112 protein-coding genes and 3 tRNA genes (2 of these 115 running past the window's edge) are annotated in these 112674 nt (G+C 60.7%); 66 read left to right on the top strand and 49 right to left on the bottom strand.

The window, feature by feature from the left end; genetic code table 11:
* Both BM254_RS14390 and BM254_RS14385 read right to left on the bottom strand, forming a co-directional pair.
* On the bottom strand, nt 1-49 hold the beginning of the coding sequence (locus BM254_RS14390; protein WP_092005157.1) for a GGDEF domain-containing protein. 950 nt of this gene lie to the left of the window's left edge; 49 of the gene's 999 nt are visible here — the first part of the coding sequence; its start codon is at nt 47-49; the stop codon falls past the left edge of the window.
* Nucleotides 46-1059 carry a GGDEF domain-containing protein gene (locus BM254_RS14385; protein WP_092005155.1) on the bottom strand — a complete coding sequence of 338 codons (1014 nt, stop codon included), beginning with the start codon at nt 1057-1059 and terminating at the stop codon, nt 46-48. Before BM254_RS14385 ends, BM254_RS14390 begins: the two co-directional genes overlap by 4 nt.
* Nucleotides 1060-1205: 146 nt before the next feature.
* Here BM254_RS14385 and BM254_RS14380 point away from each other — a divergent pair, with 146 nt between their 5' ends.
* The 10 genes from BM254_RS14380 (at nt 1206) to lipB (ending at nt 10212) form a co-directional block, all read left to right on the top strand.
* Nucleotides 1206-2462, top strand: a complete 1257-nt coding sequence (locus BM254_RS14380; RefSeq protein ID WP_092005152.1) for a glutamate-5-semialdehyde dehydrogenase — start codon at nt 1206-1208, stop codon at nt 2460-2462.
* Nucleotides 2463-2467: 5 nt separating this feature from the next.
* A complete protein-coding gene (gene nadD / locus BM254_RS14375; protein WP_092005149.1) occupies nt 2468-3118 on the top strand; it encodes a nicotinate-nucleotide adenylyltransferase in 651 nt (216 codons plus the stop codon).
* A gap of 70 nt (nt 3119-3188) precedes the next feature.
* Nucleotides 3189-3539, top strand: coding sequence for a ribosome silencing factor (rsfS, locus tag BM254_RS14370; RefSeq protein WP_092005146.1), 351 nt, complete (start codon nt 3189-3191; stop codon nt 3537-3539).
* Nucleotides 3540-3541: 2 nt separating this feature from the next.
* Nucleotides 3542-4012, top strand: a complete 471-nt coding sequence (rlmH, locus tag BM254_RS14365; protein ID WP_092005143.1) for a 23S rRNA (pseudouridine(1915)-N(3))-methyltransferase RlmH — start codon at nt 3542-3544, stop codon at nt 4010-4012.
* A gap of 9 nt (nt 4013-4021) precedes the next feature.
* Complete coding sequence (gene mrdA, locus BM254_RS14360; protein WP_092005140.1) at nt 4022-5914, top strand: penicillin-binding protein 2; 1893 nt, start codon at nt 4022-4024, stop codon at nt 5912-5914.
* Nucleotides 5914-7056: a rod shape-determining protein RodA gene (gene rodA, locus BM254_RS14355; protein ID WP_092005137.1), complete on the top strand. Its 1143-nt coding sequence runs from the start codon at nt 5914-5916 to the stop codon at nt 7054-7056. The genes mrdA and rodA overlap by 1 nt, the downstream gene beginning before the upstream one ends.
* A 158-nt stretch (nt 7057-7214) precedes the next feature.
* Nucleotides 7215-8057 carry a septal ring lytic transglycosylase RlpA family protein gene (locus tag BM254_RS14350; protein ID WP_092005392.1) on the top strand — a complete coding sequence of 281 codons (843 nt, stop codon included), beginning with the start codon at nt 7215-7217 and terminating at the stop codon, nt 8055-8057.
* 43 nt (nt 8058-8100) lie between these two features.
* On the top strand, nt 8101-9267 hold the full coding sequence (locus BM254_RS14345; protein ID WP_092005134.1) for a D-alanyl-D-alanine carboxypeptidase family protein: 1167 nt from the start codon (nt 8101-8103) through the stop codon (nt 9265-9267).
* A gap of 31 nt (nt 9268-9298) precedes the next feature.
* Nucleotides 9299-9568, top strand: coding sequence for an HP0495 family protein (locus BM254_RS14340; protein ID WP_092005131.1), 270 nt, complete (start codon nt 9299-9301; stop codon nt 9566-9568).
* A gap of 5 nt (nt 9569-9573) precedes the next feature.
* On the top strand, nt 9574-10212 hold the full coding sequence (gene lipB, locus BM254_RS14335) for a lipoyl(octanoyl) transferase LipB (RefSeq protein WP_092005127.1): 639 nt from the start codon (nt 9574-9576) through the stop codon (nt 10210-10212).
* A 6-nt stretch (nt 10213-10218) separates the two neighbouring features.
* Here the strand turns inward: lipB and BM254_RS14330 are convergent, their stop codons facing one another.
* Complete coding sequence (locus tag BM254_RS14330; RefSeq protein ID WP_092005123.1) at nt 10219-11301, bottom strand: GGDEF domain-containing protein; 1083 nt, start codon at nt 11299-11301, stop codon at nt 10219-10221.
* 249 nt (nt 11302-11550) lie between these two features.
* On the opposite strand from BM254_RS14330, the gene BM254_RS14325 reads away from it, so the two are divergent.
* Entirely contained in the window at nt 11551-13002 is a 1452-nt protein-coding gene (locus BM254_RS14325) for an ABC1 kinase family protein (protein WP_092005120.1), read from the top strand.
* Here the strand turns inward: BM254_RS14325 and BM254_RS14320 are convergent.
* Nucleotides 12936-13385, bottom strand: coding sequence for a YqaA family protein (locus BM254_RS14320; RefSeq protein ID WP_092005117.1), 450 nt, complete (start codon nt 13383-13385; stop codon nt 12936-12938). The genes BM254_RS14325 and BM254_RS14320 overlap by 67 nt on opposite strands.
* A gap of 169 nt (nt 13386-13554) precedes the next feature.
* Here BM254_RS14320 and BM254_RS14315 point away from each other — a divergent pair, with 169 nt between their 5' ends.
* Nucleotides 13555-13809, top strand: a complete 255-nt coding sequence (locus tag BM254_RS14315; protein ID WP_092005114.1) for a GrxA family glutaredoxin — start codon at nt 13555-13557, stop codon at nt 13807-13809.
* Nucleotides 13810-13880: 71 nt separating this feature from the next.
* Here BM254_RS14315 and BM254_RS14310 read toward each other — a convergent pair whose 3' ends face one another.
* Nucleotides 13881-15143 (bottom strand): 6-phosphofructokinase, encoded by a 1263-nt coding sequence (locus BM254_RS14310; protein ID WP_092005111.1) that lies wholly within the window; start codon nt 15141-15143, stop codon nt 13881-13883.
* Nucleotides 15144-15298: 155 nt separating this feature from the next.
* On the opposite strand from BM254_RS14310, the gene mpl reads away from it, so the two are divergent.
* The 4 genes from mpl to BM254_RS14290 all read left to right on the top strand — a co-directional run bounded on the left by mpl (nt 15299) and on the right by BM254_RS14290 (nt 20658).
* Nucleotides 15299-16693: a UDP-N-acetylmuramate:L-alanyl-gamma-D-glutamyl-meso-diaminopimelate ligase gene (mpl, locus tag BM254_RS14305; protein ID WP_092005108.1), complete on the top strand. Its 1395-nt coding sequence runs from the start codon at nt 15299-15301 to the stop codon at nt 16691-16693.
* 36 nt (nt 16694-16729) lie between these two features.
* Entirely contained in the window at nt 16730-17377 is a 648-nt protein-coding gene (locus tag BM254_RS14300) for a flavin prenyltransferase UbiX (RefSeq protein ID WP_092005105.1), read from the top strand.
* A gap of 123 nt (nt 17378-17500) precedes the next feature.
* Nucleotides 17501-18640, top strand: coding sequence for an acyl-CoA dehydrogenase family protein (locus BM254_RS14295; RefSeq protein ID WP_092005102.1), 1140 nt, complete (start codon nt 17501-17503; stop codon nt 18638-18640).
* A 140-nt stretch (nt 18641-18780) separates the two neighbouring features.
* Complete coding sequence (locus BM254_RS14290) at nt 18781-20658, top strand: hypothetical protein (protein WP_092005099.1); 1878 nt, start codon at nt 18781-18783, stop codon at nt 20656-20658.
* A 144-nt stretch (nt 20659-20802) separates the two neighbouring features.
* On the opposite strand, the gene BM254_RS14285 is transcribed toward BM254_RS14290, so the two are convergent.
* Nucleotides 20803-20889, bottom strand: a tRNA-Leu gene (locus BM254_RS14285).
* 262 nt (nt 20890-21151) lie between these two features.
* On the opposite strand from BM254_RS14285, the gene rnr reads away from it, so the two are divergent.
* The 8 genes from rnr to alr all read left to right on the top strand — a co-directional run bounded on the left by rnr (nt 21152) and on the right by alr (nt 29341).
* Nucleotides 21152-23668, top strand: coding sequence for a ribonuclease R (gene rnr, locus BM254_RS14280; RefSeq protein ID WP_092005096.1), 2517 nt, complete (start codon nt 21152-21154; stop codon nt 23666-23668).
* A 36-nt stretch (nt 23669-23704) separates the two neighbouring features.
* Entirely contained in the window at nt 23705-24442 is a 738-nt protein-coding gene (gene rlmB / locus BM254_RS14275; RefSeq protein WP_092005093.1) for a 23S rRNA (guanosine(2251)-2'-O)-methyltransferase RlmB, read from the top strand.
* Between the two features lie 246 nt (nt 24443-24688).
* On the top strand, nt 24689-25105 hold the full coding sequence (rpsF, locus tag BM254_RS14270; protein ID WP_092005090.1) for a 30S ribosomal protein S6: 417 nt from the start codon (nt 24689-24691) through the stop codon (nt 25103-25105).
* A 25-nt stretch (nt 25106-25130) separates the two neighbouring features.
* Complete coding sequence (gene rpsR, locus BM254_RS14265) at nt 25131-25361, top strand: 30S ribosomal protein S18 (RefSeq protein WP_008937282.1); 231 nt, start codon at nt 25131-25133, stop codon at nt 25359-25361.
* 25 nt (nt 25362-25386) lie between these two features.
* Complete coding sequence (locus BM254_RS14260; protein ID WP_092005087.1) at nt 25387-26253, top strand: hypothetical protein; 867 nt, start codon at nt 25387-25389, stop codon at nt 26251-26253.
* Nucleotides 26254-26273: 20 nt separating this feature from the next.
* On the top strand, nt 26274-26720 hold the full coding sequence (gene rplI / locus BM254_RS14255; RefSeq protein WP_092005084.1) for a 50S ribosomal protein L9: 447 nt from the start codon (nt 26274-26276) through the stop codon (nt 26718-26720).
* 138 nt (nt 26721-26858) lie between these two features.
* Nucleotides 26859-28265 carry a replicative DNA helicase gene (gene dnaB / locus BM254_RS14250; RefSeq protein ID WP_092005082.1) on the top strand — a complete coding sequence of 469 codons (1407 nt, stop codon included), beginning with the start codon at nt 26859-26861 and terminating at the stop codon, nt 28263-28265.
* Nucleotides 28265-29341 carry an alanine racemase gene (gene alr / locus BM254_RS14245; protein ID WP_092005079.1) on the top strand — a complete coding sequence of 359 codons (1077 nt, stop codon included), beginning with the start codon at nt 28265-28267 and terminating at the stop codon, nt 29339-29341. The genes dnaB and alr overlap by 1 nt, the downstream gene beginning before the upstream one ends.
* A 14-nt stretch (nt 29342-29355) precedes the next feature.
* Here alr and BM254_RS14240 read toward each other — a convergent pair whose 3' ends face one another.
* A complete protein-coding gene (locus BM254_RS14240) occupies nt 29356-29712 on the bottom strand; it encodes a hypothetical protein (RefSeq protein ID WP_092005076.1) in 357 nt (118 codons plus the stop codon).
* Between the two features lie 162 nt (nt 29713-29874).
* Between BM254_RS14240 and BM254_RS14235 the strand changes: the two genes are divergently transcribed.
* The gene (locus tag BM254_RS14235) at nt 29875-30750 is read left to right on the top strand and encodes a sugar nucleotide-binding protein (protein ID WP_092005073.1); all 876 of its coding nucleotides are present in this window, start codon (nt 29875-29877) and stop codon (nt 30748-30750) included.
* Between the two features lie 105 nt (nt 30751-30855).
* Here the strand turns inward: BM254_RS14235 and fnr are convergent, their stop codons facing one another.
* The 3 genes from fnr to ylqF form a co-directional block, all read right to left on the bottom strand.
* The gene (gene fnr, locus BM254_RS14230) at nt 30856-31605 is read right to left on the bottom strand and encodes a fumarate/nitrate reduction transcriptional regulator Fnr (protein WP_092005070.1); all 750 of its coding nucleotides are present in this window, start codon (nt 31603-31605) and stop codon (nt 30856-30858) included.
* 135 nt (nt 31606-31740) lie between these two features.
* Nucleotides 31741-32949 carry a beta-ketoacyl-ACP synthase I gene (gene fabB, locus BM254_RS14225; protein WP_092005067.1) on the bottom strand — a complete coding sequence of 403 codons (1209 nt, stop codon included), beginning with the start codon at nt 32947-32949 and terminating at the stop codon, nt 31741-31743.
* Between the two features lie 118 nt (nt 32950-33067).
* Nucleotides 33068-33955 (bottom strand): ribosome biogenesis GTPase YlqF, encoded by an 888-nt coding sequence (gene ylqF, locus BM254_RS14220; RefSeq protein WP_092005063.1) that lies wholly within the window; start codon nt 33953-33955, stop codon nt 33068-33070.
* A gap of 242 nt (nt 33956-34197) precedes the next feature.
* On the opposite strand from ylqF, the gene BM254_RS14215 reads away from it, so the two are divergent.
* Nucleotides 34198-34653, top strand: coding sequence for a Spy/CpxP family protein refolding chaperone (locus BM254_RS14215; RefSeq protein WP_092005060.1), 456 nt, complete (start codon nt 34198-34200; stop codon nt 34651-34653).
* 106 nt (nt 34654-34759) lie between these two features.
* Here the strand turns inward: BM254_RS14215 and lipA are convergent, their stop codons facing one another.
* Complete coding sequence (gene lipA / locus BM254_RS14210; RefSeq protein ID WP_092005057.1) at nt 34760-35809, bottom strand: lipoyl synthase; 1050 nt, start codon at nt 35807-35809, stop codon at nt 34760-34762.
* Between the two features lie 131 nt (nt 35810-35940).
* Entirely contained in the window at nt 35941-37218 is a 1278-nt protein-coding gene (locus tag BM254_RS14205) for an O-acetylhomoserine aminocarboxypropyltransferase/cysteine synthase family protein (protein WP_092005054.1), read from the bottom strand.
* A gap of 153 nt (nt 37219-37371) precedes the next feature.
* Between BM254_RS14205 and BM254_RS14200 the strand changes: the two genes are divergently transcribed.
* Nucleotides 37372-37833, top strand: coding sequence for a hypothetical protein (locus tag BM254_RS14200; protein ID WP_139227085.1), 462 nt, complete (start codon nt 37372-37374; stop codon nt 37831-37833).
* A gap of 46 nt (nt 37834-37879) precedes the next feature.
* Here the strand turns inward: BM254_RS14200 and BM254_RS14195 are convergent, their stop codons facing one another.
* The 13 genes from BM254_RS14195 to BM254_RS14135 form a co-directional block, all read right to left on the bottom strand.
* Nucleotides 37880-39094 carry a serine hydrolase domain-containing protein gene (locus BM254_RS14195; RefSeq protein WP_092005048.1) on the bottom strand — a complete coding sequence of 405 codons (1215 nt, stop codon included), beginning with the start codon at nt 39092-39094 and terminating at the stop codon, nt 37880-37882.
* A gap of 71 nt (nt 39095-39165) precedes the next feature.
* Nucleotides 39166-39348, bottom strand: coding sequence for a hypothetical protein (locus BM254_RS14190; protein WP_092005045.1), 183 nt, complete (start codon nt 39346-39348; stop codon nt 39166-39168).
* Nucleotides 39349-39435: 87 nt separating this feature from the next.
* The gene (locus tag BM254_RS14185; protein ID WP_092005042.1) at nt 39436-39633 is read right to left on the bottom strand and encodes a hypothetical protein; all 198 of its coding nucleotides are present in this window, start codon (nt 39631-39633) and stop codon (nt 39436-39438) included.
* Between the two features lie 142 nt (nt 39634-39775).
* Nucleotides 39776-40135 (bottom strand): roadblock/LC7 domain-containing protein, encoded by a 360-nt coding sequence (locus BM254_RS14180; protein ID WP_092005039.1) that lies wholly within the window; start codon nt 40133-40135, stop codon nt 39776-39778.
* Between the two features lie 188 nt (nt 40136-40323).
* Nucleotides 40324-40400 (bottom strand) — tRNA-Met (locus BM254_RS14175).
* Nucleotides 40401-40492: 92 nt separating this feature from the next.
* On the bottom strand, nt 40493-41584 hold the full coding sequence (gene ychF / locus BM254_RS14170) for a redox-regulated ATPase YchF (RefSeq protein WP_092005036.1): 1092 nt from the start codon (nt 41582-41584) through the stop codon (nt 40493-40495).
* An 84-nt stretch (nt 41585-41668) separates the two neighbouring features.
* On the bottom strand, nt 41669-42259 hold the full coding sequence (pth, locus tag BM254_RS14165) for an aminoacyl-tRNA hydrolase (protein ID WP_092005033.1): 591 nt from the start codon (nt 42257-42259) through the stop codon (nt 41669-41671).
* A gap of 21 nt (nt 42260-42280) precedes the next feature.
* On the bottom strand, nt 42281-42922 hold the full coding sequence (locus BM254_RS14160) for a 50S ribosomal protein L25/general stress protein Ctc (protein WP_092005030.1): 642 nt from the start codon (nt 42920-42922) through the stop codon (nt 42281-42283).
* Between the two features lie 167 nt (nt 42923-43089).
* A complete protein-coding gene (locus BM254_RS14155; protein WP_092005027.1) occupies nt 43090-44040 on the bottom strand; it encodes a ribose-phosphate diphosphokinase in 951 nt (316 codons plus the stop codon).
* 52 nt (nt 44041-44092) lie between these two features.
* Nucleotides 44093-44167, bottom strand: a tRNA-Gln gene (locus BM254_RS14150).
* A gap of 19 nt (nt 44168-44186) precedes the next feature.
* A complete protein-coding gene (ispE, locus tag BM254_RS14145) occupies nt 44187-45050 on the bottom strand; it encodes a 4-(cytidine 5'-diphospho)-2-C-methyl-D-erythritol kinase (protein WP_092005024.1) in 864 nt (287 codons plus the stop codon).
* Entirely contained in the window at nt 45047-45688 is a 642-nt protein-coding gene (lolB, locus tag BM254_RS14140; RefSeq protein ID WP_092005021.1) for a lipoprotein insertase outer membrane protein LolB, read from the bottom strand. Before lolB ends, ispE begins: the two co-directional genes overlap by 4 nt.
* Nucleotides 45688-47439 carry a tetratricopeptide repeat protein gene (locus BM254_RS14135; protein ID WP_092005018.1) on the bottom strand — a complete coding sequence of 584 codons (1752 nt, stop codon included), beginning with the start codon at nt 47437-47439 and terminating at the stop codon, nt 45688-45690. Before BM254_RS14135 ends, lolB begins: the two co-directional genes overlap by 1 nt.
* Before the next feature lie 221 nt (nt 47440-47660).
* Here BM254_RS14135 and hemA point away from each other — a divergent pair, with 221 nt between their 5' ends.
* Genes hemA through BM254_RS14115 form a run of 4 tightly spaced genes read left to right on the top strand, consistent with a single transcriptional unit; the run spans nt 47661 to nt 51653 of the window.
* Nucleotides 47661-48950, top strand: coding sequence for a glutamyl-tRNA reductase (gene hemA, locus BM254_RS14130; protein ID WP_092005016.1), 1290 nt, complete (start codon nt 47661-47663; stop codon nt 48948-48950).
* Nucleotides 48947-50035, top strand: a complete 1089-nt coding sequence (gene prfA, locus BM254_RS14125; RefSeq protein WP_092005013.1) for a peptide chain release factor 1 — start codon at nt 48947-48949, stop codon at nt 50033-50035. The genes hemA and prfA overlap by 4 nt, the downstream gene beginning before the upstream one ends.
* Nucleotides 50025-50888, top strand: a complete 864-nt coding sequence (gene prmC / locus BM254_RS14120) for a peptide chain release factor N(5)-glutamine methyltransferase (protein WP_092005011.1) — start codon at nt 50025-50027, stop codon at nt 50886-50888. The genes prfA and prmC overlap by 11 nt, the downstream gene beginning before the upstream one ends.
* An 18-nt stretch (nt 50889-50906) precedes the next feature.
* The gene (locus BM254_RS14115; protein WP_092005008.1) at nt 50907-51653 is read left to right on the top strand and encodes a molybdopterin-synthase adenylyltransferase MoeB; all 747 of its coding nucleotides are present in this window, start codon (nt 50907-50909) and stop codon (nt 51651-51653) included.
* 130 nt (nt 51654-51783) lie between these two features.
* On the opposite strand, the gene phrB is transcribed toward BM254_RS14115, so the two are convergent.
* A complete protein-coding gene (gene phrB, locus BM254_RS14110) occupies nt 51784-53187 on the bottom strand; it encodes a deoxyribodipyrimidine photo-lyase (protein WP_092005005.1) in 1404 nt (467 codons plus the stop codon).
* A gap of 144 nt (nt 53188-53331) precedes the next feature.
* Here phrB and BM254_RS14105 point away from each other — a divergent pair, with 144 nt between their 5' ends.
* From BM254_RS14105 to BM254_RS14070, 8 genes are all read left to right on the top strand, one after another.
* A complete protein-coding gene (locus BM254_RS14105) occupies nt 53332-53829 on the top strand; it encodes an ATP-dependent zinc protease family protein (RefSeq protein WP_092005003.1) in 498 nt (165 codons plus the stop codon).
* Nucleotides 53826-54731 (top strand): 30S ribosomal protein S6--L-glutamate ligase, encoded by a 906-nt coding sequence (rimK, locus tag BM254_RS14100; RefSeq protein ID WP_092005000.1) that lies wholly within the window; start codon nt 53826-53828, stop codon nt 54729-54731. The genes BM254_RS14105 and rimK overlap by 4 nt, the downstream gene beginning before the upstream one ends.
* Before the next feature lie 3 nt (nt 54732-54734).
* On the top strand, nt 54735-55799 hold the full coding sequence (locus tag BM254_RS14095; RefSeq protein WP_092004997.1) for a succinylglutamate desuccinylase/aspartoacylase family protein: 1065 nt from the start codon (nt 54735-54737) through the stop codon (nt 55797-55799).
* Nucleotides 55800-55819: 20 nt separating this feature from the next.
* The gene (locus BM254_RS14090; RefSeq protein WP_092004994.1) at nt 55820-56245 is read left to right on the top strand and encodes a secondary thiamine-phosphate synthase enzyme YjbQ; all 426 of its coding nucleotides are present in this window, start codon (nt 55820-55822) and stop codon (nt 56243-56245) included.
* Between the two features lie 260 nt (nt 56246-56505).
* A complete protein-coding gene (locus tag BM254_RS14085) occupies nt 56506-57483 on the top strand; it encodes a TAXI family TRAP transporter solute-binding subunit (protein ID WP_092004991.1) in 978 nt (325 codons plus the stop codon).
* An 82-nt stretch (nt 57484-57565) separates the two neighbouring features.
* Nucleotides 57566-59752, top strand: coding sequence for a TRAP transporter permease (locus tag BM254_RS14080; RefSeq protein WP_092004988.1), 2187 nt, complete (start codon nt 57566-57568; stop codon nt 59750-59752).
* A 93-nt stretch (nt 59753-59845) separates the two neighbouring features.
* Entirely contained in the window at nt 59846-61660 is a 1815-nt protein-coding gene (locus BM254_RS14075; RefSeq protein ID WP_092004985.1) for a sensor histidine kinase, read from the top strand.
* On the top strand, nt 61657-63009 hold the full coding sequence (locus BM254_RS14070) for a sigma-54-dependent transcriptional regulator (RefSeq protein ID WP_092004982.1): 1353 nt from the start codon (nt 61657-61659) through the stop codon (nt 63007-63009). The genes BM254_RS14075 and BM254_RS14070 overlap by 4 nt, the downstream gene beginning before the upstream one ends.
* A gap of 21 nt (nt 63010-63030) precedes the next feature.
* On the opposite strand, the gene BM254_RS14065 is transcribed toward BM254_RS14070, so the two are convergent.
* The 4 genes from BM254_RS14065 to BM254_RS14050 form a co-directional block, all read right to left on the bottom strand.
* The gene (locus BM254_RS14065) at nt 63031-64962 is read right to left on the bottom strand and encodes a CocE/NonD family hydrolase (RefSeq protein WP_092004979.1); all 1932 of its coding nucleotides are present in this window, start codon (nt 64960-64962) and stop codon (nt 63031-63033) included.
* Nucleotides 64963-65094: 132 nt separating this feature from the next.
* Nucleotides 65095-66450 (bottom strand): PhoH family protein, encoded by a 1356-nt coding sequence (locus tag BM254_RS14060; RefSeq protein ID WP_092004976.1) that lies wholly within the window; start codon nt 66448-66450, stop codon nt 65095-65097.
* A gap of 54 nt (nt 66451-66504) precedes the next feature.
* A complete protein-coding gene (locus BM254_RS14055; RefSeq protein WP_092004973.1) occupies nt 66505-66996 on the bottom strand; it encodes a CBS domain-containing protein in 492 nt (163 codons plus the stop codon).
* Nucleotides 66997-67067: 71 nt separating this feature from the next.
* Nucleotides 67068-67805 carry an START domain-containing protein gene (locus tag BM254_RS14050; protein ID WP_092004971.1) on the bottom strand — a complete coding sequence of 246 codons (738 nt, stop codon included), beginning with the start codon at nt 67803-67805 and terminating at the stop codon, nt 67068-67070.
* Nucleotides 67806-67943: 138 nt separating this feature from the next.
* On the opposite strand from BM254_RS14050, the gene BM254_RS14045 reads away from it, so the two are divergent.
* Complete coding sequence (locus BM254_RS14045) at nt 67944-68951, top strand: DUF2804 domain-containing protein (RefSeq protein ID WP_092005389.1); 1008 nt, start codon at nt 67944-67946, stop codon at nt 68949-68951.
* Nucleotides 68952-68961: 10 nt separating this feature from the next.
* Here the strand turns inward: BM254_RS14045 and minE are convergent, their stop codons facing one another.
* From minE to BM254_RS14020, 5 genes are all read right to left on the bottom strand, one after another.
* Nucleotides 68962-69213: a cell division topological specificity factor MinE gene (gene minE, locus BM254_RS14040; protein WP_092004968.1), complete on the bottom strand. Its 252-nt coding sequence runs from the start codon at nt 69211-69213 to the stop codon at nt 68962-68964.
* Between the two features lie 3 nt (nt 69214-69216).
* Entirely contained in the window at nt 69217-70029 is an 813-nt protein-coding gene (minD, locus tag BM254_RS14035) for a septum site-determining protein MinD (protein WP_092004965.1), read from the bottom strand.
* Between the two features lie 65 nt (nt 70030-70094).
* Nucleotides 70095-70841: a septum site-determining protein MinC gene (gene minC / locus BM254_RS14030; RefSeq protein WP_092004962.1), complete on the bottom strand. Its 747-nt coding sequence runs from the start codon at nt 70839-70841 to the stop codon at nt 70095-70097.
* Nucleotides 70838-71218, bottom strand: a complete 381-nt coding sequence (locus BM254_RS14025; RefSeq protein WP_092004959.1) for a HopJ type III effector protein — start codon at nt 71216-71218, stop codon at nt 70838-70840. Before BM254_RS14025 ends, minC begins: the two co-directional genes overlap by 4 nt.
* On the bottom strand, nt 71218-71496 hold the full coding sequence (locus tag BM254_RS14020) for a DUF1244 domain-containing protein (RefSeq protein WP_092004956.1): 279 nt from the start codon (nt 71494-71496) through the stop codon (nt 71218-71220). The genes BM254_RS14025 and BM254_RS14020 overlap by 1 nt, the downstream gene beginning before the upstream one ends.
* A gap of 115 nt (nt 71497-71611) precedes the next feature.
* Here BM254_RS14020 and dinB point away from each other — a divergent pair, with 115 nt between their 5' ends.
* A complete protein-coding gene (dinB, locus tag BM254_RS14015) occupies nt 71612-72676 on the top strand; it encodes a DNA polymerase IV (protein WP_092004953.1) in 1065 nt (354 codons plus the stop codon).
* Here the strand turns inward: dinB and BM254_RS14010 are convergent, their stop codons facing one another.
* Nucleotides 72677-73249 carry a phosphatase PAP2 family protein gene (locus BM254_RS14010; protein WP_092004951.1) on the bottom strand — a complete coding sequence of 191 codons (573 nt, stop codon included), beginning with the start codon at nt 73247-73249 and terminating at the stop codon, nt 72677-72679.
* The gene (locus BM254_RS14005) at nt 73215-74435 is read right to left on the bottom strand and encodes a glycosyltransferase family 4 protein (RefSeq protein WP_092004948.1); all 1221 of its coding nucleotides are present in this window, start codon (nt 74433-74435) and stop codon (nt 73215-73217) included. Before BM254_RS14005 ends, BM254_RS14010 begins: the two co-directional genes overlap by 35 nt.
* 114 nt (nt 74436-74549) lie before the next feature.
* Between BM254_RS14005 and BM254_RS14000 the strand changes: the two genes are divergently transcribed.
* The 4 genes from BM254_RS14000 to BM254_RS13985 all read left to right on the top strand — a co-directional run bounded on the left by BM254_RS14000 (nt 74550) and on the right by BM254_RS13985 (nt 78992).
* A complete protein-coding gene (locus BM254_RS14000) occupies nt 74550-75587 on the top strand; it encodes an NADP(H)-dependent aldo-keto reductase (protein ID WP_092004945.1) in 1038 nt (345 codons plus the stop codon).
* 228 nt (nt 75588-75815) lie between these two features.
* Entirely contained in the window at nt 75816-76142 is a 327-nt protein-coding gene (locus BM254_RS13995) for a hypothetical protein (RefSeq protein WP_092004942.1), read from the top strand.
* A gap of 172 nt (nt 76143-76314) precedes the next feature.
* Complete coding sequence (locus tag BM254_RS13990; protein ID WP_092004939.1) at nt 76315-78522, top strand: acetyl-CoA hydrolase/transferase C-terminal domain-containing protein; 2208 nt, start codon at nt 76315-76317, stop codon at nt 78520-78522.
* Nucleotides 78522-78992: an FKBP-type peptidyl-prolyl cis-trans isomerase gene (locus tag BM254_RS13985; RefSeq protein WP_092004936.1), complete on the top strand. Its 471-nt coding sequence runs from the start codon at nt 78522-78524 to the stop codon at nt 78990-78992. Before BM254_RS13990 ends, BM254_RS13985 begins: the two co-directional genes overlap by 1 nt.
* On the opposite strand, the gene BM254_RS13980 is transcribed toward BM254_RS13985, so the two are convergent.
* Together BM254_RS13980 and BM254_RS13975 are read right to left on the bottom strand one after the other, a co-directional pair.
* Nucleotides 78952-79770 (bottom strand): lysophospholipid acyltransferase family protein, encoded by an 819-nt coding sequence (locus BM254_RS13980; RefSeq protein ID WP_092004932.1) that lies wholly within the window; start codon nt 79768-79770, stop codon nt 78952-78954. The two genes, BM254_RS13985 and BM254_RS13980, sit on opposite strands and share 41 nt — an antisense overlap.
* A gap of 19 nt (nt 79771-79789) precedes the next feature.
* Complete coding sequence (locus BM254_RS13975; protein ID WP_092004929.1) at nt 79790-80551, bottom strand: GNAT family N-acetyltransferase; 762 nt, start codon at nt 80549-80551, stop codon at nt 79790-79792.
* Nucleotides 80552-80788: 237 nt separating this feature from the next.
* Between BM254_RS13975 and BM254_RS13970 the strand changes: the two genes are divergently transcribed.
* From BM254_RS13970 to glpK, 3 genes are all read left to right on the top strand, one after another.
* Nucleotides 80789-81526, top strand: a complete 738-nt coding sequence (locus BM254_RS13970) for a response regulator (RefSeq protein ID WP_092004926.1) — start codon at nt 80789-80791, stop codon at nt 81524-81526.
* Between the two features lie 67 nt (nt 81527-81593).
* Nucleotides 81594-83168 (top strand): ATP-binding protein, encoded by a 1575-nt coding sequence (locus BM254_RS13965; protein WP_092004923.1) that lies wholly within the window; start codon nt 81594-81596, stop codon nt 83166-83168.
* 260 nt (nt 83169-83428) lie between these two features.
* Nucleotides 83429-84910 (top strand): glycerol kinase GlpK, encoded by a 1482-nt coding sequence (glpK, locus tag BM254_RS13960; protein ID WP_092004920.1) that lies wholly within the window; start codon nt 83429-83431, stop codon nt 84908-84910.
* Nucleotides 84911-84916: 6 nt separating this feature from the next.
* Here glpK and BM254_RS13955 read toward each other — a convergent pair whose 3' ends face one another.
* Both BM254_RS13955 and argF read right to left on the bottom strand, forming a co-directional pair.
* Nucleotides 84917-85990 carry an ABC transporter ATP-binding protein gene (locus BM254_RS13955; RefSeq protein WP_092004918.1) on the bottom strand — a complete coding sequence of 358 codons (1074 nt, stop codon included), beginning with the start codon at nt 85988-85990 and terminating at the stop codon, nt 84917-84919.
* Between the two features lie 3 nt (nt 85991-85993).
* The gene (gene argF / locus BM254_RS13950; RefSeq protein ID WP_092004915.1) at nt 85994-86908 is read right to left on the bottom strand and encodes an ornithine carbamoyltransferase; all 915 of its coding nucleotides are present in this window, start codon (nt 86906-86908) and stop codon (nt 85994-85996) included.
* A gap of 225 nt (nt 86909-87133) precedes the next feature.
* Here argF and grxD point away from each other — a divergent pair, with 225 nt between their 5' ends.
* Nucleotides 87134-87460 carry a Grx4 family monothiol glutaredoxin gene (gene grxD / locus BM254_RS13945; RefSeq protein WP_092004912.1) on the top strand — a complete coding sequence of 109 codons (327 nt, stop codon included), beginning with the start codon at nt 87134-87136 and terminating at the stop codon, nt 87458-87460.
* 15 nt (nt 87461-87475) lie between these two features.
* Here grxD and BM254_RS13940 read toward each other — a convergent pair whose 3' ends face one another.
* The 4 genes from BM254_RS13940 to BM254_RS13925 all read right to left on the bottom strand — a co-directional run bounded on the left by BM254_RS13940 (nt 87476) and on the right by BM254_RS13925 (nt 92839).
* A complete protein-coding gene (locus BM254_RS13940; protein ID WP_092004909.1) occupies nt 87476-88279 on the bottom strand; it encodes a TonB family protein in 804 nt (267 codons plus the stop codon).
* Nucleotides 88280-88284: 5 nt separating this feature from the next.
* A complete protein-coding gene (locus tag BM254_RS13935) occupies nt 88285-90519 on the bottom strand; it encodes a DUF1631 domain-containing protein (RefSeq protein WP_092004906.1) in 2235 nt (744 codons plus the stop codon).
* Nucleotides 90520-90657: 138 nt separating this feature from the next.
* The gene (locus tag BM254_RS13930; protein WP_092004903.1) at nt 90658-91947 is read right to left on the bottom strand and encodes an HlyC/CorC family transporter; all 1290 of its coding nucleotides are present in this window, start codon (nt 91945-91947) and stop codon (nt 90658-90660) included.
* Nucleotides 91948-92032: 85 nt separating this feature from the next.
* Nucleotides 92033-92839: a cytochrome C assembly family protein gene (locus tag BM254_RS13925; RefSeq protein ID WP_092004900.1), complete on the bottom strand. Its 807-nt coding sequence runs from the start codon at nt 92837-92839 to the stop codon at nt 92033-92035.
* Between the two features lie 181 nt (nt 92840-93020).
* Here BM254_RS13925 and ffh point away from each other — a divergent pair, with 181 nt between their 5' ends.
* From ffh to ung, 13 genes are all read left to right on the top strand, one after another.
* Nucleotides 93021-94406: a signal recognition particle protein gene (ffh, locus tag BM254_RS13920; RefSeq protein ID WP_092004897.1), complete on the top strand. Its 1386-nt coding sequence runs from the start codon at nt 93021-93023 to the stop codon at nt 94404-94406.
* A 163-nt stretch (nt 94407-94569) separates the two neighbouring features.
* Nucleotides 94570-94809, top strand: coding sequence for a 30S ribosomal protein S16 (gene rpsP / locus BM254_RS13915; RefSeq protein ID WP_069184097.1), 240 nt, complete (start codon nt 94570-94572; stop codon nt 94807-94809).
* Between the two features lie 27 nt (nt 94810-94836).
* Complete coding sequence (gene rimM / locus BM254_RS13910; protein ID WP_092004894.1) at nt 94837-95364, top strand: ribosome maturation factor RimM; 528 nt, start codon at nt 94837-94839, stop codon at nt 95362-95364.
* Nucleotides 95365-95367: 3 nt separating this feature from the next.
* Nucleotides 95368-96114 carry a tRNA (guanosine(37)-N1)-methyltransferase TrmD gene (gene trmD, locus BM254_RS13905; protein ID WP_092004891.1) on the top strand — a complete coding sequence of 249 codons (747 nt, stop codon included), beginning with the start codon at nt 95368-95370 and terminating at the stop codon, nt 96112-96114.
* A gap of 37 nt (nt 96115-96151) precedes the next feature.
* Nucleotides 96152-96508, top strand: coding sequence for a 50S ribosomal protein L19 (gene rplS, locus BM254_RS13900; RefSeq protein ID WP_092004888.1), 357 nt, complete (start codon nt 96152-96154; stop codon nt 96506-96508).
* A 75-nt stretch (nt 96509-96583) separates the two neighbouring features.
* A complete protein-coding gene (xerD, locus tag BM254_RS13895) occupies nt 96584-97486 on the top strand; it encodes a site-specific tyrosine recombinase XerD (protein ID WP_092004885.1) in 903 nt (300 codons plus the stop codon).
* A 124-nt stretch (nt 97487-97610) separates the two neighbouring features.
* Entirely contained in the window at nt 97611-98354 is a 744-nt protein-coding gene (locus tag BM254_RS13890; RefSeq protein WP_092004882.1) for a DsbC family protein, read from the top strand.
* A gap of 144 nt (nt 98355-98498) precedes the next feature.
* Entirely contained in the window at nt 98499-99800 is a 1302-nt protein-coding gene (locus tag BM254_RS13885; protein WP_092004879.1) for a homoserine dehydrogenase, read from the top strand.
* Nucleotides 99801-99811: 11 nt separating this feature from the next.
* Nucleotides 99812-101212 carry a threonine synthase gene (gene thrC / locus BM254_RS13880; RefSeq protein ID WP_092004876.1) on the top strand — a complete coding sequence of 467 codons (1401 nt, stop codon included), beginning with the start codon at nt 99812-99814 and terminating at the stop codon, nt 101210-101212.
* Between the two features lie 6 nt (nt 101213-101218).
* Complete coding sequence (gene recJ / locus BM254_RS13875; RefSeq protein ID WP_092004874.1) at nt 101219-102949, top strand: single-stranded-DNA-specific exonuclease RecJ; 1731 nt, start codon at nt 101219-101221, stop codon at nt 102947-102949.
* A gap of 231 nt (nt 102950-103180) precedes the next feature.
* A protein-coding gene (gene prfB, locus BM254_RS13870; RefSeq protein ID WP_139227083.1) for a peptide chain release factor 2 occupies nt 103181-104276 on the top strand; the annotation gives its coding sequence in 2 pieces (ribosomal slippage) (nt 103181-103252 and nt 103254-104276; 1095 coding nt in all).
* A 57-nt stretch (nt 104277-104333) separates the two neighbouring features.
* Nucleotides 104334-105875, top strand: a complete 1542-nt coding sequence (gene lysS, locus BM254_RS13865) for a lysine--tRNA ligase (protein WP_092004871.1) — start codon at nt 104334-104336, stop codon at nt 105873-105875.
* Nucleotides 105876-106064: 189 nt separating this feature from the next.
* On the top strand, nt 106065-106811 hold the full coding sequence (gene ung / locus BM254_RS13860; protein WP_092004868.1) for a uracil-DNA glycosylase: 747 nt from the start codon (nt 106065-106067) through the stop codon (nt 106809-106811).
* Here ung and ygfZ read toward each other — a convergent pair.
* Genes ygfZ through nadB form a run of 4 tightly spaced genes read right to left on the bottom strand, consistent with a single transcriptional unit; the run spans nt 106800 to nt 110174 of the window.
* On the bottom strand, nt 106800-107795 hold the full coding sequence (gene ygfZ / locus BM254_RS13855) for a CAF17-like 4Fe-4S cluster assembly/insertion protein YgfZ (RefSeq protein WP_092004865.1): 996 nt from the start codon (nt 107793-107795) through the stop codon (nt 106800-106802). The two genes, ung and ygfZ, sit on opposite strands and share 12 nt — an antisense overlap.
* A gap of 18 nt (nt 107796-107813) precedes the next feature.
* Nucleotides 107814-108275 (bottom strand): hypothetical protein, encoded by a 462-nt coding sequence (locus BM254_RS13850; RefSeq protein ID WP_092004862.1) that lies wholly within the window; start codon nt 108273-108275, stop codon nt 107814-107816.
* Nucleotides 108259-108531: an FAD assembly factor SdhE gene (locus BM254_RS13845; RefSeq protein WP_092004859.1), complete on the bottom strand. Its 273-nt coding sequence runs from the start codon at nt 108529-108531 to the stop codon at nt 108259-108261. The genes BM254_RS13850 and BM254_RS13845 overlap by 17 nt, the downstream gene beginning before the upstream one ends.
* Nucleotides 108532-108566: 35 nt before the next feature.
* Nucleotides 108567-110174 carry an L-aspartate oxidase gene (gene nadB / locus BM254_RS13840; protein WP_175497275.1) on the bottom strand — a complete coding sequence of 536 codons (1608 nt, stop codon included), beginning with the start codon at nt 110172-110174 and terminating at the stop codon, nt 108567-108569.
* A 133-nt stretch (nt 110175-110307) separates the two neighbouring features.
* On the opposite strand from nadB, the gene rpoE reads away from it, so the two are divergent.
* The 4 genes in view from rpoE to BM254_RS13820 are tightly spaced (at most 15 nt apart) and all read left to right on the top strand, a layout consistent with a single transcriptional unit that may run on beyond the window.
* Nucleotides 110308-110997 carry an RNA polymerase sigma factor RpoE gene (gene rpoE, locus BM254_RS13835; RefSeq protein ID WP_092004853.1) on the top strand — a complete coding sequence of 230 codons (690 nt, stop codon included), beginning with the start codon at nt 110308-110310 and terminating at the stop codon, nt 110995-110997.
* A gap of 11 nt (nt 110998-111008) precedes the next feature.
* A complete protein-coding gene (locus BM254_RS13830; protein ID WP_092004850.1) occupies nt 111009-111578 on the top strand; it encodes an RseA family anti-sigma factor in 570 nt (189 codons plus the stop codon).
* A 15-nt stretch (nt 111579-111593) separates the two neighbouring features.
* Entirely contained in the window at nt 111594-112628 is a 1035-nt protein-coding gene (locus BM254_RS13825; RefSeq protein WP_425434498.1) for a MucB/RseB C-terminal domain-containing protein, read from the top strand.
* Nucleotides 112625-112674, top strand: the 5' end (the start) of a protein-coding gene (locus BM254_RS13820; RefSeq protein ID WP_092004846.1) for a SoxR reducing system RseC family protein. The gene runs 415 nt beyond the window's last position; the window shows 50 of its 465 coding nt (coding positions 1-50); the start codon lies at nt 112625-112627; its stop codon lies beyond the right edge, outside the window. Before BM254_RS13825 ends, BM254_RS13820 begins: the two co-directional genes overlap by 4 nt.

Below are 112674 nucleotides of genomic sequence, written 5' to 3'. Positions count from 1 at the left end.
GCACGTAGCCGGCGCTGTGGGTCCAGGTCCTCAGGCGGGTTTCGGTCATGACGCCGGCCGCTCCTGCCCGGCCATGCCGTGGTTCTGCTGTGACCAGGCGCTGTAGACCTGGGTCCGGTTGCCGCCCTGCTGCTGGGCGCGACGCAGGGCGTGGGCAGCGCTCTGCTGCATGCTGTCAGCGTCATCACCGATATTGAGCCCGGCAATGCCGGTGCTCACGGTCAGGCGCATTCCATGGGATTCGAGCAGCGTCTGCAGCCCGGCGCGGATGGTTTCGGCACGGTCGAGGGCGTTATTGGTGCCGATTCCTGGCAGGATGACCAGAAACTGCAGGTCTGCCACCCGGTAATAGGTGTCGAAGTCCCGCAACTGGGAATGCAGGTAGCGGCCGATACGGGGCAGGATCGAGCGGATGTCCTCGTCCCGCTCCTTGTCGGTCAGGTGTGTGTCCAGTCCGATCATGATCACGGACATATCCGTGCCTTCCCGCTCACTGCGCTGGATCTCCTTGTGCAGATCCGCGGACAGGTATTCCCGGCTGGCGGCCTGGGTCAGCTCGTCGGTGCGCCGTAACGGCGCAAGCTGGCGGCTCTTGTATTCACGGAGAAACACCAGCAGGCCCGACAGCAGCAGCGTGAGCAGAAAGGCGCTGATCATCTGGTGCCGGTCGGGCAGACCGGTCGCCCACCAGACGCCGGCCATGGCCAGGATGGTCACCGCCAGGGCCAGGATCATGGCGGTGGCGGGCGGGAACAGTGCGAAGGCGACCAGGGGAACGGCGTAGAGCCAGTGAGTCATGGCCCAGGGGCCCACCACGAATCCGGACAGCAGCAAAAGTGCGAGGACCAGGAAAAACAGCCGTTGTATCAGGGGCCAGGGCCGCTTTGCCCGGGCCGGATGAAAGGTGCGACCGCTGATGACAATACCGGCACCCGCAGCGGCAATCGCCGCCATCAGGGGCTGGCCGAGCAGGGCGCTCAGCAGCGCAATGGCCAGAAATGCCACGAATCCGGCTCGTGACAACCTGGTCAGCAGGAATTTATCGGCCGTCTGGGCCATGGTGTGTCCTTCCTCTCCCGGCGCATCCATTGAGTATGAAGCATAGCGCAGCGGTATAATAATGGTTTGGGATGCGTACTTGAAACGGGAAAGGTAAAGTTAGGCCCTTATTCCTGAATTTGACTGACAAGGTACAAGGACACGGGATGGATATAGCAGCATACATGGCCGAGGTCGGCCAGCAGGCGCGAGCGGCTGCCACACAGGTGGCCCGGTCAACCACGGCCACGCGCAACCAGGCTTTGCTGGCCACGGCGGAGGCCCTTGATGCCGCTCGCAACGAACTGGCGGTTGCCAACAGCAAGGATCTGGAGATGGGGCGCGAGAATGGCCTCGATGCCGCCATGCTGGACCGGCTGGAACTGACCCCGCAGCGCATTGATGCCATGATCGAGGGGTTGAGGCAGGTTGCCTCGCTGTCCGACCCGATCGGTGAGATCACCGGCATGACCTATCGCCCGTCCGGCATACAGGTCGGCAAGATGCGGGTGCCCCTGGGGGTAATCGGCATCATCTATGAATCGCGTCCCAACGTCACTGTGGAAGCCGCGAGCCTGTGCCTGAAATCGGGTAATGCCACGATCCTGCGTGGCGGATCCGAGGCTATTCATTCCAACCAGGCCATTGCCGCCTGCCTGGCGCAGGGCCTGGCCGCGGCGGGGTTGCCCGAGACCGCCGTGCAGGTGGTGAAGACCACGGACCGTGCGGCAGTCGGTGAACTGATCACCATGCCCCGCTACGTCGATGTGATCGTGCCCCGTGGCGGCAAGGGGCTGATTGAGCGGATCAGCCGGGATGCCAGGGTGCCGGTCATCAAGCACCTCGATGGTGTGTGCCATGTCTATATCGACAGCCATGCCGATCCGGAGAAGGCGCTGAAAGTGGCGGTGAACGCCAAGACCCAGCGCTACGGCACCTGCAACACCATGGAGACCCTGCTGGTGGACCGGGAAGTAGCGGCGGACATCCTGCCCCTGCTGGCCTCCGCATTCGAGGAAAAAGGCGTGGAGCTGCGGGGCTGTCCCGAGACCCGCGAGATCGTCCCGGCGGCGGGTGAAGCCACCGAAGCGGATTGGGAAGAGGAATACCTGGCGCCGATCCTGGCGGTTCGTGTGGTGGATGGCCTCGATGGCGCTATCGAGCACATCAATCGCTACAGCTCCCAGCATACCGACAGCATCATTACGGAAAACTACACCCGGGCCCGTCGCTTCATCACCGAAGTGGATTCCAGTTCCGTCATGGTCAATGCGTCCACCCGGTTTGCCGACGGTTTCGAGTATGGCCTCGGTGCGGAGATCGGGATTTCCACCGACAAGATCCACGCCCGCGGCCCGGTGGGGCTGGAGGGTCTAACCTCCCAGAAATACGTGGTGTTCGGCGACGGCCACATCCGGTCCTGATGCCCATGCACGTCATTTACGGTGGCACCTTTGACCCGATCCACCATGGTCACTTGCGGCTGGCGATAGAGCTCTGTGATCGCCTCGAGGTCGATCGCGTCAGTCTGGTGCCCTGTCACATCCCGCCGCACCGGGGTGATACCGGAGCCAGCGCTGCCCAGCGGCTGAAACTCCTGGAGCTGGCGGTGCAGGGCGAGCCCCGGTTGCACATTGACGACCGGGAATTGCGCCGTGGCGGGGCTTCCTACACCGCCGATACCCTGCGCCAGTTGCGACGGGAGTTGGGGGCGGATCATCCACTGGTAATGGTGGTCGGCACCGATGCCTTCGCCGGCTTCGATCGCTGGCGGGAGTGGGAATCCATACCGGAACTGTCGCACATCGTGGTTGTGCGCCGCCCTGGCCCCGGATTGGATCCCGAAGGGACGCCTGCGACGTTGCTGGCGAAGAGGAAAGTGGAGGATGTCAGGAGCCTCCGGACTACGCCCGCCGGATGCGTTCTGGAGCTGGATCCGCCGCTTCTGGATATCTCCGCTACCGGAATCCGGGAACGGATCGCCGCCGGCCGCTCACCCCGCTACCTGATCCCGGATTCGGTCTGGGAAGAAATCCGTCACCAGGGACTGTATGGTGCCTGCCCCGAGGGGAACTTTTAGTGCTACAATCGCGTCTGAGTATGACTATTCGGGCGGCCAATCCGGCTGAAGCCCGTACAACAGGGTAATTATGCAGGCTGAAGAACTGAAAGATCTGGTTGTAAAAGCACTTGAAGAGGTAAAAGCGCAGGACATCAGTGTGATTGATGTTCGTGACCGTACCAGCGTCACGGATTTCATGGTGCTGGCGTCCGGTACGTCAAACCGTCATGTGAAGTCCCTTGCCGATTCTGTGGTTGTTGAAGCCAAGGAGCAGGGTGTGCGCGCCAGTAATGTCGAGGGCGCCGCTGCCAGTGACTGGATTCTGGTAGACCTCGGCGATGTTGTGGTTCATGTCATGATGCCCGCTACCCGCGAGTTCTATGATCTGGAGCGGTTCTGGCGCGACGCACCGGATCTGGGTGTCGCGGGCAGCGAATAACCATGCGGTTACGTCTGATCTGTGTGGGGCAGAAGATGCCCGACTGGGTCAGTGCCGGGTACAACGATTACGCCCGCCGGATGCCCCCGGAGCTTCCCCTTGAGCTGGTCGAAATCCCCATGGCACACCGGGGCAAGAACCCTGATATTCCCAGGCTGATGCAAAAGGAAAGCGACGCGATTCTCTCGGCAACCGGACCGCGGGACCGGGTTGTTGCCCTGGAAGTCGGCGGTCGCCCCTGGTCCACCGAAAAGCTCGCCAGTCAGCTTGAAAACTGGCAGCAGGACGGTCGTGACGTCAGTTTCCTGGTTGGTGGCCCCGACGGTCTGGCGGATGCCTGTCGGCAGAGGGCAGACCAGCAGTGGTCACTGTCGCCCCTGACCCTTCCCCACCCACTGGTTCGCATCCTGTTGGCCGAACAGCTTTACCGGGCCTGGTCGATCACCCGCAATCATCCGTATCACCGGGCCTAGGGGGCAATTATGCCGTGGGGTGAATTCAAGGATACCGCCGCCGAACGCCGGTTATTCCAGCGCCGCACCTTGGTCATGCTGGTGTTTGTCATCCTGATGCTGGGTGGCCTGCTGGGCCGCATGTATCAGCTGCAGGTGGTCGAGCACGAGATTTACACCACGATTTCCGACAAGAACCGGGTGCAGGTCCAGTCCGTACCCCCACCCCGTGGCCTGGTCTATGACCGCAACGGGGAGCTGCTGGCCGAGAACCGTCCGGTGTTCAGCGTCACCCTGGTGCCCGAGCGCGTGGATGGCATGGATGAGACCCTTATCCGGCTTGGCCGCATCCTCGATGTTTCTGAACAGGATTTGGAGCGCTTCCAGCGGCGCCTGAAGGAACCCCGACGGCCTTTCCAGGAGATCCCCCTCCGATACGACCTGACCGAGCAGGAGATTGCCCGGCTGGCGGTCCATCGCCATGAGTTGCCGGGCGTTGAAGTCGAGGCGGAACTGGTACGGTATTACCCCCACAGTGAGCTCACCGCCCATGTGCTCGGCTACGTTGGCCGCATCAACCGTGAAGAGTTGCAGCGTATTGACCCGGTCAATTACGCCGGCACCAACTACATCGGCAAGTCCGGTATAGAGCGGTTCTACGAAGAAACCCTGCATGGCAAAGTTGGCTATCAGCACGTAGAAACCAATGCCCGTGGCCGTACGCTCCGGGTACTGGAGCGCGAGAATCCGGTACCCGGGGAAGACCTGAAGCTGCATCTGGACCTGCGGTTGCAGCAGCGGGCACACGAGCTGCTGGACGGCCGCCGTGGTGCAGTCATCGCCATCGAACCCAAAACAGGCGGCATCCTGGCGCTGGCCAGTGTGCCGGGGTTCGACACCAACAAGTTTGTCACCGGCATCAGTGTCGATGACTATCGCGCCCTGAGCCAGAGCAAGGACAAACCCCTGTTCAACCGGGCGCTGCGTGGCCAGTACCCGCCGGGCTCGGTAATGAAACCCATGTTGGCGATTGCCGCCCTCGACAGCGGCGTGACGACCCGCGACCGCACCATCTGGGACCCCGGCTATTTCCAGCTCAAGGAGGGTGGGCGCCGGTACCGGGACTGGAAACGCAGCGGCCACGGCTGGGTGGATCTCAAGGACTCCATAGCGGAGTCCTGTGATGTTTATTTCTATGAAATGGCTGTTGAAATGGGTGTCGATACCATGTCGGGCTACCTCTCCAGTTTCGGTTTCGGGGAGGATGCTACCCTGGATGTGTCCGGTGCCCTGAGTGGTCTGCTGCCCTCCAGGGAATGGAAGCGGGCCATACACAATGAACCCTGGTACCCGGGGGATTCGGTCAACCTGGGCATCGGTCAGGGCTACATGCTGGCAACACCTCTTCAAATGGCGACTGCGACCGCACTCATCGCCAACCGTGGAACCTGGGTCGAGCCGCGCCTGCTCAGGGACGTGATCGGGGATGATTCGGTGGAAGATGTCCTGCCCGAAGAGACCCATAAGCCCCTGACGCTGAAGAATCCGGAGGATTGGGAGTATGTGGTCGAGAGTATGGCCGAGGTAATGCACGGGACCAAGGGCACTGCTCGTCGGGCTGGCAGTGATGCGCCTTACCGGATGGCGGGCAAGACCGGGACCGCCCAGGTGTTCAGCCTCGCGGAAGACGAGGAGTATGACGCCGAGGAGATTCGTGAACGTCTCAGGGATCATGCCCTGTTCGTGGGTTTCGCTCCGATTGAGGACCCGCAAATAGTGGTATCCGTCATCGTGGAGAACGGTGGCAGTGGTAGTGGCACGGCGGCTCCGGTCGCACGGGCACTGTTCGATGCCTGGCTGCTGGAGTTTTCAGAAGGCAGTGGCAGCGGGCTGGTAAGCCAAACCACAGGGGACGCACAATAATGGCATTGAAAGATCTCGTTGATCCGGCCGCCTCCGGCCCCCTGGCCCGTTCCCGGGGCATCTGGTCTGCCTTGCATCTGGACCCCATCCTGCTTTTCCTTCTGCTGGTCCTGGTCTCTGGCGGCCTGTTTGTTCTCTACAGCGGTGCTGACCGTAACATCGAAGTGGTCAAGGCCCAGGGTATCCGTCTGGGGGTTGCTTTCGTGGTGATGCTGGTGTTTGCGCAGCTCGATCCGGCGGTTTTTCGACGCTGGGCACCCTGGCTTTACGCCGCAGGACTTGTAGCCCTGGCAGCGGTCCTCGTGGTCGGTGTGGGGGCCAAGGGCGCACAACGCTGGCTGGCACTGCCCGGGCTGCCGCGCTTCCAGCCCTCTGAAATCATGAAACTCGTGGTTCCGATGATGGCCGCTTGGTACCTGTCCCGGCACTTTTTGCCGCCGCGCCTGTCACAGGTTGCTGTCGGGCTGGCCATCGTGCTGGTCCCCATGGTGATGATCGTTCAGCAGCCGGATCTGGGTACGTCGCTGCTGGTGGGGATGGCAGGTCTGTTTGTGGTCTTCTTTGCCGGCATGAGCTGGAAACTGATTGCTGCTTTCGTGGCCATGGTTTCGGTATCCGCGCCACTGATGTGGTTCTTCGTGATGCGGGAATACCAGAAACAGCGGGTGCTGACCCTGCTGGATCCGCAGAGTGATCCGTTGGGTGCCGGCTGGAACATTATCCAGTCCAAGACTGCCATTGGTTCGGGCGGTATTGACGGCAAGGGGTGGCTGCAGGGGACCCAATCACACCTGGAATTCCTGCCGGAGAGTCACACCGACTTTATTGTCGCCGTGCTCGCCGAGGAATTCGGCTTTGTCGGTATGCTGGTGCTATTACTGGTCTATTTTCTGATCATCCTGCGTTGCCTGTATATCGCGGCCACCGCCCAGGACTCGTTCAGCCGATTGTTGGCGGGAGCCTTGACCATGACCTTCTTTATCTACATCTTCGTGAATGTGGGGATGGTCAGTGGGTTGTTGCCGGTGGTGGGGGTGCCTCTGCCACTGATCAGCTACGGCGGCACGTCGGGGGTGACGCTCATGGCAGCGTTCGGCGTACTGATGTCGATACACACCCATCGAAGAATGATCAGTGCCTGATCAACCATTGAAAGCGGGTAATGGTGAATGGGCAGGATAACCCGCTACAATGACTGGGAACCGCCGGGCCAGAACAGGGCGGGAACAGAAAAGAGGATTTCCGGACCGTGAAGCCGAGGTTTACGTTTACATGGTGGTTGACTGCCTTTGCCACGCTGATGCTCGGTGGTTGCGCCTCATCGCCCGAGACCGATCATTCCTCGCGTTATACCCTTAGCCAGGATCGGGCTCCGGCGGGTAATTTCGATGTCTCCGGTCTCGCCGACGCGCAGCCGCGCTACGAGTCACCGAGGACCGCCGGCAACAAGTCGCCCTACACGGTGTGGGGCAAGAGTTACCGGGTTCTCGACAGCAATGAGGGTTACGTCGCCACCGGTACCGCCAGCTGGTATGGCGAGAAGTTTCACGGTCACAAGACCTCCAATGGCGAAACCTTCGACATGTACGAAATGTCCGCGGCCCACAAATCCCTGCGGATCCCGGGCTACGCCCGGGTCACCAACCTGGACAACGGCCGGTCGGTGATTGTCCGGGTTAATGACCGGGGGCCGTTCCACGGTGATCGTCTGATCGACCTGTCCTACGCCGCGGCCAAGAAACTTGGTTATCAGTCCAGGGGTACGGCGCGGGTCGAGGTGGCGGCCATCACGGTCAGGACCGATGGCTCCATGACGCTGGCGGGCGAGCCGTTTGTACCCGGCGACGGGCGCACACCGGCAGCCTCCGCTACAGTGGCAGAAAACACAGTGGACACCGGATCCCGCGGCCTGTTCGTGCAGCTGGGATCCTTCAGCAGCCGGGACCCTGCAGAGGCCCTTTTGGGACAGGTCCGCTCGGTACTGGAAAATCCGACGCGGGTTCGCGCCATCGATACCCAGGCGGGCCGTTTTCACCGGGTACAGGTCGGACCGTTCGAGGACGAGGAGTCCGCCCGGCGCACCCAGAGCCTGCTGGAAGCCCGGGGCTTTTCGCAGTCTGTTTTGCTGACTGATTCGCACTGAGTAATTCCATAACCAGAAACACACCTGACGAATGAATGGACCAATGGCCTTAACAACCGTTTTACGCTCTCTCTCTGTTGTACTTGTCCTTGCCCTGGCCCTTGCGGGCAAGGTGATGGCGCAGTCGGTACTTATTCCTTCCCCGCCGCAGATTGCAGGCAGTTCCTATGTGCTGATGGATCCGAAGAGCGGGCGCATCATCATGGAGGAGAACAGCAACGAGCGTTTGCCTCCTGCCAGTCTGACCAAAATGATGACCGCCTACATCGTGGAGCGGGAACTGGATGAGGGCCGGATTTCCATGAGTGACATGGTCCCCATCAGTGTCAAGGCATGGAAAACGGAAGGCTCCAGGACCTTCGTGCAGGAAGGCACCGAGGTCTCTGTGGAAGACCTGCTCAAGGGGGTCATTATCCAGTCCGGTAACGATGCTTCCGTGGCTCTGGCGGAGTTTGTTGCCGGCAGCGAAGGTGCCTTCGTCGACATCATGAACCAGCAGGCCCAGCTGCTGGGTATGAAGGACACCAGCTTTGTCAATGCCACCGGTCTGCCGTCGGAGGATCATTACTCCACGGCTTACGATCTGGCGTTGCTGGCGCGTGCCATCATCAACGACTACCCGGAAAACTATCCGCTGTACGCCGAGAAGCACTTCACCTACAACAACATCCGCCAGCCCAACCGGAACAGCCTGCTGTGGCGGGATGACAGTGTGGACGGGCTGAAAACCGGCCATACCGAAGAGGCCGGCTACTGCCTGGTAGCGTCCGCCAAACGTGAAGACACCCGTTTTATCGCGGTGGTGATGGGAACCAGCAGTAGCCAGGCCCGGGCCCAGGAAGTACAGAAGATGCTCAACTACGGCTTCCGTTACTACGAGAGCGAACGCCTGTTCCGGTCCGGCCAGGAGCTCATGGAAGCCCGGATCTGGGGTGGCCAGGCGGACCAGGTGTCGGTGGGGCTGACCGAGGATGTGTTCGTGACCATTCCCCGGGGATCCCGCAACCAGCTGGAGTCCACCGTAGACCTTGATTCTGTGATCAAAGCACCCATCAATGTCGGAGACGAGCTGGGTCGGGTCAAGGTAAGCCTGAGCGGTACGGTGCTGGTGGATGAACCGGTACTCGCCCTGACCGAGGTTCCCGAAGGCGGACTGTTCAAGCGTCTCTGGGATGCGATCAAGCTCTTTTTCGTTCAGTTGTTTCAGTAAGGGTGATGTCAGTACCCGGGAGTAATGCGGCATGAGTGAGCCGAAAGCACCAAAGATCGAATTCCCCTGCGATTACGTGATCAAGGTAATCGGTAATGCCGCACCTGATTTCACCGATTTTGTCGTGGAAGTGGTGGAGTGTCACGCGCCCGGGATTACCGAGGCGGACATTTCCGTGACCGACAGCAGCAAGGGCCGCTTTTCCTCGGTCCAGCTGAAGATTGTCGCCACGGGTGAGGATCAGCTCAAGGCACTGTTTGAAGATCTGAAGGCCAGCGGCCGGGTTCACATGGTGCTCTGACGGCCATGGCAGAACTCGTTGTCCGTTCCCTCGGGGAGCAGCCTTACCTGGAAACCTGGGAAGCCATGAAGAATTTCACGGCGGACCGGGATGGCAACACCAAGGACGAGCTCTGGTGCCTCGAGCACCCCCGGGTGTTTACCCAGGGACAGGCGGGCAAGGCCGAGCATGTACTGTTGCCCGGTGACATTCCGGTCATCAAGGTGGATCGGGGTGGCCAGGTGACCTATCACGGTCCTGGCCAGCTGGTGATCTATCTGATGATTGACCTGCCGCGCAGGAAGCTCGGAGTCCGGGGTCTGGTGGATCAGATCGAGCAGGGCATCGTCCGCACCCTGGCGGACCTGGGTGTTGAAGCGGCCCCGCGCGCCGACGCCCCCGGCGTTTACGTGGGAGAGGCCAAGATCGCATCCCTCGGCCTGAGAGTCCGCCGGGGATGCTCCTTCCATGGCCTAGCGCTGAACGTGGATATGGACATGGAGCCCTTCAGCCGCATCAATCCCTGTGGTTATGCCGGCATGCCCATGTGCCAGGTCCGGGATTTTGTGCCGGGAGCCACTGTGGCCGACATAGAACAGCGTCTGGTTGACCATCTGGTTACCGGCCTCGGTTACCAGCAGGTACAGCACTCCAGGGGCTGGTGACCGGCGTCAGGTCGTAGCGGCACAGGCCTGATTACGGCCGGCACTCTTTGCCCCATAGAGTGCTTCATCGGCCCTCTGCAGCAGGCGGTCGATGGACTCCGACCCGGTAATGGTGGCCGTGCCGATACTGATGGTGGCTCCGAGCGGGTGGCCATCCACCTCGACCGAGCCCGCCTCGACAGCAGCACGGATACGTTGCGCCGTCTGCAGGGCCTCGCGCGGCCCCGTCTCCGGTAACAGAACCAGGTATTCCTCGCCGCCCCACCGGGCCACGGTATCGACTTTCCGGCATTGATCCCGCAGCGTGCGGGCGACCATTCTGATCAGCTCGTCTCCGGCGTGATGACCGTAATGGTCGTTGATGCCCTTGAACAGATCGATGTCCATCAGCATGACCGAAAACGGCCGTTGGGTGCGCAGGTAGCGCTGGTACTCGGTCTCCAGTTGCTCCAGGCCCTCCCGACGGTTCGCCAGCCCGGTCAGGGCGTCGTGTTTGGCGGCGAATTCAAACTCCGAGGCCAGTCTGAGCAAGCGCAGCTTGCTGCGTCGCCGGCTCTGGTCAAGGATGTAACAGGTGACCATCTCGAAACCGAGTACGATAACCATCGAAATCCGGAAGCTGGTGCTGTAGGGCGGCTCGAAAACGAGGTCACCGGCAGGACTGAACAGGAACACGAGCGCGGCCAGGCCGCCGGCGCAGGCGATGATGCCCACCCGGGCCTGGCTGATATAGAAAATGACCGGCGGATAGGCAAACAGCCAAATAATGGCGGAGCCATCCTCCACCGTCTGGATCACCAGAAAGGTGAACAGCGCCGTGATCAGGCCGATAAATCCGCGGCGGTGAAGGGTCTGGTGCCGGATCCCGAGATAGACCAGGGAATTCAGCGCCAGCAGAGCTGCAAAGGTGACCAGCAACGGTGCCGTGAACGGACTATCCGCGGTACTGGCGGCCCGGCCGGCAAAAAACAGCAGGATTGGTACTGCTGCAGAGGTGAGCCAGTTGATCAGAACCGGTACCGGGATTTCGCCTTTCACGCGAAACTGGGACAGTTCGGTATCCGGAGTTTTGGCAGCCGTTTGCTTCATTTTCAGTCTTGTTCTTGTGTTTTACCGAGCCTGATACTGCCTGACATACTAGACCCGATTGGCAATCAGGACTGTAGTAAAACGTAAACAGGTAGAACAGTGACATTTAAACCGGAATCCGCAGGCCGGCATTGGCCGCCAGGCCAGGGAAAACGGGTCGAATCGGTGAGGATAGGTTGTCACTGTATCCGTATAATGGAATGAACAGCTGGCAGACAGCGCAAATTCTCCGACACCCACAGGTTGTCCATGTCATCCAAGCGTCCAGGAGCAAAAGTTTCCCGCATCAAGACCGGCAGCTTCGAGCGCAGGCTGAGCCTGACCCGGGCTGGCCTTACTGCAGGTACCCGCATGGCCTCCCACATGGCTACCAACTGGTTCAGCAGCAAGGACAAGCGCGATGAACGGCACCGGGCCATGCTGTCCAACCAGGCCCGATTCCTGGTGGATGAACTGGGGCGCCTGAAAGGCAGTGTGGTGAAGATCGGGCAGGTGATGGCGCTGTACGGCGAGCATTTTCTGCCCGAAGAGGTCACTGAGGCCCTGCACACACTCGAGGACCAGACCACCTCCCTGGAGTGGCCGGCGATAGAACGGGTGCTCAAGGAAGAACTGGGCAGCAACCGACTGGCGGAACTGGACGTGGATCCCGAGCCTATCGGTGCCGCCTCGCTGGGTCAGGTACACCGTGCGGTCCGGCGCAGCGACGGTCTGGAGCTGGTGCTGAAAGTCCAGTATCCGGGCGTTGCGGATGCCGTCGACAGCGACCTGAATGCGGTGGCACAGCTGCTGAAAGTGGCGCGGCTGGTCAGCTTCGGGCCGGAATTCAATGACTGGCTCGAGGAAGTCAGGGAGATGATGCACCGGGAGGTGGATTATCGCCTGGAAGCCCGCACCACGGAGAAATTCCGGACCATGCTGGCGTCCGACCCCCGGTTCATCGTGCCCAGGGTGTTGCAGGAATACTCCACGGCCCACGTGATCGCCTCGACCTATGAGCATGGCCACTCGGTGGGATCCCGGGAGGTTCGAGAACTGTCGCTGGAGCGGCGTAGCGCCCTTGGCGAGGCAGCCCTGGAGCTGTTTTTCCGGGAGCTGTTCGTCTGGGGCGAGATCCAGACCGATCCCAACTTCGGTAACTATCGCATCCGCATTGCCGGTGAGGAGGGAGAGGATCCGGGCTATGACCGTATCGTCCTGCTCGACTTCGGTGCCGTGCAGTCCTACTCGGACGAGTTCCTTGCGCCGGTCATCCAGATGATCCGGGCATCCTACGAGCAGGACCTTGAAGCGGTGATCGACGGTGGGATAAAGCTCCGTTTCATGAGTCTGGACTGGCCCCGGGAAGTGCTGGAGAAATTCGGCAAGGTCTGTATGTCGGTACTCGAGCCCCTGGCGAAAGACCAGTTTGAATGGCCGGAGTATGCGGTCAACAGTGACGGCCAGTATCGGTGGAAACAGAGCGACCTGCCGTCCCGGGTTGCCCGACAGGCCGCCCGTTCCGCCATCAGCCGGTACTTCCGGGTACCTCCCAAGGAATTTGTGTTCCTGAACCGGAAGCTGATCGGCGTCTATACGTTCATTGCCGTGCTGCATTCCGAGTTCAATGGCGAACCCCTGTTGCGCAAGTACCTTTATGGAGACGGTGAGGGGGAAGACGCCCCCGATGCCTCGGCCACCAGCCAGAGCACGAAGGCGTAGCGCGCGCCCTTGCCGATGGCCACCAGGACGACAAAGTTCAGCCAGGGGACCCGCATGATGCCGCCCACAAGGGTGAGTGCATCACCCCCCAGCGGCAGCCATCCCAGCAGCAGAGACCACTGGCCGTAACGGTTGAACCGGTTGCGGGCCTTGTGCAGTTGCATCTCGCTGACGGGGAACCAGCGCTTGTGTTTGAAGCGGTCCACCTGGCGCCCGATGATGCCGTTGACCACCGAGCCCAGCGTGTTGCCAGCGGTGGCCCAGAACCACAGCCACCACAGCGAGTAACCCTGGGTCACCAGGGTACCCAGCAGTACCTCGGAGTAGGCCGGCAGCAGCGTCGCGGCGGCAAAGGCCGTCAGAAAAAGTGTCAGGTATACCAAATCGTCTCCCCGTCTTGACCGAATTCAATGCCGGTTGCCGGTCCTGTCGGTATGGTTACGTACTATGGTTGCCATGCAAACCATCAATTTTTACTCTCTGTTGCCTTGCCAGTATGCTGACGGCAGGTTTTTTCTTATTCCGGTTTTTGACACCGTTGCAGGAGGTTCTATGGAGCAGGTCACGATTTATGGCCGTTCGAGTTGTGGGTTTTGTATTCGGGCAAAGGACCTGTGCGAATCCATGCAGGTGCCGTACACCTGGATCGATATGATGGAAAAAGGTATTTCCAAGGCTGACATCGCCGACAAGATCGGAAAGCCGGTGCACACTGTGCCACAGATTTTCGTCGGCCAGCAGCATATTGGCGGGTTTGATGATTTTTACGCCTATGTGCGCGAGCATGAGGCTGCCGCCAGCCGCTGAGTCGGTGCCTCAGGCATAAAAAAAACCGCCCGGGGTCGAAACCGGGCGGTTTTTTCGTTTCTGACGGCTGATCAGATCTTGAACTCGGTCTTGAGTTTCTTCTCGACCAGCTGATTCTTCAGCTTCGCCACTTTCGGCAGGCCATTTTCAAACGGTGGGAAGCTTTCACCGTAAATCAGGGGCTCCAGGTAGTCACGGCAATCCTGGGTAATGCCGAAGCCGTCATCGGTGATGTAGTGGATCGGCATTTTCTTTTCCTGGTTTGCCACCTCGCTGAGGTTGGCTTCCCCGATCTTCCATTGATAGGGCTTGGCCTGCTCGCGAACGATGGTGGGCATCAGCGCCTGCTTGCCGGCCACCGCCATTTCTACCGCGGCCTTGCCCACTGCGTAGGCCTGTTCCACGTCCGTGGCCGAGGCAATGTGCCGGGCACTGCGCTGGAGGTAATCGGCAACCGCCCAGTGGTACTTGTGGCCGAGGGCCTGCTTGACCATGTTGGCTAGGGCCGGGGCCACACCGCCAAGCTGGGTGTGGCCAAAGGCATCCTTGGCGCCGGCGTCGGCCAGGAAGCGGCCGTCTTCGTACTGGGCACCCTCTGAGGCGACCACCACGCAATAACCATAGTCCTTCACGCACTGGTCTACCCGGGCCAGGAAGGCTTCCCGGTCGAACGGGATCTCCGGGAACAGGATGATGTGTGGCGGTTCACCTTCGCCCTGACCGGCCAGGCCTCCGGAAGCAGCGATCCAGCCGGCGTGGCGGCCCATCACTTCCAAGATGAACACCTTGGTGGAGCTTTCGCACATGGACTTGATGTCCAGGCTGGCTTCCAGGGTCGAGGTGGCGATGTATTTGGCAACCGAGCCAAAGCCGGGGCAGCAGTCGGTGAACGGCAGGTCGTTATCGACGGTCTTGGGCACACCGATGCAGGTAATGGGGTAGCCCATCTTGTCGGCAATCTGGGAGACCTTGTAGGCGGTATCCTGGGAATCGCCGCCACCGTTATAGAAGAAATAGCCGATGTCGTGGGCGCGGAATACCTCGATCAGGCGCTCGTACTCGGCCCGGTTTTCGGAAATGTTCTTGAGCTTGTGGCGACAGGAGCCGAAGGCGCCGCCCGGGGTGTGGATCAGGGCCTGGATTGCCTCGTCGCTCTCGAGGCTGGTATCAATCAGTTCTTCCCTGAGCGCCCCGATAATGCCGTTGCGGCCGGCAAACACCTTGCCGATTTTGTCCGGATGCTTGCGGGCGGTCTGGATGACGCCACAGGCGCTGGCATTAATGACGGCGGTAACACCGCCGGATTGGGCGTAAAAAGCGTTCTTGATAGCCATCTCGGGCTGAAGCCTCCTGCTGGTTCGACAATGGCGCAGATGATACGCCAAACGCCCGGGATTTTCATGAGCAGGATTGCGGATAGCGCGGGCCTTGACGCCTTGCGGAGTATAGGGGAGGCTTGGCAGGTTTCAACGGAGAGGTCGAACACCGAATGCACATCCATATCCTCGGAATCTGTGGCACCTTCATGGGTAGCCTTGCGGTGCTCGCGCGCGAGCTTGGCCATACGGTGACCGGCTCGGACCAGGGTGTTTACCCGCCCATGAGTACCCAGCTGGAAAGTCAGGGCATCAGCCTCATGGAGGGTTACAGTGCTGACCATCTGGACCCGAGGCCGGACCTGGTGCTAATCGGCAATGCCATGTCCCGGGGGAACCCCGAGGTCGAGGCGGTACTGAACCTCAACATCGATTACATGTCCGGTCCCGAGTGGCTGGCCCGGGAAGTGCTGCGTCACCGCTGGGTCATGGCGGTCGCCGGTACCCACGGCAAGACCACCACCACTTCAATGCTGCTGTGGATTCTTGAACAGGCCGGCTTCGAACCCGGTTACCTGGTGGGCGGTGTCCCTCTCGATTTCCCGGTCTCTGCCCGGTTGGGAAACAGTGATTTCTTCGTGATCGAGGCCGACGAATACGACAGCGCTTTCTTCGACAAGCGCTCGAAGTTCATTCATTACCGGCCCCACACCCTGATCCTCAATAACCTGGAATTTGACCACGCGGATATCTTCGACAACGTTGAAGCTATCGAACGTCAGTTCCATCACCTGGTGCGCACCGTGCCCTCGAAGGGACTGATCGTTCGTCCGGCGGTGGATCCGCACCTGGACAACGCCCTGGCCATGGGCTGCTGGAGTCCGGTTCAGGATACCGCCATCGGCAGTGAGGTCAGCCGAACGGCGGACTGGCGGGCAGAGCTGCTGTCGGAGGACGGCAGCCGGTTCATGGTGATTCACCACGAGCAGCCGGTCGCTACCCTGAAATGGGACCAGACCGGCATGCACAATGTCCGCAATGCCCTGGCCGCCATCGCCGCCGCCCGGCACGTGGGCGTCACCCCGGATCATGCCGTTGCCGCATTGTGCCGGTTCTCGGGGGTCAAGCGCCGGATGGAACTGCTGGCGGATGTTGGTGGGGTGAGGGTCTACGATGACTTTGCCCATCATCCTACCGCCATTGCCACAACCCTCGAGGGTTTGCGTAACCGGGTGGGGGAGGAGCCGATCCTGGCCCTGATCGAGCCCCGCTCCAACACCATGAAACAGGGCGTGCACCGGGACAACCTGCTGGCCAGTGCGGAGCTGGCGGACCGGGTCCTCTGGGCCAACCTGAATGACATGGACTGGCTGCAGGAACTGGTCGGTGCCTGGCAGGCTGATAACGAGGGTAACGAGTTGCATCGGGTTGAGTCCTCGGTTGAGACGCTGATCGGCCGGGTACTGGACGACCTGCCGAGCCCCTGCCACATTGTCATCATGAGCAATGGCGGTTTTGGCGGGATCCACGGCAAACTGGTAGCGGAACTCGAACGTATCCATGGCTGATCTTCCCGCCCTGACAACTCCTGGGGAAAAGCGCGAATGACCACGCCCACTCCGGCACAGCGAACCGTAAACCTGGCGATTACCGGCGCCTCCGGCGCCCAGTACGCGTTGCGACTGCTGCAGTGCCTTGTGGCGGCCGGGTGCCGTGTGCATGTTATGGTCAGCCGGGCAGCTCAGGTGGTTATCGCTACCGAGACGGACCTGAAACTGCCGGGGTCGCCACCGGCCATGCAGGAGTGTCTGACGGAATATTCCGGCGCGCAGCCTGGCCAGGTTCTGGTCTTTGGCCGTGAGGACTGGTTTGCGCCGCCGGCTTCCGGCTCCGGTGAGAAGGCCCCCCTGGTGATCTGCCCCTGCAGCACCGGAACCCTCTCGGCCCTGGCCACAGGTGCGAGCAACAACCTGATCGAGCGGGCCGGGGATGTCGCTCTCAAGGAACGGCGCCAGCTGATTCTGGTGCCCCGGGAAGCACCCTATTCGGAAGTGCACCTGGAGAACATGCTGCGCCTGACCCGGATGGGCGCGGTGGTCATGCCGGCGAGCCCCGGCTTCTACCACAAGCCCCGGTCCATCGAAGATCTGGTGGATTTTGTGGTTGCCCGCCTGCTGGATCACCTGGACCTGCCGCAGGATCTGATGCCCCGATGGGGCGAGGCCCGGATCGACGCCAAACAGCCCCGCTGAAGCGCCTTCCGGCCGATGGTTTTGGTCAGCGCGATTGATGGTTTTCATCATTGAGCGAAACCGGCCAGCGGCCGAGACTTGGTGAACGACAATCACAACACACGTCATTCACCGAGGTTCACCATGATTCCACGTACCGTTTTCGACGCCGACCTGGAAGGCTTCCGCGATTCCGTTCGCAAGTTTCTGGAGCAGGAGGCTGCGCCCTATCACGATCAGTGGGAGAAGGACGGCCAGGTCAGCCGTGAACTGTGGCAGAAGGCCGGTGAGCTGGGTTTCCTGTGCCCGACCATGCCGGAGGAGTATGGCGGTGTGGGGGCGGATTTCCGCTACAGCGCCGTTGTCATCGAGGAAATCTCCCGTGCCGGCTTGTCCGGTATCGGCTGGGGTCTGCACTCGGACATTGTGGCCCCCTACATCCTGAACTACGGCTCGGAGGAGCAGAAGCAGAAGTATCTGCCGAAGCTGGTCTCCGGTGAGATGATCGGAGCCATCGCCATGACCGAGCCTGGTGCCGGTTCCGATCTGCAGGGGGTTAAAACCACCGCCATCAAAAACGGTGAGCACTATACCCTGAACGGCTCCAAGACCTTCATCACCAACGGCCAGTTGGCGGATCTGGTGATTGTGGTGGCCAAGACCGATCCGAAGGAGGGGGCCAAGGGCACCAGCCTGTTACTGGTGGAGACTGCCTGGGAAGGTTTCGAGAAGGGGCAGAACCTGAACAAGGTGGGCATGAAGGCCCAGGATACCTCCGAACTGTTCTTCCAGGACGTCAAAGTACCGGTAGAAAACCTGCTGGGTTCCATGGAAGGGCAGGGCTTCTTCCAGCTGATGCAGGAGCTGCCCGCTGAGCGTCTGCAGGTGGCCCTGGCCGCGGTGGCGGCAGCGGAAGCGGCCTGGCAGTGGACCCTGGACTACGTCAAGGAGCGCAAGGCCTTCGGCAAGCCGGTGATCGCCTTCCAGAACACCCGTTTCAAGCTGGCGGAGCTGAAGGCCGAGATCACCGCAGCCCGGGTATTTACCGACCGCTGCCTGGAACTGCACCTGGAGAAAAAGCTGGATATCCCCACGGCGGCCATGCTCAAGCAGCACACCACGGATCTGCAGTGCAAGGTCATGGACGAGTGTGTCCAGCTTCACGGTGGCTATGGCTACATGTGGGAATACCCGATTGCCCGTGCCTGGGCCGACTCCCGCGTGCAGCGTATCTATGCCGGTACCAATGAAATCATGAAGGAAATTGTTGCCCGCTCATTCTGACGGGCTCAGGCCCCGCCGAGCCTGCGCCGGCGGGGCGGCCTGTTACCAATCTTTACAAATTGCCAAGCCTGTCAAGGTCTCCCACGGCAACATCCCCTAAAGTAGCGGCACACCTCTGATAACAATAAACGGTTGCCGCGATGACACGCCTGGAATGCTTACCCATTGCACTGCTGACGCTGATCCTGGCCGGATGTGGCCAGGAGTCGGATACCCCGCCTGTGGATGGTCGGGATTTCGATGGCGTGTCCTATTCCGAGCCGGCTCCCTATTCCGGGAAGGTGATCGACGGTTACCTGACTCATGCCCGGGTATGGCTGGATATGGATGGCGACAGCCAGTACACCCCCGGCCCGCTGGAGATCGAGCTGGAGAACGGCAATATTGCGGTGCTCGAATCCGGTGAGCCCACGACCATGAGCGGGCAGGGCGGTGAGTTCTCCCTCGATGTGGGAGAGCTGGATCTTCCGCCGGAGGTCGGGCCCGACCTGGATCCCAGGGATTACCCTCTCTACACGGTAGCCTTGCCGGGTAAGACTCTGGAGCAGACCTGGCGTGGCGACGTGCCGGTGGCCCGGGCATTCCTTATGTCCGCGGCACCCGGGGTCCGGAATATCACACCACTTACCACGCTGGCCCGTTACCGCAGCCTGTTTGGCCTGGGTTCCTACCTGCAGACCCCCGATGACCTCGCCGGCAGTCTGGCCGGTCTCAACCTGGTGGCGGATTACGTGCTATCGGGTGACGAGCGTGCCCATGCCTATGCCCGGGCGTTGGCGAGGTTCATGGCCAGCCAGATTCCCGACAAGTACAACGAAAAGTTGACAGAGATCGGCAGTGACGGCACTGAGCGGTATCTGAGCAGGCAGGCGGCCTACCTGCTGGGAATCTCTCTGGTGCAGAACGCCCCATCGGTGATTGCCGTGGTGGATGAGGCCGCCGGAGGTAATTACGCCAATGTCGACCCGGCCACTCTGCTCTTGCCGGAGGTGCCGCTGGAGTACAGTGACCCCGTCCTGCTGACCCACCAACGTATCCTGGCCCAGCCCGAAAATGACCAGAACCTGCCGGTCAGTACCTCGAGCCTGATGGTGTCCGCCGAGCTTTTCTTCGATTATTCCGAGGCGGGTCAGTTGCTGTCGGTATCGGCTGAGGGATGCCTGGCGCCGTCCATGCAGGAACTTGCCCGGCTGCTTAAGGTGAATGGCCTGATGTACCAGCTTGGCAGCCAGTGGCGGCCCTCGGTGTCACTCTCCCCGCAGAGCCGGATTGCCTTTGAAGCAGAAGGTGTCGACGAGCGCCTGATCTTCGACTGGGAAAACCGGCGGATCTATTTCGAGACCTCGACCACTTGTCATGAACATGAAAGTATTTCGGCGGGATCCACGGAGCTGGCCGGTAACCCGGAGGCAACTTATCACTGGCAGAAGGCTGATGGCGTAGGCCTGGAGCTGGTGGCGGAGATTCCGCAAGGGGGCAGATCGGTTCTGGTGCCGGAGGCTGCTGGTGTGCCGCCCGAGGACTTTGATGGTTACGTACTGAGTGAGGACGGAGTGGAAACGTCCTCACTTTTGGTCGGTGCCGGATCTTTCTGCGATCCGGATGCTGAGGTCGCGGGCGCGGACCACGTGGTTACCGCCCAATACAGCTATGAGTTCTCTGGCTATGAGCCCCAGCCTGCCAATTTTGTCGGGCTGGCACTGGAATATGACGCCCGGCAATTTGAGGGTGCGGATCCCGACAATCCGGTCAGCCGCCTGTTAAGGTATGCCTTTCTGGATCCGGCCTTGTCGAATCTTGCTAACGTGGATGCCGGGACCGGTTTCCAGTGGGCCATGTATTACCCGACCACATTTGATCCGGCCAATCCGAACCTGATCCGGGAGGCCTACCTCACCAGCTATAGCGGTGCTCGGGAATGCAAAAGGGAATTCGAGGAGACGCCTTCTTCCGCCTACGCCAAGGTTGAGTACAGCTATCAGATGCTGTCGGAATACTTGCTGGGGCTGCTTGATTGAGAAGGATGGACGTCGGGCTTGTGTGAGCCGGAGTGCAGACAGGTCTGTGCGCAAAACACAAAAATCCAGGCGCAACAAAGTTGTGCTGGCTGGCTCTAATTACTAAGTCTCGGGGATTTCTATGCCATTTCCTGGGGAAGGAAATGGTGCCGAGGAGAGGACTTGAACCTCCACGGGGTTGCCCCCACTAGCACCTGAAGCTAGCGTGTCTACCAATTTCACCACCTCGGCAGGTGACTACAACTCTGGGCTATTCTACTGAATTCTGTTTGGAATTCAAGCCCTTGGTTGCTGGCTTCGGCTTGTCGCCTCAACCGATGGCGCGTACTTTAATGATTCCCCCCGAGGCTGTCAAACATTTTTTCCAAAAAAGTTTCGGTGGTATTTGTGCCTATCAAATGCCCCCTTGTTAGGCAGCATCGCCGTACCAACGTTATACTGCAACGAAATACTAATTCCGCCGCGCCTGTGCGGCTTTAAAACAAGGATCCGAATGGTTTCCAGGAAGAAAGACAAGGGTGATCCTCACGTCGACCGTGAGGCCCAGAAATACGACAACCCTATCCAGAGCCGGGAATTCATCCTCAAGCATTTGAAGGACCGGGGGGCGCCAGCCACCCACGAGACCCTGTGTGAGGAGTTGGGCCAAACCTCGCCGGAAGGCATCGAGGCCTTACGCCGCCGGCTGATTGCCATGTGTCGCGACGGACAGATGATCTGTAACCGTCGTGGTGCCTATCTGCCCATCGAAGAGGCAGATCTGGTCACCGGCAGGGTGACCGGCCATAAGGACGGCTTCGGTTTCCTGATTCCCGATGACGGCGGCTCCGACCTGTTCCTCACCGCCCGGCAGATGCGCCAGGTGTTCCATGGCGACCGGGTTGCCGCCCGTGTAGACCGTGTCGACGACCGCGGCCGCCGTGAGGGCAAGATTGTCGAGGTGCTTGAGCGCAACACCAGCCAGATTGTCGGCCGGTTTTTCCGGGAGAGCGGCATCAGTTTCGTGGTGCCGGAGAATGCCCGCATCAATCACGAGATCCTGGTGCCGGAAGAGCATGTTGGTGAGGCCTACCAGGGCCAGTACGTCGTGGTGGAGATCCTGCGTCATCCCACCGTCCGTACCCAGCCGATGGGCAAGGTGATTGAGATTCTCGGCGAGCACATGGCGCCGGGCATGGAAATCGACGTGGCCATCCGCTCCTACGAGATTCCCCACAGCTGGCCGCCCTCCGTTGGTGAGCAGGCTGCCGCCATCCCCGCGGAAGTGGAAGAGAAGGACAAGCAGAACCGGGTGGATATCCGGCATCTGCCGCTGGTGACCATTGATGGCGAGGACGCCCGGGACTTTGATGATGCCATCTATTGCGAATCGCGCCCTCGCGGGGGCTTCCGCCTGCTGGTGGCGATTGCCGATGTGTCCCATTACGTCCGTCCGGGTACACCGCTGGATGAAGAGGCGCTGAACCGGGGTAATTCCGTGTATTTTCCGGATCACGTGGTTCCCATGCTTCCGGAGAAACTGTCCAACGGCCTGTGTTCCCTGAATCCCGGCGTCGACCGCTTGTGCATGGTCGCGGATATGACGCTCAGTGCCAACGGTCGCATCAGTAGTTACAGTTTTTATCAGGCGGTGATGCACAGTCACGCCCGGCTGACCTACAACAAGGTCAGTGACATTCTGGAACGTCCGGATTCCGAGCCCGGCTACCGTTTGAGCCAGCAATATTCCGAAGTGTTGCCGCAGCTCTATAACCTCTACGAGCTCTACAAGCTGCTGCGCTGGGCTCGCACCGAACGGGGTGCGATCGACTTCGAGACCACCGAAACCCGGATCATTTTCGATGCCAACCGCAAGATCGAGGAAATTGTTCCGGTTCACCGCAACGACGCCCACAAGATTGTCGAAGAGTGCATGCTGTGTGCCAACGTGGCGACGGCGCGTTTCCTGAAGAAGCACAGTACCCCGGCCCTGTACCGGGTACATGAAGGTCCGTCGGAAGAACGACTGGCAGCACTCCGGCTGTTCCTGGGCGAGCTCGGGTTGCAGCTGCGCGGTGGCGACAAGCCGACGTCCGCGGATTATCAGGAGCTGTTGTCCCAGATTGCCGATCGCCCGGATGCCGATGTGATCCAGACCGTGATGCTGCGCTCCCTCAGCCAGGCGGTATACAGCCCGGAGGAAAGTGGTCACTTCGGTCTGGGCTTTGCCAGCTACGCCCACTTCACCTCACCGATCCGGCGTTACCCGGACCTGATTGTGCATCGGGCCATCAAGTCCCGGATCCACAATCCCGAGGTCAAGAAGGATGTGGTCACGCCTCCGGTCACCGATCCGGAACTGGCGGAATATCCCTACGATTATGCCCGCCTGGAACAGCTGGGCGAGCATACCTCCATGACCGAACGGCGTGCTGATGATGCCACCCGGGATGTCATGGCCTGGCTCAAGTGCGAGTTCCTCAAGGATCACGTGGGCGAGGAATACAACGGCGTGATTTCCGCAGTGGTGCCCTTCGGCTTCTTTGTGGCCCTGGCAGACATCTATATCGAGGGACTGGTGCATGTCTCCACCCTCAGTGGCGACTATTTCCATCACGATTCCGCCAAGCATCGCCTGATCGGTGAGCGCACGGCGGTGAGCTTCCGCCTGGGCGATGATGTCCGGGTACGCGTGACACGGGTGGATCTGGAGGATCGCAAGATCGATCTGGAGCTGGTCAGTCAGCCCCGACGCCGCAAGGCGGATCGGGAAGCGCTGGATATCTCCCGTCGCGAGGAACGCGGTAAAGGGAAAGGCAAGGACAAGGGCAAGGGCCGTGGTGCAGGCGGCAGAAAAGCCTCCCGGGGCCGGAGCAAGGGCAAGCCCGAGTCGGTCGCGCCCGCCAAGGGCAAGCCGGGCAGCGCCAAGCAGAAGCTGGTTGCCGAAGCGGCGCGCGAAGCCGAGAAGAAATCCGGCAAGTCCGGAGCGGCCGGATCCGGCAAGAAACCCAGGCGCAGAACCCGGAAGTGAGTTCTGAACAGTAACCCGTAAACAGGATCAGAATCAGTGTCCCAGGAATTTGTCTTCGGGTGGCACGCGGTTGAGGCTGTCCTCAAGCGCGAGCCGGAAAGATTGCAGCAGGTCTGGATCCAGACCGGGCGCCAGGACAAGCGTGTCAGGGCCATCACCGATGCGCTCGACAGCCTCGGTGTGCGCTGGCAGGTTGTACATCGCCGTGAACTCGATGAGCGGGTCTCCGGTGTTCACCAGGGTGTGGTCGCAGCCGTGTCGGAGAGCCGGGAATGGACCGAGGGCGACCTGCTGGCCCAGTTGGAGAAGAGCGACAAGCCGCCGTTTCTACTGGTACTCGACGGCGTGACTGATCCCCATAACCTGGGGGCCTGCATGCGAACCGCGGACGCTGTGGGCATTCAGGCGGTCATTGTGCCCAAGGACAAGTCCGCGTCCCTGACCCCGGTTGCCCGCAAGGTTGCCTGTGGCGCGGCTGAAACCGTGCCGTTCGTGCGCGTGACCAATCTGGCGCGTTTTCTGAGATCCCTGCAGGAGCAGGGCGTCTGGCTGATCGGCACTGCCGGCGAGGCCAAAGCCACGCTCTACCAGGCGGATTTCAAGGGGCCGGTGGCCCTGGTGATGGGGGCCGAAGGCAAGGGTATGCGGCGGCTGACCAAAGAGCACTGTGACCAGTTGATCAACATTCCCATGCTGGGGCACGTGGACAGTCTGAATGTTTCTGTCGCCACCGGCGTGTGTCTGTACGAGGCGCTGCGTCAGCGCCTTGGTTAACCCTTGCACAGAAGGCGCTGGGCGCCTAGAATACGTCACCCCTTTTTTAAGGGGTGGTTTTTTATTGCCTGAACAAACGGGCAGTAAGGCCACGCTTTTGATCAAGCCTTTCGTTGTAAAGCCTTATTGATAAAGCAAAAAGAAACCGGCAGCCCGAGGCTGTCACCTCCTTGCTTTCATGCTCAACAGGGCGGCAAGACGCCGCGCGGTTGAAAAAGGAAGCTGTTTAAACCGTAGGGAGAACTCATGCGTCACTACGAAATCGTATTCATGGTACATCCGGATCAGAGCGAGCAGGTGCCCGCGATGATCGAGCGTTATACCGGCGTCATCACCGAAGATGGCGGCAAGGTACATCGCCTGGAAGATTGGGGCCGTCGTCACCTGGCTTACCCGATCAACAAGATCCACAAGGCTCACTACGTCCTGATGAACGTCGAGTGTTCCCAGGCCGCTATGGACGAGCTGACTCACAACTTCCGGTTCAACGATGCCATCATCCGTGACCTGATCCTGCGTCGCGATGAAGCCGTGACCGATATGTCTCCGATGAAAGCCGCCGAGTCCCGTGAGGACCGTCGTTCAGGTGGTGAAGACCGTCCGCGTCGTTCGGCCGATTCTGACAGCCGTCAGAAGTCCGAGTCCCAGGACGAAGAAGAGTAATTAACCGGAGTTGAGGAGTTAAGTTATGGCTCGTTTTTTCAGACGTCGTAAGTTCTGTCGCTTCACGGCAGAAGGTGTTAAAGAGATCGATTACAAGGATCTGGACACCCTGAAAGGCTACATCACTGAAACCGGCAAGATCGTGCCCAGCCGCATCACCGGCACCAAAGCACGTTATCAGCGTCAGCTGGCTACCGCTATCAAGCGTGCCCGCTACCTGGCACTGCTGCCGTATACGGACAGCCACGATCACTAAGAACAGATAAACAGGATTTGGGGCCATGCGTGCACTCGCACAGTTTGTAATGCGCGGTCCCCTGCAGGCCGGCGGGGTTGCGGCAGTTACCACTGCGATACCTCTGCTGTTCTGGATAGGCGCAGCGGTAGTCGGCCTGGTGATTCTCAGGCTGGGTATCGGGCAGGGGCTGAGTATCGGTCTCTGGGCATTGCTTCCGGCGCTAGGCTGGAGCTGGTTCGGGCAGGACCCGACGGCTCTGGCGGTATTGCTCCAGACAATGCTGATGGCGTACATCCTCAGAACCACGCTGTCCTGGGAAAGAGCCCTCCTCGGAGGGAGCTTTCTGGCGATTGTCACGGGCCTGATGTTGCCCGTGCTCTATCCCGGCTTGCTGGACGATCTCGTTCAGGCCGGGGTGGAATTTTACGAGCAGTACAACGCCGAAGTGGCCCGTACCCTCGGGAGCGATCTCGAGAAGGTGATTCGGGACACGATGAACGCCAGCATGGCGGGTACCTACCTGGCAACTGCCGTGGGTATGACGATGCTGGCCAGGGCATGGCAGGCCGGGCTTTATAACCCCGGTGGCTTCCGGAAGGAATTCCATGCCCTGCGGCTGTCGCCGGTGGTGGCAGTGTTGTGTGCGGTGACCATGTTGATTGGTCCCCTCCTGGGCCTGAACTCGATGTTGCTGGCCTGGGCTGCGGGCACACCCCTGTTCCTGGCGAGTATCGCCCTGGTTCATGGCGTTGTTGGTCGTAAACAGCTGAGCGGGAACTGGCTGGCGATGTTCTACATCGCGCTGTTGCTGCTGGGCCCAAGCCTGATGATTCTGTTAGTGGTTATGGCTTTTGTGGATAGCTGGCTGGATATCCGGGGGCGTATCAAACCTGCCGGGCCGGCTGAATAAAGCACGAAGAGGTTAACGAGATGGAAGTTATTCTGCTCGAGAAAGTTGCAAACCTTGGCTCCCTGGGTGACAAGGTAAAGGTAAAGGCCGGTTACGGTCGTAATTTCCTGCTTCCTTATGGCAAAGCTGTACCTGCCACCGAAGCAAACCTGAAGGCGTTCGAAGAGCGTCGTGCCGAGCTTGAGAAGGCTGCTGCCGAGAAGCTGGCTGCTGCCCAGGCGCGTGCCGAGGCACTGGAAGGTGCTTCTTTCACCATCAGCTCCAAAGCCGGTGAAGAAGGCAAGCTGTTCGGTTCTATCGGTGTGCGCGACATTGCTGACGCGATCACTGCCGGTGGCACCGAAGTAGAGAAGAGCGAAGTGCGTCTGCCGGAAGGTCCGATCCGCGTGACCGGCGAGTACGACATCGAGCTTCAGCTGCACTCTGACGTTGAAGTCACCGTCAAGCTGGCGGTAGTTGCGGACTGATCCGCAGCAGGTCAATGTTAGGTCGGGGCAACCCGGCCGAGCTTGATTGAACGGGCCCGAACCGGAGACGGTTTCGGGCCCGTTTGTTTCTGGTATTCTTATCAGTTCCTGAGCTTACCTCAATCCTGAAGCGTTCTTATGGCCAAGCCCAATCTGAAACCTGCCAGTACCGACCTGGAAACCAGCCGCATCAAGGTGCCTCCGCATTCGGTGGAAGCCGAGCAGGCCGTCCTCGGTGGCCTGATGCTCGATAACCGCCGGTTCGACGAAATTGCCGAGGTCATCTCGGCCGCGGATTTCTATCGTCAGGATCATCGCCTGATCTTCGGCGCTGTCGAGCGCCTGGCCAGTGAAAGCGAACCGCTGGATGTGGTGACCCTGGCCGAGTTTCTGGAGCGGGCCGGCGATATTGAGGACGCCGGCGGTTTATCCTACCTGGCCGAGCTGGCGGAAAAGACCCCCGGTGCTGCCAACATTCGAGCCTATGCTGACATCGTTCGCGAGCGCTCGATCCTGCGACAGCTGGTGGAAGTGTCCGGCCAGATCTCCGATTCCGCCTTCAACCCCCTGGGGCGCACCAGTAACGAGATCCTGGACGAGGCCGAGCGAAATGTCTTCCGGATTGCCGAATCCCGTAACAAGGAAGGCTCTGGCCCGAAGGCCATCAACCCGATCCTGACCCAGACCCTGAGCCGGATCGAGGAATTGTTCGAGTCCGGTGAACAGACTACCGGCCTGACCACCGGTTTCCGGGATCTGGACGAGAAGACCTCGGGTATGCAGCCGGCAGACCTGATCATCGTGGCGGGCCGCCCCTCCATGGGTAAGACCACCTTCGCCATGAACATTGTCGAGAACGCCCTGATCAGCACCGGCACGCCGGTCCTGGTATTCAGTATGGAGATGCCGGCGGACGCCCTGGCCATGCGTATGATCTCCTCCCTCGGGCGCATCGACCAGACCAAGGTCCGCGGCGGCAAGCTCGAGGAAGACGACTGGCCCCGGCTGACCTCCGCCGTGAGCCTGCTCAAGGACAAGCCCCTGTATATTGATGACACCCCCGGTTTGAGCCCCACGGAAATGCGTTCTCGCGCCCGCCGTATCGCGCGTGAGAATGACGGCAAGCTGGGCCTGATCATGGTGGATTACCTTCAGCTGATGCGGGTGCCGGGAAATACCGAGGGGCGGACGGCAGAGATCTCGGAAATCTCCCGGTCCCTGAAGGGGATCGCCAAGGAGCTGAGCTGCCCGGTGGTGGCTCTTTCCCAGCTGAACCGGAGCCTGGAGCAACGGCCCAACAAGCGGCCGGTAAACTCGGATCTGCGGGAATCCGGTGCGATCGAGCAGGATGCCGACGTCATCATGTTCGTGTACCGGGACGAGGTCTATAACGAGGATACGCCGGACAAAGGCATCGCCGAAATCATTATTGGTAAGCAGCGGAACGGCCCCATCGGTACCGTGCGTCTGGCCTTCATCGGCAAGTACACCAAGTTCGAGGACCTCGCCCACGGCGATTACAGCGATTACGGTGACGACTACTGATGCCCCGCAGCACCATCGCCCGAATCGATTTGCAGGCGCTCCGGGACAATTTTGCCCTGGCGCAGAAACTGGCCGGAAGCGCCCGGGCCATGGCCGTGGTCAAGGCCGATGGCTATGGCCACGGTATACGGCAAGTGGCGTTGGCGCTGGCGGAAATGGCGCCCAAGTACGCCGTGGCGTGCCTGGAAGAGGCGCTGGCCATCCGTGATGCGGGCCTCCGGCAACCGGTGGTTCTGCTGCAGGGTGTGCATGAAGAAGGGGACCTCTCAGGTTGCCTCGCGCACGGGTTCGAACCGGTATTGCACAGCCAGGCCCAACTGAAGTGGCTGGAATGTTGCGGTGACCGACCGGACTTCTGGCTCAAGGTGAACAGTGGCATGAATCGCCTGGGCTTCCGGCCGGCGGAGTTGCCCGATGTGATGGCGGCGATCGACGCCATGGGAGCCCGCCCCCGATTGTTGGGGTTTGTCACCCATTTTGCCTGCGCGGACGACCCCTCAAGTACCCGGACGGCCGAGCAGACCGAGTGTTTCGTTCAGGGCACCGCAGCCTGGCCGGAGCTGATGCGCAGCGTCGGCAACTCCGCGGCGCACTTTCTTCCCGGCCAGCCTCTGTTTGACTGGAGCCGGCCTGGCATCATGCTTTACGGCGGCTCTCCGTCTGTCGGCAAGATCGGTCCGGAGCTGGGTCTGAAGCCGGTGATGACCCTGGAAGCGCCCCTCATCAGCACGCGAATTGTGAAGGCAGGGGAGGCCGTGGGCTATGGCTCCGCCTGGGTGGCCGAACAGGACACGCCCATGGGCATGGTGGCCATCGGCTATGGCGACGGTTATCCGCGACACGCCGGTACCGACACCCCCGCAGCGGTGGGTGGCCAGCGCATCCGGCTGATTGGCAGGGTCTCGATGGATATGCTGGCGGTGGATCTCACCAACGCGCCGGACGCCCGGCCGGGCGACAGGGTGGAGTTGTGGGGCGAGACGGTGGGCGTGGATGAGGTTGCAACCTGCGCCGGCACCATCTCCTATGAACTGATGACCGGTATTACCGCCCGGGTACCGCGGGAATACCGGTAACGCCCGGCCGCAGCTCAGCCTGCTTCCGGTTCGTGAATGATCTCCTCGATGAAATCGAGGATGGCAGCAAGGCTGCGGTCGTCGAGCTTTTTCAGCACCTTGTGGACCACCATCTTGCTGCCCTTGAGCATACTGCTGATGCCCATTTTTGCCATGCCCAGCATCATGCTGCTGGCCTTGAGGCGGCGTAGGGGTTCCAGGAAGAAGAAGTCCAGGCCTTCCTCGGTCAGTTCGACGATCAGCTCGTAGAGCTTGTCGATTGCTTCTTTATCGGCCTTGCCGCGTTCGCGGAGTTCACCCACGGTGTACAATGCACGGGTCCGGAGTTCGTCCGGTATCGGCGCGACAATATGGCTCTGTTGTTTCAGCATGTGGCTTCCCGTTGTTGTATGCTCTTGAAAGAGATAGCAAAGAAATTAGACGCTGGCGTGTCAGGCCGAGTGTTATTCTAAGAGGCCCGGCCAACAAACCATTGGCCTTACCGTTTCGGGCCGTCCGTCACCCAAGTGAAAACCTGGAGGCATTGATTCCTCGTGCACGTACTTGTTGTCCATGACTACGGCCCCCTCGGGAAAGTCCTGCTGGAGCGCCTGCGGGAAACCCACCTGCAGATCAGTCCGCTGCTGGTCAGTGACGCCGCCAGTGCCGATCTCAATGCCCTGGATAACTGGATTCCCGAGGACACCGACCTGATCGTCAACGCCCTGTGGTTGGCCGACCCGGAAGTGGCGCAGAGGGACCCTGAGGACACCCACAAGGCAGCGTTCTCGTTGCCGGTGGCCATGGCCGAGTATGCCCGGGAGCACGGCATTGCGCTGTTCCAGCTGTCATCCTGCTATGTCTTCGACGGCCGCAAGCAGAGTGGGTACATCACCTCCAATCCGGGCCAGCCCATGAACGAGCTGGGGAACTGGCAGTGGGAGTGCGAGCAGGCGTTACGGTCACTGCTGCCGAGGCACATCATTCTCCGCACCGGCTGGAGTCTGGCCCGCTTCATTCGCAAGGTGCAGGCCAGCACGGCCGCCGGCGAGACCCTGTCGCTGCCGGGACGGTGCCGGGGGCAGCCGGTTGCCGTCAAGGACCTGGCGCGGGTCATGACCGCGGTCATCCTGCAGCTGGACTGTGGTGCCGAGGTATGGGGTACCTATCAGTACGCCGGCGCCGAGGAGATCAATCTCTATGAGCTGGGGCTGGCGATTGCCGGTCTGCCCGGCATTCCTGAAGGGATACGGGTCGTCGATGAGGTTCCGGACTGGGGTCACCTGGAACCGGTGAACACCACGATGATCTGTACCAAGATCCGCAACACCTTTGGCGTCAAGCAGCAACCCTGGCGTTCCGGGCTGGTGGAGGAGTTGGCGATGCTGAAGAAGCGGGAAGGGAAGGAAACGACGGAGACAGCCGGGTAGGTTGAAGATAGCGTCGATGAAAATGGGGTCAGAAGAAAGCTTTCTTCTGACCCCGTCTTACTCGTCTAACCCCGTCTTAAATCTTCTGACCCTGCGTTAACCGTCTTACTGGCAACCCTGGCGGGAAAACTCCCGGGTGACGGTCTGCAGGGCTTCCACGTCCAGTAGCTCCACTTCCCGGCCGCGGGCGCGGATCAGGCCCTGGTTCTGGAAGCGGGTGAACACGCGGCTGACGGTCTCTACCGCCAGGCCCAGGAAGTTGGCAATGTCGTTCCTGGCCATCGGCAGACTGAAATTGGTCGGCGACAGCCGGCGGCGCTGGAAGCGGCTGGAAAGGGACAGCAGCAGGGCGGCGATGCGCTCCTCCGCGGTATTCTTGCTCAGCAGCATGGCCAGTTGATGGCTGTTCTGGATCTCCTGGCTCATCAGGTGGTACATGTGGTGCTGCAGCTCCGGCATCTTGCCGGTCAGCTCTTCCAGCTTCTCGATCGGGAACTCGCAGACACTGGTTCGCTCCAGGGCCTTCGCCGTGCAGGCGTAGGTCTCTCCGCTCATGCTGTCCAGCCCTACCAGCTCACCGGGCATAAAGAAGCCTGTGACCTGTTCCTCGCCACCTTCGGTAATGATGGAGGTCTTGATGGAACCACTCTTCACTGCAAAGCAGGAGCGGAATGGGGTGCTCTGATCAAAGATGTGCTCACCGCGATTGAAGATCCGTCCCTGTTGGACGATGTCTTCCAGGCGCTCGAGGTCGTTTTCTTCAACAGCCAGGGGCAGGCAAAGGTTGCTCAGACTGCACTCGTGACACGAGGCTTTGAGGGGCGAGTTCTTACGAATGGGGATTGCTTGCGCCATAACGGATGAACCGTCCAAATTGATCCATATCAACCTCGTACCTTAATACGTATAGCGCCCTTTGCCAATGATCAATCGCATGGCGGGCCAGAAATTTACCAGCGGTGGCGGCTCTTGACCGCCACCGCTGGTGGGTCAGATCTTCTCGAAAATCAGGGAAGCGTTGGTGCCGCCGAAGCCGAAACTGTTCGACATCACGCAATCCAGCGCCATATCGCGGGCCTCGGGGCCCACAATGGGCAGATCCCGGATCTTTTCATCGGCATCGAGCAGGTTCTTGGTGCCGGCTGCAAATCCGTGTTGCAGCATCAGCAGGGAGTAGATGGCTTCCTGGACGCCGGCAGCACCGAGTGAGTGCCCGGACAGGGATTTGGTAGAGGAGATGGCCGGAATATCGCTGCCAAAGGTGTTCTTCACCGCGCCCATCTCTGCCACATCGCCCACCGGGGTGCTGGTGCCGTGGGCATTGATGTACTGGACCTTGCCGCGAATGGTGGCCATGGCCTGTTCCATACAGCGTTTGGCACCCTCGCCGGAGGGGGCAACCATGTCGTAGCCGTCGGAGGTGGCGCCGTATCCGGTCAGCTCGGCGATGATGTTGGCTCCGCGTTTCTTCGCATGCTCGTATTCCTCGAGCACCACCATGCCGCCGCCACCGGCGATAACAAAGCCGTCACGGCCGCTGTCGAACGGGCGCGAAGCGGTTTCCGGCGCGTCGTTATACTTGGTGGAGAGCGCACCCATGGCGTCAAACATCATGGTGAGGCTCCAGTCTTCCTCTTCACCACCGCCGGCGAAGATGATGTCCTGTTTGCCGGACTGGATCTGTTCCATGCCGTGACCAATGCAATGGGCGCTGGTGGCGCAGGCCGAGGACATGGAATAGTTCACACCGCGGATCTTGTAGGCGGTGGCCAGGCAGGCGGAGACGGTGCTGGTCATGATCCGGGGCACCATGTAGGGCCCGATCCGCTTCACGCCGCGTTCGCGCATGGTGTCCGTGGCTTCCACCTGGCTGGAGCAGGAAGCTCCGCCGGACCCGGCGATCAGGCCGGTGCGGTCATTGGAGATCTGTTCTTCGCTCAGCCCGGCCTGGGCAATGGCCTGCTCCATCGACAGGTAGCCATACATGGCAGCAGGGCCCATGAACCGGCGTACCTTGCGATCGATCACGGAGGTGTCTACGTCAATAGAGCCGGAAACCTGGCTGCGAAACCCCTTGTCCTTGTAGGTTTCATTGAAACGAATGCCGGACTTGCCGTTTTGCAGGCTGTCCAGGACCTCTTCCAGGGAATTCCCCAGACAGGAAACGATACCCATACCAGTGACGACGACGCGTCTCATGCTCTTCCTCCTTCAGTGGCTGCCGATCAGCAAGCCAGCAAGACATTGACAATATTTGACAGTGTAGGCCCTTTGCCTCCCCGGTTATATTTGACCTTGGTACGGGGAGTTGAAGTTTTCATTTTTTCTCTGCCTTGCGAGCCTCCTCTTCGGCAGCAACCCGGGCTTCCTGCTCAACCATTTCCGGCGTTTCCAGGGAGATCCGGCCCAGAGTGCCGGAACGGAACTCGTTCAGCAGCACCTCGGCCACCTTGTGCAGGTCCGGTATGCCGCCACGGGCGAAGAACCGTCGTTTCGCGGCAATGGCGTCCATCAGGCCGAGGCCGTCCGGCGGTAACTCGGCAAGCCCATAGCGGGCCCGAACGAGTTCCGGATAGGCCTCAAGCAGGTAATCGGCCTCGAACAGGGCAACATCCTCGAAATCCAGTACGGCACTGCGAATGGCCCCGGTAATGGCGAGGCGGTAGCCGCAGGCCTCCGGTGATAGCTTCGGCCAGAGAAAGCCCGGGGTGTCATATAGCAGGATGTTTCCCGGCAGTTTGATGGCCTGCTGGGCCCGGGTGACCGCCGGCTCGTTGCCGGTTTTCGCCACCGGCCTGGCGGCCAGGGTATTGATGATGGTGGATTTGCCGACATTGGGTATACCCAGGATCATCACCCTCAGTGCGCTCTTCTGGCGGTCGTGGTCCGGGGTCATCTCCCGGGCAAGCTTGAGGATGTCCAGGGCCTCGCCGCGCTGGTTGTGGGTCAGGGTAATGGCCCGGACGCCACGCTCTTTTTCCAGCCAGGCCTGCCAGCGCCTGGTGATCTCCGGGTCCGCCAGGTCCCGTTTGTTCAGAACCTTGATCAGCGGTGTATCGCCACGCAGGGACGGGACCAGCGGATTTTCGCTGCTGAAAGGAATGCGCGCATCCAGAACCTCGATGATCAGGTCCATCTGGGGCATTACCTTCTTGATCTCCTTGCGGGCCTTGTGCATGTGCCCGGGAAACCAGTTAATCGCCATCTTATATACTCCGGCAGTGTTCAGTCGGCGCCATTATGAAGGGGAATGGATAAAGTTTCACATTTCATTGAATCCGCGTGTGTGGCGGGTTCAGGGGTGATTGGGTGAGATGTGTGTACAAAAAAGGGGGACATCGGGATGAAATTCCCGGCCTGGATGTTTTAGGGTGTACCACCTGAACCGTGAAATTAACGAATGTTGGTGGTTTTTTTGGTAGTGGCCACCCCAAAACGGAGATGTTTATGAAGCTTGTAAAATTCCTGGGAACCGCCCTTGTGGCACTGAGCTTTTCCGCCCCGTCCTTCGCACAGCAGGCAGCTGGCGGCCAGCCGGACCAGGTGGATCAGCTGGCGCAGATGGTAGGCCTGTCCGATGACCAGCAGACAGAGATCCGTGGCATTCTGGACGAGATGCAGGGCAAGATCGGCCAGTTGCGCCAGGAAGCTCAGCAGATCCAGCAGCAGATGCAGGCAGAGATCAAGGCGGACTATGACGAAGCAGCGATCCGTGAAAATGCCGAGGAGCTGGGTGACCTGACCGGCGAAATCGCCGCGCTTTCCACGCTCATGCAGGCCAAGGTGGACAGCGTGTTTACCCAGGAACAGCGTGACGAGCTGGACAAGCGCATGCAGCAGATGCAGCAGCAGATGCAACAGCAGCGTCAGATGATGCAGCAGCAACAGCAGCAGGGCCAGTAATCCGGGCCCACAACCCCGGCCACGGAGCACCCTGGCCGGAGTTGGCATAAAAAAAATCCCCCGCCGGAGCTGTCCGTACGGGGGATTTTTTATGGAAGGTCGTCTGTCAGTCGACGGCCTTCACCGGGATCTGCATGGCATTGTCCGGCTTGGGGACGTCCGGCACGGCCAGGCCCAGGTTGTTCTTGTCGAACACCTTGTCGGCGCGGTAGCTGGAGCGCACCATCGGGCCGGAAGGCACTTCCATGAAGCCTTTCTCCAGGCCGATTTCACGGTAGCGGTTGAACTCCTCGGGGGTGACGTAACGCTCCACCGGCAGATGGTTCGGGGTCGGGCGCAGGTACTGGCCCAGGGTGAGGATGTCGACCCCGATTGCACGCAGGTCGTCCATGGTCTCGAGGATTTCCTCTTCGGTCTCGCCCAGGCCCAGCATCAGGCTGGTCTTGGTGAGTACATCCGGCCGGTGCTTCTTGGCATGGGCCAGCACGCTCAGGGTTTTCTCATAGCCGGCCCGCGGATCGCGCACGCGGCTGGTCAGGCGCTTGACGGTTTCCACATTCTGGGCGAAGACGTCCAGCCCGGAATCCACGACCTTTTCCACGTCGCTCATCACCGCATCGAAATCCGGGGTCAGGGCTTCCACGGCCACTTCCGGAGTGCGCTGCTTGATGGCGGCCACGCAAGCGGCGTAGTGGGCGGCACCGCCATCGTCCAGGTCATCCCGGTCGACGGAGGTCAGCACGATATAACGCAGCCCCATCAGTTCCACCGACTTGGCGGTGTTCTCGGGTTCGTCCCGGTCCAGCCAGCCTTTGGGATTGCCGGTATCCACCGCGCAGAACTTGCAGGCACGGGTGCACACAGAGCCCATCACCATGATGGTGGCGGTGCCATTGGTCCAGCACTCGCCGATGTTCGGGCAATGGGACTCCTGGCACACGGTACTCAGGCGGTGTTCACTGACATTGCGGCGCACCGCATCATAACGCTCGCCGCCGGGCATGCGTGCCCGCAACCACTTGGGCTTGCGCTCCACCGGCTTTTCTTCCGTGCTTGCGGAGGCGGTGCGTTTGACGCCGTCCTTGATGGCGGAGAATCCATGCTCGCTGCGGAATTTGGTACCACTGGTGACGCGGGGCTTTGCGCTTTCGCTCATTGACCGGAGACTCTCATATGAAAGGTATGGAGAACTCTAAAGGTTAAAGCGAGGAGGGCGTAGTTACAAGGCGGGTACGGGCAATCACGGGGTGTCCGGGCACGACATTGGTCGTACCCGGATGAGATAAATCAAGCCTGGGATTTTTCCAGGGCCTGCGTGATGTCGGCAATGATGTCATCGGCGTGTTCAATGCCAATGGACAGGCGTACCAGGTCCTCGCTGACACCCGCGCTCTTCAGTTCCTCGGGGTTCAGCTGGCGGTGCGTGGTGGTGGCCGGGTGACAGGCCAGGGACTTGGCATCGCCGATGTTCACCAGGCGCAGGATCATGTCCAGGGCGTCGATGAATTTGGCGCCGGCATCACGGCCACCCTTGATGCCGAAGCTAAGGATGCCGGAAGCCTTACCCCCGCAGATCTTGTCACAGGTGGCCTTGTAGGGGCTGTTGGCCAGCCCGGCATAGTTCACCCATTCCACCGCGGGATGGTCCTGGAGGAACTGTGCAACCTTCTCGGCATTCTCGCAGTGGCGTTCCATGCGCAGCGCCAGTGTTTCCAGGCCCTGCATGATCAGGAAAGCGTTGAAGGGTGACAGCGCCGATCCGGTGTTGCGCAGCGGCACCACCCGGCAGCGACCGATAAAGGCGGCTTCGCCGAGTGCTTCGGTGTAGACCACACCGTGATAGGACGGATCCGGTTCGTTCATCATGGGGAACTTGTCGGCACTGGCTTTCCAGTCAAACTTGCCGGAATCCACCACCACACCGGCAACCGTGGTGCCGTGGCCGCCGATGTACTTGGTCAGGGAGTGGATCACGATGTCTGCGCCGTGCTCGAACGGACGGCACAGGAACGGGGTCGCCACGGTGTTGTCGACGATCAGCGGAATACCATGCTTGTGGGCAATCTCGGCCCACTTCTGTATGTCCACCACGTTGCCCGCGGGGTTGCCGATGGATTCGCAGAACAGGGCTCGGGTCTGGTCGTCGATGGCATTCTCGACGGCCTCGAAATCGTCGTGGGGCACCATCTTGCACTCGATGCCCTGGTTGGGCAGGGAGTGGGCGAACAGGTTGTAGGTGCCGCCATAGAGCTGGCTGGTGCTGACGATGTTGTTGCCTACCTTGCAGATAGTTTGCAGGGCGTAGGTGATTGCCGCCATGCCGGATGCCACGGCGAGGGCGCCAATACCGCCTTCCAGGGCTGCCATCCGCTCTTCGAGCACCGCATTGGTGGGGTTCATGATGCGGGTATAGATGTTGCCCTGAACCTTCAGGTCAAACAGGTCGGCACCGTGCTGGGTATCATCGAAGGTGTAGGAGGTGGTCTGGTAGATCGGCGTGGTGGCCGCCTTGGTGGTCGGGTCGCTCTTGAAGCCTGCGTGAAGGGCGAGAGTTTCCGGTTTCATCGCAACATTCCTTGCTGGTGAGTTTTTGTTGATCGGATCAGGACACCGAGTATGCCACAGGGAATGGAACCGGAGCACAGTCCCAAACGTCATATTGTTATAAGACGTATGTGTTTTGATGCAAAACTCACCTACCTGAATAAGGAAGATTCAATGAAACTGACACTGATTCGCTCCACCGTTGTGGCGTCCGGTCTCCTGCTGGGCGGCAGCCTGGTTTCGGCACCGGTTCTGGCGCAATCCGAAGCGGCTGATAATGGCCAGCAGGCGGAAGAGATGCTCAAGAAGGGCAAGGGTAAATCGGACGAGGCCAAGGGCAAGGGTCGGGAAAAAGCCGGCGAGATGCGCGAGCGCTCCGAGGAGGAGATGGAAAAACGTGAGCGCGCTGAGGAGAGCGCTGACCGGGCCAAGGGCGACGCGGAGCGTGAACGCGAACGCCTGGAGGAGGAAGAACGTTCACGGGAGCGCAGCGAAGAGAAAGCGCAGGGCAAGGGCGAAGGCGGTAACCGTGACAACGAAAACCGCCAGGCAGATCCCGCCTCCAAGGGCAGCGAGCAGGGCCAGGCCAAGAAACAGGAGAAGTCCAAGGCCTGGTGGAACTTCTGGAGTGACTGAGTGACCGGTTACCGTATGAACGAAGCCCGCGCATCCGCGGGCTTTTTTATACCAGTGCCCCGTGCACCATGGCCCGGAGTTCCTGGCGGACCGGATAGGATGAGGACGGCATCAGCTGGGTCATGAAGATCATGACCATATCCTCCTTCGGGTCCACGAAGAAGTTGGTGCTGGCCAGGCCGCCCCAGCCGAATTCGCCCTCCGAGCCGTTGGTCAGGGACTTCGCCACATCTGTTTTCACCGAGAATCCGAGCCCGAACCCGCTGCCCTCATAGGGTGTTTCGCTGAACGCACCAATGGACAGTGCCGGCAGATCCCGGTTGCCGGGCAGGTGGTTCCGGCGCATAAACTCCAGGGTCTTGCGGCCAATGATCCGCTGGCCACGGTACTCGCCGCCCTGACACAGCGCCTGGGCAAAACTGTGATAGTCATCGATGGTGGAGACCAGCCCCCCACCGCCGGAGAGGAACCTGGGCGGTTTACTGAACCTGGAGCGATCCGGGTCGTCCTGGAGTTTCATGGTGTCCCCGGGCTGGTGCAGGTAGCAGGCGGCAAAGCGATCAAGCTGATCCGGCCGGACCTGGAAGCCGGTGTCCATCATGCCCAGTGGCGCGAAAATATGTTCGCGGAAGTAGTCGTCCAGGGGTTTATCGGCCAGCAGCTGGACCAGGTAGCCCACCACATCGGTTGACACCGAGTAATTCCATGCGGTGCCGGGCGAAAACTCCAGCGGCAGCTCGGCCAGCCGGTCCACCAGTTTGTCCAGGGTCAGAATCGAGCTTCCGTCGAGCTTGAGCTGACGGTAGGCGGCATCGACATTCGTCCGTTCCAGGAAGCCATAGGTCAGACCGGACATGTGCGTCAGCAGATCCCGGATGGTCATGGTGGTGGCCGCAGGCTCGGTTTCGAACTCCGGATAGGTTCCACCTTTATAGACGCGCAGATTGCGCCAGGAGGGGATGTACTTGTGGACCGGGTCATCCAGCAGGAACCGGCCCTGTTCGTACAGCTGCATCATCGCAATGGACGTGACCGGCTTGGTCATGGAATAGATCCGGAACAGGGTATCCCGCCGGGCCGGCCTGTTGCGCTCCACATCCATCAGGCCCTGGGCGTTCACCCAGACAATCTGGCCATGGCGGGCCACCAGGGTTACAGCACATGGCAGCTTGCCCGGACGAATGTATTGGTCCTCAAGGTGACGGCTGATTCGCTCCAGGCGTTCGAGCGACAGCCCGGCGACGACATCGGATTCCCGCATGGACAGATCCTGTGGTTAAAAGGGAAAGCTTAATTTATTCCCGGAGACGGGAGAAGTGCAGGGTAATAGGGTCAGACACGCCAGCGGCGATCCTGGCGGCGGCTACCCAGGTTCATGGACAGGAAGATGATTATGTAGGCCACGAGGATCGAGGCGCAGATAAACAGCGCCTGAGCCGGCCTTTCGGCAATGATCATCACAGCCGGGAAGGTAATGGCCAGAACCACAGCAAGTTCCAGGAAGATCTTTTTCATGTCGCTACAGGGATACACTGGTGAAAAGGCAGGCGATTGTACCCTGAGGGCCGCCGCAGACCATTGAGACTTTGGAATGAGACGGAGTCAGTCCTCTTCCTCGTTACCTTGTCTGTTCTGGTCCCGAAAGTAATCCTGGATGGACCCGGAGAAGAAAATGGCCACATACACCAGGAAGAGTCCGACGGAGATCACCAGCATCTTCAGGTCAAAGCCGGAAAACACCAGGGCGGAGACAAGGATCAGAATTGTGAGAAAGGCCACCTCTGCAGGAGATGTCTTCATGCGGGCCAGGTGCTCCCATCGGCATGTTGGTAGTGCTCCGCCGATGATAGGGCAATTGGGCGCAGGAGATTGTCAAAGGTTGTTTAAGGGATGTGCAATTATGCAAAAACTGGCCTGGCGATGAGACCTGGTTGCGATCCTGTCATAGAAGTTCATAGATTTTTCTGACGTATTTCCAAGCCAGAATCTGTACGGTTCCCGCGTTCAGGTTAACTGACGACAGGCAGGCAAGATAACCTTTGTCAAAAATTGGGAAAACCGTAACTCCGCCGGACTTTGAGCGAATATAAACTTCTTCGACATCCTCGTAATCGAGCTGGGTAATAATTTTTTCGCATACAACTTTCAGTTCGAGGAAAAGTGCTCCAAACAGGTTGGGGTCCTCGGCGTCGCCATAATGGGCGATAACCAATCCGTCAGAAGACACCACCATGCTGGATTTGATCTCTTTCGAGGCTTCGCACAGGTTTGTTAACTGTTTTTCGATCTCTGCGACAGACACTTTGGATTCCTGTGGGGGCAATTGAGCGGCAGGGCTAATTCCAGAAAGTTTTACATTACTATGTGCTTATTGTCTAACTGCTTTGTCGGCTGGGCTTTCCCTGGGGGGAATAATTTTGGGAGTGTTGCCACGGTGGAGGGCACATAAAAAAAGGGTTGCGATCGAAATCGCAACCCTTTTTGGAATACTGGTAGCAAGGGGCGGAGTCGAACCGCCGACCCCAGCATTATGAGTGCTGTGCTCTAACCAACTGAGCTACCTTGCCATTTCGCTTCGGGATACGCCCCAAACGAGGCGCGTATTTTCAGTATTCCGGCGTGTCCTGTCAAGGCCCTGAGCCGGAATTTTCCCGAAAAATTACACGTTGAAACGGAAGTGGATTACGTCACCGTCCTGAACGATGTAGTCCTTGCCTTCCAGACGCCATTTGCCGGCATCCTTTGCGCCCTGTTCGCCGTTGTACTGGACGAAGTCGTCGTAGCTCACCACCTCGGCACGGATAAAACCGCGCTCGAAGTCGGTGTGGATGACGGCAGCGGCCTGGGGGGCGGTGGCGCCGATCTTGACGGTCCAGGCGCGCACTTCCTTCACGCCGGCGGTGAAGTAGGTCTGCAGTCCCAGGAGGCTATAGCCGGCTCGGATCACCCGATCGAGGCCGGGCTCTTCCATCCCCATCTCCTCCAGAAACATCGCTTTCTCGTCATCCTCCAGCTCGGAGATTTCCGCTTCCAGCTTGTTGCAGATGGGTACCACGACGGCGTTCTCGGCGGCCGCGATTTCCCTCACGGTGTCCAGATGCGGATTGTTCTCGAAGCCGTCCTCGTTGACGTTGGCAATGTACATGGTGGGCTTGACGGTGAGCAGGCACAGTTCGCGGATCAGGGCCATCTGATCCTTGTCCAGGTTCATGCTGCGCACCGGTTTGCCCTCGTTCAGCACCGGCAGGAGTTTCTCGAACATCTCGAGCTGGGCCTTGGCTTCCTTGTCGCCACTCTTGGCTACGCGCTGAACGCGTTTGATGGCTTTCTCAACGGTGTCCAGGTCGGCCAGGGCCAGTTCGGTGTTGATGACCTCGATGTCGGACGCGGGATCAACCTTGTTGGCCACGTGGATGACGTTGCCGTCCTCGAAGCAGCGGACCACGTGGGCGATGGCATCGGTCTGGCGGATGTTAGCCAGGAACTGGTTGCCCAGGCCCTCACCCTTGGAGGCGCCTTCGACCAGGCCGGCGATGTCCACGAACTCCATGGCCGTGGGCACAACCCGCTCGGGCTTCACAATCTCTGCCAGCTTGTTCAGGCGCGGGTCCGGCATGGGGACCACGCCGGCATTCGGCTCAATGGTGCAGAACGGGAAGTTTTCGGCGCCGATACCGGATTTGGTCAACGCGTTGAACAGGGTGGATTTGCCGACGTTGGGCAGGCCGACGATGCCGCAGTTAAATCCCATGGAATGCCTCTGCTGGTACTGAAAAATTTGTGGCGGATTATACCGGTGTATCGGTATGGGTGCGAGTAAGGGGTTGTGCCTTGATCAGGGCCCGGGTTTGAAGCTGTGCAGCCGGTTCATGGCCGCTGCCAGTTTGCCGTTGGCGGCATCCGGGAGTACGCGCATGATTTCGTCAAAGACGGCGTTGAGCTGTTCGGTTTCCTGCTTGCCCAGCCGGCCGAGCACATAACCGGTCACCTTGCGGCTGTCGCCGGGATGGCCGATGCCGAGACGAAGGCGCTGAAAGCTGTTGGTGCCCAGGTGGGCAATGGTGTCCCGCAGGCCGTTGTGACCACCGTGGCCGCCGCCTTTCTTGAGTTTGGCGGTACCCGGAGGCAGGTCGAGCTCGTCGTGGGCGACCAGGATTCTCTCGGGGGGAATCTTGAAAAAGTCCGCTAATGCCTTGATCGCAAGGCCGCTGCGGTTCATGAACGTGGAGGGGTTCAGCAGATGCAGGTCGAGTCCCTGCCACTGAATGCGGGCGTAGAGCCCGTGGTATTTCCTTTCGGGGCGGAGCGTCTGGCCCGCATCGCGGGCCAGCGCTTCGACGAACAGGGCGCCGGCGTTGTGGCGGGTATTCTCGTAGTCTGGGCCGGGATTACCCAGTCCGACCACCATGACAATATCCTGTGCCATTCGCCGTTGCCCCCGGAGTGATTACTCCTCGCCGCCTTCTTCGCCTTCTTCACCTTCCTCGGCTTCGTCAACCTTGGCGCCGCGCGGCTTGTGGATAGCCACAACCGGCAGGTCGTGATCTTCGCCCTGCAGCAGAGCGGCGATCTTGACACCTTCCGGCAGTCTCAGGTCGCTCAGGTGAATTACCTGGTCCATCTCGACAGTAGCCATGTCGACTTCGATGAACTCGGGCAGGTTCTGCGGCAGACAGATCACTTCCACTTCGTTGATCTGGTGGTTGGCAACGCCGCCCTGCAGCTTGATAGCCGGAGCACTCTCTTCGTTAACGAAGTGCAGCGGTACGTTGACGTGGATCTCGTGGTCCTTGTCGACGCGCAGGAAGTCGGCGTGGGTCAGGATCGGCTTGTACGGATGACGCTGCAGGTCCTTCAGGATCACGCTCTCTTTCTTGCCGTTCAGTTCAACGGTCAGAACGTGGGAGAAGAACGCTTCGTTTTCCAGGGCCTTCTTCAGCTCGTTGTGCCAGATGGCAACGGGAGTAGCGTCTTTCCCGCCACCGTAGATGATGGCCGGGATCTTACGCTCCTCGCGACGCAGGCGGCGGCTCGCACCTTTCCCCTGGTCGTCACGAGGAAATGCTTCAATTACGAATTCCTGAGACATGGTTTTTACCTCACTCGTCATCTGAGCGGCCCGCGACCAGGCTCGGAACAGATGATGTTTCTGATGAAGCCGGGGTTTTCCCCGACTGACGAAAAGAGTCGGGAGCCCGTTGAGGCTCCCGACCCGAAAACTGCCTTGTTGGCCTGAGCTTACGGCGTCTGGCCGGCTCAGACGTTCTCGAACATGGCGCTGATGGACTCTTCGTTGCTCACGCGACGAATGGATTCGGCGAGCAGCCCAGCCATGGGGAGGACGCGGATTCTATCACAATTGCGGACTTTGTCATCCACCGGAATGGTGTCGCATACCACCAGTTCGTCCAGCTGTGAGGCATTGATGTTATCAATGGCCGGTCCGGACAGGACGGGGTGGGTGATATAGGCGATAACTTTTGCGGCACCGTGTTCTTTCAGGGCGTTGGCTGCCTTACACAGGGTGCCTGCGGTGTCGATGATGTCGTCAACGAGGATGCAGGTCTTATCCTTCACATCACCGATGATGTGCATGACCTGGGAGACGTTCGCTTTCGGGCGACGCTTGTCGATGATCGCCAGATCGGCGTCGTCGAGGCGCTTGGCCACTGCACGGGCGCGAACCACGCCGCCCACGTCCGGGGACACCACGACAAAATTCTCGAAACGTTGCTTCTCGATGTCCTCGAGCATCACGGGGGTGGCGTAGATGTTATCCACCGGGATGTCGAAGAACCCCTGAATCTGGTCTGCGTGCAGGTCCACGGTCAGAACACGATCCACGCCGATGCTGGAGATCATGTCGGCAACGACCTTGGCGCTGATGGCTACCCGGCTGGAGCGGACACGGCGATCCTGGCGGGCGTAGCCGTAATACGGGATAACCGCGGTGATACGCGTGGCGGAGGCGCGACGCAGGGCGTCAGCCATCACGATCAGTTCCATCAGGTTATCGTTGGTGGGGTAGCAGGTGGGCTGGATGATGAACACATCATGGCCCCGGACATTCTCATTGATCTCGACGGTGGTTTCCCCGTCGCTGAAACGGCCTACAGTGGCCTGACCCATGGGAATGTGAAGTTTCTTGGCAATATCCTGGGCAAGGGCCGGGTTGGCATTGCCAGCGAAAATCATCAGTTTGGACACGACAGCATCCTTCTCAGTATCGGCGTTTGATTCAGAAGAAGCGGGAGAAAGGTGGCTGGGGTGGCAGGATTCGAACCTGCGCATGACGGGATCAAAACCCGTTGCCTTACCACTTGGCGACACCCCAGTATCGTGCTTTTTTGGCATCATTTCAGCTCTGTCAGCTTTTGGTGAAGAGGCGATACGTTCACCCCTTTAGCTACGAACCCCGTGATGCCGGAGGGTTTGCTTTCCCAGATAATCCGGGCTGCGGATTCTGTCGGGAAACGTCCAAAAATGCAAGCCCCGGTTCCGGTTAATCTTGCAGGTCCGAATTGTGAAAGCCATTCCAGGCTCTGGTTAACCTCAGGATACAGTTTACGAACTACATCCTCACAGTCGTTTCGGTACCTCGAGGCGTCTCCCTCAAAAGCGGGCGCTATTTTGATTTTTGGGGTGTCCCTTGTCAACCCTTCTTCGGAAAAAATCTTTCCGGTGTTGATGTCGCAGGACGGCTTGAGCACCACGAACCAGTCCTCCGGTGGGTTCACCGGCGTGAGTTTTTCGCCCACGCCTTCGCCAAAGGCGGCATGACCCCGGACGAACACCGGTACATCTGCCCCCAGGTCCAGGCCGATCTCTGCCAGTTCATCGAGGCCGAGATCCATCTGCCAAAGATAGTTGAGCCCCAGCAGGGTAGTGGCGGCGTTCGAGCTGCCGCCGCCGAGGCCACCACCCATGGGCAGGCGCTTGACCAGGCTGATGGTGACTCCGGGCAGAGTGGTTGTGGCCCGGGCCTCCAGGGCGCGGGCGGCCCGGATAATGAGGTTGTCCTCATCCGCGACCCCCGGCACCGGTTCTGCCAGGCGAACGCCGGGCTGGTCGGGCGTCAGAGTGAAGGTGATGTCATCACCATAGTCCAGGAACTGGAACAGGGTCTGGAGCTCGTGATAGCCGTCAGGCCGGCGACCGACTATATGCAGGAACAGGTTGAGCTTGGCCGGCGAGGGCAGGGTGATCGAGGTGCTCATTGATCTTTCTCGAGATCGTGCCATTGGCCGATCACCATGCGGACCCGCTTCTCGCCTTTGAGGGCGGTAATCCGGGCGGGCAGCTCGGGATAGTCTGCCAGGAAGTCCTGCCAGCGGTCGTAGCGGATTTCCCAGCCGGCCTGGCGGATGATGGCTAACTGGTTCTGTTCGTCAAACAGCAGTCGGAAATCTCCGCCCGGTGCAGGCAGACCACGGATCCACCACACCAGGTTGTCGATGGGGAGCTGCCAGCCGGTGGCGGCCTCGACCAGTTCCTCCGGTTCACTGGAGCGGTAACTGTCGCCGTTGGGCAGGGTGAGCTCGATAAATCCGGGAACCCCCTTCAGCGAGGTGCTGCCCATGCCCAGGAAGGAAGATGAGAGAGCCAGGTCGTAGGCTTCGCCATCCTGGATCCAGTGGTTGATCAGAGCCGTGCCGCTGTCCGTGGGTTGGCGAACGGCCAGTTTGCCGGAGAGCTCCCATTGGTCGAACCGGCTCAGCTGGCGGGTTCTGTCGGCCCAGCCGGGGGGTGGCTGGTCGGTCATGCCCTCCGGTAAGGGTTCCAGTTGAATGGTGGTACAGGCTTGCAGCAGGGCGAGCAGGATCAGGGCCGTGACAAGTCTGGCGCCGGTGGCCATTACTGGTCTCCGTTACCGGTCAGTCGCTGTATGGTTTCGCGCAGGATCTCGTGGTCCGGGTCCTGGTCCAGGCCTTCCTGCCAGACGATCCGGGCCTGCTCTTCTTCACCAGCCATCCACAGGGCCTCACCATAGTGGGCGGCCACTTCCGGATCCGGATAGGCCTGCCATGCCTTTTTCAGGTATTCCAGGGCGGGTTGGAGCTGTCCCTCCTGGAACAGGACCCAGCCCATGCTGTCGAGGATGGCAGGATTTTCCGGGTCCAGGCGCAGGGCCCGCTCAATGTAGGTGCGGGCCTCCTCCAGGCGATCCGTGCGGGTGGTGAGGATGTAACCCAGTGCATTCAGCGCAACCGCGTTGTCCGGCTCGGCGTCGATGATCCGGCGCAGATCGGTCTCGGCGTTGTCCGGCTGGTCCAGGGTGTCGTAGAGCATGGCCCGGGCGTACCGCACCTGGACATTCTCGGGGAACTGATCCAAAGCCTCGGTGGCGGTTTCGAGTGCCCGCTGTTGCCGGTTCTCGTCCAGCAACAGGTTCACCTCCAGCAGCCAGAAGTTCTCCGCTTGCTTGGGGTGCGCCTCCCGCATGGTACGGATATGCTCGAGGGCTTCCGTTAAACGTCCTTCCTGCGCCAGAAGCGCGCTCGAGCGCGCCAGGGCCGGGAAGTAGTAATTGCCCTGTTCCACACTCTGGTAGTAACCGATCGCCTGTTCGGTATTGCCCTCCTGGTCCTCGATGCGGCCCAGGTAGTAGTTAGCTTCGTTGGTGTGATGGCCCTGTTCGACCAGGCGGGTCAGTTCCCTGCGCGCCAGTTCAAACTGTTCGTTTTCCAGGGCGACCAGGGCGTGGGACAGCCGCAGACCGGGAACCTCGGGGTAGCGCTTGACCAGCCGGTTGAATTCATCCTGCGCCGCTTGCAGTTCGCCTTCGTTGATGAGCATTCGCCCGTACAGCGTGCCCATCTGCCGGTTGGCCGGAAAACGACGGGTATTCACCATCATGTAATCCAGGGCCTGACGTTTCTCTCCGGTCTCATACAGCAGGTCGCCCTTGAGCACGATTGCCGGCTGGAAGTTCTCGTGTTTCTCCAGCAAGGGCTCCAGGCGGGCAAGGGCATCACGGGGCTGCCCCGACACTTTCATTAGCAGGGCGATGCTGTATTCCAGTTCGGGTGTGTCCGGATGGCGTTCGGCCAGTTGCCGGTACAGGGTCAGTAATTCCTGTTGCTGCTCCGGCGGCATGTTGCCGGCAATGACCGCCAGGCTGTCGAAGTCTGCGTCACCGCCCTGGTCCATGATGGTCTCCATGTGGCCAAGGGCGGTTTTCAGATCATTGCGTTTTACCGCCTGAATGGCGGAAACCCGGTGCGCCTGTGTGCTGTCCGGATTTACTTCGAGCCAGAGTTCGGCCAGTTGGGCCTGTGCGTTGTCACCGTTCAGGGACTGGGCTATGCGCATGGCCCGCTCGATGACGCCTTCATCCCGGGATTGCTGTGCGGCCTTGAGATAATGAACCAGGGTGACGTCGTAACGGCCACGTTGGGCGGCAATTTCGCCGCTCAGCAGGAGGTAAAGCACCTCGGGTTCGAAATCCGAGTACCCGATCTGCTGTTCTGCCGGCTCGGCTCGGGGCGTTTCGGGCTGCTGTGTGGCGGCCTCCTCCTCTGATCCGGACAGGCTGGCGCAGCCAGAAAGAGCAGTGAGGGTGGCGCCCATCAGACAGGTGGCCAAAAACGGTGCGGATTTGTGCATGCAACTTCCCGTTACTTGTCAACGACACATCAGAATGACCTGAACTTGAGGCAGATCGGGTCCCGGCCTTTAACGAGCCCCTATAATGGCATAAGCATCTGATCTTGCCCAACCTGTCCGCACTTGCCGAAGATCGGCGGCTTTCGGGTGGCAGGTAAGGGCGCTGACAGTTAAAATGTCGGCAATATATCCTTTTTAGGCATGGGGTTTTTTCGCTCGAAATGGCACTGGTAACGCTGGGAATCAATCATCGCACTGCGCCCGTGGAGCTCCGGGAGCGGATAGCGTTCACCCCTGAGCGCATGGAAGAGGCGTTTGCCGAACTCCGTGTTGCCTCCGGGGCCAGCGAGGCGGCGATCCTCTCCACCTGTAACCGGACGGAACTGTACCTTGCCGGGGATGATGACTGCGCGCCTCTGGTGCTGCGCTGGCTGGCCGGGTTTCACAACCTGGAAGCGGGTGAGCTGGAGGAGGCCGTCTATGTCCATCGCGATGCAGATGCGGTTCGCCATGTCATGCGCGTTGCTGCAGGCCTCGACTCCATGGTGCTGGGCGAACCCCAGATCTTCGGCCAGCTGAAAGATGCCTACGCCCTGGCCCGCAAGCACGGTGCCAGCGGCTCGTTTCTCTCGCGTATGTTCGAGCAGACCTTCTCGGTGGCCAAGCGTGTGCGCACCCAGACTGCGATTGGTGAAAACCCGGTTTCTGTGGCCTATGCCGCGGTGAGCATGGCTCACCACATCTTCTCCGACCTGTCCCGCAATCGTGCGTTGCTGATCGGTGCCGGCAAGACCATCGAGCTGGTGGCCCAGCACCTCTCGGAGGCGGGCGTGAAGGACTTCGTGGTTGCCAATCGTACCCTGGAACGCGCCCAATCACTGGCGGAAGCCCGTGGTGGCAAGGGGATCGTTCTGTCAGAGATTCCCGATTATCTGGCAGATGTGGATATCATCATTTCCTCCACGGCCAGTCCGTTGCCCATCCTGGGAAAAGGTGCCGTGGAGCGGGCGCTGAAGAAGCGCAAGCACCGCCCGTATTTCATGGTGGATATCGCGGTACCCCGGGATATCGAACCGGAAGTGGCCTCCCTGGCGGATGTCTACCTGTACACGGTAGACGACCTGCGTCAGGTTATTGAAGAAAATATCCGTTCCCGGGAGGGCGCCGCCCGGGAGGCCGAGAACCTGGTCACCGACGGGGTTCAGGCATTCCTGAACCAGCTCAGGGCGCTGGACGCGGTCTCCACCCTCAAACAATTCCGTCAGCGCGCCGAGACCCTGCGGGATGTGGAAACAGAAAAAGCCCTGCGCGCCCTGCGCAACGGCAGCGATCCGGAAACAGTGCTTCGCAGCCTGGCCCGGGGCCTCACCAACAAACTATTGCATGAACCGTCCGTACAGGTTCGCAAGGCCACCACCGAGGGTCGTACGGAGGTTACCGAGTGGCTGCGAGAGCTGCACCAGCTCGATGCTCTGGAAGCGGACGCCGCCACCACACCGGAAAAACTATGAAGCCATCCATTCAGTCCCGCCTCGAACAGCTGGTTGACCGCTTCGAGGAGGTCAGCGCGTTGTTGAGCGATTCTTCCGTCATTGGCAATCAGGACAAGTTCCGGGACCTGTCCCGGGAATTTGCCGAGATCGAACCGGTGGTTCATTGCTTCCAGGCCTGGCAGCAGTCCCTGGAAGACATCGAAGCCGCCGAGGAGCTGGCCAATGATGGCGATGCCGACATGCGTGAAATGGCGGAAGAGGAACTGATGAGCGCCCAGCAGAAAAGCGAGGAACTGGACGAGGAGCTCCAGCGACTGATGCTGCCAAAAGATCCGAACGACCGTAAGAACGCCTTCCTCGAGATCCGTGCCGGTACCGGGGGCGACGAAGCGGCGATCTTTGCCGGGGACCTGTTCCGCATGTATTCCCGCTACGCCGAGCGCCGCCGCTGGCAGGTGGAGATGCTGAGCGAGAGTGAAGGGGAGCATGGCGGATTCAAGGAAGTGATTGCCCGGGTCAGCGGCGATGGTGTCTACGGTGCGCTGAAGTTCGAATCCGGGGCCCATCGCGTGCAGCGGGTGCCGGAAACGGAATCCCAGGGCCGCATCCACACCTCCGCCTGTACCGTGGCGGTGATGCCGGAGGCCGATGAGGCCGAGGCCATCGAGATCAACAAGGGTGACCTGCGGGTGGATACCTTCCGTGCCTCCGGCGCCGGGGGGCAGCACGTCAACAAGACGGATTCGGCGATCCGGATTACCCACCTGCCTACGGGGATTGTGGTGGAGTGCCAGGAAGAGCGCTCCCAGCACAAGAACCGGGCCAAGGCCATGAGCCTGCTCGCGTCCCGCTTGCAGAATGCGGAAACCGAGCGCCAGCAGAAAGCCAGGGCAGAGACCCGGAAAAGCCTGGTGGGCAGCGGCGACCGTTCCGAGCGTATCCGCACCTATAACTTCCCCCAGGGGCGGGTGACCGATCACCGCATCAACCTCACCCTCTATAAGCTGGACGAGGTGATTGCCGGTGACCTTGATGCAGTCATCGTTCCCCTCCAGCAGGAACACCAGGCCGAATTGCTGGCCGCACTTGCCGATGACCAGTAATTCCTCACTGACCTGCGAAAGCCTGATTCGTGAGGCCTCAAGCCGGATCGTCAGTGATACTCCGCGTCTCGATGCGGAACTTTTGCTCAGCCATGTCACCGGTCTTGGCCGGACCAGCTTCCGGGCCTGGCCGGAGCGGATAGTCGAGCCGGCACAGGTGGAGGCATTCGAGGCCCTGGTGACCGAGCGGGTTGCCGGCAAGCCGATCGCCTACCTGCTGGGGCACCAGGAGTTCTGGTCCCTGCCGCTGAAAGTCAGTCCTTCCACGCTGATCCCCCGCCCGGATACCGAGTGCCTGGTGGAGGTTGCGCTTTCATTGCCATTGCCCGCCAAGGCACGGGTGCTCGATCTGGGCACCGGGACCGGTGCCATTGCCCTGGCACTGGCCTCGGAGCACCCGGACTGGCAGGTCAGCGCCTGTGACACCGTGGACGAAGCCGTCGCACTGGCACGCGAAAATGCCCAGGCGCTCGGGCTTTGCGTTTCGGTGGTGCGAAGCCACTGGTTTGACGATCTGCCTCCGGGCAGCTTTGATCTGATTGTGTCCAATCCTCCCTATATAAAGGAAGGTGATCACCACCTGGCCGAGGGGGACGTGCGTTTCGAGCCGGGCTCGGCCCTGGTATCGGGTGTTGATGGTCTGGACGATATTCGCGAAATTGTGACCCGGGCGCCGGACTGGCTCGCTGGCAATGGCTGGCTGCTGGTGGAGCATGGCTACGATCAGGCCGAGGCCGTGCAGGCGTTATTCCGGGCCCGGGGCTTCGGGTCAGTGAAAAGCCGGCAGGATTACGGCCAGCGTGACCGTATGACGCTCGGCCAGTGGCCGGGCAATCCGGATAACAAGTCATGACAAAAAGGGGAGGCGGGTATGCTCAGTGACGAGGAGCTGCTGCGCTACAGTCGACAGATTCTGATGCCCCGGTTTGATATTGCCGGGCAGGAGAAGCTCAAATCGGCGCGGGTGCTGGTGATTGGTGCCGGTGGTCTTGGCTGCCCGGTAGCCCTTTACCTCGGGGCTGCGGGGGTTGGTCACCTGACGCTGGTGGATGATGATGATATCGAGCTGGCCAATCTCCAGCGCCAGATCGGCTTTGACCAGAGTCAGCTGGGGGATTCCAAGGCGGAGAGCCTGGCGGATCGGGTTCGGAGGATCAATCCGCTGGTGTCGGTGACCGCCCTGAAGGCCCGGCTAGATGGCGAGGAGCTGGCCCGGTGGGTGGAGGAAGCGAGCCTGGTGGTGGATTGCAGTGACAATTTCCATACCCGCTTTTCCCTGAACCGGGCCTGCGTTGCGGCGAAAGTGCCGCTGGTGTCCGGTGCGGCGATTCGGGGCGAGGGGCAGTTGTCGGTCTACGACAGCAGGGTTGAGGATAGTCCCTGTTATCACTGTCTCTATCCGGAGCAGGGTAATGAGGATCTGACCTGTTCCCAGGCTGGTGTGATTGCGCCGCTGGTGGGGATGATCGGTTCGGCCCAGGCCATGGAGGCGATCAAGGTGATCACGGGCGTGGGCAGGCCATTGGTTGGCCGGTTGCTGTTGCTGGATGCCTGGGAGATGCAGTGGCGCGAGATGAAGCTGGCTCGGGATCCCCATTGTCCGGTCTGTTCAGGCTGACGGGGGAGGCAGTGTTGGCCGGGGCCTGCCCAAAACACGCCGTGAATACGTCCCTGTAGGCTCCGCTCCGCCATCCATGGCTCCGCAGGGTTTTGGGCAGGCCCCGGCCAACACTGCCCGCACTTTTGAGTCAGTCCTTCAGTGCCTGAAACTTCGCAATTGCTTCTTTTCTGCTTTCCTTCAGATCGACAATCGGTCTCGGATATCCTTTCGGAATAACGCCCCCTTTTGCACCCGGATCATGGATCCGTTTGCTGTCCAGTTTTGCCAGTTCCGGCACCCAGTGCCGGATAAACTCGCCCTTCGGGTCGAAGCGTTCGCTCTGGGTCACCGGGTTGAAGACCCGGAAATAGGGTGCGGCGTCGGTGCCGGTGGAGGCACTCCATTGCCAGCCACCGTTATTGGAGGCCAGGAAGCCGTCCACCAGTTTTGACATGAAGTAAGCCTCGCCCAGGCGCCAGTCGATGAACAGGTTCTTGGTGAGGAACATGGCGGTGATCATGCGCAGTCGGTTGTGCATCCAGCCGGTGTCGTTGAGTTGTCGCATGGCGGCGTCGACGATGGGGATGCCGGTACGCCCTTCCTTCCAGGCCTCGAACTTGTCCCCGGGTGTGTTCCATTCCAGAGCTTCGGTTTCCGGCTTGAACGCCCGGTGCATGCTGACCCGAGGGTAGTGGTAGAGGATGTGGATGTAGAAGTCCCGCCAGGCGATTTCGTTGGTCCAGGTAGCCAGTCCTTCCTGGTTGCCGCCCTTGCCCTGGGCCTGTCTAGCGGCCAGCAGGCACTGGCGGCCGGAGAGGACGCCGTTGGCCAGGTAGGGTGACAGCTGGCTGGTGCCGTCGATGGCGGGAAAGTCGCGCTGGTCCTTGTAGGCGCCGGCCTGTTCCTGCAGGAAATTTTCCAGCTGGTCGTGGGCGGCGTCTTCGCCGGTTTTCACCAAAGCGGGCGGTGCGTCGCGGAATCCTTCCGGTATGCCTCCAATCTGATCTGGTTTGATCGCATCGCCCCGGGCGGCGGGAATCGGGAACAGTTGTGGCGAGTTTTCCTCGATCCAGCTGCGCCAGCGGCGGGCGAAGGGGGTGAAAACCGAGTAGGGGTCACCCTGTCCGGTGCGGATGTCGCCCACCGGGGCGACGGTCTGGTCGCGGTATTTGCACAGTTCAACCGGCAGGTCGGCGAGGCGTTGTTTCAGGGATTTGTCCCGGCGGCGCTCGTTGATGCCGTATTCCTCGTTAATGTGGATTCGTGTGACGTTGTGTTCACGGCAGTGCTCGAGCAGGAGGTCGAGGCTGTCGTCGAACCGGTTTCCGTAAAGGAAGGTCATGGGGATGCCAAGGCGTGCCAGGGTTTCGGCCAGATCGTTGGCGTGCTCGATCACGAATCGGACCCGGGCCGGAGACCAGTCGTGTTCACGCCATTGATCCGGCGTGAGGATGTAGCAGGCACGGACGGTGTCGTCTGCCTTGCAGGCGGCGGTGAGTGCCGGGTTGTCGGCCGTGCGGAGATCGTTTCTGAACCAGACCAGTTCTGTCATTGCATTTCCTGTTGTTCCGGGGTGACCTGTACGGGTAATCACGGCCCGGTTTATAACCAAATCACTGCTTTGGATATTCGCCGGGGTAGCAGGTTTGGATTATAGTTAAGACTGATTTGCCTAAAGAAAAAAGGGACTTACCGGATGTCGAAAAAAACAAGTGGTGCCCCCGAGAAGACGCAGTCCAGCCCCGTTGAGGAGAGGGTCAGCCTGGGTTGGCGGGAATGGGTTGCACTGCCGGACCTGGATATCTCACGCATCAAGGCCAAGGTGGATACGGGGGCCCGCACGTCGTGCCTGCACACGTTCCGGACCGAGCCCTATACCGAGAACGGCGAGCGGCGGGTCCGGTTCTGGGTGCATCCGGTCCAGAATGATCTGCATCAGGTTGTGGAGTGTGATGCGAAGGTGCTGGACGAGCGTAACGTTTCCGATTCCGGTGGCCATCGGGAATTGCGGCTGGTCATTGAAACCACGGTGGTGGTGGGTGACCGGAGCTGGCCCGTTGAAATGACCCTGACCAACCGGGACTCCATGAGATTTCGTATGTTACTCGGGCGCACCGCCATGGACGGTCGTTCGGTGGTATTTCCTGAAGCTTCCTATCTTGCCGGTGAGCCGGTTATAAGGACTGAAAAATGAAAATAGCGGTACTGTCGCGGAACAAGAATCTCTACTCCACCCGGCGCCTGGTGGAAGAGGGTATCAACCGCGGCCACGAAGTGCGGGTCATCGATTGCCTGCACTGTTCCATGAACATCACCTCCGCCAAGCCCCAGATCAGCTACCACGAGGAGCTCCTTGAGGGCTTTGACGTGGTCATCCCGCGGATCGGTGCGTCGGTAACCTTCTACGGCACGGCGGTGTTGCGTCAGTTTGAGATGATGGGTGTGTTCCCGGTCAATGAGTCGGTGGCCATCACTCGCAGCCGGGACAAGTTGCGTTCCCTGCAACTGCTCGCGCGCAAGGGCCTGGGCATGCCGGTCACCGGTTTCGCCAACAAGCCGGATAACGTGCCTGAACTGCTGAAAATGGTGGGTGGCGCGCCGGTAGTGATCAAACTGCTGCAGGGTACCCAGGGTATCGGTGTGGTGCTGGCGGAAACCCGCAAGGCGGCGGAAAGCGTTATTGAGGCGTTCATGGGGCTGAAGGCCGACATTCTGGTCCAGGAGTTCATCAAGGAAGCCGGCGGTGCCGACATTCGCTGCTTTGTCATCGGTGACAAGGTGATTGCGGCCATGAAGCGCCAGGGTGCGGAAGGGGAATTCCGTTCCAACCTGCACCGCGGTGGCACCGCCTCTCTGGTGCGAATCACGCCGGAAGAGCGCCGCACGGCGATCATGGCGGCCAAGTCCATGGGCCTGAACGTGGCTGGTGTCGATCTGTTGCGCTCCAGTCGCGGTCCCCTGGTCATGGAGGTGAACTCCTCGCCGGGTCTGGAGGGTATCGAGAATGCCACCGGCAAGAATGTGGCGGGGATGATCATCAACTGGACCGAAAAGAACCAGAAGCCCTGGAAAACCAGAACCAAGGGAAGGGGCTGAGCCATGGCGCGGGCACCGTTCGAGATTGCGGGCACCCAGATCAAGGCGGGGACACGGGAAACCGTCGAGGTTCCCGTCGCCAAGCTCTACACCCACACGCCACTCCATATTCCGGTGGAGGTGGTGCATGGTCGCCGGGATGGGCCGGTGCTGATGGTGTGTGGCGCCATCCACGGCGACGAGATCAATGGCGTGGAGATCATCCGGCGGGTGCTGACCAACTCGGCGTTGCGGCACCTGCGCGGTACCCTGGTGGCCGTGCCGATTGTCAATATCTTCGGGTTTGTCCAGCGCACTCGTTATCTGCCCGACAGGAGGGACCTGAACCGGTGCTTCCCGGGCAGTGAAACCGGGTCCCTGGGCGGGCGTATCGCCTACCTGCTGCGCACCCTGTTGATGGAGCGGGTCACCCATATTATTGACCTGCACACCGGCGCCATCCACCGGTTCAACCTGCCCCAGATCCGTGCGGAGCTGAAGAACCCTGAAACCGTGCGCATGGCGGAAGCCTTCGGTGCCCCGATCATTATCAATGCCAGTCTCCGGGAGGGTAGCCTGCGGGCCTATGCCGATTCCCAGGATATTCCGGTCATTACCTTTGAGGGTGGTGAGGCCCTTAGGTTTGATGACGTGGTCATTACCAGCGGCGTCAAGGGCGTGATCCGGGTCATGCGGGAACTGGAAATGGTGCCAGCCAAGAAGGGGCCCAGGGCCCCGAAGAAGCGCTCGGAAACCGCGGCCAACTCCCAGTGGGTGAGGGCGGACATTGACGGCATCATGCGCCCGGTGGCCCGTCTCGGGCAGAAGGTGCGTAAGGGCCAGAAGCTCGCCATGGTGGCCGATCCCTTCGGTGAGACTGAAGAGGCGGTTACCTCTCCCTGCTCCGGCATTGTGATCTGTGTGAACAACCTGCCGCTGGTGAACGAAGGGGAAGCCATTTACCACATTGCCCGCTTTGACGAACTGAGCGAAGCTGAAAAGGCGATGGACTATTTCCGCAGCTCCTTCGAAGCCGAGGTCAGTGAGGCGGTGGTGCCGGTCCATCCCTGGGACGAACTGCAGAAGTAAGCTGCTACTCGGGAGTTACCATGATCTGGGATCAAACCATCATTGAACTGGCCCCGCTGCCGCGGGGCTTTCATCTGGTCACCAACGAGGTGCTGGCGCAGGCTCCGAGCCTGAATAACTGCGAGATGGGGTTACTGCACCTGTTTATCCAGCACACTTCCGCCTCCCTGGCGGTCAATGAGAACGCCGACCCGGATGTGCGCGGGGATCTGGAGCGCCATTTCAATGTCATGGTGCCGGAGAGTGCGCCCCACTATGAGCATGTCATGGAGGGCCCGGACGACATGCCGGCCCACATCAAAAGCATACTGATCGGTCCATCGCTGACCCTTCCGGTGTCCCGGGGTCATCTTGCCCTCGGGACCTGGCAGGGTATCTATCTCTGCGAACACCGGGACCAGGCCGGCAGCCGCCGGATTGTCGCCACGCTTCAGGGCCGGTGGTAAGAGTCCCGGTTTACGTCAACGTTTTTTCAAGCCTCCTTCCAGTGTCTACACTCAGGTGTGGATATCCACCCATTGCCTCCCGGTAATGGGTGGATATCCACACATTCTTGAGTCGTTCATTTCAGCGTCGGACCAATAAAGCCCTGTTTTATAGGTATTTTCCGAAGCTGGTCCGGTCCTTGCTGATACCAGAACTCACCGTGGCCGTTGACGGCCGCGTCAAGCACCCGACAACCAAAATGATATGGGGAGCATCCTCTATGAAGATCCAAGCCATTCTGGCAGCAGCTGTTGCCTCCGCCGCCATCGCCAGCCCGGCCATGGCCCAGGACAAATCCGACTGGCCCGAGAGCTTTACCATTGGTACAGCCAGCCAGGGCGGTACCTACTTTGCCTATGGTTCAGGCTGGGCCAACTTCATGGCCGAGAACCTGGGTATCTCCGGTGGCGCCGAGATTACCGGTGGTCCGATGCAGAACATGGCCCTGGTACACACCGGTGACCTGAGCTTCGGCCTGACCACCATGGGCCCGGCCCGTGAATCACTGGAAGGCAAGAGCCCGCTGGCTCCGGGCATGGCCATGGATAACGTCTGTGCCATGTTCCCGATGTACGAGACTCCGTTCTCCATCACCACCCTGGCCAGCTCCGGTATCACCTCCATCGAAGACATTCCGGATGGTGCCACCATCGGTTTTGGTCCGTCCGGCTCCACCTCTGACACCTACTTCCCTCGCATGATGGAAACTCTGGGTGTGGACTTCGAGCGCCGTAACGGCAGCTGGTCCGACCTGGGTGGTCAGCTGCAGGATGGTCTGATCGATGTGGTGGCCTTCGCGGCCGGTATCCCCATTCCTGCGGTTAGCCAGCTGGAAGTCCAGACTGACGTCAACATCATCGGCATGACCGACGAGCAGGCCAAAACCATCACCGAGGCGTTCCCGGTCTCCGAGTTCGTGATTCCGGCCAGCACCTACCAGTCCCTGGAAGAGCCGTCCCGCGTGGTGTCCATGTGGAACTTCGCCATCGCGAACTGCGATGCACCGGAAAGCCTGGTGTACGAAATGGTCAAGCTGACCATGGAGAACAACGACAAGATGGTCTCCATCCACAAGGCCGCACGGACCACCATCCCCGAGAACTACACCAAGAACAACGTACTGGCCTGGCATCCGGGTGCAGCACGCTGGTTCAATGAAAACGGCTACGAGATTCCGGAAAGCAAGATCGGCAAGTAACCGTTGTGTCTGAGGGGGCCGCATGGCGGCCCCCAATTTCCGGTTCTGAACCGGTCCGGCTTTTCCGATAGCAGGTTGCAACATGTCCACTGAACACGAAATCCAGCATTCGCCCCGGGTCACCGAGGACGAAGATCACATCCTCGCCCATAACGTGGACGAGGAACCCGTTGAGGCCAACCGCCGAATGTTTGAAGGCGGGCTTCTCAAGCTCGTCACACTGCTGACCATTGCCTATTCGTCATTCCATCTGTACACGCTGAATATTGCGCCGCTGGAGACCTGGTCCTTCCGGATCATCCACGTCGCGGGTGCCCTTTTCCTGGGCTTCATGCTGTATGCAGGAGCCCGTTTTGTTTCCGCAGAGGAAGGCGAGGCACGTCACCGGTGGACCAACTGGATCGCCGGTGTGGCCATGCTGCCGGCCCTGTACGCGGTGTACCAGAGCTTTGCCTTCTACCAGATGCTTAACGACGGCGCGCTGCGCATCGCCCCGGAGCTGGAGACCTGGCACTACGGCTGGCCGCTGATTGCGGCGACGGCTGTGGGTATTGTTGTGAGCTGGTTCCACCAGCGCGGACGGGGGCGCTTCAGCCTGCCGGACCTGGTGCTGATGGTGTGTTCGGTCGCGGTCGCAGCTTATCTGCTGGTGGTGTTCAATACTCCGATCCGGATGTCCACGGGTACCCCGTTCTCACCGGTCGGTATTTCTTTTGCGGCTGTTGCCGGTTCCGCCCTGATTCTTGAGCTGACCCGTCGGGTGGCGGGCATGGCGCTGGTCATCATTGGCCTGGTATTCCTGGCCTATGTGTTTGCCGGTCCTTATCTGCCCGGTTTCCTGGGCTATCCGGGGCTGAGTGTGAAGCGCTTCTTCAGCCAGGTGTATACCGACGCCGGTATCCTCGGGCCGACTACGGCGGTTTCCTCCACTTACATTATTCTGTTCATCATCTTTGCCGCCTTCCTGCAGGCGTCCAAGGTTGGTGACTACTTCGTCAACTTCGCCTTTGCAGCGGCCGGCCGTTCCCGTGGTGGCCCCGCCAAGGTGTCGATCTTCGCATCCGGCCTGATGGGCATGATCAATGGCACCAGTGCCGGCAATGTGGTGTCCACCGGTTCCCTGACCATTCCGCTGATGAAAAAGGTGGGCTACAAGAAGACCTCCGCCGGCGCGGTGGAAGCCGCTGCCTCCACCGGTGGCCAGATCATGCCGCCGATCATGGGCGCGGGCGCCTTCATCATGGCGGAGATCACCGGTATCCCGTACACCGAGATTGCCATTGCCGCGATTATTCCGGCGATCCTGTACTTCGCTTCCGTTTATTTCATGGTGGATTTCGAGGCCGCCAAGACCGGTATGCGCGGCATGCGTGAGGACGAGCTGCCCAAGCTTGGCCGCCTGATGAAGCAGTGTTACCTGTTTGTTCCGATTATCATCCTGGTCGTTGCCCTGTTCATGGGCTATTCGGTGATCCGGGCCGGTACCCTGGCTACCGTCTCTGCGGCGGTGGTGAGCTGGATCTCCCCGAACAAGATGGGACTGCGTTCGATCCTGAATGCACTGGATCTCGCGTCGATCATGTCGATCCAGATCATCGTGGTCTGTGCCGCCGCCGGTATCATCGTCGGGGTGATTTCCCTGACCGGTGTCGGTGCGCGTTTCTCGGTGCTGCTGCTGGACGTAGCTGAGCACAGTAACCTGCTTGCGCTGATCTTTGCGATGTTCATCTCCATTCTGCTGGGGATGGGCATGCCGACGACCGCTGCCTATGCGGTGGCCGCGTCGGTAGTGGCACCGGGTCTGGTGCAGCTGGGCATCGAGCCGCTCACCGCCCATTTCTTCGTGTTCTATTTTGCGGTGGTTTCCGCCATCACGCCGCCGGTGGCCCTGGCGTCCTACGCTGCAGCCGGTATCTCCGGCGCCAACGCCATGGAAACGTCGGTCGCGTCGTTCCGGATTGGTATTGCCGCGTTCATCGTGCCGTTCATGTTCTTCTACAACGACGCACTGTTGATGGAAGCTGGCTGGTTCGAGATCGCCCGTGCTCTGGTCACGGCTACTTTCGGTGTTTACCTGCTCTCCGGTGGTGTCATGGGCTGGTTCGCCAAGGTGGCTGCGCCCTGGTTGACCCGTTTGCTGCTGATCGGTGCGGCCTTGCTGATGATCGAGGGCGGGCTCTGGACCGACCTTGGCGGTGTGGCCGCGGCGGTGCTGGCCTTCCTGATGCAGCGTCAGCGCCGGGCCCGGCTCGCGCCCGCGGTATCCTGATGGCCTGAGCCGCATTCTGACCGGCCGGTACAGCCCCGGTTGTGCCGGCCCGGTCGGAGCGCTAGGCTAGCGCTTTTCCAGGAACTCTCTGTCATGACTCTCCGAATCGGTGCTGTCCTGCTCTTGCTGATTACTCTGGGCCTGTCCTGGGTGCTGGGCGGCTGGGCCGGCTACCGGCAGGTGGAGCAGGAGAGCCTGGAAGAATCCTTCCGCTACCGGCAGCTGGTGGCCAATGAGCTAAATCGCTACCTCCCCATTCCGGAACTGATGGCCGAGCATCCGTTGATGGCTCGGGCGCTGCAGAATCCGGAGGATCCCCGGACCATTCTCGATGCCAATGAGGAAATGCAGAGGATGGCGACCATCGTGGGCAGTTCCGATGTCTACCTGATGGATACTACCGGCCTGACCATCGCCGCCAACAACTACCAGCAGGAAGACAGCTTTGTCGGCCGGAGATTCGATTTTCGGCCCTACTTCTCGGATGCCATGGCCAGCGGTGACTCGGCAATCTATTTTGCCCTCGGGCTGATGTCCGGTGTCCGTGGCCTGTACTTTTCCCATCCCGTGCGCAGCGACAATGGCGAGATCGCCGGTGTCATTGCGGTCAAGGTGCTGGTGCATGAACTGGAGTCCCAGTGGCATCGGCCGGCGTCCCTGAGCGAGGCGGAAATGGTGGTGCTGGACCAGTCCGGTGTCAGCTTCCTGGCCAGTCGGCCTGCCTGGCTGTACCGGGACTTTTCCGGGGGAAGCACCGGCGCATTGCCGCTGGAAACCCGGCAGCGTTATCCGGAGCGCGAACTGAACCCCATGCAGATTGCGGAACTGGGGCGGCCCTGGGGGTTGTCAGAGCAGTCGTCGAAAATCCGGTTCCGCACTCCCGAGGGCAATCAGGAATACCTGAGTGTCCGGACCCCGTTACCAAGACTGGACTGGACGCTGCAGGTCATGGTCTCGACCGCTCCGGTGCTGTGGACCCGGCTGGGCTTCCTGGTCGCCGGCTTTGCCATCTACGTCGGTGTCCTGCTGGCCTGGCTGTATCTCCGGGAACGCTATCGCCGGGAGGCAGAGCTGGCCCTGCGGGGAGAACAGCTGGAGCGCCGGGTGGCCGAGCGCACCCGGGACCTGGAGCACTCGAATCAGCAGTTGCTGGAGGAAATCAGTGAACGGGAACGGACCCAGAGCGAGCTTCGGGAAACCCAACAGGAGCTGATCCAGGCTGCCAAACTGGCGGTGCTGGGGCAGATGTCGGCCGGACTGAACCACGAAATGAACCAGCCGCTGACGGCCATCCAGACCTATGCCCGCAACAGCCGCCGTTTTCTGGAGAAGGGGGCCACGGATATGGTGGACGCCAACTTGTCTGAAATTATCACCCTTTGCGACAAGATGGCGGAGCTCACCCGGCAGTTCAAAGTGTTTGCCCGCAAGTCGGAAGGGCCACCGTCGGTGGTGGATCTGCGCCTGTCGGTGGATGCGGCCCTGAAAATCATCAAGGCCCAGAAGAACAGTGACGGTATCGATATCCGGTGGAACCGTCCGGAACAGCCGGTGATGTGCCACGGCGACCTGATACGGATCGAGCAGGTGATGGTGAACCTGCTGGCCAATGCGGCACAGGCTGTGGAAGAGCGCGAGGCACCGGTGATCACCATCGATGTGGAAGCGGTAGACGGCCACTGGCGGTGTACGGTCCGGGATAACGGTTACGGGCTGCCGGGAAACACGGAGCAGATTTTTGAACCTTTCTTTACCACCAAGTCGGTCAAGCAGGGATTGGGGCTGGGCCTGTCCATTTCGCGGCAGATCGTCGATGCCCTGGGCGGAACCCTGACCGGGCGTAACCGTCCGGACGGCCCCGGCGCGGAATTTGTACTGACCTTGCAACAGCGGGAGGCAACGGAATGACACAACCTTCGGTTATCTTTGTGGATGATGACCCGCACATTCTCCAGGCCATGGCCCAGACCCTGACCCTCGAGGACTTGCCGGTGGCCTGTTTCGAAGCCGCGGCGCCAGCCCTGAAAACCATCACCGCGGACTTCGGGGGCATTGTCCTGTGTGACTACAACATGCCCGGCATGGATGGCCTCCAGATGCTGGAGCAGGTCCGGGCGGTGGACGACAGTATTCCGGTCATCATCCTTACCGGACAGGGCGACATCAGCACCGCGGTCACCGCCATGCAGCAGGGCGCTTACGACTTCATCGAGAAGCCCTTTGATCACGAGGAACTGATCGAGCTGCTGCGTCACGCCCTGGAAAAACGGCACCTGGCGCTGGAAAACCGGCGGCTGAAAGCCCAGCTGCGGCAGATGGCCAAACCGGGACCGCGAATCCTCGGGGATTCGCCGTCCATGCAGAGGGTGATGGCGACCATTGATCCGATCCTGGATATCTCCGCCAACATCCTGCTGCACGGCGAGACCGGTTCCGGCAAGGATGCCCTGGCCCGTTACATCCACGAAAACAGCCCGCGCAGCGCCCACAATTTCGTCGCCATCAATTGTGGCGCGGTACCGGAGAACCTGATCGAGAGCGAGCTGTTCGGCCATGAAGCCGGCGCCTTCACCGGGGCGGACAAGCGGCGCATCGGCAAGATCGAGCACGCGCACAAAGGCACCCTGTTCCTGGACGAGGTGGAAAGCATGCCCATGCCCCTGCAGATCAAGTTGCTGAGGGTGCTGGAGGAGCAGAAGGTCGAGCGCCTGGGCAGCAACCAGGTGCAGGATGTGGATGTGCGCATCATTGCCGCGACCAAGGCGGACCTGAAAAAACTCAGCGATGAAGGGGAGTTCCGGGCCGATCTGTATTACCGGCTGAACGTGGTGAAGGTAGACATCCCGTCGTTGCGGGAACGCAAGGAGGACATCCCTTTGCTGTTCCACCACTTTGTGCTGATTGCCGCCGCCCGCTATGACCGGGAGAGCGTGCCCCTGGATGCCGGTCAGGCGGCCCGCCTGATGCAGCGGTCCTGGCCGGGGAATGTCAGGGAACTGCGGAACCTGGCGGAACGTTACGTCCTGCTTGGACCGGCCGCCCTGGATGAGAATGAGCCCGGCAGCGAGGGCGATATCTCGGGCCGCCAGACTCTGGTCGAGATGATGGACAGCTTCGAGCGCACGGCGATTGTCAGTGCTCTCAACGCCTGCCACGGCAGCATCAAGGACACCATGGTCCAGCTTGGTATTGCCCGCAAGACTCTTTACGACAAGATGAAAAAGCACGGCCTGGACAAAGCCCAGTTCAAGGACTGAGCCCTGTCCGGGGCCGTGACCTCAGTCGTTTGTCGCTTCCGCCAGGGGTGACTGGCCATCCGCACTGAGTAGCGGCAGCGCCACCTCGCCTGTCACCTGCACCGCCGGCACTACCGGATCCCGGGAGAACGCGCCGGCAAAGGTCGGGTGCTGGCCATACAGCATCAGTACCAGTTGATCCCCGGGGTTGAGCCGCTCGGCAATACCGGTCAGCTCCACGGTATGCTGGCCCAGGCCCCGCAGGGGGTGCACCTGTTCATCGATCAGCTCCGGCGCCAGCTGGTTCTGGCGAATCACGCCGATACCGGCAAAGACAATGCTGTCGCAGGTGCCGGCGTGCAGGATCGGGTCGGAACTTTCCAGGCACTGGCTATCCAGATCCGGCAGTCCCGTGCTGATGCTCAGATCCGCCGTGGGAATGCCGGCAACAACTGTCTCCGATTCCAGGGTTTCCAGCGGTACCACCGTCGGTGCAAGGCCTGCGGCACCAAGCAATACCGTCGCAGGCAGGGGGGTGGTCAGCAGATCAAAACCGACCTCGAAGGTGGTGCCGCCCGTGGTGATCCCCGGCGCCGAGATGGCGTCGCCCGGGGCCAGGGTGTAGCAGATCTGGTCACCGGTGGTGATGACGTTGTCGGCGTTGCCGCGGCCAAGCAGTTTCTCGTTGAACCAGGCCACCGTGGCCTGGTTGGCGCTGATGTCACCGCACCGGGCAAGGGCATTGAGGTCGCCGGTGGCCAGGGTCGGCAGCTCACCGCTGTAGAAGGTGAGGTTGGCCAGGGTTTCCTGGATCAGGCCAACGTTCGGGGCCAGGTAATGGTGGCTGAACGGGTAGGTCAGCAGCCGGACGTCACCGCCGGCGGCCTTGAGGATCCGGTAATTCTCCGCCGCCTCGTTGAACGGGAACAGGCTGTCACGCATGCCCTGGAACATCAGCACGTCCACCGGGTAGGGGGCACGGGGCGGTGTTTTGACGATGTAGCGGCCGTCGCTGGTCAGGGGAAGCTGCCCGGTGACCGGCTCCAGCAGGTAATCGTCGGTGTTGCCGCTGTCCAGCAGGGCAAGATCGCGCTCGTTCTGCCAGAAGTAACTCGGGCTGTGGTAGTGGAGGAAGTCCAGGGCGCTCTCCGGGAACAGGCCGGTGGCAATGCCGTCGACCAGGGAACTGCGCAGGTACGGGTCCATGGACAGGCCGGTCTGGCTGTCTCCCATCACCGACAGGAAGGCCAGCCAGTAGTTCTTGGTGACGTCTCCCGGGTTCAGGCTGTAGGTCAGGTCATGCCAGGTGATGTGGGGCACCATGGCATCCATGCGCTGGTCCGGATCGACGTTGTACAACAGGTACTGGAAGCCCCCGCCGTAACTGCCACCGACGCCACCGAGCAGCAGGTTGTCCCGCTCGTATTTCAGGTAATCCAGGTTGGCCTCGGCCCAGTCCACGATCTGCACCAGGTCCTGGCCCTCCAGGTCCGGGTCCATTACCCGGATGGTACCACCGCTTTCACCGTGACCGCGCTGGTCGATGCTGATGACCGCATAGCCCGCATCAATGAGGGGTTCGATGGGGGCCAGCGGATCGCTGCCGGCCTCGGTCGAGCGGGAACCACTGAAACCGTGTCCCTGCAGGATCAGGGGGTGACGGGTCTGGCAGTCAAACTGGGTGGGTTCGAACACCTGGAACACGATGGCGGCGCCATCGACCCGGGAGGGCATTTGCACCCGGTAGCTGCGACCACCGGTCAGGTCGGTGCCTTCGGCGCAGGAGGCCGCCGCAAGTTCCGCGTCGCTGTCCGGCAGTGGGCGCTTGTAGTGGCTGGGGCTGGCACTGCTGACAACCGGCTCTTTCTGTTGGCTCTGGACGTCGGTTGTGGCATTCCCGGAAGAATCGCCACCGCAGCCACTGAGGGCTGCCGCCGACAGCCCGGCAAGGGTGAACAGGATGAGGTTTCGCATGGTATCGCCTTTGTCATTTGTTATTACGATGTGTCACGTTTGGGATAGGGGTCACATTAGTTCGATAACAAACGGCCGGCGATGGCAGGATCGACCCTGGCGCATGTCGCCAGGGTCAACAGGTCTGGGAGATCAGAGGTTGGCTTCGGCGTACTCCGCCAGAACCGAGCGGGGAACGCCCTGCAGGTGCACGTGGGCACCATGGCGGAAGCCCTTGAAGCGTTCGGTCATGTAGGTGAGGCCGGAACTGAGGGCGCTCAGGTACGGCGTATCGATCTGCGCCAGGTTGCCCAGGCAGATCACCTTGGAGCCGTTGCCCGCCCGGGTAATGATGGTCTTGATCTGGTGCGGCGTCAGGTTCTGGCACTCGTCGATGATGATCAGGCTGTGCTGGAAGCTGCGGCCGCGGATGTAGTTCATGGACTTGAAGTGCAGCGGGACCTTGCTGAGGATGTAGTCCACCGAGGCGGTCATGTTCTCGTCATCCTCGTGCAGCGCCTCCAGGTTGTCCACGATGGCCCCCAGCCAGGGCTCCATCTTCTCCGCTTCGGTGCCGGGCAGGAAACCGATGTCCTCGTCCAGGCCCTGGGTGGAGCGGGTGGCAATGATGCGCTTGTAAAGCTTGCTGGCAACGGTCATCTCGATGCACGCGGCCAGGGCCAGGATGGTTTTGCCCGAGCCGGCCGAGCCGGTCAGGTTGACCATGTGGACATCCGGGTCCAGCAGCAGGTTCAGGGCGATGGCCTGGTAGATGTCCCGGGGTACCAGCCCCCAGACTTCCTCGTTCATCAGGTCATGCTGGTGCAGGTCCCGGATGATGATGCGTTCCTCGTCCAGATCCACCGCCTTGCCGACAAAACCCTGCTCGTCGAGTACGAACTCGTTGATGTTGATTTTGGCCAGAGGCCCTTCCCGACGCAGGATGTGCTCGGTGACCCCTTCCCGTTGTACGGTTTCCACCTTCTCGATGTTGTCCCAGAAGGAATTACTGAACTCGTGGTAGCCCTTGGGCAACAGGTCGATGTCATCAAGCAGCTGGTCGTTGTGGTAATCCTGGGCTTCGACCCCGAATCCGCGCGCCTTCAGACGCATGTTGATGTCCTTGCTCACCAGGATGATGTCCCGGGACTTGTGACGGTTCTGCAGTGCGGCCAGGGTGTTGATGATCTTGTTGTCGTTCAGGTGCTCGGGCAGTGAGTGGGAGTCCAGGTGCTCGGTGCTCATCAGGATCAGCAGCTTGCCCAGGGGCGCGGCCTTCTTGCCCCGCACGATCGGCACACCTTTCTCGATTTCTTTCGGGCTGGCATCGCCCAGGACCTTGTCGATGTTCCGGATGGCCTGGCGGCAATCGGCGGCGACCGTCTGCTTGCCGGACTTGAGGCTGTCCAGCTCTTCCAGGACGGTCATCGGGATAATGACATCGTGTTCTTCGAAGTTGAGGAGGGCGTTGGGGTCGTGGATCAGGACATTGGTGTCGAGGACGTACATCTTCTTCCGAGCTTGCGGTGCTCTTGGCATAGGGGAGGCTACCTCTCTGGTGGCTCAGTCGTTCTCGGCGCAGCGTTGCGTCAGTTCCTTGTCCGATATCAGCTTGAGCATGTCGTAGGTCGTGATGATACCGGTAATTCTTGAATCGCTGGTGACAAAGATCCGGTGCAGGTGCTCACGCATCATGATATTGGCAATGTCTCGCACCGGCGTCTGCTCGTCAACGGATAAAACGATCGGGGTCATGATATCGCGGACTTCCACCGGGACCTTGCCCATCTCCTCGAAAATGGCCATGCGCAGGCGCCGTGCCTCGATCTCCTCCTCCGGGGTCAGGCGGGGACCGGTGTCCGAGCGGCTCGCATTCCAGCGGAATTCGGTGATGTCCTTGAGGGTGGCGATGCCGACGATTTCCCCGTTGTCGTCGGTGACGGGGCTGCCGGTGATTTCGTTATCGGTGAGGAAGCGGGCCAGACGGTCCATCGTCCAGTTCTGGGGTACGGCTTTGATGCTGGGGGTCATGATCTCGTGGGCGAGAACGGTCATCGGGTGAGGCCTGCCTCTTGTTGCTGTCCTTTTCCGTAAAGCTTAGCGCGTGTTGCGGGGGGCGTCATCCCTCACGAATCCGAAAGCACCACATCCACCAGCTTGCCTTGTTCGTCCCAGACCAGCTCGAATCCCTGGTACCGGGGCGCGCGGGCAACGTCTTCAAGGGCCTGTATGGAGCGTACCGGAATGTCCACCAGCAGGGAATTGACCAGCCATCCGGGCAGGGCACCGTTGGGATCCGTGTGTTGTACCCAGATCATCCGGGTGCTGTCGCCCTCGGGGATAAACCGGTACAGGGTGTCCGAGCGGTCTACCCGGATACGGTTGCTGCTTTCGGCCCGCAGGTCGGGGGTGGCGTTCAGGTCCATGATGACCTCGCCGCTGGCACGGTCGCCCCGGGTGCGGATGCGCAGTACGTAATCACGGTCCGCCACCGGCCAGGGCATGTCGTTCACCGAGTAGGCGTAGCGGTCATGGAAGTCGCCTTCGCCGAAGTCATAGGATTCGCTGCAATTGTGGACCCACTCGGTGCAGGAGGCCGGATTGATCATGACCGCCATCAGGTTTTCGATCGGGACATCGAGCGTGGCAACGGCCTTGAAGGCCTTGAATTTGGAACCGGGCTGGCCGGCGGTGTAGATGCGGATGTTGTCGGTTTCCGTGCGCAGTTCCCAGTCGGCGGTCTGCTCATCGGGCAGTTCCGCCGTCAATGCGGCGCCGCTCAGGACTGCGAGCATCCAGGTGCAGACCATCCCTGCAAAGACAATGCCCCGGCCTGCAAACCCATGGGCTCTTGGACTTCTCATAGAGTACACTTCCTTGAAGACGATGCCGCCGAGTCTAGCATGGGGTAAAGACCGGCAAAGGCACGAACACAGGGGATTGTGAACCAGGTAACTCCACTGGCTGATGGTTCCGCGAATTGGCCCGATCTGACGACCGCTATGACCATAACAAAGCTGATTGACGACAAGGGACGAGTTCCTGCCGGGATGCTCGTTGAACCGGTAGATACCATCAACTATCTGGACTATGACCTGCGTTCGGTCATGGACCGGCCCCGCTCGCGACTGGCGCGCCGGTGGCGGTTCAACCAGTTCCAGTTCGTCAGTGCCATGGGCCCTGGCTGGGTGTTCGGTATGGCCCTGGTGGATCTGAAGCTGCTCGGAAATGGCTTCTTCTATCTGTACGACTTCGAATCCGGAACCATGCTGGAGCGGTCATTCCTGCAGCCGCTGGCGATGGGGACACATCTTGAGCCCTACCCCGAGCATGGCCTGGCCCGTTTCCAAAAGGGGGAGGTTGACCTGCACATTGCGCCGGCGACCGGCGGGCGCAATGTTTCGGTGTCGGCACCGGGGGGAATCCGGGTTGATCTGGAACTTAGGGAAGATCACGATCCGCTGCGCCTGGTATGCCCGGCGGGCTACAACGGCTGGGTGTTCACCCGCAAGTCCGCCGGCCTGAAAGTGGAAGGTGAAGTCCGCTGGGACCACCAGATCTGGCGTTGTGATGACCAGGTCCGGGGTTCCATCGACTGGAGCTGTGGCTTCATGCGCCGGGAAACCGCCTGGAACTGGGCCGCCATTGCGGGCGTGCTGGAAGATGGCCGGTCGTTCGGGCTGAACCTGGCTGCCGGTGTCAACGAAACCGGAATGACGGAAAACGCCCTCTGGCTGGACGGTGTCTGCTCGAAACTGGACGCCGCAAGGTTCTCCTTCGACCGTTACCGGCCCGGCACCGACTGGCATGTGACTACGACCGATGGTCGTGTGGATCTGCATTTTGTGCCGGCGGGAGTGCGCAAGGAGAAGCTGAATGCGGGCATCCTGGCCTCGAATTTCCGCCAGTATGTGGGCACCTTCAGCGGCACGGTGATTGACGAGACAGGAACAAAAATCCCCGTAGCGGGGCTACGGGGATTGATGGAGGATCACTTTACCCGCTGGTAGCGGGGCCGGACTACTTTTCCGGTAGTGTGACGTTCAGTTCCAGTACCGAACACCGTTCATTGCGGTCCACTTCGACCTGCACCATGTCATCGGAAATCTGCACATACTTGCGGATGACCTCCAGCAGCTCCTGCTGGAGCTGGGGCAGGTAGTCCGGCTGCTCCCGCTGGCCACGTTCATGGGCCACGATAATCTGCAGACGCTCCTTGGCGACACTGGCGCTTGCGTTTTTCTTGCTCCTGAAATAATCGAGGAAACTCATCCCTTAGCCTCCCTTGAACATCCGCGTGAAGAACCCTTTCTTCTGGGCCGTCATGAAGCGGTGCTCCCGCTCCTCCCCCAACAGGCGGGCGACCGCATCCTCATAGGCCTGGCCGGCATCGCTGCCTTCCTCAAGAATGACCGGCAAACCCTGGTTGGAGGCATTGAGCACCACCTGGCTTTCGGGAATCACGCCCAGCAACGGGATGGCGAGGATTTCTTCCACATCACCCACGGACAGCATTTCGCCCTTGGAAACCCGGTCCGGGTTGTATCGGGTCAGCAGCAGATGTTCTTTTACCGGGTCCAGGCCCATTTCCGCCCGCCGGGACTTGCTCTGGAGAATGCCCAGGATACGGTCGGAGTCACGCACGGAGGAGACTTCCGGGTTGGTGACCACGATGGCTTCGTCCGCATGGTACAGGGCCATAAGGGCGCCGTGTTCGATACCCGCCGGCGAGTCGCAAACGATGTAGTCGAACGTTTCCGACAGCTCGTTGATGACCCGCTCCACGCCTTCGCGGGTGAGCGCTTCTTTTTCCCGGGTCTGGGAGGCGGGGAGGATGTAGAGCGTATCCACCCGCTTGTCCCGGATGAGGGCCTGGTTCAGTGAGGCTTCGCCCTGGATGACGTTGACGAAGTCATAAACGACCCGGCGCTCGCAATTCATGATCAGATCCAGATTGCGCAGTCCCACGTCGAAGTCGATAACGACGGTCTTGTGACCGCGCTTGGCAAGGCCGGTGCTGATTGAGGCGCTGGTGGTGGTCTTGCCAACGCCGCCTTTTCCTGAGGTTACGACAATGATTCTAGCCAAGGTTCAGTTCCTGTTTCGCGGTGGATTCGTCGTGTCTTCTTGGTCGTTATTGTTGGTTGTAAACATCAGGCCTTGTCCAGTGGCGTTACCACCAGCAGGTCGTCCCTGAGCTGGATCTGCACAGCGTTCTTCCAGCCATTGTCCTGAAGATCTTCGGAGATTTTATAGTGTCCGGCGATGGACACAAGCTCTGCTTCCAGTGACTGGCAGAAAATCCGGGCGGATTCGCCGCCGTGGATTCCGGCCAGTGCCCGGCCCCGAAGCGGGCCATAGACATGGATGTTGCCAGCCGCCAGGATTTCCGCGCCGGCCTGCACCGGTCCGAGCACGATCACGTCGCCTTCCGGGGCATGGATCTGTTGGCCCGAACGGACCGGATGGTTGATGATCCGGGCCGGTGCCGGGCCGGTAGGCTGCCCGGTCTGCGGTTCGCTCTCCGGTTCTGCGGTCGCCTCCGGTTCCTGGGGCTTTTCCCGCTGGCCGGAGCCTGGCAGCAGTGCCAGTGACGCACCCCGGGCCAGTCGGCGCTGATCTTCATTACCGCCACGCACGCCGATCACCTGGATGTTGTGCCGGCGGCAGGTACCGATGATCTTGAAGAAGTCCAGTTCGCTGTCCAGCCCTTCGTACTTCTCCAGACTGATGATCAGCGGGATATCCTTGAAGAACCCCGGCGCCTGGTTGATCTTTTCCCGGAGGTTGGTCTCGAACTCGTCGTTGTCGAAGTAATAGAGCTCAAGGGCTGTCAGCGAGACGTTCGCGCTCTTGAACTGGAAACTCTGTTGTACCCCGGTGCTGGCGGTATCGGTCATGAAGGTGTCTCTTCCTTGGTATCGGGCGCAGTGAGAGGTCGCAAGGGGTCGCCGTCAAAGCGGATGCCGGACCAGCCGGTGCTGATGAACTGGCGGATATTGCCGTGGCTGTCACCGGCGGGCTCGTCCAGTACCTGCTGGTAATGCTGGGCAAACAGGCGGAGGGTTTCGGACTCACTGAGATTGCAGTGGCGCCCGAGCCCGAACACCCGACAGGAACCGGCGTTCTCTCCGGCGGCGTTGAACAGCGGGCCGTTGTGAAAACCGGTCGGCTGGTACTCGAAGTAGCGTTCGACCAACGCCAGGGTGTCATCGAAATCGCTGCGGCCGACCTCCAGGGCCGCCAGATGGATGCGCACCGCCTCGTTCACGTTCATTACTTGTGATCCTGCTTGGGGCCGACCTGGTAGCGCTCTTTCCATTCTTCGTAGGGCATGCCGTAGATTTCTTCCCGGGCGTCCGGATCGGAAATCTCGAAACCGCGCTCCTCGGCCTCGGCCCGGTACCATTTTGACAGGCAGTTACGGCAGAACCCGGCCAGGTTCATCAGATCGATATTCTGCACCTCGGTGTTGTCCCGCAGGTGCTTGACCAGACGGCGGAAGGCCGCCGCTTCAATTTCAGTGCGTTCGGATTCGGGGATCGGGTTGCTCATGGGGACCTCGCGGTAGTCCTGATAGTGTTGTTGGAGTTCCCTGACATTCTCGGCATGTTAGCGTAATATACAAGGCTGTATATATGTACAGAGTGTGGACGCGAGCCCCCTGACCATGCCCCAGCGCAAGATCATCCATGTGGATTGTGATTGCTTCTACGCCGCCGTGGAAATGCGAGACGACCCCAGCTTGCGGGATGTTCCCCTGGCCGTGGGTGGCGAGGGTGGCCGGGGCGTGGTAACCACCTGCAATTACCGGGCCCGCGCTTTTGGCGTCCGTTCGGCCATGCCCGGTAGCGAAGCCCGGCGCCTGTGCCCGGGTCTGGTGACGGTGCCGCCGGACATGGGCAAGTACCGGGCGGTCTCCCGCCAGGTGATGGATATCCTGCGGGAGCTGACCGATCTGGTGGAACCCCTGTCCCTGGATGAGGCCTTCCTGGATGTCTCGGATGTTGCCGACCACAAGGGCAGCGGTACTCTCATGGCCCGTTATCTCAGGGAGCGCATCCACCGGGAAGTGGGCATTACGGTTTCCGCCGGGGTGGCGCCCAACAAGTTCCTCGCCAAGATTGCCAGCGACTGGCAGAAACCCGACGGCCTTTTTGTGATCACCCCGGACCGGGTGCAGGAGTTTGTCCGTGACCTTCCGGTGGAGAAGCTGTTCGGGGTGGGGCAGGTGACCGCCGCCAAACTCCATGCCCTGGGGGTAAAGACCTGCGGTGACATGCAGGCGCTGGGAGCGGATGTCCTGCTGGACCGGTTTGGCAAACAGGGCTATCGCCTGCACGAGATGGCCCATGGCCGGGACGATCGGCCGGTGGTGGTATCCCGCATCGCCAAGTCGGTGAGTGTCGAACGCACCTTTTCCCAGGATTTGCCGGACAAGAGCGCTTGCGAGTCGGTCATGCCCGCTCTGGTGGCAGATCTCAATCTCCGGCTTGGCCGTAAGGGGCGCAGCAAGCCGATCCACAAGCTGTTTATCAAGATCCGTTACAGTGATTTTTCCACCCACACCCTGGAGCGGGTCCGGGAGCATGTGGCCGAGCCCGAAGTGGCCGATTATCAGCCCCTGCTGGATGAACTGGTCACGAATACCGAGCGCCCGGTCCGGTTACTCGGGGTGGGGGTGCGGTTCCGCAATGATGACGCGCCGGTGACCCAGCTAAGGTTGTTCGACTGATCAGCCGGTGATTATCGCCATGGCCGCCCCCAATAGCTGGTGGACTGACAGGTAACCGATAGTGCCCCCGACCAGCGCCCCGGCAACCACGTCGGTGGGATAGTGCAGGCCAAGAACCACCCGCGAGGCGGCAACACTCAGGGTGAAGGGCAGGATGTAAAGCGCCAGCCCGGGCAGGGCGGCCATCAGCATGACCTGGAAGCAGGCGGCATGGAGAGTATGGCCGGAAGGAAAACTGTAGCGATCCAGGGGCGGTGTACCACAGTTGATGGACGGGAAGGATATGAACGGCCGTTCCCGGATCAACCACCGTTTCAGCAGCTTGTAGGTGACCGTGCAGGTCAGGCCCGTTATGGCCATCAGCAGGGCCAGGCCGGGTCCGGCAGCCGGTTCGATCAGTGGCAGTGACAGGATCAGTGCGTACCAGAACCAGCCATCGCCCAGCCGGCTGACCGTGCGGAAGTAGCCCAGCACCGGCCGGAACCGGACCGAGCGGTTGATGACCTGGCACAGCAGGTACTCCCGCTGGTCGGCCCGCTCAAAGAATCGAGATGCTTTGCTTGTTGAGGGCATGGTACCCCGCCTTGTTATCCGGGTTCAGGACCAGCTGTTCGAACTGTTCGATCTGGGCTGACCAGTTGAGTTCCAGTGCATCGAGTCGGGCCTGGTTACGCAGGCGGCCAAGCAGCGTCGGCTGGTCGGCCAGTCTCAGGGCACAGTCGACAAAGCCCTCGTCATCCTCGAGGGCGACTTTCAGTCCGTTCTCCTCATTTCGGATGTGTTCGCTGGCCGCTCCATCGTCAAACGCCACCACCGCCAGGCCGCTGGCCATGGCTTCCAGTACCACGTTGCCGAAAGTGTCGGTTTTGCTCGGGAACAGGAACAGATCCCCGGATGCGTAGAATTTCGCCAGCTCCTCTCCCCTCCGGATGCCGCAGAACAGGTATTCGGGATGGCGCTCGCTCAGTTCCCGGCGCAGGGGGCCGTCGCCAACGAGGATGAACCGCGAGTTGGGATGCAGCCCCCGGATCCGCTCATAGCAGGCCACCGCCAGACGGAGGTTTTTCTCCGGGGCCAGACGACCGACATAGATTACAGCCCGGTCGTTGGGCGCGAGCCCCCATTGCCTGCGAAGTTCGTTATCCCGCTTGTGGGGGGAGAACCGGTTGCAGTCTATGCCCCGGCTCCACAGGCCGGTGGCCGGAATCCCCATGGCACGGGTCACCTGCTGCATCTTGCGGGTGGGCACGAGGGTGACATCCGTGCGGTTATGGAACCAGCGGCCATAGGCGCAAAGCACCCGTTCCAGGGCTCCGATGCCGTAGTAGCGGCTGTACTGGTGGAAGTTGGTGTGAAAACCGGAACTTACCGGGATGCCGATCCTTCTCGCAGCGCTGACCGCCGCCACGCCCAGCGGCCCCTGGGTAGCAACGTAGACTGCATCCGGGCGTTCTTCTTTCCACAGCGTCGCCAGGCGACGGACGCTGCTGATGCCGAAACGGAGATCGGCATAGCCGGGCAGTGGCAGACCCGGAACCACGAGCTCCTCATTGAACAGGGCGTCACCGGCACTGGCCACGGCGCCGGCCAGCTCATGACGCTGCCGGGGCCTGACCACGCTCACCCGGTGGCCCCGCTGCATCAGCCCCTGGCACAGGTGCCTCAGCGTATTGGCCACGCCATTGATTTCCGGCGGAAAAGTCTCGGAAACAATGGTAATGTGTTGCTGGCGCCGGTTGGGCTGGGTGGTCTGGGTCACGGTGTTTCCTGTGGTTCCTCTTACATGCCTTCACTATGGGAAGCGCACATGACAGTTATGCGACACTCCCGTGACATTCCTTTTACCCGTGCAATGAACTGAAGCGGAGACGATATGCAGACGCGAAAGTTAGGTAATACCGACATTGATGTGAGCCTGATCTGCCTGGGCACCATGACCTGGGGCGAGCAGAACACCGAGCAGGAAGCCTTCGAACAGCTGGACTATGCGACGGGGGAGGGCATCAACTTCATCGACGCCGCGGAAATGTACCCGGTGCCGCCGAAACCGGACACCCAGGGGCGGACAGAAACCTACCTGGGTAACTGGCTGGCCCGGCGCGGTCGCCGGGACGATCTGGTGATTGCCTCCAAGGTGGCAGGGCCGGGCAATGGCCTGAGCTATCTGCGCAACGGCCCGCGGCTGACCCGGGACCATATCCGTCAGGCCTGCGAGGACAGCCTCAAGCGTTTGCAGACGGATTACATCGACCTGTACCAGGTCCACTGGCCGGACCGGAACGCCAACTTCTTCGGCAAACTTGGCTATGTGCACAAGCCGGATGAGGATGCCACGCCGATCGAGGAAACCCTGTCGGCGCTGGACGAACTGGTCCGGGAAGGAAAGGTGCGTCACATCGGTCTGTCCAATGAGACACCCTGGGGGACCTCCGAGTACCTTCGTCTGTCCCGGGAAAAAGGCTGGCCCCGGGTGGTCAGTATCCAGAATCCCTATAACCTGCTGAACCGCTCATTCGAACTGGGGCTGGCGGAGTTTGCCCATCGTGAGCAGACCGGCCTGCTGGCCTATTCGCCCCTGGCCTTTGGCATGCTGTCGGGCAAGTATCTCGGCGGCAAGTGGCCGGAGAAGGGAAGACTTACCCTCTATGAACGCTTCAGCCGGTACACCTCGGACCGTGGCATGGATGCAACCCGCGCTTATGTCGAACTGGCCGGGCAGCACGGCCTGACGCCGACCCAGCTGGCCCTCGCCTACGTGAACAGCCGGAGCTTTGTCACCAGCAATATCATCGGCGCGACCACAATGGATCAGCTCCGGGAGAACATCGGGTCCGCCAATATCACGCTGGGTGAGCCGGTGCTGGAGGCAATCGAGGAGATCCACCGGGAGTTTACCTATCCCTGTCCCTGATTCTCCGGGTCAGCAAATGTCAGTTTTGGGCCTGGCTGAGGCCGGGCCCGAAGCTGCTGTTACGTTCTGAAAAATTGGGGATTATTTTTTGACAAAAAAGCGGCTAAAAATTGACAAAAAGTCGGCGTGATTGTGTGCAAAGTCACATCTTTTCCGGGATCATTCATTAGACTTTAGCCTAGGTCATCGAGCATTCTCTATCCCGGTTTACAGGTCTTCGTCAGTGTCATGATTATTCGTATTTTTGTCGCCCTGCTTGTCCTCAATCTCGTCGCTTTTGTCGTCCGCGCCGATGCAGCCGAGCGCCCGTTTGGTGAGGAACCGGAACCGGTGAATACCGTGCAGGAGATCTACCAGGTCCAGGAGCGTACCGTGGGGAACTTCGAGGAGGACAGCTCCGAGGCTTTCACCGAAATCGGCTCGCGCCTGCTCAGCCTCACCTTTACCCGGTCCCGGTCCGATGGCAAGCAATACGCGTCTGATCCGGCTCAGGCGGACCACGGTATTGCCCTGCTCAATGAGGGCGCCTGTCTCAACCTGAAGTGGAACTTCTGAATCTGAACCACGCCTGACTTCCCGCTTGCCCTGTTTTACCTTCCCTGTCTGCCCCACCTTTCCAATTCCAACCAGTCTGGATACTGATCTGGCGCATTGTCTGCGCGGCCCTCCCGTGTGATTATCTGCCCATAACCCTGTTGTGGTCCGGAGAACAAGAAGGAGCTTGGTGATGTCGGAAAGCAGTCAACGCCTGCAAGACGTGAATGCCTGCGTGGATGAGGTGATTCGCCGGGTCGGCCAGGAGATTACCCTCGGGTTGCCCCTCGGGCTGGGCAAACCGATTCGCTTCGTGAACGCCTTGTATGAGCGGGCGAAGCAGGACCCGGAAATCCAGTTGCACATTTTCACGGCATTGTCCCTGCTGGCGCCCAGAGGGAGCTCCTCCCTGGAGCAGCGGTTCATGGGCCCCTTCGCCGAGCGCCTTTACGGTAGTATTCCGGACCTCGCCTTTGCCCGGGATGTCTCGCGCAACCGTCTGCCTGCCAATGTCACCGTCTCCGAGTTCTATTTCAAGGCCGGCGCCCAACTGAATAATCAGGGCCAGCAACGGAATTACGTCTGCACCAATTATACCCATGCCATCCGGGATCTGATGGCGCTGGGGGTGAATGTTCTGGGGCAGCTGGTGTCGCCGGGCGACAGCCACGGCGCGCCGGGCAAAGTGAGCCTGAGTTGCAACCCGGATCTGACCCTCGATCTTCTTCCCCTGATGCGGGAAATGGAAGCCGGCGGCACGCCGGTGGCGCTGGTGGCCGAACTGAACGCCAATCTGCCCTTCATGGGACGCCACGCCGCCATTGATGAAAGCAACTTCGACGTGGTCCTGGATCAGCCCTCCACCGACTATCCCCTGTTCTCGGCGCCACAGATGGCGATCAGTCCGGAAGATCACATGATCGGGTTCTACGCCAGCTGCCTGTTGAAGGATGGTGGAACCCTCCAGGTGGGTATTGGCTCACTGGGCGCCGCGTTTGTCTACAGTGCCATCCTGCGCCACAAGCATAACGATGACTGGAGAGCTCTCTTCGACCATCTCAGGGTCGGCGACGAGTTTCCGGTGGTGAACGAGTACGGCGGCACGGGTCGCTTCGACGAAGGCATCTACGGCTGCAGTGAGATGATGGTGGATGGCTTCCTGTACCTGATGGAAGCCGGCATCCTGTCCCGCCAGGTGTTTGACCACGCCGGTTTGCAGGAGCTGATCAACCGGGGCGACATTGACATGACTCCGAGCCTGGCCATGCTCGACAGCCTGCGAGAGGCGGAGCTGATCGACTCCCCGCTCAGAGCCAGGGATGTAAACTGGCTCGTCCGCTGGGGGATTTTTGCACCGGAGGTTGAGTTCAAAGGCGGTCGCCTGCTGGCTTCCGGGCAATCCGTGGACGGCGACCTGGACAATCCTGAAACCCGCGGGGTTATCGAATCCCTGATGCTGGGTGATAGCCTGAAAGGGGGCATCAGCATGCATGGCGCCTTCTATGTGGGGCCGGAAAGCTTCTATCAGTCATTGCGGGACATGCCGGGGCATCAGCGCGACCGGATCTGCATGACCAGTGTCAATTACATCAACCATCTCTATGATCACCCGTTCGGCAGGCAGCGGCTCAAAGCGGCTCAGCGGCGGCATGGCCGGTTTGTGAATTCCGCCATGATGTATACGCTCAGTGGTGCGGCGGTGTCTGACGGCCTGGATGATGGTCGTGTGGTCAGCGGTGTTGGCGGGCAGTACAACTTTGTCGCCATGGCCCATGAACTGCCCGGCGCGCGTTCCATCCTGACCATGCGAGCAACGCGCACGTCGAAAGGCAAGACCTTTTCCAATATCGTCTTCAACTATGCCCATTGCACCATCCCCCGGCACTTGCGGGACATCGTGGTGACCGAGTACGGCATCGCCGATCTCCGGGGCCAGTCCGACGAGGAGGTTTACCTGCGCCTGATCCGCATCGCCGACTCACGGTTCCAGCAGGAGCTGCTCAAACAGGCCCAGCAGGCTGGCAAGGTGGACCCGTCCTTCAACCTGCCGGCCTCCTGGTGTAATAACACGCCGCAGGCCATACGGGCGGCGTTGGCCGCCGCAGGCAATGGCGACCGGTTCGCCGCCTTCCCGTTCGGTCGGGATTTCACGGATGAGGAATTGACGTTAGGGAAAGCCCTTAAAGGGCTCAAGGCCGCAACGGCCACCCGCCGTGGTAAACTGTCGACCCTTTGGCAGGCTGCCCGGGCCAATGATGAGGAGGGGCGTTACCAGCCCCTGCTGGAACGAATGGGATTGCGAAATCCCCGTGGCCTGCGGGAAAAGCTGGATCAGCGACTGGTCATTCACGGCCTGCAGCAGCTTGAAACACCACCGGATACAGGAAACTCGGAAACCTGATGCAAGAACCCGATACCAAGCCCGATGTCTTTACCGTTCACTATGTCCTGAAAAACAAGGCCGGAGAACTGGTCGATACCTCCGAGGGCAGCGAGCCCCTGCATTTTGTCTATGGCAGCCCCGAGATCATCAAGGGCATCCAGGAAGCCGTGAAGGACCGGAATGTGGGGGATTGTCTGGAGGTTACCATTCCACCGTCCATGGCTTACGGAGAGCATCGGGAAGAGCTGGTGCGCAAGGTGCCGCGCTCGCTGTTCGAGGGCGTGGAAAACCTCCAGGTGGGCATGAAGTTCCAGACCAATACCGGGGATGAGGCCCAGGTGGTGCAGGTAGTCGGCATCGACGGAAACCTGGTGAAAGTGGATGCCAATCATCCCCTGGCCGGCTTCACCCTGTATTTCGATCTGGAAATTGTCGGTCGCCGCGAGGCTACCGAAGACGAGATAGCCCAGGGACGGCCCCTGTTCTGACCGGCGCCGCAGCCCGGTCCGCTTCACCGGCCTGCAATCGGTGCAGGCCGTCCAGAACAGTCTCCTGAAGCTGGCGGGCCAGTTCCGATGACTTGAGGTCGCCAGTCGTTGCTACTGGCTCATGGAACAGCACATCGACCCGGGATGCGGGGTTTTTCAGCAACCGGATCAGGTGACTGTGGAAGGCATCGTCACCGATGAACGGAGCCACATGGTCGGGTCGACCTTCCCGCCGATAGCAGATGGTCGCCGGCTGGATTGTGACGTTGGCCTCCCGGGCGGCGCTCAGTAACAGGCCGTGAAACGGAAGTACAGTCAGACCGGCACTGGTAGTGCCCTCCGGGAAGATCAGCACCGATTCCCCGGACGCCAGGGCAGACCGGATGGCGGATTTCACCTGTCGTGCCTGCCCCCCTCCACGCTTGATGAACAGGGTGCCGGCCTGCCTGGCCAGCCAGCCGATCAGGGGCCATTCCGCCACCTCGGCCTTGGACAGGAACCGGGCCGGCGCCAGCCCGCCCAGGATGGGAATATCGCACCAGCTGATGTGGTTGCTGACCACCAGGGAATTGGCCTGTGGTGTCGGTCCATGCCATCGTATGTCCAGACCAAGGCAACGGCAGGCACCCCGGAAGCAGCGGCCCGCCCAGGGCGTTCGGTCCAGTTTTTTCCCGGTCAAGACATCTCCGACCCTGAGAGCCAGGGCGAGGACGGTGATGGCCGCCAGAAACAGGGTAAAGGCACCCAGGCGAATGGCCAGTCGCAGTGAGCCGATCATCGGATTGACCTGGCCGGGTTCACGACGCCCGGCCCATGAAATGGCGGCTGTACCGGGCGGCCAGATTGTCCACTTCCAGCAGTACCAGCAAATCAGCACACCGGAATTCCGGATCCCAGCAGGGGGCACCGCACACCCTCGCGCCCAGTCGCATGTAGGCGCGGATCAGTGGCGGAACATCGACCGGGCGGTCGGTGGCCGGGGCGTTCGTCAGGTGCGGCAATTCCCGTAGCGGCGTGACCCGGAACGACTCGTCGGCCAGGTAAGTGGCCTGAAGGTGATTGGCAATCCGCCAGGCCTTGTGGCCGCCGTCGGACATGCCGATGCTGGCGCAGCCAATCAGGTAGTCGATACCGTGTCTGATCAGGTACTCCGCCAGGGTGGCCCAGAGCAGGCTGATGGTGGCACCGTTACGGTAGTCGGGGTGGACGCAGGTACGTCCCAGTTCGGCCACGCTTCCGGACAGCGAGGCCAGGGCGGAGAGATCGAATTCCCCCGCCGAATAGAACTCGCTGACCTCCCTGATCCGGCTTTCAGGCAGTACCCGGGTGGTGGCAATCAGGTTGCCGGTCCGGCTGTCGATCACGATCAGATGATCGCAGAGTGTGTCGTAGGCGTCGGCGTCAATGCCGGGTGTGGTGGCGCCGAGGTCACTGCCGTATTCTGCGGAGAAAACCTCGTAGCGAAGGCGCTGGGCCTGCTCGATGGTGGCCGGGTCACGGGTGATGTCGGTACGGAGCTGTCGTGAGCTTTGCCTGGCTTTCGCGGTTTGTGCGGTCATGGCTTGGTCTCTTTGTGTCCATTTACCGACAAGGCTATGAACCGGCTGTGACACTGGGGTGACTGTCCAATGACCGCTCTATGACAGGCGTTGTCAGTGCAGGCCGATTTGTCACGGGGTGTAACGGCGAGGCGCTTCCATGTATATTTCTGAATTGCATGTATAATTGCTGTTACATCGGGTTGCCTGTATTGTCAGGAGCTGTAAGCAACCGAAACCGGAATAACAAAACCAGAGATGGATGGCGTGGAACAGACGAACGAAAGTTGGCGAATTCTCATTGTTGAGGACGACGAACGGCTCGCAGAGCTGACCCGTGAATATCTGGAAAGCAATGGACTGATCGTAAGCCTTGAGGCAAACGGTTCGGCAGCGGTCGAACGGATCCGCAGCGAGCAGCCGGATCTGGTGGTTCTGGACCTGATGTTGCCCGGTGAAGATGGCCTGTCGGTCTGTCGCAAGGTGCGTCCGTTCTATAACGGCCCGATCATCATGCTCACCGCCCGTACCGATGACCTGGACCAGGTGCTCGGGTTGGAGATGGGCGCTGACGACTACATCAGCAAGCCGGTCAAGCCGAGGGTCCTGCTGGCCCGTATCCGTGCCATGCTGAGGCGGGTGACCGAATCCGGCCAGGGTGGTGGTGAAGAGGCTGCCGCTGAGGAGCCGGTTCGACTCCAGTTCAATGACCTGATCGTGGACCGCTCCATGCGGGAAGCCTGGCTCAGTGACCAGAGCATTGACCTGACCAGTGCGGAGTTCGACCTGCTCTGGTTGCTGGCCAGTAACGCCGGTCGTGTGCTGAGTCGTGAAGAGATATTTACCGCTCTCCGGGGCATTGAATACGATGGTCAGGACCGTTCAATTGATGTCCGGGTGTCGCGGATCCGCCCGAAGATCGGTGATGATCCTATCCATCCGCGCCGGATCAAGACCGTTCGCAGCAAGGGCTACCTATTTGTGAAGGAAGCCTGACGTTCCTGTTGCCGGCTCCGAACCCCGGGCAGTATGGGGGCGGGGCGGGCCTGCCAGGATTCCTGACATGTCCCTGAAGCTTTTCCTCAAACTTTACGCCCGTCTTGCCGGTGTGGCCGCACTGGTGGTTCTCCTGTGTATTGTCCTTTTCAATGGCCTCAACTCCGTCCGGCACCAGTTCTGGCTGGAGCGCTTTCCCGAACCCCTGATGCGATGGCTGGCCGCGACACCGTCGCCGGAGCAGCAGTATCACTGGCTGGCTGCCTGGTATGGCCTGAAAAACCTTCCCCCCGAAGAAATGGAATTATCGCCGGTGATTGGAGAGCGCCTGGGCTATGGACAGGTCGTGGCGGAAGAAGCACCGATCGGTTACCGGCTGATGGTCGAGACTCCGGCCGGGACCATCCTGCAGATGCGCTTTGAAGAGCCATACCTGGGCGTTTCCAGGGCCCTGGCCCTGGTTGTCCGTTGGCACCTGGAGTCGGTGAACAGGGCGGGGAGGGAAGACATGGCAGTACGCCTGGCCAGTCACCTGGGAGTGTCCATCGAATGGCTGGATGAGGCCGGGATGTTGCCCCCCGCTCCGGTGTTGCAGCAGATCACCGAGCAGGATGTGGTGTTGTACGGCCCGGACCACGGAGACCGTCGCGACGCCCTGTTGAGACTGAGTGACGGCGCCCTGGTGAACGTGGAGCTGCCGGCCCCGTTCTCGCCCTACGGATGGCCCGTAATCACTCTCCTGGTATTACTCGTTGGCGGCGTTCTGGCCCTGGCTTTGTGGCTGGCGATCAAGGCCGTGGACAACAATCTTCGGCAGGTGGAATCGGTGGCCGTCCGGATTGCCCGGGGTGAGATGGGAGCGCGCGTGGACGCAGGCACCGGCACCCTGGTAAGCCGCCTGGCGGCCGCCTTCAATGGCATGGCGGAGCATATCCAGCGCCTGGTGCAGGTGCAGCGCGAGATGATTCATGCCGTCTCCCATGAGCTGCGCACCCCGGTGGCCCGGATCCGTTTCGGGGTCCAGATGATCGAGGATTGTCAGGACCAGGACATGCTGCAGAAGCAGCTGGAGGGGATTGATGGCGACATCCAGGAGCTGGATGAACTGATTGACGAGATTCTCACCTATGCCCGCCTGGAGCAGGGCGGCCCGGTGTTCTCGTTGCGGGAGCACTCGGTAACGGAGGTTGTGCGCCAGGTGGTTTCCGAGCAGAGGTTGATTCGCCCGGACCTCAGCATCGAGAGTGATATAGACGAAGACACCGAGCGTTGCTCATTGTCGGATATCGAACCAAGGTACATCCACAGGGCGATCCAGAACCTGGTGGGTAATGCCGGGCGTTACGCCAACGGCCGCGTGCTGGTTCGTTGCCGGATTGATGAGGACAACTGCCGGGTGGATGTCGAGGATGACGGCCCGGGTGTCCCCGAAGAGGACTGGGAGAAGGTCTTTACCGCGTTTGCCCGGCTCGATGACAGCCGGACGCGGACCTCGGGCGGCTATGGACTGGGTTTGTCCATAGTTCGCCGAATCCTCTATTGGCATGGTGGCCAGGCCTTCGTCAGCAGGAGCGATGAGCTTGGCGGCGCACGCTTCAGCCTGGTCTGGCCGAGGCGGAAGCCGGCGGATTCGGTTTTGTGAACCAGGCCTCACTGCCTCACCTGATGTAACAAAGCCGCTACATAACGCCAACTGACGGTTTTTCCCCGGATGCCCATAATCAAAAGCGTAAGGGATGACTTTTGAGGTTGTAGTTCTTACGAACTTTCCTTGTTTCATTCGTCATTTAAGGGCCGGTTTTTCCGGCCCTTTTTTTATGCCCTTCCTCCCGATTCCGGACCCTGCGCCTCTCCTTCAATGGTTTCTGCTGGTAGACTTGCGGAAAACAAAGGAGGCTTGCCATGACCCGCTACCTGCTTGCGATTGACCAGGGAACCACCAGCTCGCGCGCGATCATCTTCGACCCATCCGGTACCATCGTGGGCGTGGCCCAGCAGGAGTTCCACCAGTACTTTCCCCGTGACGGCTGGGTCGAGCACGACGCGCTCGAGATCTGGGACAGTACCCTGATGGTCTGCCGGTCCGCCCTGGAAAGGGCGGGAATCGACGCGGCGGATGTCGCAGGTATCGGGATTACCAACCAGCGCGAGACCACGGTTATCTGGGAACGGGCGACCGGCAAGCCCATCCATCACGCCATCGTCTGGCAGGATCGCCGAACCGCCTCCTGGTGCACCAAGCTCAAGGAGGATGGCTTTGAAAATGTGGTGGTGGAGCGCACAGGCCTGCTGATTGATCCCTACTTTTCCGCCACCAAGATCTCCTGGATCCTTGATAATGTTGAGGGCGCGAGGGCCCGGGCGGAAGCCGGAGAGCTTGCCTTCGGGACGGTGGACAGCTGGCTGCTCTGGAACCTGACCGGTGGCCGCTCCCATTACACCGACGCCACCAATGCCTCCCGTACCGCCCTGTTCAATATCCACACCCAGAGCTGGGACGACACGCTACTGGACCTGTTCCGCGTGCCCCGTCAACTGCTGCCCGAGGTGCTGGACTGCGCCGCGGACTTCGGCACCACCGAGAGGGAATGGCTGGGCGCGGAGCTTCAGGTGGCGGGCATTGCCGGCGACCAGCACGCCGCCCTGATCGGACAGGCCTGCTTCGAGCCCGGCATGGCCAAGAGCACCTACGGCACGGGTTGCTTCCTGATGCTCAATACCGGCGACACGGCCCTGCGGTCCGAGAACCGGTTATTGACCACCATGTCGTACCGGCTCGACGGCAAGCCGACCTATGCGGTGGAGGGAAGTATTTTTGTGGCCGGGGCGGCCATGCAGTGGTTGCGGGACGGTCTGGGCCTGATTGCTCATGCCGGTGAGTCCCTGGCCCATGCCGAGCGCGTGGGGGTGGAGAACGCGGTATACCTGGTTCCGGCTTTCACGGGGCTGGGCGCCCCCCACTGGGATCCCCACGCCCGCGGGGCAATCATGGGGCTGACCCGGGATACCGGAATCGGGGAAATTGTGACAGCGGGGTTGCAGTCCGTGTGCTACCAGACCAAGGACCTGGTGCGGGCCATCCAGAATGACGGCGCCCGCCTGGAATCCCTGCGGGTGGATGGTGGCATGGCGGTGAACGACTGGGTCATGCAGTTCCTGGCAGACATTCTCAATGTCACCGTGGACCGGCCGCGGATCACCGAAACCACCGCTCTGGGCGCCGCCTACCTGGCCGGTTTGCAGACCGGCGTCTACAGCAGTCTGGAGGAGATTTCCCGGCTATGGGAGTGCGAGCGCCAGTTCCGTCCGGACATGAGGCCGTCACTGCGGGAATCCCTGTACGCCGGCTGGCTGGACGCGGTCGACCGGGTGTGTAACCGGTGAAGAATCTCAGCCGGTGCGCTCGAAGGCAATGAGGTGGTCGGCCTCGACCCGGACCGGAACCTGTTCGCCCAGGTGGAAGTCCAAATGGCTCCGGAACAGGGCTTCGAACTCGGTTTCCTCGGAACAGCGGAAACGGTAAAGGGTCGAGGTACCGGCAAAGGTCTTTTCCACCACTTTCGGGCGCAGGTCCGAGTTCTCGTCGTAGACGATGTCGTCCGGACGGATGAGCACGTCCACCAGGGTGCCCGGTTCCCATTTATAGGCCCGGTTGCCGTGGATCACGCCCAGCTCCGATTCGATGGTGTCGGGCCCGAGGGCCTTGCCCGGTATGAACCCGCCCTGACCGACGAAACTGGCCACAAACCGGTTTGCCGGCTCATGGTACAGGTTGTAGGGAACATCCCACTGGAGCAGTTCGCCACCTTTCAGTACCGCAACCTGATCACACATGGCAAAGGCTTCCTGCTGGTCATGGGTGACCAGGATGGCACTGATGCCAAGGGTCTTGAGAATCTCCCGTACATCCAGGCTCAGGCGCCGGCGCAGGTCCGCATCCAGGTTGGAAAAGGGCTCATCCAGAAGGATCAGGGTCGGCTCTGGTGCCAGTGCCCTGGCCAGGGCTACCCGTTGCTGCTGACCGCCAGAGAGTTCGTGGGGGTAACTGTTCGCCAGATCCTGCAGATGCACCACTTCCAGAAGTTCCATGACTTTCTGGCGCCGTTCCGCCTTGCTCAGGCCCTTCAGACCAAAACCGACGTTGTCGGCGATGGTCAGGTGGGGAAACAGGGCATAGTCCTGGAACACCATGCCGATCCGGCGTTTCTCCGGTGCCAGGGTGCGGCCGGGCAGACTGATGGTCTGCGATTCCAGACGAATCTCGCCGCTGTTCAGGGGGAGGAAGCCGGCCAGTGCCCGCAGGATGGTACTCTTGCCGCAGCCGCTGGGGCCAAGCAGACAGCCAATATCGCCATGGCTGAGCGCGAAATTGACTCCCTTGACCACGGAGTCGGCGCCATAGCCGCAGGACAGGTTATTGACTTCCAGTAACCAGTCCCCGGCAGGGGAAGGGGGCACACCCATAGATCAGTCCAACCGGTTGAGAATAAGGAACTCGAGCAGGGCTTTCTGGGCATGCAGGCGGTTTTCTGCCTCATCCCAGACCACGGACCCCGGATGTTCCATCATGTCGGCGGAAATCTCTTCGCCGCGATGGGCCGGCAGGCAGTGCATGAACAGGGCGTCCTTGTCCGCCACGGCCATCAGATCCGGGTTGATCTGGTAGTCCCGGAAGGCCTTTTCCCGGGCTTTCTGCTCATCTTCCTGGCCCATGGACGCCCAGACGTCGGTGACCAGCAGCTGGGCACCTCTGGCGGCCTCGGCCGGATCCCGGACGATAGTGACACGGTCGCCGTGCTCCTTCATCAGGGTCTCGCTGGGTTCATAGCCCTCGGGGCAGGCCACGTTCAGGTGAAAATCGAAGCGGGTGGCTGCGTTGATGTAGGAATGGCACATGTTGTTGCCATCGCCTATCCAGGCCACCGTGGCGCCGCGAATGCTGCCGCGGTGTTCGCGATAGGTCTGCATGTCGGCCAGTAACTGGCACGGATGGAAATCATCGGTGAGGGCATTGATCACCGGCACGCGGGAGGCCGCCGCAAAGCGTTCGACCGTCTCATGGGCAAAGGTGCGGATCATCACCGCGTCGACCATGCTGGAGATGACAATGGCGGAGTCCTCGATGGGCTCGCCGCGCCCGAGCTGGGTATCCCGGGGAGACAGAAACAGGGCCGAACCGCCGAGCTGGGTCATGCCGGCTTCAAAGGACACTCGCGTGCGGGTCGAGGACTTCTCGAAGATCATGGCCAGCACGCGGTTTTTCAGGGAATCGCGTACCTTGCCCTGCCGCCACTCGTTACGGAGTTTGGTTGCATGGTCCAGCAGCTGCTCCAGCTCGCCGGTGGACATGTCATTCAGTGTCAGAAAATGTCGTGCCGCCATGAAATGGCCCTTACCTCAATGAAACCGCGACTCGCGGGGTTCCTGATGTCTGGTTGATGGAAAGCTGTGCCGGGAAAAACGGGGCATCAAGTCTAGCCCTTCGGGGGAGGGATGACAACGCTGCCTACCCCTTCCGGGTGTTTGGTGGCCGGTCCCGGACACGTGTACAATAAGCTCAGCAGATTGCCCGAGGGCGATTCCGTTTTCAATCAGAGGTGAATGTTCATGGACATCAATGAAACCATCAAGAGCCAGCTCGAAGAAAACCCGATCATTCTGTACATGAAGGGCACCCCGCAGGCTCCGCAATGCGGTTTCTCCGCCAAGACCGTGCAGGCGCTGATGGCCTGTGGCGAGCGTTTCGCATTCGTCAACATCCTGGACAACCAGGAACTGCGGGAAGCGCTGAAGGTCTACTCAAGCTGGCCGACCTATCCACAGCTCTATATCAATGGCGAGCTGGTAGGCGGTTGTGACATCGTTCTGGAGATGTCCGAAAGCGGTGAGCTGGCCAAGATGGTCAAGGAAGCGGCCAAGCAAGCCGAGGCCTGATCTTCGCCAGGGGAATTAGAGACGCTTCGGGGAGAACACCAGTTCCACCTCGAAGCGGTCCCCGGTTTCACTGTCCGCAGGAGGCTCCGGGTAGGGGCTTGCCGCAAGGGCCGCGCGATAAGCGGCTTCGTCCACTGTTTGAATCCCCGTCGATTTCACCACTCTGGCCCGGGTCAGGGCTCCATTTTTCATCAGCTGAAGCTCGATCTCCATCCTGGCACTGTCTGTCAGCTGGCTAATGGCCGGCACCCGAAGTCGTTCCAGTTCCCTGGCCAGGTGTACCGCGAGCCGGACCAGGTAGGGATCCTGCTGGCTTGGCGACCGGGTGATCCGGGTCAGCTCCGTGTTGGCAGCCTCTTCCTTTATCTCCTCGGGCTCGCCTGCCTCGCTGGCAACACTGGCTGGCTTTGATGGACTGGTTTGCAGTTCGGCCGGTTCAGGCGTGGTTTGGTCCGGCGCAGGCGGGCTGTTCTCCGGTGAAGGTTCGGAGACTGTCCGGGGCGACGATGCCGAGGTAACCCGGGTGGGCTCGGGAGGTACCTCGGTGGCAGGTTCGGGTATTTCGAACCGGGGATTTCGCTCGGCAGGTTGCTCCCAGGGCTGTGTCTCGGCAGGTGTCGCGGGCTGACTGGATGTTGCCGGGGTAGCCCCGGCAGTCAGCAGCTCGAGGGTCAGTCGGTGAGGGTGTTCCGGCGCTTCCGTTTTTGGCAACGGAAGCCCGGAAAGGAACAGTGTGTGCAGGAGGATAGCAATGGACAGCGCGAGGGCTATCCGGTAGCTGTCCGGTAGCCCTTTTACTGAAGGGTGGGGCACTGACATTGGCGTCAGGCGGTCTTGCTCCGCAGTGAGCCGACAACGGCGTCGAGTGCCCGGTCAATCAGGGCGCCCTGTTCCAGCAGGGTGAGCCGGCCGCGACGCATCTCGTGGGCCAGTTCCAGGCGGGTCTTTTCGATCACCTTGAGCCCCATGCGGTTCACGAAGACAAACGAATCCGCCTCTTCGATAATGGCCGAGAGCTTGCACCGGAAACTGGCACCGTTGACCAGGCGGAATTCCACCCAGTCACCGATCTCGATGCTGTCGATCTGGGTGACGAATTCGGCGATAGCCGCGTCCTCCAGTTCCTGCTGGCGTTCCACCGCGCTCTTCTGGGCGCCGGGAAGTTCGCCTTCTTCCCCGGTTTCGGCGGCTTCCTCTGGTGATTCCTGCACGGTCTCGGCGACCGCGTTGGTGCGGAAGGCCTCTGCCAGTTCGTGTTTCAGCTGAGCCATGGTTTCGTCAAGTCGAGAGGAGTTGTAGGAAACTTCCTCAAGGCCGGCTCGCAGGGTCTTGAGCAGACCGGGAACGACCCGGACCCACTGATCGCGTTCTTCATCCCCGTTATGGGGGTGCAGGCACCAGATCAGGTCGTCGACTACCTTGACCGACTCCTGCCAGCGGTGCTCCACATCATCCCGCAGGTAAGCCAGGAACATGAAGCGGCTCCAGCCATTGACCAGCAGGTCACGCACAACTTCCGGCAATCTGTGCCGTGCGAGCTTCTTGCGGAGGATGGTGTCGACGGTCTGTTGAGCCTGTTGGGACTTGATCCGTCCGCGCTCGGATTCCCGGGTGCGCTGCTCGACCAGGGACGCCTTGCGGTTCTCTCGTTCGAGGAACTGTTCAAACTCCCGGTTCAAGGAGTCGAACAGGCTGATATCACCGTCAAACTCGTTGAGAATTCTCTGGACTGTTTCGTGGATCTGGCTGTAGAGCTTGTCCTTGGCCTTTTCGTCGCTCTTGCTCCAGCCGATACCGGCCCGTGCCAGCGAGTTGAGCAGTTTCCTGGCCGGGTGGGAGGCCTGGCTGAAGAACGATTTGTCCCGGATAACCACTTTCAGGATCGGGATCTGCAGGCGACTGATCAGTACCTGGACCGGTGCCGACAGGTTGTAGTCGTCCAGGATGAATTCGAACAGCATCGATACGAGGTTGATGAGATCCTCGTCTACCTCGTTAAGGGCGGGCTTGCGGCCATCTTCCGATTCTGTCCTGGCCAGCAATTGCTCGACGATGGCACGGAGATCCACGGTCACCGGTTCGCCCTCGCTCAGGTCGCCATCCGGTGAATAGGAGTCGGCCAGCGGTATGGCGCTCAGAAGGCTGGCGAGCTCAGCATGGCCTACAACCCGGATCTGGGTATTGGAGGATCGGGCGGGAATGCCGGCATTGGCCCGCTGCATGGCCAGCATCTGCCGGATCTGCTCGAAAACGGGGCTGGCTTCCTCGCCACCGGCCGCTCCGCCGGTGCCGGGCCTTTCTGCCGTCGACTGCGACGCCGCGGTCGATGCCTCGGTGCGTTTCTTCTCCGCCTGTTGGCCGGACTTTCCGTGGTACCGGAAATTGGGAATGATGCCCGCCTGGATCAGAATACGGTTGGCTTCGTCCAGGAGCATGCCCAGGTTCGATACCACGTAGCGGTCGAACTGCTTGAGCAGGATGAGTCGTTCCCGGATCTGGATTTCCAGTGCGTGAATGGCCTCGATAAAGGCACCGCAGAGATGCTCGGGGGCCATGGGGTTGACCGGGGCCTCATCACTGGCGTCCGGATAGACCTGGCTGAAGCGCGCCTGCAGCTGAAGCAGCGGCCCCTGGAAGTGGGCCCTGGCCTTGCCGATCATGGCGTTGAGGGCAACCTGCTCTTCGAGGTCTTCGTCACCGACCAGCGACAGCGTATCGGCGCTGGTGCTGTAGGCGGGAGTTTCGCCCTGGGTCTGGCCGGTGCGAGGGGGATCGGCAAACAATCCGGCGACAGAAGTCTGGAACTGGCGCTCCACGCCCTTGCGCTTGATGCGGATTTCCCGCATCGCCTCGAAGTAGCGATTCTGCTCGTTGTTACTGCGGGCATTGTTAGCCAGCTCGAACAGGGAGTCGTCGACAGCGTCAAAGGCTCCCTGCAGCAGATCGCCCAGTCCGGCGACCACCGTGTCACGAATACGTGTAACCTCTGCAGGAACCGGTTTGCTGCTGGCTGCTTGCTTGGGGTCGCGGAGGTAATGTATGCCGGACTGCTTATTCATGGCCTTCTCCTGTCTACGCCTTAACCGGATACATGACCGAGCTGGAACTCCATGTGTTCTCGTTGTTGGTTAAATTTACCGCAATTTGCCGTACATTAACATGAATAAACGCCATCCTGAGAGCCTTGTCAAAAAAATTCAGCGACTGCCGAGGTGCAGAGACCGCTTTTTTCGCTTGCGGGGGTGCACTATAGCGGCCTTGACCACGTTGTCCTTGATCTGGAGCACCTCTACCCGGTGACCATCAACTTTCAGGCACACGTTGGTGTCCGGGATGTTTTCCAGGGTTTCGGTGATCAGGCCGTTGAGGGTTTTCGGCCCGTCAATCGGCAGTTTCCAGCCCAGGGTCTTGTTGATCGTCCGAACGGCGGTCGTGCCATCGATAATAAAGGTGCCGTCGTCCTGGGGGATGATGTCCGGGCTGGTGGCGGCATAATCGGTGGTGAACTCCCCGACGATTTCCTCGAGAATGTCTTCTAGCGTCGCCAGCCCGAGCACATCCCCGTACTCATCCACGACGATACCGAAGCGGCGCTTGCCCTTCTGGAAGTTGATCAGCTGGGTATTGAGCGGAGTGCTCTCCGGAATGAAGTAGGGCTCCTGGCACAGCTGCATGATCATTGCCTTGTTGATCTCGTCCTGCTGGACCAGCTTGGAAGCGCTGCGCAGGTGGAGGATACCCTGGATGTTGTTGATGTCGCCCTTGAACACCGGCAGCCGGGTATGCTGACTGCTTCTGAGCTGCCGGAGGATGGTGTCGGTGTCATCGTCCAGGTCGACACCAACCACTTCGTTCCGGGGCACCATGATGTCGTTCACGGTCACCTTTTCCAGGTCAAGGATGCTGACCAGCATATCCTTGTGCTTGGCGGGAATCAGGGCGCCGGCCTCATTGACGAGGGTGCGCAGTTCTTCCCGGCTGAGGTGTTCGGAGGCGGCGTCCTCCGGAGACACCTTGAGCAGTTTGAGGATCAGCCCGGTGAAGAGATTGACCGCCCAGACTATGGGGTAGAGTATCTTGAGCAGCGGGCCAAGGATGTAGCTGGCCGGGAACGCGATCTTCTCGGGGAACAGGGCCGCCAGGGTTTTCGGGGTTACCTCGGCGAAAATCAGGATGACGATGGTCAGCAGCAGGGTGGCGATGGCAATACCCGCGTCACCCCAGATCCGGATCGCGATAACGGTGGCAATGGATGAGGCCAGGATATTGACGAAGTTGTTGCCGATGAGGATGACCCCGATCAGCTGGTCAGTTCGCTGGAGCAGTCCCTGGGCCCGCCTGGCACCCTTGTGGCCGGTCTTGGCCATATGCTTCAGCCGATACCGGTTCAGCGACATCATGCCGGTCTCCGAGCTCGAGAAGAAGGCCGACAGGCAGATGAGGGCAACAAGGAGGGCAAACAGCGCGGTGAGCGATGTTTCGTTCAAAGGATGAGGTCCTTATTTTACTGACAAGTTGGGAAAATAGGTTTTGTTCCGGTCAGGTGTCAAGCGGGTGGATCCGGTTGGCCTTTCAGCCCCCGCGGTGGAACACCAGTTCAAGGACAAACTTGCTGCCATAAAAGGCCAGCATCAGGAGAATGCAGCCGGCCAGGGTCCATCGGCTGGCAGTCATGCCGCGCCACCCCTGGGTGTATCGACCGATCAGCAGGGCCACAAAGACCAGCAGTGACAGCAGGGAAAACACCGTCTTGTGGGCGAGGTCCTGGGCGAAGAGGTCCTCGATAAACAGGGCCCCGGTGACAATCGCCAGCACCAGTAGCACCACCCCGGCCCAGACCATCTCGAAAAGCAGTGACTCCATGGTTTGCAGCGGCGGCAGATTGCGGACCAGCAGGCTGTTGTAGTTGTGCTTGAGCTGGCGGTTCTGGAAGTACAGCAGGATGGCCTGGATGGCCGCCAGCGTAAACAGGCTGTAGGCTGTCACCGATAACGCGATGTGGGACAGCATGCCGTAGCTTTGTCCCGAAACCAGTCGGGAAGGCGTATGGGTGATCAGCACCAGAAGGATGGTCAGTGCCGCGAGCGGGTACACGCCAAGAAAAAGGCTCTGGACTGGTTTTCTGAGATTAAGGCCCAATAAAAGGAAGACGATCAGCCACGAGATCAGTAGCGAGCTTTTGAAAAAGCTGAGGTCGAAGCCACCGTCGTAGTAGACCGTCTGGGCAATCAGCAGGCCGTGGCTGGTCAGCGCCAGCATCCCGATGAGGGTGGTGATGGCCAGGTTGCTTTGCACCCGTCCACGGAAATGGAGCGCCTGCAGCGCGGTACCAACGCTGTATAAAAAGAGAGAGGTGACCGCGAGAATCAGCGTTCCCATGACTTCCTTATTACTACTCTACTGGCTGGATAAGCGACTGTTTGTCAGCCGATTTGACCGGGTTGGTCGTTTCAGGGCGATAGTCTGGTTATAATGTCGCGATTATGCAACAGGAATCAAGGCGGCCCGTCTGGCTCTTTGATTCGGTATACATTTTATTTCCGGGGTACGGAAGAGACGCATGTTTGAAAATCTCCAGGACCGGCTTTCCGGCAGTTTGCGCAAGATTACCGGTCAGGCGCGACTGACCGATGACAACATCAAGGATACCCTGCGCGAAGTGCGCATGGCCTTGCTCGAGGCGGACGTTGCCCTCCCAGTGGTCAAAGACTTCGTGGAGGGAGTTCGCAAGCGGGCAGTTGGCCAGGAAGTCCAGCGCAGCCTGACCCCGGGTCAGGTGTTCGTCAAGGTTGTCCAGCAGGAGCTTGAGCGGGTGATGGGTGAGGGTAATGAGTCCCTCAACCTCTCGGTTCAGCCGCCTGCCGTGATCATGATGGCGGGTTTGCAGGGTGCGGGTAAGACCACCACGGTGGCCAAGCTTTCCCGCTTCCTTAAAGAGCGCCAGAAAAAATCGGTGATGGTGGTCAGTGCCGACGTCTATCGTCCGGCCGCGATCAAGCAGCTGGAGACCCTGGCCGGCGAGGTGGGTGTCGAGTTCTTCCCGAGCACGGCGGACCAGGATCCGGTGGATATCGCCGAGGGTGCGATCGGCGCGGCGCGCAAGAAGCATATAGATGTTGTGATTCTCGATACCGCCGGTCGTCTGCACGTCGATGAACAGATGATGGGCGAGATTGGTCGCCTGCATCAGGCGGTCAAGCCGGTCGAAACCCTGTTCGTGGTCGACTCCATGACCGGTCAGGACGCGGCCAATACCGCCAAGGCCTTCAATGATGCCCTGCCGCTGACCGGTGTCGTGCTCACCAAGACCGATGGTGATGCCCGGGGCGGTGCCGCCCTGTCAGTCCGTCATATCACCGGCAAACCGATCAAGTTCCTCGGTGTCGGCGAAAAATCCGATGCCCTGGAGCCGTTCTATCCGGATCGGGTGGCTTCCCGGATTCTGGGTATGGGCGATGTGCTGTCTCTCATTGAAGAGGCCGAGCGCAAGCTGGACCAGAAGAAGGCCCAGAAGCTCACCAAGAAGATCAAGAAGGGCAAGGGGTTCGATCTCGAGGATTTCCGGGATCAGCTGCAGCAGATGAAGAACATGGGCGGCATTGGTGGCCTGCTCGACAAACTGCCGGGAATGGGGCAGATGGCCCAGATGGCGCAGCAGCAGGTCAATGACAAGTCGCTGGGCCAGATGGAAGCCATTATCTGCTCGATGACACCCAAGGAGCGCCGCTATCCGGATGTCATCAACAACTCCCGCAAGCGTCGTATTGCGGCGGGCTCCGGCACGCAGATCCAGGATGTGAACCGTCTGCTCAAGCAGCACAAGCAGATGTCGAAGATGATGAAAAAGTTTGGCAAGAAAGGCGGAATGGCCAACATGATGCGCGGCATGGGTGGTATGATGCCGCCCGGCGGCGGTGGCGGGATGCCCCCGTTTGGCCGTATGTAAAAAGCCTTATGCCGAAAACGGGGAAACAGCTGGTTTCCCTGTTTTCTTTGGCGCTTTTTTAGCATAGAATAGCGCCCCTTTCGAGTATGGGTCTTCGCGTCAGCCGTCTCCGGCAGGCGTGAATCGTACAAAGTTCGTACAACAGAACAGGATATTGGTCGAAATGGTAACAATCCGTTTGGCTCGTGGCGGCTCCAAGAAGCGCCCGTTCTACCATCTGACAGTCACCGACAGCCGCAAATCCCGCGACGGTCGTTTTATTGAGCGCGTTGGTTTCTTCAACCCGGTCGCACGCGGCCAGGAAGAGCGTCTGCGTGTGGATCGTGATCGTGTCGAATTCTGGCTCGGTCAGGGCGCACAGACCAGCGAGCGCGTTGCCCAGCTGCTGAAGGCTGCTGAGTAAGACAGTACTGAAACCGGGGTTTATGGCATGACACAGAATTCGCAGGAAACTGTGATCGGCCGGATTACCTCGGTGTTTGGGGTCAAGGGATGGCTCAAGGTCTTTTCCTACACTGACCCCAAGGAAGGAATCCTTAACTACCCGGACTGGACGCTGGTCCTGGACGGTAAGAGGATTCCGGCCAGGCTTGAGGAGGGTCGCCGCCAGGGGCAGGGGATCGTCGTCAGGCTTAAAGGTATTGATGACCGTGAAGTTGCGCGCACATACAGTGGCGCAGACATCCTGGTCCCGACGGCAGAGCTGCCGGAGCTGCCCAGTGGCGAATACTACTGGTACCAGCTGGAAGGCCTGGAGGTTTTCACGGTTGAGGGGCTGAACCTGGGCAAGGTTCATCACCTTATGGAAACAGGGTCCAACGATGTCCTCGTGGTGCGCGCCACCCGGGACTCGGCAGACCAGCGCGAGCGGCTGATTCCCTATCTGCCGGATCAGGTCGTCCGGGAAGTGGATCTGGCTGGCAACCGGCTGGTTGTTGACTGGGATCCGGAGTTCTGACGGGTGTGGATTGGCGCTGTCAGTCTGTTCCCGGAAATGTTTCGTGCGGTTACGGATTACGGGATAACCGGAAGGGCGGTTCGGGAAGGTCTGCTGACCTTCGAGAGCTGGAACCCCCGGGAATTCACCCATGATCGTCACCGCACGGTAGACGACCGGCCATACGGTGGCGGTCCCGGCATGCTGATGAAAATACAGCCCCTGCGGGATGCCATTCATGCGGCTCGGGAGGCGGCACCCGGTAAAGCCTGTGTGGTTTACCTGTCGCCCCAGGGAGAAACCCTGACTCAGTCTGTTGTTGAATCCCTTGCGGAGGCGCAGCAACTGATTCTGGTTTCGGGGCGCTACGAGGGTGTTGATGAACGCCTGATCTCGACGGAAGTCGATCGGGAAGTGTCACTGGGTGATTTTGTTCTTTCCGGTGGCGAACTGGCGGCCATGGTCGTTGTTGATGCGGTGACACGCCTCATCCCCGGAGCGCTGGGTCATGCGCAGTCGGCAGAGCAGGATTCCTTTGCCGACGGATTGCTGGATTGTCCGCACTACACCCGGCCCGAAGTTTACGAAGGTCAGGCGGTGCCGGAAGTTCTTTTGGGCGGTCACCACGAGCAGATCCGGCGTTGGCGGCTCAAGGAGTCGTTAAGGCGAACCCGGGAGCGGCGCCCCGACCTGCTGGAGAAGCGGGTGCTTACGGACGAAGAGCGTGAGCTGCTGGAAGAAATTTTGAATGAACCGGGTGTCTCTGAGTGATCAGGGCATTGAGAGATTGGGTATCAGGAGCATTACGATGAGCGGCAAGAACAACATCATCAGTCAAATTGAAGCAGAACAGATGACCAAGGAAATCCCTGCGTTCGCGCCGGGTGACACCGTGGTCGTTCAGGTTCGCGTAACCGAGGGTAACCGTGAGCGTCTGCAGGCGTTCGAAGGCGTGGTTATCGGCAAGCGCAACCGTGGCATGAACTCCTCCTTCACCGTGCGCAAGATTTCCTACGGTGTTGGTGTAGAGCGTACTTTCCAGACCTACTCCAAGCTGATCGACAGCATCAGCGTGAAGCGTCGTGGTGACGTACGTCAGGCCAAGCTGTACTACCTGCGTGACCTGTCTGGTAAGGCAGCTCGCATCAAGGAAAAGCTGGGCTGATTGACGAACCGTCAAAGGGCCAGTTAAAAAGGCAGCCTCGAGGGGCTGCCTTTTTTGTGCCCGGGAACCGGTACCGTGAGACCTGACGACGACGCTATCATCCGTCGGTTTACCGACGCCCTCTGGCTTGAAGATGGCCTGGGAGAGAAAACCCGAGAAGCCTATCGGGGGGATCTTGCGCGCCTGGCGCAATGGCTGGAGCAGCAGCCGGGCGCCCCGATGCTCACCGCCGCCAGGCGCACGGATCTGCTGGCCTGGATGGCCCGGGGCCTGGCCGAGGGGGTCAAGACCTCCACTGCCGCGCGTCGCCTGTCCGGGGTTCGACGCTTCTACCGTTTCCTGATGCGGGAGGGAGTGATCGCCGAGGATCCGACCCTGCGGATCGACAGTCCCAGACTTCCGCGCCGGCTTCCCGATTCTCTGACCGAAGAAGAGGTCGAGGCCCTGCTGTCGGCACCGGATATTTCCATTCCGCTGGAGCTCCGTGACAAGGCCATGCTCGAGATCCTGTACGGTTGCGGCCTGCGGGTGTCGGAGCTGACCGGATTGCGGGTGGACCAGGTCAATATCCGCCAGGGCGTGATCCGGATCACCGGCAAGGGCGACAAGGAACGGCTGGTGCCCCTGGGGGAAGAGGCTGTGGACTGGCTGCTCCGGTACATGCGGGAGGGGCGTGCCGAACTGCTCAAGGGCCGGCCCTGTGACGCCCTGTTTCCGGGTAACCGGGCGGCGGCCATGACCCGGCAGACCTTCTGGCACCGGATCCGCCACTATGCTGTGCGTGCCGGTATCCACAAGCATCTGTCGCCCCATACCCTGCGCCATGCCTTTGCCACGCATCTGCTGAACCACGGGGCGGATCTTCGGGTGGTGCAGATGCTGCTGGGGCATTCGGACCTGTCCACGACCCAGATCTACACCCACGTTGCCCGTCAGCGCCTGCACGCCATGCACCGGGAGCATCATCCCCGGGGCTGAGCCTTGGCGATGCCCGGGTATGTGTTATCCTCGCTGAACTTTTGCGCCGGCCCTTTGTCGCAATGAGGGTCAACCCGGTCCGTCCATGCCATGCGGGCCCAACGCTATCAGACTGGAATCATCTATGTTCGTCACCAAGAATATCAAGCCGCTGGGAGTTGCGGCCGGGCTGGTCGCGAGCCTGTTTGTCGCAACCGCAGCAGCGGGAGAGGTTGAGGACCGCATTGCTGAGCGCCTGGCCACGGCCGTGCCTGGCCTGAAGGTTTCCTCGGTTCGCGAATCCGAGGCCGAAGGTCTGTACGAAGTGCAGAGCAACAACGGCGAGACCATCTACACCACCGAAGATGGTCAGTACCTGCTGACCGGCGACCTGCTCAAGATCACCGAAAACGGTATTGCCAATGTGACCGAACAGGGCAGGGCTGGTCAGCGTGTGGCGGCAATGGAGAGCTACGGGTCCGAGGGCCTGATCAGTTATCCGGCCAACGGTGACGAAAAGGCGGTGATCAATGTGTTTACCGACATCGATTGCCCCTATTGCCGCAAGCTGCACGACGAGGTGCCCCAGCTCAACGATTACGGCATTACCGTCAACTACTATGCCTTCCCCCGCTCGGGCCCGGGCACGCCGTCCTTCAACAAGTACGTTTCAGTATGGTGCGCCGACGACCAGCAAGCCGCCATGGACGCCGCCAAGTCCGGCAAGTCGGTAGAATCTGCCAGCTGTGACAACCCTGTGCTGGAGCAGTACCGCCTTGGTGGCCGTGTCGGGGTGACCGGTACACCGGCCATCCTGCTGGAAGATGGCAACATGGTGCGGGGCTACGTGCCGGCGGACAACCTGGCCAAGGGTCTCGGCCTCCTGTAAGTTGCCAGGCCGGGCATCAGGTCCCGCCCTGTTTTTTTGCATACCTCCTGACCGATTCAGGGCTTATTCAGCCGGCCCTGAATCGGTATACTATGCCACTTCATTGCAATCCATCAGCACCCCTTCGGGATCAGAGGTGAGAGTTTGAAAGACGTCAGTGTCGGAATCTGCGGACTGGGAACCGTTGGCGGCGGTACATTCAATGTTTTGACCCGTAACGCCGCGCTTATTGCGGGTCGTGCCGGTTGCAACATCCGAATTACCCGGGTGGCCAGCCGTCGCAGTCGCGACGACCTGGCGCTGGGGGATGTTCCCTTCACCACCGACATTTTCGACGTCGTGAATGACCCGGCGGTCGATATCGTGGTCGAGTTGATCGGTGGCTATGACACCGCCAAGGAGCTGGTGCTCGCAGCCATCCGTAACGGCAAGCACGTGGTGACGGCCAACAAGGCCCTGATCGCCGTACACGGCAACGAAATCTTCGAAGCGGCGGAAAAAGCCGGTGTCGTGGTTGCCTACGAAGCCGGTGTCGCCGGTGGCATTCCGGTGATCAAGGCGGTACGCGAAGGAATGGCCGCGAACCGGATCGACTGGATTGCAGGCATCATCAACGGCACCGGTAACTACATTCTGACCGAAATGCGTGCCGGCCGGGAATTCGGTGAAGTGCTCAAGGAAGCCCAGGACCTGGGTTATGCCGAAGCGGATCCGACCTTCGATGTGGAAGGTATCGATGCTGCCCACAAGCTGACGATCCTGGCCTCCTCCGGGTTCGGTGTGCCGCTGCAGTTCGAGAAAGCCTACACCGAGGGGATTTCCTCCATCACCCCGTACGATATTGCCCACGCCGAGTTGCTGGGATACCGGGTCAAGCACCTGGGTATTGCCCGTCGCCGGGAGGACGGCATCGAGCTGCGGGTCCATCCCACCCTGGTTCCGCGCAGTCACCTGATTGCCCAGGTTGATGGTGTTCTCAATGCCGTTCTGGTGGATGGCGATGCCGTCGGCCAGACCATGTACTACGGCCCGGGTGCCGGTGACGAGGCAACTGCTTCCGCCGTGATCGCCGATATTGTCGATGTGGCTCGTGCCGTATCCATCGAGAGTGCCCTCCGGGTGCCGTACCTCGGCTTCCATCCGGAGGCCATGGAGGACCTGGGTGTCCTGCCGATGGAGGATATCCAGTCCGCCTATTATTTGCGCATCCAGGCCTTCGACCATCCGGGCGTGCTGGCCAAGATTGCCTCCATCCTGAGTGAGCATGGCATCAACATCGAGTCCATCATGCAGAAGGAGTCGGAGTTCAAGGACGGCCGGATTCCGGTGATCATCCTGACCCACACCGTCCAGGAGCGCCAGATGAACCTGGCGATCGAGGAGATGGAAGCGCTGTCGGATATCGATGGCAAAGTGGTCCGCATCCGCGCCGAAAACTTCAACTGACAGGTACGAACGTGAGATACATCAGTACACGGGGCAAAGCTCCCGCCCTGGGCTTTGAAGACGTCCTTCTGACCGGCCTGGCCAGCGATGGCGGCCTCTACGTTCCGGAATCGCTTCCGCATTTCAGCCTGGAAGAGATCCGTAGCTGGCGTGGGCTGTCCTACAGCGAACTGGCGTTCAACGTCATGCACCCGTTCGTGGACGATGCCATCCCGGCGGATGATTTCCGCAAGATGCTGGACGAAACCTACGCCGTTTTTGCCCATCAGGCGGTGGCGCCGCTGGTCCAGCTGGATACCAACGAATGGGTGCTGGAACTGTTCCGGGGCCCGACCCTGGCGTTCAAGGATTTCGCCCTGCAACTGCTGGGCCGGCTGCTGGACTATGTGCTCGAGAAACGCAACCAGCACGTGGTGATCATGGGGGCGACCTCCGGTGATACCGGTTCAGCCGCCATCGAAGGCTGTCGCCGTTGCGAGCACGTGGATATCTTCATCCTGCATCCGCACCAGCGGGTTTCCGAGGTGCAGCGCCGGCAGATGACCACGGTCAAGGGTGACAACATCCACAACATCGCGGTGAAGGGCAATTTCGACGATTGCCAGCGCATGGTGAAAGAGAGCTTCGGCGACCAGTCTTTCCTGGGTGGCAAGACCCAGCTGGCGGCGGTGAACTCCATCAACTGGGCGCGGATCATGGCCCAGATCGTGTATTACTTCCAGGCATCCCTTGCCCTGGGCGGGCCGGATCGCAGCATGGCGTTCTCGGTACCCACCGGTAATTTCGGCGATATCTTCGCCGGCTACCTGGCAAAGAAGATGGGCCTGCCCATCTCCCAGCTGGTGATTGCCACCAACCGCAACGATATCCTGCATCGCTTCATGAGCGGCAACAAGTATGAACAGCACAAGCTCGAACATACCCTGTCGCCGAGCATGGACATCATGGTGTCCAGCAACTTCGAGCGCCTGCTGTTTGATCTGCATGGCCGCGATGGTGCGGCGGTGAAGGAACTGCTTGAGAATGCCGCCAAGGGCCCGGTCAGCATTGAAGATTACCGCTGGCGCCATGCCCGCAAGCTCTTTGACAGCGATGCAGTGGATGACAAGACCACCTGCGACACCATCCGCGAGATCTATGAGCGCAACGAATACTTGCTGGATCCGCATACGGCCATCGGTGTCCGTGCCGCACGCACCTGCCGTCGTGATCCCGCCGTTCCGATGATTACCCTCGGTACCGCGCATCCGGCCAAGTTCCCGGATGCGATTGCCGAATCCGGCGTCAGTGTGAAGCCGCAGTTGCCGGCCCACATGGCCGACCTGTTCGAGCGGGAAGAGCGTTACACGGTGCTCGACAACGACGTGGCCGGTGTGCAGGCATTCATTGCCCAGCACTGGAAAAACGCCTGATCCGGTATGACACCGAAAAAGATCCTGCGTCGCCCCCGGCCGGACACCGTGCCTGCCTGGGGGCAAAACCTGCCTCCCTTGCTGCGCCGCCTCTATGCGGCCCGCGGCGTTACCTCCGATGAGCAGCTCAGTTACACCCTGAAGCATCTGGCCTCCCCCATGCAGCTGCGGGGCATCGACCGTGCCGTGGAGTTGCTGGCCGAGGCCATCGACCGGCAGCAGAAGGTGCTGGTACTGGGAGATTTCGATGCGGATGGTGCCACCAGTACCGCGGTGGCCATGCTCGGTTTGTCCATGTTGGGACTGGGGAATATCGATTTCCGGGTACCCAGCCGGTTCGCGGATGGTTACGGCCTGACCCCCGGCATCATTGAGCGCCTGAAAGAAGAGGGCGAGTTGCCGGATCTACTGGTGACCGTCGACAACGGTATCTCGGCTATCGACGGCGTCAGGGTGGCACAGGACATGGGTATCCGGGTCGTGGTCACCGATCACCACCTGGCCGGCGAGGTGCTGCCGGATGCCGATGCCATCGTCAATCCAAATCAGCCGGGCTGCCCGTTCCTGAGCAAAAACGCCGCCGGGGTGGGAGTGATGTTCTACGTGCTCACCGCCCTGCGCAAGCACCTGCGGGAGGTTGGCAGGCTGCCACAGCCGGAGCCGAACCTGGGGTGTCTGCTCGATCTGGTGGCCCTGGGCACGGTGGCGGACGTGGTGCCACTGGATCACAACAATCGCATCTTCGTGGAGCAGGGGCTGCGCCGGATCCGGCAGGGTGAGGCGAGGCCTGGCATACTGGCACTGCTGGAAGTGGCCGGTCGCGACCATGCCCACATCAGTTCCACCGATCTCGGTTTTGTCGTCGGGCCACGTCTCAATGCGGCTGGTCGCCTGGACGACATGAGCGTGGGTATTGCCTGTCTGCTGGCGGACAATCCCGACGAAGCCCGGCGCCTGGCCCGGGAGCTGGACACCTTCAACCGGGAACGGCGCACCATCGAGCGGGACATGAAGAGCCAGGCCCAGGAGCTGCTGGCGTCCATGTCCCTGGATATCGAAGGCCTGCCCTGGGGGCTGGCCCTGTTCGATCCCGACTGGCACCAGGGCGTGATCGGTATCCTCGCTGCGCGAATCCGTGAGCAGACCCATCGGCCCACCATCGCCTTTGCGCCGGATGACGATGGCGAGCATATCAAGGGGTCTGCGCGCTCGATTCCGGGCCTGCACATCCGTGATGCCCTGGCCGTGGTGGACGCCCGCCATCCCGGGCTGCTGAAAAAATACGGGGGCCACGCCATGGCCGCCGGCATGACCCTTGCCAAAGAAGACCTGGATGCCTTCAGCGACGCGTTCGACAGGGCTGTGCGGGATGCGCTCACTCCGGAGGACCTGGAGGCGGCCATTATCACCGATGGCCCGCTGGGTGCCGATGAGCTGAACCTGGATACCGCCTACCTGCTGAAGCGTGCCGGTCCTTGGGGGCAGCATTTCCCGGAGCCGGTGTTTGATGGTGAATTCCGAGTGGTAAGCCAGCGCATTGTCGGGGAAAACCACCTGAAACTGGTGCTGCAACCGGCGGACGGCGGCGGAATCATTGACGGCATTGCCTTCAATACCGGGCCGGAAGTGCCGGATTACACCCGCTCGGGGGCAAGGCTGGTGTACAAGCCGGATGCCAATACCTTTCGGGGGCGGACGAATCTGCAGTTGCTGGTGGATTACATCGAAGCCTTATAGGTGAAAATGGGGTCTGACCCCATGCGGGGTCAGACCCCGGAGTTTGCGGTTGGCACCGCTGCGTGGGCCTTTCGGTGAAGTTGGGGTCTGACCCCGCGGGGTCAGACCCCGTCTTCCGGTCAGCCCCTGAGTTTGCGTTGCAATTCCGCGGTACGGCTGATTTAAGCGCGGAATTCCGGTAGAATTCCGCCTCTGTTTTACACCCCATTTGCCAAAGCGAGAAAGGGTTTCATGGAAATCAATCCCATAGTGACGAAGATCAAAGAGCTTCGCGAGCGCACTGAAGCGCTGAGGGGGTATCTTTGACTACGATCAGCGTAGTGAAAGACTGATCGAAGTTGAGCGTGAGCTGGAACAACCCAGCGTCTGGGACGACCCGGAGCGGGCCCAGGGCCTGGGCAAGGAGCGGTCGGACCTGGAGCTGATTGTCCACACCATCGACAACCTCACCACCGGCCTCAGCGATGCTGAAAGCCTGCTGGAGATGGCGGCCGAGGAAGACGACGAAGGCACCGTTGACGAGATCCAGTCTGATCTGGACGCGCTCGATGGCGAGCTGCAGAAGCTGGAATTCCGCCGCATGTTCTCCGGCGAGATGGATGCCAACAACGCCTACCTGGACATCCAGGCCGGCTCCGGTGGTACCGAAGCCCAGGACTGGGCCAACATGCTGCTGCGCATGTACCTGCGCTGGGCCGAGCGCCGTGGTTTCAAGGCGGAGATTGTCGAACTGCAGGAAGGGGAAGTGGCCGGTATCAAGAGTGCCACCGTTCACATCCAGGGCGACTATGCCTACGGCTGGCTGCGCACCGAAACCGGCGTGCACCGCCTGGTGCGCAAATCCCCGTTCGATTCCGGTAACCGTCGCCACACCTCGTTCTCTTCCGTGTTCGTATCGCCGGAAGTGGATGACAGTTTCGAGATCGAGATCAACCCGGCCGATCTGAGGGTGGACGTTTACCGTGCCTCCGGTGCCGGTGGTCAGCACGTAAACCGGACCGAGTCCGCCGTGCGACTGACCCACAACCCGACCGGTATCGTGGTGGCCTGTCAGGCTGGCCGAAGCCAGCACCAGAACAAAGACCAGGCCATGAAGCAGCTGAAGGCCAAGCTCTTCGAGCGTGAGATGCAGCTGCGCAACGCCGAGAAGCAGAAGGCGGAGGATGCCAAGGCCGATATCGGCTGGGGCAGCCAGATCCGTTCCTATGTCCTCGATGACAGCCGGATCAAGGACCTGCGCACCAAGGTGGAAACCAGCAACACCCAGGCGGTTCTGGACGGCGACATCGACAAGTTCATCGAAGCCAGTCTGAAGATGGCGCTGTAACCGGCGCCTCTCGTCCAACCCGATTAAACCGGACAATCCGAATCCTAGTGAGCCAACATGACTGAACACACCCAACACGCCGCACAGCACGAGGACAACAAGCTGATTGCCGAGCGCCGCGCCAAACTGGCTGACATGCGCCGCCAGGGCAATCCGTTCCCCAACGACTTCCGTCGCGATGCCACCGCTGCCGAACTGCAGGAAAAATACGGTGACAAGAGCAAGGAAGAGCTGGAGAAGCTTGATATCAAGGTGGCCATCGCCGGCCGCATGATGCTGGACCGCAAGGCGTTCAAGGTGGTTCAGGACATGACCGGTCGCATCCAGGTGTATGCCACCAAGCATGTCCAGAAGGAAACCAAGCACTGGGACCTGGGTGACATCATCGGTGTCCGGGGCACTCTGTCCAAATCCGGCAAGGGTGACCTGTACGTGACCATGGACGAGTACGTGCTGCTGACCAAGTCCCTGCGGCCGCTGCCCGAGAAGCACAAGGGCCTGACCGACATGGAGGCCCGCTACCGGCATCGCTATGTGGACCTGATGGTCAACGAGGAGACTCGCAAGACCTTCCAGATCCGCACGCGGCTGATCAACAGCATGCGCAACTACTTCAATGCCCGTGGTTTCATGGAAGTGGAAACCCCGATGCTGCAGGTGATTCCCGGTGGCGCCACGGCTCGTCCGTTCGTGACCCACCACAACGCCCTGGGCATCGACATGTACATGCGTATCGCCCCGGAACTGTTCCTCAAGCGCCTGGTGGTGGGCGGCTTCGAGCGGGTGTTCGAGATCAACCGCAACTTCCGCAACGAGGGCCTGTCCACCCGGCACAATCCCGAGTTCACCATGGTGGAGTTCTACCAGGCGTACGCGGATTACAATGACCTGATGGATCTGACCGAGGACATGCTGCGCCAGATCACCAGGGAGGTCCTGGGCACCACGACCGTGGTCAACACCCGGGAGCTGGCCAACGGTGAAACCGAAACCGTGGAATACGATTTCGGCAAGCCGTTCAAGCGTATGACCGTGGTCGAAGCGATTCTGGAGCACAACCCGGACATCCAGGCCGGTCAGCTGGGCGATGAAGCCAGTGCCCGCCGGGTGGCGGATGGGCTGGGTATCCAGCTCAAGGACACCTGGGGCCTGGGCAAGGTGCTGGTGGAAATCTTCGAGGCGACGGCGGAACACCTGCTGGTTCAGCCGACCTTCATCACCGACTACCCGAAGGAAGTCTCGCCGCTGGCCCGTTGCAAGGACAGTGATCCGTTCGTCACCGAGCGTTTCGAGTTCTTCGTGGGTGGCCGCGAGCTGGCCAACGGCTTCTCCGAGCTCAACGATGCCGAAGACCAGGCCGAACGTTTCCACGCCCAGGTGGCGGAAAAGAACGCCGGGGACGACGAGGCCATGTTCTATGACGAGGACTACGTCATGGCTCTGGAATACGGCCTGCCCCCCACTGCCGGTGAGGGTATCGGCATCGACCGCTTGGCCATGCTGCTGACCGATTCGCCGTCCATCCGCGACGTGATCCTGTTCCCGCACATGCGCCCGGAGCACAAGGTCGAGCACCATCAGGCGGAAGACGAAGAGTAACCGCTCAACCCGGCGGATGACTTCCAGGACGGGGTCAGATGAAAGCCTTCATCTGACCCCATTTTCAGCCCGGAAGCCGGGGTCAGAAGAACGCTTTCTTCTGACTCCACTTTCACAACTCCGGGGTCTGATGAAAGCTTTCATCTGACCCCAACTTCAACCAACCCAGCGATCACCCAGGAGTCGGCCATGCACCCCGCCCAAACCCTGGCCAGCCAGCTCAAACCCGGCCGCGGCTGGGACGACCACCTCACCGGCGAATTCAGCCAGCCCTACATGCAGCAGCTGGCGGCTTTCCTGGCGGCGGAAGAACAGGCCGGCAAGGTGATCTACCCACCCAGTTCCCACTGCTTCAATGCCCTGAACAGCACGCCGCTGGACAAGGTGGAAGTAGTAATCCTTGGCCAGGACCCCTACCACGGCCCCGGCCAGGCCCATGGCCTGTGTTTCTCGGTGCGTCCAGAGGTTCCGGTTCCGCCCTCCCTGGTCAATATCTTCAAGGAAATCCGGGATGATCTGGGGATCGAGCCGCCGGATCATGGCTGCCTTCAGCCCTGGGCCGAGCGCGGAGTGTTGTTGCTGAACAGCGTTCTGACGGTATTGCAGGGACAGGCCGGCGCCCATCAGGGCAAGGGCTGGGAAACCTTTACCGACAGGGTGATAGAAACCGTCAACCGGGAGCGCGAAGGCGTGGTGTTCCTGCTCTGGGGCAGTTACGCCCGGAAAAAGGGCCAGCATATCGATCGCAGCCGGCACCTGGTGCTGGAGGGCCCGCATCCGTCGCCCCTCAGTGCCTACCGGGGCTTCTTCGGCTGCAAGCACTTCTCCCGGGCCAACGAATGGCTCAAGGGCAACGGGCAGCCGCCCATCGACTGGTCGCTGCCCGCCAAAGCGGAGCTGATTGCCCGCTATCGGAAACCGGTATCAGCCGGCTGAAGACTCCTGATCATCCCCTTGCTCACGCTCCGGTACCGCATAGGGCAGGGGCAGGGAAGTCAGGCTGTTGCCGTCTGCCGTCAGCGGCTGATCCGCAGCATCGTGGCGAACGACAGCCAGCAATTCCACCGAGCCATCGTTGAATCGTACACGGTTCACCACCGTGCCGACGCTCCGGTCGCCCATTTTTATATCCGCGCCGGGCGTGACGTCGCCGGAACTCCGGAACCGGAACAGGCTTTTCTTCAGCTGCCCGAGGAAGTGCATGCGGGCGATGACCTCCTGACCGGTATAGCAGCCTTTCTTGAAATGGATGCCGTCCAGATGCTGGAGGTTGAGCATCTGCGGAACAAACGCCTCCCAGCCTGCCTCATCGAGGGCCGGAACACCGGCGGCGATTTCAGTTGCGTGCCAGTCGGCCAGGGACAGCTGCGGGGCGTCCGCGAAATCCGGAGATTCACCGGAAGTCTGCCAGAGTTCGTACCGTTCCAGACCGCGTTCGTCGGATTCAACCCGGATCAGGAGTCCCGACTCGAGCCTGAGAACGTCACCCGCAGCCTGAAGCCCGGAAACATCCCCGCCAGCGGCTGCACGTGCCGTGTCCTGCCCGAGGATGCCCCAGATCATGCCCTGGTCCAGGGTCTCCATGGTCGTGCCCCGGAACAGCATCAGGTATTTTCGCAGCTGGGTCAGAGTCTGCTCTGCCAGTGCCGTCGGGAGGTCCAGAACAACACTGTCGCCGTCCCGTGCCAGTCGCGTCAGACAGTAGGCGCGTCCCTTCGGCGTGCTGGCGGCCCCGCGCAGGGCGCGATCACCGGTGACTTCCTCGAGGTGCTGGCTGAACTGGCCCTGCAGAAACTTGTCGGTTCCGGGGCCGGAAACCCGCACCAGGATCCGGTCAGAGAGCCTGGCGTAGCCCCGGTCGGGGAGCGGCAGGCTGGCGGTTTCTGGTTGCGTGGGGGCAGCAGTATCCGTGTCGGTCATGGAAACTCCGGTGGTGTATCAGATGGACGACTGCGACTGGCCCAGGCGCAGCCACTGGCGCAACCTGCGGAACTGGTCCGGGCAGACGTTGCCACCAGGCCATGGCCCAGGGGCCAGGAGAATAAGATAGTACGCCCCTAATCTGGAGCCTGTCGGGCGAAGTTTCAAGAGGGTCAGCATCGGGCCGAGCCGGCTGCTGCGGCAGGGCTGGACCGGAATGGCTTCCCGCCCGGAGAATTGCGCCTGCAGCTCACCGGCTTCCAGCGCCAGCCCGGTAACCGACCGTTTGCCGCGTAGCAGGCCAAAGCGGCGAAAGTGCAGGATCGCACCGGTGCCGGCCACGGGAACGAAGAATAGCATCCAGGGCCGGCTCTCGGAGGCTGCGGTCAGGACGAAGGCCAGCAGTGCCAGCCAGGGCAGGGTCGCAATCAGGCCGACACTGACAGAGGGACTCAGCCGGAGATCAATCCGGCTGGACACGGTTCAGGATCATGTCGACGATGCGCTGGAGATCCGGGTCTTCGGGCCGGCTGCGCTGCATGAACCACTCGAACATATCGGTGTCCTCGCAGCTCAGCAGTTTCTGGTAGCGGGCCTGGTCCTCGGGCTCAAGGTCGCGGTAGACCTCTTCCACGAAGGGTACCAGGAGTACATCAAGCTCCAGCATGCCGCGGCGGCTGTGCCACCAGAGGCGCTTGAACTCGGGGTTGTCGGGCACGTTGGGGGTATCGGACATAATGGTATCGCCAGTTTTCCAGAGAAATTGAAGGATCAGGGGGCCTGGGTCCGGTAGGTGGTCGGAACCAGTACCGTATCGCGGGCTTCATTGAGCAGTCCCGGGTAGTCAAGGGTGTAGTGCAGCCCCCTGCTTTCCCGGCGCTGCAGGGCCGAACAGATGATCAGGTCCGCCACCGTGACCAGGTTGCGCAGCTCCAGCAGGTCATTGGAAACCCGGTAGTTGCTGTAGAACTCGCTGATTTCCCGGTCCAGCAGGTCGACCCGGTGCTTGGCACGCTGGAGTCGTTTGGTGGTTCTCACAATGCCGACATAGTCCCACATGAAGTGGCGCAGTTCGTCCCAGTTGTGGGAGATGACAACGTCCTCGTCGGAGTCCCGGACCTGGCTTTCGTCCCACTCCGGGGCTTCCGGGGGCGCCGGGATATCCGATTCCCGGCGGGCAATGTCGGCGGCTGCGGCCCGGCCATAGACCAGGCACTCCAGCAGGGAATTGCTGGCCATGCGGTTGGCGCCATGCAGGCCGGTAAAGGCGGCTTCGCCGACCGCATAAAGCTGGTTGACGTCGGTGCGGGCCCGTTCGTCACTGATGATGCCACCGCAGGTGTAGTGGGCGGCAGGAACCACCGGAATCGGTTCTTTGGTGATGTCGATGCCAAAGCCCAGACACTTCTCGTAGATGGTCGGGAAGTGGTGTTTGATGAAATCCGCCGGTTTGTGGCTGATGTCCAGGTACACGTGGTCCACACCCAGTCGCTTCATCTCGTGGTCGATGGCCCGGGCGACAATGTCCCGGGGTGCCAGCTCGGCCCGTTCGTCAAACCGGTCCATGAAGCGGGTGCCGTCCGGCAGCTTCAGCAGCCCACCCTCGCCGCGAACCGCCTCGGTGATCAGGAACGATTTTGCGTGCGGATGGTAAAGACAGGTGGGGTGGAACTGGTTGAATTCCATGTTGGCAACGCGGCAACCTGCCCGCCAGGCCATGGCAATGCCATCCCCGGAGGCACCATCGGGGTTGGTGGTGTAGCGGTAGGCCTTCGAGGCACCCCCGGTGGCGATGACGGTGAACCGGGCCCGGAAGAGTTCCACATGATTGTCTTCCAGGTTGAGAATATAGGCTCCCACACAGCGGTTGCCCGGTAGCGACAGTTTCCGGTTGGTGATCAGGTCCACGGCTACCCGATTCGACATCAGGTGAATGTTGGGTCGGGCCTGTGCCTGGGAGGTCAGGGTGGTGGACACGGCGTGGCCGGTGGCATCGGCGGCATGGATGATTCGCCGGTGACTGTGCCCGCCCTCGCGGGTCAGGTGGTAGTGATCGCTGTCATCCTCCCGGGTAAAATCCACCCCGGAGTCGATCAGCCAGTCGATGCTGTCCTTGCCATTCTCCACGGTGAATCGCACAGAATCTTCGTGACAAAGGCCCGCGCCCGCCGCCAGGGTGTCCTGGATATGGTTCTCGACCGAGTCCTTGTCATCGAGTACCGCCGCAATGCCGCCCTGGGCCCACAGCGTGGCGCCACTGCTGATATCTGCCTTGCTGATGACCCCGATGCTCAGGTGGTCGGGCAGGTTCAGGGCGACGGTAAGACCGGCAGCTCCACTGCCGATTATGAGAACATCGTATTCGTAGGACTGTGGCATTGGATCGGTATCGCGGGCCATAATGTGGACGTGTATTGAACTAAACTTTACGCCTGCTGTCTATTTGGCCTGACGGCGCGCCCCTGTGGAGCGTGCGCCTAAAATGGACAAAAACGGACGCCGGACAGCAGTGATGACTCAAGCAAATCTCGCAACGGCCGAAAAGCTGGCCGCAACATCAGGGAAAACCGGCAAACCGTCCATGACGCCTGAACAGAATCAGACACAGGGTGAGCACTCCGACAGTCAGACGGACCTTCAGCTCGTACGCAAGGTCCGCAATGGCGATCGGGCGGCTTTCGACCTGCTGGTGGTCAAATACCAGACGCGCGTGGCTTCAATCATCAGCCGTTATGTCTACGATTCCCAGGAAGTGATGGACCTGACCCAGGAAACCTTCGTCAAGGCCTATCGCGCCATCGACCGGTTTCGTGGCGACAGCGCGTTTTACACCTGGCTCTACCGAATCGCGGTCAACACCGCCAAGAACTTCCTGGAGTCCCGGGGCCGGCGCCCGCAGGCCAGTGCCGATGTCTCCGACGCCGAAAATTTTGATGACGGTATCCGGCTCAGGGATCCCGCTTCTCCGGAACGGCTGTTACAGCGTGAGCAGTTGCAGGAGGAGTTGTCCCGGGCCATCGCTGAACTGCCGGAAGAGCTGCGCTCGGCCTTCCTGTTGCGCGAGTACGATGGCCTCAGTTACGAGGACATCGCCAAAATTCTGGAATGCCCGATCGGAACCGTCCGTTCCCGTATTTTCCGGGCCCGGGATGCCGTGGATCGGCACCTTGGTCCATTGCTCAATCACACAGAGACAACTTGAGGTTGCATCCGATGGATGATCGTCTCAGAGAAACCCTGTCGGCCATGATGGATGACGAAGCGGATGAGCTATCGGTACGCCGCCTGTTGTCCCATCACGACCAGGCGAGGGTACGCGACCAGTGGCAGCGCTGGCAGCAGGTCCGGGATCTGATGCACAGTGGTCACACCCCGGCGGAGGGTGTTGATGTCAGCGCCAACGTTCGGGCGGCACTCGACGGCCGCTCCGGTGCCGCCCATCACCGGGTATTGGCCAGATCCGCCTCGTCGTCTTCACGCTGGCGCTGGCCGGCGGTGGCGATGGTGGCGGTGGCGTTGGTCGTGGGTTTCGGAGCAGGCGCTGGCTGGGACTCCCGGGAGGGATCTGCAACGGCCGGTGCGCCCGAAATCGCTGCGCAAGCGGTTCCTGACAGTGAGGTGGCTGCCGCCCAGGTCCGTGAAGTAACCCTGCAGGGGCTGGATGAAGAACAGTGGGAGCAGATGAGCCAGTACCTGCTGGAGCACGCCCAGCACAACAGTGTCGGGGCGGGTCGCGGTGCGGTCGGTTACGCCCGGGTGGTCAGTGCCGGCAATGGATACTGATATCTTGGAGTGCGAATGCGCATGAACAGGCTGTCCTCACGCTTGAGAGCTACTGCCATTCCGGCCCTGCTGCTGGCGGTTCTTGCCCTGGCAGTTCCGGGTCTGGCGGCGGCTGACAGTGACAGGGGTGAGGTGAACCAATGGCTGGAGCGCCTGGCGCCGGCCCTCAACATGACCTCCTACCGTGGCGTTTTCGTCTATGCCCGTGGCGATCAGGTGCACTCCATGCAGATTGCTCACCGGTATCGTGACGGCGTCGTCGAGGAGCGTCTGGTGATGCAGGACGGAGGCAGCGGCGAGATTGTCCGTCGCGGCGTCAATGTGGTCTGTGTGCTGCCGGACCGGGGCCGGATCCGGCTGGATCAGGTCATTCCGTCAGGCCCCTTCGCGGAGGCATTTACCAGTCAGTTGATGCCCGTCAGCCGTTGGTACAGTGCCGAGATGGTGGGCGAGGACCGGGTCGCCGGCTATGAGGCGGTCGAAATTGCGCTCAGATCCCGGGACGAGTACCGCTACAGCCACCGGTTGTGGCTGGAGAGAACGACCGGCTTGCTGGTGAAGAGTCATGTCAGGGCCTCGTCCGGAGACGTGATGGAGCAGTTCCAGTTCACCAGCCTGGAGATTACCGACGATATCCCGGATGAAGAGTTCGAGATCCGTACCCAGGGCCGTGAAATATCCCGGAACCTGGCTGCCGATGACGGGCTTGCCGAGGCCTCACCGGTTGCCAGGATGAATGGCTGGGAGCTGGGGTGGCGTCCCGATGGTTTCGCACCCGCGGCGGCGCCCCGTGCCGGCCGTGGCCAGGTGGTCGCGTTCTCTGATGGTCTGGCGGCGTTCTCGGTATTTGTCGAACCGGCTGGCCGCCTGAATATGCCCAAGGGCGTTTCCCGCATAGGTGCCACAACCATCTACATGCATGCGCTTGAGTCCGGAGAACGTGAATTTCTGGTGACCGTGGTGGGTGAAATCCCGCCGGCAACGGCCCGGAAAGTTGCCGAGTCGGTCCGGGTGCAGGACACCCTGGCGCTTGAGGGTAACGGCTCGTGATTACCGAGACCGGCAAGGTGATTGCGATCAAGGGCGATCATGCCTG

The organism is Marinobacter pelagius (assembly GCF_900114925.1).
GTDB classification, from domain to species: Bacteria; Pseudomonadota; Gammaproteobacteria; order Pseudomonadales; family Oleiphilaceae; genus Marinobacter; species Marinobacter pelagius.
Note: the sequence above shows the minus strand (reverse complement) of the source record. Positions and strands in the feature narration are given on the sequence as shown.

Excerpts from the sequence above, each read along its gene's own strand:
- rpoE (WP_092004853.1), top strand. The coding sequence starts at position 110,308 with ATGACTCAAGCAAATCTCGCAACGGCCGAAAAGCTGGCCGCAACATCA.
- BM254_RS13970 (WP_092004926.1), top strand. The coding sequence starts at position 80,789 with ATGGATGGCGTGGAACAGACGAACGAAAGTTGGCGAATTCTCATTGTT.
- prfA (WP_092005013.1), top strand. The coding sequence starts at position 48,947 with ATGAAGCCATCCATTCAGTCCCGCCTCGAACAGCTGGTTGACCGCTTC.
- lipA (WP_092005057.1), bottom strand. The coding sequence starts at position 35,809 with ATGAGCGAAAGCGCAAAGCCCCGCGTCACCAGTGGTACCAAATTCCGC.
- BM254_RS14350 (WP_092005392.1), top strand. The coding sequence starts at position 7,215 with ATGCTCGGTGGTTGCGCCTCATCGCCCGAGACCGATCATTCCTCGCGT.
- BM254_RS14025 (WP_092004959.1), bottom strand. The coding sequence starts at position 71,218 with ATGAACGTGAACGAGGCGGTGCGCATCCATCTGGCGGCCCTGGAGGTC.
- glpK (WP_092004920.1), top strand. The coding sequence starts at position 83,429 with ATGACCCGCTACCTGCTTGCGATTGACCAGGGAACCACCAGCTCGCGC.
- lysS (WP_092004871.1), top strand. The coding sequence starts at position 104,334 with ATGACTGAACACACCCAACACGCCGCACAGCACGAGGACAACAAGCTG.
- ffh (WP_092004897.1), top strand. The coding sequence starts at position 93,021 with ATGTTTGAAAATCTCCAGGACCGGCTTTCCGGCAGTTTGCGCAAGATT.
- dnaB (WP_092005082.1), top strand. The coding sequence starts at position 26,859 with ATGGCCAAGCCCAATCTGAAACCTGCCAGTACCGACCTGGAAACCAGC.
- minC (WP_092004962.1), bottom strand. The coding sequence starts at position 70,841 with ATGACCGATACCGCCAGCACCGGGGTACAACAGAGTTTCCAGTTCAAG.
- rsfS (WP_092005146.1), top strand. The coding sequence starts at position 3,189 with ATGCAGGCTGAAGAACTGAAAGATCTGGTTGTAAAAGCACTTGAAGAG.
- BM254_RS14055 (WP_092004973.1), bottom strand. The coding sequence starts at position 66,996 with ATGACCGTTCTCGCCCACGAGATCATGACCCCCAGCATCAAAGCCGTA.
- mpl (WP_092005108.1), top strand. The coding sequence starts at position 15,299 with ATGCACATCCATATCCTCGGAATCTGTGGCACCTTCATGGGTAGCCTT.
- lipB (WP_092005127.1), top strand. The coding sequence starts at position 9,574 with ATGGCAGAACTCGTTGTCCGTTCCCTCGGGGAGCAGCCTTACCTGGAA.
- BM254_RS13925 (WP_092004900.1), bottom strand. The coding sequence starts at position 92,839 with ATGGGAACGCTGATTCTCGCGGTCACCTCTCTCTTTTTATACAGCGTT.
- ychF (WP_092005036.1), bottom strand. The coding sequence starts at position 41,584 with ATGGGATTTAACTGCGGCATCGTCGGCCTGCCCAACGTCGGCAAATCC.
- prmC (WP_092005011.1), top strand. The coding sequence starts at position 50,025 with ATGACCAGTAATTCCTCACTGACCTGCGAAAGCCTGATTCGTGAGGCC.
- BM254_RS14215 (WP_092005060.1), top strand. The coding sequence starts at position 34,198 with ATGAAGCTTGTAAAATTCCTGGGAACCGCCCTTGTGGCACTGAGCTTT.
- BM254_RS14080 (WP_092004988.1), top strand. The coding sequence starts at position 57,566 with ATGTCCACTGAACACGAAATCCAGCATTCGCCCCGGGTCACCGAGGAC.
- BM254_RS13890 (WP_092004882.1), top strand. The coding sequence starts at position 97,611 with ATGTTCGTCACCAAGAATATCAAGCCGCTGGGAGTTGCGGCCGGGCTG.
- BM254_RS14300 (WP_092005105.1), top strand. The coding sequence starts at position 16,730 with ATGACCACGCCCACTCCGGCACAGCGAACCGTAAACCTGGCGATTACC.
- mrdA (WP_092005140.1), top strand. The coding sequence starts at position 4,022 with ATGCCGTGGGGTGAATTCAAGGATACCGCCGCCGAACGCCGGTTATTC.
- rpsF (WP_092005090.1), top strand. The coding sequence starts at position 24,689 with ATGCGTCACTACGAAATCGTATTCATGGTACATCCGGATCAGAGCGAG.
- nadB (WP_175497275.1), bottom strand. The coding sequence starts at position 110,174 with ATGCCACAGTCCTACGAATACGATGTTCTCATAATCGGCAGTGGAGCT.
- BM254_RS13825 (WP_425434498.1), top strand. The coding sequence starts at position 111,594 with ATGCGCATGAACAGGCTGTCCTCACGCTTGAGAGCTACTGCCATTCCG.
- BM254_RS14345 (WP_092005134.1), top strand. The coding sequence starts at position 8,101 with ATGGCCTTAACAACCGTTTTACGCTCTCTCTCTGTTGTACTTGTCCTT.
- BM254_RS14020 (WP_092004956.1), bottom strand. The coding sequence starts at position 71,496 with ATGAGCAACCCGATCCCCGAATCCGAACGCACTGAAATTGAAGCGGCG.
- rnr (WP_092005096.1), top strand. The coding sequence starts at position 21,152 with ATGGTTTCCAGGAAGAAAGACAAGGGTGATCCTCACGTCGACCGTGAG.
- ung (WP_092004868.1), top strand. The coding sequence starts at position 106,065 with ATGCACCCCGCCCAAACCCTGGCCAGCCAGCTCAAACCCGGCCGCGGC.
- BM254_RS13975 (WP_092004929.1), bottom strand. The coding sequence starts at position 80,551 with ATGACCGCACAAACCGCGAAAGCCAGGCAAAGCTCACGACAGCTCCGT.
- BM254_RS14200 (WP_139227085.1), top strand. The coding sequence starts at position 37,372 with ATGAAACTGACACTGATTCGCTCCACCGTTGTGGCGTCCGGTCTCCTG.
- BM254_RS13995 (WP_092004942.1), top strand. The coding sequence starts at position 75,816 with ATGATTATTCGTATTTTTGTCGCCCTGCTTGTCCTCAATCTCGTCGCT.
- fnr (WP_092005070.1), bottom strand. The coding sequence starts at position 31,605 with ATGGCGCAAGCAATCCCCATTCGTAAGAACTCGCCCCTCAAAGCCTCG.
- BM254_RS14380 (WP_092005152.1), top strand. The coding sequence starts at position 1,206 with ATGGATATAGCAGCATACATGGCCGAGGTCGGCCAGCAGGCGCGAGCG.
- BM254_RS14045 (WP_092005389.1), top strand. The coding sequence starts at position 67,944 with ATGACCATAACAAAGCTGATTGACGACAAGGGACGAGTTCCTGCCGGG.
- BM254_RS14105 (WP_092005003.1), top strand. The coding sequence starts at position 53,332 with ATGTCGAAAAAAACAAGTGGTGCCCCCGAGAAGACGCAGTCCAGCCCC.
- minE (WP_092004968.1), bottom strand. The coding sequence starts at position 69,213 with ATGAGTTTCCTCGATTATTTCAGGAGCAAGAAAAACGCAAGCGCCAGT.
- BM254_RS14070 (WP_092004982.1), top strand. The coding sequence starts at position 61,657 with ATGACACAACCTTCGGTTATCTTTGTGGATGATGACCCGCACATTCTC.
- rpsP (WP_069184097.1), top strand. The coding sequence starts at position 94,570 with ATGGTAACAATCCGTTTGGCTCGTGGCGGCTCCAAGAAGCGCCCGTTC.
- BM254_RS13940 (WP_092004909.1), bottom strand. The coding sequence starts at position 88,279 with ATGTCAGTGCCCCACCCTTCAGTAAAAGGGCTACCGGACAGCTACCGG.
- BM254_RS14295 (WP_092005102.1), top strand. The coding sequence starts at position 17,501 with ATGATTCCACGTACCGTTTTCGACGCCGACCTGGAAGGCTTCCGCGAT.
- alr (WP_092005079.1), top strand. The coding sequence starts at position 28,265 with ATGCCCCGCAGCACCATCGCCCGAATCGATTTGCAGGCGCTCCGGGAC.
- BM254_RS14195 (WP_092005048.1), bottom strand. The coding sequence starts at position 39,094 with ATGCGGGAATCCGATGTCGTCGCCGGGCTGTCGCTCGAACGCCTGGAG.
- BM254_RS14340 (WP_092005131.1), top strand. The coding sequence starts at position 9,299 with ATGAGTGAGCCGAAAGCACCAAAGATCGAATTCCCCTGCGATTACGTG.
- lolB (WP_092005021.1), bottom strand. The coding sequence starts at position 45,688 with ATGGCCACCGGCGCCAGACTTGTCACGGCCCTGATCCTGCTCGCCCTG.
- ylqF (WP_092005063.1), bottom strand. The coding sequence starts at position 33,955 with ATGGCGATTAACTGGTTTCCCGGGCACATGCACAAGGCCCGCAAGGAG.
- rlmH (WP_092005143.1), top strand. The coding sequence starts at position 3,542 with ATGCGGTTACGTCTGATCTGTGTGGGGCAGAAGATGCCCGACTGGGTC.
- nadD (WP_092005149.1), top strand. The coding sequence starts at position 2,468 with ATGCACGTCATTTACGGTGGCACCTTTGACCCGATCCACCATGGTCAC.
- BM254_RS13985 (WP_092004936.1), top strand. The coding sequence starts at position 78,522 with ATGCAAGAACCCGATACCAAGCCCGATGTCTTTACCGTTCACTATGTC.
- BM254_RS14075 (WP_092004985.1), top strand. The coding sequence starts at position 59,846 with ATGACTCTCCGAATCGGTGCTGTCCTGCTCTTGCTGATTACTCTGGGC.
- hemA (WP_092005016.1), top strand. The coding sequence starts at position 47,661 with ATGGCACTGGTAACGCTGGGAATCAATCATCGCACTGCGCCCGTGGAG.
- BM254_RS13935 (WP_092004906.1), bottom strand. The coding sequence starts at position 90,519 with ATGAATAAGCAGTCCGGCATACATTACCTCCGCGACCCCAAGCAAGCA.
- BM254_RS14330 (WP_092005123.1), bottom strand. The coding sequence starts at position 11,301 with ATGAAGCAAACGGCTGCCAAAACTCCGGATACCGAACTGTCCCAGTTT.
- rplI (WP_092005084.1), top strand. The coding sequence starts at position 26,274 with ATGGAAGTTATTCTGCTCGAGAAAGTTGCAAACCTTGGCTCCCTGGGT.
- recJ (WP_092004874.1), top strand. The coding sequence starts at position 101,219 with ATGACACCGAAAAAGATCCTGCGTCGCCCCCGGCCGGACACCGTGCCT.
- BM254_RS14205 (WP_092005054.1), bottom strand. The coding sequence starts at position 37,218 with ATGAAACCGGAAACTCTCGCCCTTCACGCAGGCTTCAAGAGCGACCCG.
- rplS (WP_092004888.1), top strand. The coding sequence starts at position 96,152 with ATGAGCGGCAAGAACAACATCATCAGTCAAATTGAAGCAGAACAGATG.
- BM254_RS14085 (WP_092004991.1), top strand. The coding sequence starts at position 56,506 with ATGAAGATCCAAGCCATTCTGGCAGCAGCTGTTGCCTCCGCCGCCATC.
- BM254_RS13955 (WP_092004918.1), bottom strand. The coding sequence starts at position 85,990 with ATGGGTGTGCCCCCTTCCCCTGCCGGGGACTGGTTACTGGAAGTCAAT.
- BM254_RS14385 (WP_092005155.1), bottom strand. The coding sequence starts at position 1,059 with ATGGCCCAGACGGCCGATAAATTCCTGCTGACCAGGTTGTCACGAGCC.
- phrB (WP_092005005.1), bottom strand. The coding sequence starts at position 53,187 with ATGACAGAACTGGTCTGGTTCAGAAACGATCTCCGCACGGCCGACAAC.
- BM254_RS14315 (WP_092005114.1), top strand. The coding sequence starts at position 13,555 with ATGGAGCAGGTCACGATTTATGGCCGTTCGAGTTGTGGGTTTTGTATT.
- dinB (WP_092004953.1), top strand. The coding sequence starts at position 71,612 with ATGCCCCAGCGCAAGATCATCCATGTGGATTGTGATTGCTTCTACGCC.
- grxD (WP_092004912.1), top strand. The coding sequence starts at position 87,134 with ATGGACATCAATGAAACCATCAAGAGCCAGCTCGAAGAAAACCCGATC.
- rodA (WP_092005137.1), top strand. The coding sequence starts at position 5,914 with ATGGCATTGAAAGATCTCGTTGATCCGGCCGCCTCCGGCCCCCTGGCC.
- rimK (WP_092005000.1), top strand. The coding sequence starts at position 53,826 with ATGAAAATAGCGGTACTGTCGCGGAACAAGAATCTCTACTCCACCCGG.
- BM254_RS14160 (WP_092005030.1), bottom strand. The coding sequence starts at position 42,922 with ATGTCTCAGGAATTCGTAATTGAAGCATTTCCTCGTGACGACCAGGGG.
- rimM (WP_092004894.1), top strand. The coding sequence starts at position 94,837 with ATGACACAGAATTCGCAGGAAACTGTGATCGGCCGGATTACCTCGGTG.
- BM254_RS14135 (WP_092005018.1), bottom strand. The coding sequence starts at position 47,439 with ATGCACAAATCCGCACCGTTTTTGGCCACCTGTCTGATGGGCGCCACC.
- BM254_RS13845 (WP_092004859.1), bottom strand. The coding sequence starts at position 108,531 with ATGTCCGATACCCCCAACGTGCCCGACAACCCCGAGTTCAAGCGCCTC.
- BM254_RS13990 (WP_092004939.1), top strand. The coding sequence starts at position 76,315 with ATGTCGGAAAGCAGTCAACGCCTGCAAGACGTGAATGCCTGCGTGGAT.
- BM254_RS14090 (WP_092004994.1), top strand. The coding sequence starts at position 55,820 with ATGATCTGGGATCAAACCATCATTGAACTGGCCCCGCTGCCGCGGGGC.
- BM254_RS14325 (WP_092005120.1), top strand. The coding sequence starts at position 11,551 with ATGTCATCCAAGCGTCCAGGAGCAAAAGTTTCCCGCATCAAGACCGGC.
- pth (WP_092005033.1), bottom strand. The coding sequence starts at position 42,259 with ATGGCACAGGATATTGTCATGGTGGTCGGACTGGGTAATCCCGGCCCA.
- BM254_RS14185 (WP_092005042.1), bottom strand. The coding sequence starts at position 39,633 with ATGAAGACATCTCCTGCAGAGGTGGCCTTTCTCACAATTCTGATCCTT.
- BM254_RS14115 (WP_092005008.1), top strand. The coding sequence starts at position 50,907 with ATGCTCAGTGACGAGGAGCTGCTGCGCTACAGTCGACAGATTCTGATG.
- BM254_RS14190 (WP_092005045.1), bottom strand. The coding sequence starts at position 39,348 with ATGAAAAAGATCTTCCTGGAACTTGCTGTGGTTCTGGCCATTACCTTC.
- argF (WP_092004915.1), bottom strand. The coding sequence starts at position 86,908 with ATGGCGGCACGACATTTTCTGACACTGAATGACATGTCCACCGGCGAG.
- BM254_RS14240 (WP_092005076.1), bottom strand. The coding sequence starts at position 29,712 with ATGCTGAAACAACAGAGCCATATTGTCGCGCCGATACCGGACGAACTC.
- BM254_RS13965 (WP_092004923.1), top strand. The coding sequence starts at position 81,594 with ATGTCCCTGAAGCTTTTCCTCAAACTTTACGCCCGTCTTGCCGGTGTG.
- rpsR (WP_008937282.1), top strand. The coding sequence starts at position 25,131 with ATGGCTCGTTTTTTCAGACGTCGTAAGTTCTGTCGCTTCACGGCAGAA.
- BM254_RS14260 (WP_092005087.1), top strand. The coding sequence starts at position 25,387 with ATGCGTGCACTCGCACAGTTTGTAATGCGCGGTCCCCTGCAGGCCGGC.
- ispE (WP_092005024.1), bottom strand. The coding sequence starts at position 45,050 with ATGAGCACCTCGATCACCCTGCCCTCGCCGGCCAAGCTCAACCTGTTC.
- BM254_RS14310 (WP_092005111.1), bottom strand. The coding sequence starts at position 15,143 with ATGGCTATCAAGAACGCTTTTTACGCCCAATCCGGCGGTGTTACCGCC.
- BM254_RS13830 (WP_092004850.1), top strand. The coding sequence starts at position 111,009 with ATGGATGATCGTCTCAGAGAAACCCTGTCGGCCATGATGGATGACGAA.
- BM254_RS14050 (WP_092004971.1), bottom strand. The coding sequence starts at position 67,805 with ATGAGAAGTCCAAGAGCCCATGGGTTTGCAGGCCGGGGCATTGTCTTT.
- BM254_RS13980 (WP_092004932.1), bottom strand. The coding sequence starts at position 79,770 with ATGATCGGCTCACTGCGACTGGCCATTCGCCTGGGTGCCTTTACCCTG.
- BM254_RS14290 (WP_092005099.1), top strand. The coding sequence starts at position 18,781 with ATGACACGCCTGGAATGCTTACCCATTGCACTGCTGACGCTGATCCTG.
- ygfZ (WP_092004865.1), bottom strand. The coding sequence starts at position 107,795 with ATGACCGACACGGATACTGCTGCCCCCACGCAACCAGAAACCGCCAGC.
- BM254_RS14010 (WP_092004951.1), bottom strand. The coding sequence starts at position 73,249 with ATGCCCTCAACAAGCAAAGCATCTCGATTCTTTGAGCGGGCCGACCAG.
- BM254_RS14000 (WP_092004945.1), top strand. The coding sequence starts at position 74,550 with ATGCAGACGCGAAAGTTAGGTAATACCGACATTGATGTGAGCCTGATC.
- BM254_RS14060 (WP_092004976.1), bottom strand. The coding sequence starts at position 66,450 with ATGTACGTCCTCGACACCAATGTCCTGATCCACGACCCCAACGCCCTC.
- BM254_RS14065 (WP_092004979.1), bottom strand. The coding sequence starts at position 64,962 with ATGCGAAACCTCATCCTGTTCACCCTTGCCGGGCTGTCGGCGGCAGCC.
- fabB (WP_092005067.1), bottom strand. The coding sequence starts at position 32,949 with ATGAGACGCGTCGTCGTCACTGGTATGGGTATCGTTTCCTGTCTGGGG.
- BM254_RS14095 (WP_092004997.1), top strand. The coding sequence starts at position 54,735 with ATGGCGCGGGCACCGTTCGAGATTGCGGGCACCCAGATCAAGGCGGGG.